Annotated in this window: 112 protein-coding genes (2 of these 112 only partly in view); 67 read left to right on the plus strand and 45 right to left on the minus strand. The window is 41.2% G+C overall.

Annotation, left to right across the window (positions count from 1 at the left end; genetic code table 11):
- The 3 genes from ACYH0L_RS04575 to ACYH0L_RS04585 form a co-directional block, all read left to right on the plus strand.
- Positions 1-972: the end of a CheR family methyltransferase gene (locus tag ACYH0L_RS04575; RefSeq protein WP_482354401.1), read on the plus strand. Its footprint begins 2,412 nt before the window's first position; the window shows 972 of its 3,384 coding nt (coding positions 2,413-3,384); its start codon lies off the left edge, out of view; the stop codon is at positions 970-972.
- Between the two features lie 86 nt (positions 973-1,058).
- Complete coding sequence (locus ACYH0L_RS04580) at positions 1,059-3,965, plus strand: 5'-nucleotidase C-terminal domain-containing protein (RefSeq protein ID WP_327925496.1); 2,907 nt, start codon at positions 1,059-1,061, stop codon at positions 3,963-3,965.
- A 52-nt stretch (positions 3,966-4,017) separates the two neighbouring features.
- Positions 4,018-4,584: a class D sortase gene (locus ACYH0L_RS04585; protein WP_230030991.1), complete on the plus strand. Its 567-nt coding sequence runs from the start codon at positions 4,018-4,020 to the stop codon at positions 4,582-4,584.
- Between the two features lie 41 nt (positions 4,585-4,625).
- Here the strand turns inward: ACYH0L_RS04585 and ACYH0L_RS04590 are convergent, their stop codons facing one another.
- Positions 4,626-5,534 (minus strand): RluA family pseudouridine synthase, encoded by a 909-nt coding sequence (locus ACYH0L_RS04590; RefSeq protein WP_230030990.1) that lies wholly within the window; start codon positions 5,532-5,534, stop codon positions 4,626-4,628.
- Positions 5,535-5,643: 109 nt separating this feature from the next.
- Here ACYH0L_RS04590 and ACYH0L_RS04595 point away from each other — a divergent pair, with 109 nt between their 5' ends.
- From ACYH0L_RS04595 to ACYH0L_RS04605, 3 genes are all read left to right on the plus strand, one after another.
- Positions 5,644-5,994, plus strand: a complete 351-nt coding sequence (locus ACYH0L_RS04595) for a DUF5365 family protein (protein WP_327925494.1) — start codon at positions 5,644-5,646, stop codon at positions 5,992-5,994.
- A gap of 309 nt (positions 5,995-6,303) precedes the next feature.
- Positions 6,304-6,969: an HAD family hydrolase gene (locus ACYH0L_RS04600; protein WP_099728252.1), complete on the plus strand. Its 666-nt coding sequence runs from the start codon at positions 6,304-6,306 to the stop codon at positions 6,967-6,969.
- Positions 6,970-6,984: 15 nt separating this feature from the next.
- A complete protein-coding gene (locus tag ACYH0L_RS04605; protein WP_099728219.1) occupies positions 6,985-8,523 on the plus strand; it encodes a bifunctional GNAT family N-acetyltransferase/carbon-nitrogen hydrolase family protein in 1,539 nt (512 codons plus the stop codon).
- Between the two features lie 45 nt (positions 8,524-8,568).
- Here the strand turns inward: ACYH0L_RS04605 and ACYH0L_RS04610 are convergent, their stop codons facing one another.
- Positions 8,569-8,985, minus strand: coding sequence for a hypothetical protein (locus ACYH0L_RS04610; RefSeq protein ID WP_099728218.1), 417 nt, complete (start codon positions 8,983-8,985; stop codon positions 8,569-8,571).
- Between the two features lie 167 nt (positions 8,986-9,152).
- On the opposite strand from ACYH0L_RS04610, the gene ACYH0L_RS04615 reads away from it, so the two are divergent.
- The 11 genes from ACYH0L_RS04615 (at position 9,153) to ACYH0L_RS04665 (ending at position 22,879) form a co-directional block, all read left to right on the plus strand.
- Positions 9,153-9,569: a VOC family protein gene (locus tag ACYH0L_RS04615; protein ID WP_099728217.1), complete on the plus strand. Its 417-nt coding sequence runs from the start codon at positions 9,153-9,155 to the stop codon at positions 9,567-9,569.
- A gap of 88 nt (positions 9,570-9,657) precedes the next feature.
- The gene (locus ACYH0L_RS04620) at positions 9,658-10,575 is read left to right on the plus strand and encodes an AEC family transporter (protein ID WP_249705397.1); all 918 of its coding nucleotides are present in this window, start codon (positions 9,658-9,660) and stop codon (positions 10,573-10,575) included.
- A gap of 28 nt (positions 10,576-10,603) precedes the next feature.
- On the plus strand, positions 10,604-12,196 hold the full coding sequence (locus ACYH0L_RS04625) for a PucR family transcriptional regulator (protein WP_230030985.1): 1,593 nt from the start codon (positions 10,604-10,606) through the stop codon (positions 12,194-12,196).
- A gap of 252 nt (positions 12,197-12,448) precedes the next feature.
- Positions 12,449-13,789 carry an aspartate aminotransferase family protein gene (locus ACYH0L_RS04630; protein ID WP_327925500.1) on the plus strand — a complete coding sequence of 447 codons (1,341 nt, stop codon included), beginning with the start codon at positions 12,449-12,451 and terminating at the stop codon, positions 13,787-13,789.
- A gap of 152 nt (positions 13,790-13,941) precedes the next feature.
- Positions 13,942-14,499, plus strand: coding sequence for a glycerol-3-phosphate responsive antiterminator (locus tag ACYH0L_RS04635; RefSeq protein WP_482354402.1), 558 nt, complete (start codon positions 13,942-13,944; stop codon positions 14,497-14,499).
- Positions 14,500-14,714: 215 nt separating this feature from the next.
- Positions 14,715-15,530: an MIP/aquaporin family protein gene (locus ACYH0L_RS04640; protein ID WP_099728213.1), complete on the plus strand. Its 816-nt coding sequence runs from the start codon at positions 14,715-14,717 to the stop codon at positions 15,528-15,530.
- 15 nt (positions 15,531-15,545) lie between these two features.
- On the plus strand, positions 15,546-17,042 hold the full coding sequence (gene glpK / locus ACYH0L_RS04645; RefSeq protein ID WP_099728212.1) for a glycerol kinase GlpK: 1,497 nt from the start codon (positions 15,546-15,548) through the stop codon (positions 17,040-17,042).
- Positions 17,043-17,181: 139 nt separating this feature from the next.
- On the plus strand, positions 17,182-18,843 hold the full coding sequence (gene glpD / locus ACYH0L_RS04650; RefSeq protein ID WP_482354403.1) for a glycerol-3-phosphate dehydrogenase: 1,662 nt from the start codon (positions 17,182-17,184) through the stop codon (positions 18,841-18,843).
- Between the two features lie 341 nt (positions 18,844-19,184).
- Positions 19,185-20,930, plus strand: coding sequence for a phospho-sugar mutase (locus ACYH0L_RS04655; protein ID WP_482354404.1), 1,746 nt, complete (start codon positions 19,185-19,187; stop codon positions 20,928-20,930).
- 156 nt (positions 20,931-21,086) lie between these two features.
- Positions 21,087-22,232: a GAF domain-containing sensor histidine kinase gene (locus tag ACYH0L_RS04660; RefSeq protein ID WP_230030984.1), complete on the plus strand. Its 1,146-nt coding sequence runs from the start codon at positions 21,087-21,089 to the stop codon at positions 22,230-22,232.
- The gene (locus tag ACYH0L_RS04665) at positions 22,229-22,879 is read left to right on the plus strand and encodes a response regulator (RefSeq protein WP_249705399.1); all 651 of its coding nucleotides are present in this window, start codon (positions 22,229-22,231) and stop codon (positions 22,877-22,879) included. Before ACYH0L_RS04660 ends, ACYH0L_RS04665 begins: the two co-directional genes overlap by 4 nt.
- A 149-nt stretch (positions 22,880-23,028) precedes the next feature.
- Here the strand turns inward: ACYH0L_RS04665 and ACYH0L_RS04670 are convergent, their stop codons facing one another.
- Positions 23,029-23,277, minus strand: a complete 249-nt coding sequence (locus ACYH0L_RS04670; RefSeq protein ID WP_249705400.1) for a YhdB family protein — start codon at positions 23,275-23,277, stop codon at positions 23,029-23,031.
- 191 nt (positions 23,278-23,468) lie between these two features.
- Here ACYH0L_RS04670 and ACYH0L_RS04675 point away from each other — a divergent pair, with 191 nt between their 5' ends.
- Positions 23,469-23,789: a YqzG/YhdC family protein gene (locus tag ACYH0L_RS04675; RefSeq protein ID WP_370461121.1), complete on the plus strand. Its 321-nt coding sequence runs from the start codon at positions 23,469-23,471 to the stop codon at positions 23,787-23,789.
- 206 nt (positions 23,790-23,995) lie between these two features.
- Here ACYH0L_RS04675 and ACYH0L_RS04680 read toward each other — a convergent pair whose 3' ends face one another.
- Positions 23,996-25,471, minus strand: a complete 1,476-nt coding sequence (locus ACYH0L_RS04680; RefSeq protein ID WP_230030981.1) for a catalase — start codon at positions 25,469-25,471, stop codon at positions 23,996-23,998.
- Between the two features lie 160 nt (positions 25,472-25,631).
- On the minus strand, positions 25,632-26,063 hold the full coding sequence (locus ACYH0L_RS04685) for an Rrf2 family transcriptional regulator (protein WP_099728859.1): 432 nt from the start codon (positions 26,061-26,063) through the stop codon (positions 25,632-25,634).
- A 183-nt stretch (positions 26,064-26,246) separates the two neighbouring features.
- On the opposite strand from ACYH0L_RS04685, the gene ACYH0L_RS04690 reads away from it, so the two are divergent.
- Together ACYH0L_RS04690 and ACYH0L_RS04695 are read left to right on the plus strand one after the other, a co-directional pair.
- Complete coding sequence (locus ACYH0L_RS04690; RefSeq protein ID WP_249705401.1) at positions 26,247-27,446, plus strand: globin domain-containing protein; 1,200 nt, start codon at positions 26,247-26,249, stop codon at positions 27,444-27,446.
- 67 nt (positions 27,447-27,513) lie between these two features.
- Positions 27,514-28,938, plus strand: a complete 1,425-nt coding sequence (locus tag ACYH0L_RS04695) for a SpoVR family protein (protein WP_371930225.1) — start codon at positions 27,514-27,516, stop codon at positions 28,936-28,938.
- A gap of 55 nt (positions 28,939-28,993) precedes the next feature.
- Here the strand turns inward: ACYH0L_RS04695 and ACYH0L_RS04700 are convergent, their stop codons facing one another.
- The gene (locus ACYH0L_RS04700) at positions 28,994-30,358 is read right to left on the minus strand and encodes an alkaline phosphatase (protein ID WP_099728856.1); all 1,365 of its coding nucleotides are present in this window, start codon (positions 30,356-30,358) and stop codon (positions 28,994-28,996) included.
- A 354-nt stretch (positions 30,359-30,712) separates the two neighbouring features.
- Between ACYH0L_RS04700 and ACYH0L_RS04705 the strand changes: the two genes are divergently transcribed.
- Entirely contained in the window at positions 30,713-31,525 is an 813-nt protein-coding gene (locus ACYH0L_RS04705) for a C40 family peptidase (RefSeq protein ID WP_099728855.1), read from the plus strand.
- A gap of 338 nt (positions 31,526-31,863) precedes the next feature.
- On the opposite strand, the gene ACYH0L_RS04710 is transcribed toward ACYH0L_RS04705, so the two are convergent.
- The 3 genes from ACYH0L_RS04710 to ACYH0L_RS04720 are packed head-to-tail and all read right to left on the minus strand — an operon-like array spanning position 31,864 to position 33,684.
- On the minus strand, positions 31,864-32,154 hold the full coding sequence (locus ACYH0L_RS04710) for a hypothetical protein (protein ID WP_024425288.1): 291 nt from the start codon (positions 32,152-32,154) through the stop codon (positions 31,864-31,866).
- Entirely contained in the window at positions 32,142-33,200 is a 1,059-nt protein-coding gene (locus ACYH0L_RS04715; RefSeq protein WP_099728820.1) for an anti-sigma factor, read from the minus strand. The genes ACYH0L_RS04710 and ACYH0L_RS04715 overlap by 13 nt, the downstream gene beginning before the upstream one ends.
- Positions 33,193-33,684, minus strand: coding sequence for a sigma-70 family RNA polymerase sigma factor (locus tag ACYH0L_RS04720; RefSeq protein WP_024425287.1), 492 nt, complete (start codon positions 33,682-33,684; stop codon positions 33,193-33,195). The genes ACYH0L_RS04715 and ACYH0L_RS04720 overlap by 8 nt, the downstream gene beginning before the upstream one ends.
- A gap of 384 nt (positions 33,685-34,068) precedes the next feature.
- Between ACYH0L_RS04720 and ACYH0L_RS04725 the strand changes: the two genes are divergently transcribed.
- Positions 34,069-34,671: a lysophospholipid acyltransferase family protein gene (locus ACYH0L_RS04725; protein WP_099728819.1), complete on the plus strand. Its 603-nt coding sequence runs from the start codon at positions 34,069-34,071 to the stop codon at positions 34,669-34,671.
- Between the two features lie 39 nt (positions 34,672-34,710).
- On the opposite strand, the gene ACYH0L_RS04730 is transcribed toward ACYH0L_RS04725, so the two are convergent.
- Both ACYH0L_RS04730 and ACYH0L_RS04735 read right to left on the minus strand, forming a co-directional pair.
- Positions 34,711-36,042 (minus strand): hemolysin family protein, encoded by a 1,332-nt coding sequence (locus ACYH0L_RS04730; protein ID WP_230030977.1) that lies wholly within the window; start codon positions 36,040-36,042, stop codon positions 34,711-34,713.
- Between the two features lie 58 nt (positions 36,043-36,100).
- A complete protein-coding gene (locus tag ACYH0L_RS04735) occupies positions 36,101-36,541 on the minus strand; it encodes a MerR family transcriptional regulator (protein ID WP_099728817.1) in 441 nt (146 codons plus the stop codon).
- Between the two features lie 344 nt (positions 36,542-36,885).
- Here ACYH0L_RS04735 and ACYH0L_RS04740 point away from each other — a divergent pair, with 344 nt between their 5' ends.
- Complete coding sequence (locus ACYH0L_RS04740; RefSeq protein ID WP_099728816.1) at positions 36,886-38,268, plus strand: hemolysin family protein; 1,383 nt, start codon at positions 36,886-36,888, stop codon at positions 38,266-38,268.
- An 88-nt stretch (positions 38,269-38,356) separates the two neighbouring features.
- The gene (locus tag ACYH0L_RS04745) at positions 38,357-38,749 is read left to right on the plus strand and encodes a transcriptional regulator (RefSeq protein ID WP_482354405.1); all 393 of its coding nucleotides are present in this window, start codon (positions 38,357-38,359) and stop codon (positions 38,747-38,749) included.
- Here the strand turns inward: ACYH0L_RS04745 and crcB (ACYH0L_RS04750) are convergent.
- From crcB (ACYH0L_RS04750) to ACYH0L_RS04760, 3 genes are read right to left on the minus strand one after another with little or no spacing between them, the layout of a single operon-like run.
- Positions 38,746-39,111 carry a fluoride efflux transporter CrcB gene (gene crcB, locus ACYH0L_RS04750; protein WP_410612453.1) on the minus strand — a complete coding sequence of 122 codons (366 nt, stop codon included), beginning with the start codon at positions 39,109-39,111 and terminating at the stop codon, positions 38,746-38,748. The two genes, ACYH0L_RS04745 and crcB (ACYH0L_RS04750), sit on opposite strands and share 4 nt — an antisense overlap.
- Positions 39,112-39,507 (minus strand): fluoride efflux transporter CrcB, encoded by a 396-nt coding sequence (gene crcB, locus ACYH0L_RS04755; protein ID WP_230030975.1) that lies wholly within the window; start codon positions 39,505-39,507, stop codon positions 39,112-39,114.
- Positions 39,508-39,511: 4 nt separating this feature from the next.
- A complete protein-coding gene (locus ACYH0L_RS04760) occupies positions 39,512-40,228 on the minus strand; it encodes a glycerophosphodiester phosphodiesterase (protein ID WP_099728812.1) in 717 nt (238 codons plus the stop codon).
- 306 nt (positions 40,229-40,534) lie between these two features.
- Here ACYH0L_RS04760 and ACYH0L_RS04765 point away from each other — a divergent pair, with 306 nt between their 5' ends.
- The 3 genes from ACYH0L_RS04765 (at position 40,535) to ACYH0L_RS04775 (ending at position 42,650) form a co-directional block, all read left to right on the plus strand.
- Positions 40,535-40,636: a YhdX family protein gene (locus ACYH0L_RS04765; RefSeq protein ID WP_008359843.1), complete on the plus strand. Its 102-nt coding sequence runs from the start codon at positions 40,535-40,537 to the stop codon at positions 40,634-40,636.
- Positions 40,637-40,800: 164 nt separating this feature from the next.
- A complete protein-coding gene (locus ACYH0L_RS04770; protein ID WP_099728811.1) occupies positions 40,801-41,889 on the plus strand; it encodes a mechanosensitive ion channel family protein in 1,089 nt (362 codons plus the stop codon).
- 29 nt (positions 41,890-41,918) lie between these two features.
- On the plus strand, positions 41,919-42,650 hold the full coding sequence (locus ACYH0L_RS04775) for an NAD-dependent protein deacylase (RefSeq protein WP_373605150.1): 732 nt from the start codon (positions 41,919-41,921) through the stop codon (positions 42,648-42,650).
- Between the two features lie 39 nt (positions 42,651-42,689).
- Here the strand turns inward: ACYH0L_RS04775 and ACYH0L_RS04780 are convergent, their stop codons facing one another.
- Positions 42,690-43,544 (minus strand): polysaccharide deacetylase family protein, encoded by an 855-nt coding sequence (locus tag ACYH0L_RS04780; RefSeq protein ID WP_099728809.1) that lies wholly within the window; start codon positions 43,542-43,544, stop codon positions 42,690-42,692.
- A 296-nt stretch (positions 43,545-43,840) separates the two neighbouring features.
- Between ACYH0L_RS04780 and dat the strand changes: the two genes are divergently transcribed.
- Positions 43,841-44,698: a D-amino-acid transaminase gene (dat, locus tag ACYH0L_RS04785; protein ID WP_099728808.1), complete on the plus strand. Its 858-nt coding sequence runs from the start codon at positions 43,841-43,843 to the stop codon at positions 44,696-44,698.
- A gap of 210 nt (positions 44,699-44,908) precedes the next feature.
- Here the strand turns inward: dat and ACYH0L_RS04790 are convergent, their stop codons facing one another.
- Positions 44,909-45,415 (minus strand): universal stress protein, encoded by a 507-nt coding sequence (locus ACYH0L_RS04790; protein ID WP_099728807.1) that lies wholly within the window; start codon positions 45,413-45,415, stop codon positions 44,909-44,911.
- Positions 45,416-45,973: 558 nt separating this feature from the next.
- Here ACYH0L_RS04790 and bmrC point away from each other — a divergent pair.
- Together bmrC and ACYH0L_RS04800 are read left to right on the plus strand one after the other, a co-directional pair.
- Positions 45,974-47,731 (plus strand): multidrug ABC transporter ATP-binding protein BmrC, encoded by a 1,758-nt coding sequence (bmrC, locus tag ACYH0L_RS04795; protein WP_099728806.1) that lies wholly within the window; start codon positions 45,974-45,976, stop codon positions 47,729-47,731.
- Positions 47,728-49,743 (plus strand): ABC transporter ATP-binding protein, encoded by a 2,016-nt coding sequence (locus ACYH0L_RS04800; protein WP_099728805.1) that lies wholly within the window; start codon positions 47,728-47,730, stop codon positions 49,741-49,743. The genes bmrC and ACYH0L_RS04800 overlap by 4 nt, the downstream gene beginning before the upstream one ends.
- A 126-nt stretch (positions 49,744-49,869) precedes the next feature.
- On the opposite strand, the gene ACYH0L_RS04805 is transcribed toward ACYH0L_RS04800, so the two are convergent.
- The 7 genes from ACYH0L_RS04805 to ACYH0L_RS04835 all read right to left on the minus strand — a co-directional run bounded on the left by ACYH0L_RS04805 (position 49,870) and on the right by ACYH0L_RS04835 (position 56,135).
- Positions 49,870-50,487 (minus strand): NAD(P)-dependent oxidoreductase, encoded by a 618-nt coding sequence (locus ACYH0L_RS04805; RefSeq protein WP_099728804.1) that lies wholly within the window; start codon positions 50,485-50,487, stop codon positions 49,870-49,872.
- Positions 50,488-50,772: 285 nt separating this feature from the next.
- Positions 50,773-50,976 (minus strand): alpha/beta-type small acid-soluble spore protein, encoded by a 204-nt coding sequence (locus tag ACYH0L_RS04810; RefSeq protein ID WP_003210761.1) that lies wholly within the window; start codon positions 50,974-50,976, stop codon positions 50,773-50,775.
- 233 nt (positions 50,977-51,209) lie between these two features.
- Positions 51,210-52,316, minus strand: coding sequence for an ABC transporter ATP-binding protein (locus tag ACYH0L_RS04815; protein ID WP_099728803.1), 1,107 nt, complete (start codon positions 52,314-52,316; stop codon positions 51,210-51,212).
- A 139-nt stretch (positions 52,317-52,455) separates the two neighbouring features.
- Complete coding sequence (locus tag ACYH0L_RS04820; RefSeq protein WP_099728802.1) at positions 52,456-53,331, minus strand: helix-turn-helix domain-containing protein; 876 nt, start codon at positions 53,329-53,331, stop codon at positions 52,456-52,458.
- Between the two features lie 20 nt (positions 53,332-53,351).
- The gene (locus ACYH0L_RS04825; protein ID WP_003211787.1) at positions 53,352-53,561 is read right to left on the minus strand and encodes a YheE family protein; all 210 of its coding nucleotides are present in this window, start codon (positions 53,559-53,561) and stop codon (positions 53,352-53,354) included.
- Between the two features lie 152 nt (positions 53,562-53,713).
- Positions 53,714-55,072: a YheC/YheD family endospore coat-associated protein gene (locus ACYH0L_RS04830; RefSeq protein WP_099728801.1), complete on the minus strand. Its 1,359-nt coding sequence runs from the start codon at positions 55,070-55,072 to the stop codon at positions 53,714-53,716.
- The gene (locus tag ACYH0L_RS04835) at positions 55,029-56,135 is read right to left on the minus strand and encodes a YheC/YheD family protein (protein ID WP_482354406.1); all 1,107 of its coding nucleotides are present in this window, start codon (positions 56,133-56,135) and stop codon (positions 55,029-55,031) included. The genes ACYH0L_RS04830 and ACYH0L_RS04835 overlap by 44 nt, the downstream gene beginning before the upstream one ends.
- A gap of 214 nt (positions 56,136-56,349) precedes the next feature.
- Here ACYH0L_RS04835 and ACYH0L_RS04840 point away from each other — a divergent pair, with 214 nt between their 5' ends.
- The 4 genes from ACYH0L_RS04840 (at position 56,350) to ACYH0L_RS04855 (ending at position 60,887) form a co-directional block, all read left to right on the plus strand.
- Positions 56,350-57,483, plus strand: a complete 1,134-nt coding sequence (locus ACYH0L_RS04840; RefSeq protein WP_099728799.1) for a DUF445 domain-containing protein — start codon at positions 56,350-56,352, stop codon at positions 57,481-57,483.
- 121 nt (positions 57,484-57,604) lie between these two features.
- Positions 57,605-57,961, plus strand: a complete 357-nt coding sequence (locus ACYH0L_RS04845; protein ID WP_008361320.1) for a YlbF/YmcA family competence regulator — start codon at positions 57,605-57,607, stop codon at positions 57,959-57,961.
- A gap of 446 nt (positions 57,962-58,407) precedes the next feature.
- On the plus strand, positions 58,408-59,274 hold the full coding sequence (locus ACYH0L_RS04850) for a Cof-type HAD-IIB family hydrolase (RefSeq protein WP_249705405.1): 867 nt from the start codon (positions 58,408-58,410) through the stop codon (positions 59,272-59,274).
- A gap of 113 nt (positions 59,275-59,387) precedes the next feature.
- The gene (locus tag ACYH0L_RS04855; RefSeq protein ID WP_249705406.1) at positions 59,388-60,887 is read left to right on the plus strand and encodes a coproporphyrinogen III oxidase; all 1,500 of its coding nucleotides are present in this window, start codon (positions 59,388-59,390) and stop codon (positions 60,885-60,887) included.
- A 228-nt stretch (positions 60,888-61,115) separates the two neighbouring features.
- On the opposite strand, the gene ACYH0L_RS04860 is transcribed toward ACYH0L_RS04855, so the two are convergent.
- Together ACYH0L_RS04860 and ACYH0L_RS04865 are read right to left on the minus strand one after the other, a co-directional pair.
- Positions 61,116-62,339, minus strand: a complete 1,224-nt coding sequence (locus tag ACYH0L_RS04860) for a cation:proton antiporter (RefSeq protein ID WP_482354407.1) — start codon at positions 62,337-62,339, stop codon at positions 61,116-61,118.
- A 3-nt stretch (positions 62,340-62,342) separates the two neighbouring features.
- Complete coding sequence (locus ACYH0L_RS04865) at positions 62,343-62,840, minus strand: cation:proton antiporter regulatory subunit (RefSeq protein ID WP_099728552.1); 498 nt, start codon at positions 62,838-62,840, stop codon at positions 62,343-62,345.
- Positions 62,841-63,411: 571 nt separating this feature from the next.
- Here ACYH0L_RS04865 and ACYH0L_RS04870 point away from each other — a divergent pair.
- Complete coding sequence (locus ACYH0L_RS04870) at positions 63,412-64,185, plus strand: enoyl-CoA hydratase (protein ID WP_230030965.1); 774 nt, start codon at positions 63,412-63,414, stop codon at positions 64,183-64,185.
- Positions 64,186-64,411: 226 nt separating this feature from the next.
- Here the strand turns inward: ACYH0L_RS04870 and ACYH0L_RS04875 are convergent, their stop codons facing one another.
- Positions 64,412-64,600, minus strand: coding sequence for a YhzD family protein (locus tag ACYH0L_RS04875; RefSeq protein ID WP_099728548.1), 189 nt, complete (start codon positions 64,598-64,600; stop codon positions 64,412-64,414).
- A 169-nt stretch (positions 64,601-64,769) separates the two neighbouring features.
- Here ACYH0L_RS04875 and ACYH0L_RS04880 point away from each other — a divergent pair, with 169 nt between their 5' ends.
- The 4 genes from ACYH0L_RS04880 (at position 64,770) to ACYH0L_RS04895 (ending at position 70,143) form a co-directional block, all read left to right on the plus strand.
- On the plus strand, positions 64,770-65,984 hold the full coding sequence (locus ACYH0L_RS04880; protein ID WP_482354408.1) for a metallophosphoesterase family protein: 1,215 nt from the start codon (positions 64,770-64,772) through the stop codon (positions 65,982-65,984).
- Between the two features lie 16 nt (positions 65,985-66,000).
- Entirely contained in the window at positions 66,001-68,787 is a 2,787-nt protein-coding gene (locus ACYH0L_RS04885) for an ATP-binding protein (protein ID WP_482354479.1), read from the plus strand.
- Positions 68,788-68,849: 62 nt separating this feature from the next.
- Positions 68,850-69,797 carry a 3'-5' exoribonuclease YhaM gene (yhaM, locus tag ACYH0L_RS04890; RefSeq protein WP_099728545.1) on the plus strand — a complete coding sequence of 316 codons (948 nt, stop codon included), beginning with the start codon at positions 68,850-68,852 and terminating at the stop codon, positions 69,795-69,797.
- A 115-nt stretch (positions 69,798-69,912) separates the two neighbouring features.
- Positions 69,913-70,143, plus strand: coding sequence for a sporulation YhaL family protein (locus tag ACYH0L_RS04895; protein WP_041089925.1), 231 nt, complete (start codon positions 69,913-69,915; stop codon positions 70,141-70,143).
- A 53-nt stretch (positions 70,144-70,196) separates the two neighbouring features.
- Here ACYH0L_RS04895 and ACYH0L_RS04900 read toward each other — a convergent pair whose 3' ends face one another.
- Entirely contained in the window at positions 70,197-71,081 is an 885-nt protein-coding gene (locus ACYH0L_RS04900; RefSeq protein ID WP_099728544.1) for a peptidylprolyl isomerase, read from the minus strand.
- A gap of 161 nt (positions 71,082-71,242) precedes the next feature.
- Between ACYH0L_RS04900 and ACYH0L_RS04905 the strand changes: the two genes are divergently transcribed.
- Positions 71,243-71,329 (plus strand): YjcZ family sporulation protein, encoded by an 87-nt coding sequence (locus tag ACYH0L_RS04905; RefSeq protein WP_008361129.1) that lies wholly within the window; start codon positions 71,243-71,245, stop codon positions 71,327-71,329.
- A gap of 145 nt (positions 71,330-71,474) precedes the next feature.
- Entirely contained in the window at positions 71,475-71,564 is a 90-nt protein-coding gene (locus ACYH0L_RS04910; protein ID WP_017360317.1) for a YjcZ family sporulation protein, read from the plus strand.
- A 53-nt stretch (positions 71,565-71,617) separates the two neighbouring features.
- Here ACYH0L_RS04910 and ACYH0L_RS04915 read toward each other — a convergent pair whose 3' ends face one another.
- Together ACYH0L_RS04915 and ACYH0L_RS04920 are read right to left on the minus strand one after the other, a co-directional pair.
- Positions 71,618-71,803 (minus strand): hypothetical protein, encoded by a 186-nt coding sequence (locus ACYH0L_RS04915; RefSeq protein WP_072368131.1) that lies wholly within the window; start codon positions 71,801-71,803, stop codon positions 71,618-71,620.
- 82 nt (positions 71,804-71,885) lie between these two features.
- Positions 71,886-72,404 carry a DUF3267 domain-containing protein gene (locus tag ACYH0L_RS04920; protein ID WP_099728543.1) on the minus strand — a complete coding sequence of 173 codons (519 nt, stop codon included), beginning with the start codon at positions 72,402-72,404 and terminating at the stop codon, positions 71,886-71,888.
- A 230-nt stretch (positions 72,405-72,634) separates the two neighbouring features.
- On the opposite strand from ACYH0L_RS04920, the gene ACYH0L_RS04925 reads away from it, so the two are divergent.
- Positions 72,635-72,979 carry a YhaI family protein gene (locus ACYH0L_RS04925; RefSeq protein ID WP_230030962.1) on the plus strand — a complete coding sequence of 115 codons (345 nt, stop codon included), beginning with the start codon at positions 72,635-72,637 and terminating at the stop codon, positions 72,977-72,979.
- Here ACYH0L_RS04925 and ACYH0L_RS04930 read toward each other — a convergent pair.
- A complete protein-coding gene (locus ACYH0L_RS04930; RefSeq protein WP_099728541.1) occupies positions 72,957-73,577 on the minus strand; it encodes an HTH-type transcriptional regulator Hpr in 621 nt (206 codons plus the stop codon). The genes ACYH0L_RS04925 and ACYH0L_RS04930 overlap by 23 nt on opposite strands.
- A gap of 187 nt (positions 73,578-73,764) precedes the next feature.
- Positions 73,765-74,121 carry a YtxH domain-containing protein gene (locus tag ACYH0L_RS04935; protein WP_099728540.1) on the minus strand — a complete coding sequence of 119 codons (357 nt, stop codon included), beginning with the start codon at positions 74,119-74,121 and terminating at the stop codon, positions 73,765-73,767.
- Between the two features lie 128 nt (positions 74,122-74,249).
- On the opposite strand from ACYH0L_RS04935, the gene yhzF reads away from it, so the two are divergent.
- Positions 74,250-74,441 carry a membrane protein YhzF gene (gene yhzF, locus ACYH0L_RS04940; protein WP_034321482.1) on the plus strand — a complete coding sequence of 64 codons (192 nt, stop codon included), beginning with the start codon at positions 74,250-74,252 and terminating at the stop codon, positions 74,439-74,441.
- A 54-nt stretch (positions 74,442-74,495) separates the two neighbouring features.
- Here the strand turns inward: yhzF and ACYH0L_RS04945 are convergent, their stop codons facing one another.
- The 3 genes from ACYH0L_RS04945 to ACYH0L_RS04955 form a co-directional block, all read right to left on the minus strand.
- Positions 74,496-75,014, minus strand: a complete 519-nt coding sequence (locus ACYH0L_RS04945; RefSeq protein ID WP_230030961.1) for a tryptophan transporter — start codon at positions 75,012-75,014, stop codon at positions 74,496-74,498.
- A gap of 127 nt (positions 75,015-75,141) precedes the next feature.
- Positions 75,142-76,221, minus strand: a complete 1,080-nt coding sequence (gene serC / locus ACYH0L_RS04950) for a 3-phosphoserine/phosphohydroxythreonine transaminase (RefSeq protein ID WP_327925094.1) — start codon at positions 76,219-76,221, stop codon at positions 75,142-75,144.
- 159 nt (positions 76,222-76,380) lie between these two features.
- On the minus strand, positions 76,381-76,809 hold the full coding sequence (locus tag ACYH0L_RS04955) for an HIT family protein (RefSeq protein WP_096881197.1): 429 nt from the start codon (positions 76,807-76,809) through the stop codon (positions 76,381-76,383).
- Between the two features lie 467 nt (positions 76,810-77,276).
- On the opposite strand from ACYH0L_RS04955, the gene ACYH0L_RS04960 reads away from it, so the two are divergent.
- From ACYH0L_RS04960 to ACYH0L_RS04970, 3 genes are read left to right on the plus strand one after another with little or no spacing between them, the layout of a single operon-like run.
- On the plus strand, positions 77,277-78,017 hold the full coding sequence (locus ACYH0L_RS04960) for an ABC transporter ATP-binding protein (RefSeq protein WP_099728537.1): 741 nt from the start codon (positions 77,277-77,279) through the stop codon (positions 78,015-78,017).
- Positions 78,010-79,230 (plus strand): ABC transporter permease, encoded by a 1,221-nt coding sequence (locus tag ACYH0L_RS04965; protein WP_482354409.1) that lies wholly within the window; start codon positions 78,010-78,012, stop codon positions 79,228-79,230. The genes ACYH0L_RS04960 and ACYH0L_RS04965 overlap by 8 nt, the downstream gene beginning before the upstream one ends.
- 53 nt (positions 79,231-79,283) lie before the next feature.
- The gene (locus ACYH0L_RS04970) at positions 79,284-79,985 is read left to right on the plus strand and encodes an EcsC family protein (protein ID WP_099728535.1); all 702 of its coding nucleotides are present in this window, start codon (positions 79,284-79,286) and stop codon (positions 79,983-79,985) included.
- A 31-nt stretch (positions 79,986-80,016) separates the two neighbouring features.
- On the opposite strand, the gene ACYH0L_RS04975 is transcribed toward ACYH0L_RS04970, so the two are convergent.
- Both ACYH0L_RS04975 and ACYH0L_RS04980 read right to left on the minus strand, forming a co-directional pair.
- On the minus strand, positions 80,017-81,204 hold the full coding sequence (locus tag ACYH0L_RS04975) for a M20 family metallopeptidase (protein WP_327925092.1): 1,188 nt from the start codon (positions 81,202-81,204) through the stop codon (positions 80,017-80,019).
- A 501-nt stretch (positions 81,205-81,705) separates the two neighbouring features.
- On the minus strand, positions 81,706-82,191 hold the full coding sequence (locus ACYH0L_RS04980; protein ID WP_099728533.1) for an antibiotic biosynthesis monooxygenase family protein: 486 nt from the start codon (positions 82,189-82,191) through the stop codon (positions 81,706-81,708).
- A gap of 127 nt (positions 82,192-82,318) precedes the next feature.
- Between ACYH0L_RS04980 and ACYH0L_RS04985 the strand changes: the two genes are divergently transcribed.
- The 7 genes from ACYH0L_RS04985 to ACYH0L_RS05015 all read left to right on the plus strand — a co-directional run bounded on the left by ACYH0L_RS04985 (position 82,319) and on the right by ACYH0L_RS05015 (position 92,366).
- The gene (locus ACYH0L_RS04985; RefSeq protein WP_099728532.1) at positions 82,319-84,454 is read left to right on the plus strand and encodes a transglycosylase domain-containing protein; all 2,136 of its coding nucleotides are present in this window, start codon (positions 82,319-82,321) and stop codon (positions 84,452-84,454) included.
- Between the two features lie 124 nt (positions 84,455-84,578).
- Positions 84,579-85,637 (plus strand): uroporphyrinogen decarboxylase, encoded by a 1,059-nt coding sequence (gene hemE, locus ACYH0L_RS04990; RefSeq protein WP_099728531.1) that lies wholly within the window; start codon positions 84,579-84,581, stop codon positions 85,635-85,637.
- Positions 85,638-85,669: 32 nt separating this feature from the next.
- Entirely contained in the window at positions 85,670-86,608 is a 939-nt protein-coding gene (hemH, locus tag ACYH0L_RS04995) for a ferrochelatase (protein WP_230030958.1), read from the plus strand.
- A 22-nt stretch (positions 86,609-86,630) separates the two neighbouring features.
- Positions 86,631-88,043 carry a protoporphyrinogen oxidase gene (gene hemY, locus ACYH0L_RS05000; protein WP_482354410.1) on the plus strand — a complete coding sequence of 471 codons (1,413 nt, stop codon included), beginning with the start codon at positions 86,631-86,633 and terminating at the stop codon, positions 88,041-88,043.
- Positions 88,044-88,218: 175 nt separating this feature from the next.
- Positions 88,219-88,797, plus strand: a complete 579-nt coding sequence (locus ACYH0L_RS05005) for a TetR/AcrR family transcriptional regulator (protein WP_180275555.1) — start codon at positions 88,219-88,221, stop codon at positions 88,795-88,797.
- A 64-nt stretch (positions 88,798-88,861) separates the two neighbouring features.
- Positions 88,862-91,171: a YhgE/Pip family protein gene (locus tag ACYH0L_RS05010; protein WP_482354411.1), complete on the plus strand. Its 2,310-nt coding sequence runs from the start codon at positions 88,862-88,864 to the stop codon at positions 91,169-91,171.
- Positions 91,172-91,316: 145 nt separating this feature from the next.
- Positions 91,317-92,366: a M42 family metallopeptidase gene (locus tag ACYH0L_RS05015; RefSeq protein ID WP_099728526.1), complete on the plus strand. Its 1,050-nt coding sequence runs from the start codon at positions 91,317-91,319 to the stop codon at positions 92,364-92,366.
- Between the two features lie 219 nt (positions 92,367-92,585).
- Here the strand turns inward: ACYH0L_RS05015 and ACYH0L_RS05020 are convergent, their stop codons facing one another.
- Together ACYH0L_RS05020 and yhfH are read right to left on the minus strand one after the other, a co-directional pair.
- Complete coding sequence (locus ACYH0L_RS05020) at positions 92,586-93,842, minus strand: cation:dicarboxylate symporter family transporter (RefSeq protein ID WP_482354480.1); 1,257 nt, start codon at positions 93,840-93,842, stop codon at positions 92,586-92,588.
- A 373-nt stretch (positions 93,843-94,215) separates the two neighbouring features.
- Positions 94,216-94,353 (minus strand): protein YhfH, encoded by a 138-nt coding sequence (gene yhfH, locus ACYH0L_RS05025; protein ID WP_008359029.1) that lies wholly within the window; start codon positions 94,351-94,353, stop codon positions 94,216-94,218.
- A 156-nt stretch (positions 94,354-94,509) separates the two neighbouring features.
- On the opposite strand from yhfH, the gene ACYH0L_RS05030 reads away from it, so the two are divergent.
- The 3 genes from ACYH0L_RS05030 to ACYH0L_RS05040 all read left to right on the plus strand — a co-directional run bounded on the left by ACYH0L_RS05030 (position 94,510) and on the right by ACYH0L_RS05040 (position 97,972).
- A complete protein-coding gene (locus ACYH0L_RS05030) occupies positions 94,510-95,253 on the plus strand; it encodes an MBL fold metallo-hydrolase (RefSeq protein WP_367308157.1) in 744 nt (247 codons plus the stop codon).
- Between the two features lie 2 nt (positions 95,254-95,255).
- Positions 95,256-96,245: a lipoate--protein ligase gene (lplA, locus tag ACYH0L_RS05035; RefSeq protein ID WP_230030955.1), complete on the plus strand. Its 990-nt coding sequence runs from the start codon at positions 95,256-95,258 to the stop codon at positions 96,243-96,245.
- A 173-nt stretch (positions 96,246-96,418) separates the two neighbouring features.
- The gene (locus tag ACYH0L_RS05040; protein WP_482354412.1) at positions 96,419-97,972 is read left to right on the plus strand and encodes a fatty acid--CoA ligase family protein; all 1,554 of its coding nucleotides are present in this window, start codon (positions 96,419-96,421) and stop codon (positions 97,970-97,972) included.
- Positions 97,973-98,387: 415 nt separating this feature from the next.
- Here ACYH0L_RS05040 and ACYH0L_RS05045 read toward each other — a convergent pair whose 3' ends face one another.
- Complete coding sequence (locus ACYH0L_RS05045) at positions 98,388-98,804, minus strand: YhfM domain-containing protein (RefSeq protein WP_230030953.1); 417 nt, start codon at positions 98,802-98,804, stop codon at positions 98,388-98,390.
- 177 nt (positions 98,805-98,981) lie between these two features.
- Between ACYH0L_RS05045 and ACYH0L_RS05050 the strand changes: the two genes are divergently transcribed.
- On the plus strand, positions 98,982-100,268 hold the full coding sequence (locus tag ACYH0L_RS05050) for a M48 family metallopeptidase (protein ID WP_482354413.1): 1,287 nt from the start codon (positions 98,982-98,984) through the stop codon (positions 100,266-100,268).
- Between the two features lie 41 nt (positions 100,269-100,309).
- Here the strand turns inward: ACYH0L_RS05050 and ACYH0L_RS05055 are convergent, their stop codons facing one another.
- The 4 genes from ACYH0L_RS05055 to ACYH0L_RS05070 all read right to left on the minus strand — a co-directional run bounded on the left by ACYH0L_RS05055 (position 100,310) and on the right by ACYH0L_RS05070 (position 105,410).
- Complete coding sequence (locus tag ACYH0L_RS05055) at positions 100,310-101,455, minus strand: serine alkaline protease SapB (RefSeq protein ID WP_230030951.1); 1,146 nt, start codon at positions 101,453-101,455, stop codon at positions 100,310-100,312.
- A 389-nt stretch (positions 101,456-101,844) separates the two neighbouring features.
- Positions 101,845-102,429 (minus strand): histidine phosphatase family protein, encoded by a 585-nt coding sequence (locus ACYH0L_RS05060; protein WP_099728117.1) that lies wholly within the window; start codon positions 102,427-102,429, stop codon positions 101,845-101,847.
- A 61-nt stretch (positions 102,430-102,490) separates the two neighbouring features.
- Positions 102,491-103,852: a globin-coupled sensor protein gene (locus ACYH0L_RS05065; protein WP_370461122.1), complete on the minus strand. Its 1,362-nt coding sequence runs from the start codon at positions 103,850-103,852 to the stop codon at positions 102,491-102,493.
- A gap of 25 nt (positions 103,853-103,877) precedes the next feature.
- Positions 103,878-105,410 (minus strand): FAD-dependent oxidoreductase, encoded by a 1,533-nt coding sequence (locus ACYH0L_RS05070; protein WP_482354414.1) that lies wholly within the window; start codon positions 105,408-105,410, stop codon positions 103,878-103,880.
- Positions 105,411-105,551: 141 nt separating this feature from the next.
- Here ACYH0L_RS05070 and ACYH0L_RS05075 point away from each other — a divergent pair, with 141 nt between their 5' ends.
- The gene (locus ACYH0L_RS05075; RefSeq protein WP_099728166.1) at positions 105,552-106,412 is read left to right on the plus strand and encodes an SDR family oxidoreductase; all 861 of its coding nucleotides are present in this window, start codon (positions 105,552-105,554) and stop codon (positions 106,410-106,412) included.
- Between the two features lie 62 nt (positions 106,413-106,474).
- On the opposite strand, the gene ACYH0L_RS05080 is transcribed toward ACYH0L_RS05075, so the two are convergent.
- On the minus strand, positions 106,475-106,705 hold the full coding sequence (locus tag ACYH0L_RS05080) for an IDEAL domain-containing protein (RefSeq protein ID WP_003210924.1): 231 nt from the start codon (positions 106,703-106,705) through the stop codon (positions 106,475-106,477).
- 289 nt (positions 106,706-106,994) lie between these two features.
- Between ACYH0L_RS05080 and ACYH0L_RS05085 the strand changes: the two genes are divergently transcribed.
- The 6 genes from ACYH0L_RS05085 (at position 106,995) to ACYH0L_RS05110 (ending at position 111,851) form a co-directional block, all read left to right on the plus strand.
- The gene (locus ACYH0L_RS05085; protein WP_099728120.1) at positions 106,995-107,573 is read left to right on the plus strand and encodes a competence protein ComK; all 579 of its coding nucleotides are present in this window, start codon (positions 106,995-106,997) and stop codon (positions 107,571-107,573) included.
- 171 nt (positions 107,574-107,744) lie between these two features.
- Positions 107,745-108,851 (plus strand): D-TA family PLP-dependent enzyme, encoded by a 1,107-nt coding sequence (locus tag ACYH0L_RS05090; protein WP_249705418.1) that lies wholly within the window; start codon positions 107,745-107,747, stop codon positions 108,849-108,851.
- Between the two features lie 30 nt (positions 108,852-108,881).
- Positions 108,882-109,553, plus strand: coding sequence for a helix-turn-helix transcriptional regulator (locus ACYH0L_RS05095; RefSeq protein WP_249705419.1), 672 nt, complete (start codon positions 108,882-108,884; stop codon positions 109,551-109,553).
- A gap of 27 nt (positions 109,554-109,580) precedes the next feature.
- Entirely contained in the window at positions 109,581-110,690 is a 1,110-nt protein-coding gene (locus ACYH0L_RS05100) for a threonine synthase (protein ID WP_256499444.1), read from the plus strand.
- Positions 110,691-110,709: 19 nt separating this feature from the next.
- Positions 110,710-111,069: a cupin domain-containing protein gene (locus ACYH0L_RS05105; protein ID WP_230030949.1), complete on the plus strand. Its 360-nt coding sequence runs from the start codon at positions 110,710-110,712 to the stop codon at positions 111,067-111,069.
- A 302-nt stretch (positions 111,070-111,371) separates the two neighbouring features.
- A complete protein-coding gene (locus tag ACYH0L_RS05110; RefSeq protein WP_482354415.1) occupies positions 111,372-111,851 on the plus strand; it encodes a hypothetical protein in 480 nt (159 codons plus the stop codon).
- A gap of 31 nt (positions 111,852-111,882) precedes the next feature.
- Here the strand turns inward: ACYH0L_RS05110 and pdxR are convergent, their stop codons facing one another.
- A complete protein-coding gene (pdxR, locus tag ACYH0L_RS05115; protein ID WP_230030948.1) occupies positions 111,883-113,322 on the minus strand; it encodes a MocR-like pyridoxine biosynthesis transcription factor PdxR in 1,440 nt (479 codons plus the stop codon).
- A gap of 146 nt (positions 113,323-113,468) precedes the next feature.
- On the opposite strand from pdxR, the gene ACYH0L_RS05120 reads away from it, so the two are divergent.
- From ACYH0L_RS05120 to ACYH0L_RS05130, 3 genes are all read left to right on the plus strand, one after another.
- On the plus strand, positions 113,469-114,638 hold the full coding sequence (locus tag ACYH0L_RS05120; RefSeq protein ID WP_367308133.1) for an MFS transporter: 1,170 nt from the start codon (positions 113,469-113,471) through the stop codon (positions 114,636-114,638).
- Positions 114,639-114,703: 65 nt separating this feature from the next.
- Positions 114,704-114,979, plus strand: coding sequence for a barstar family protein (locus tag ACYH0L_RS05125; protein WP_099728168.1), 276 nt, complete (start codon positions 114,704-114,706; stop codon positions 114,977-114,979).
- Between the two features lie 167 nt (positions 114,980-115,146).
- On the plus strand, positions 115,147-115,343 hold the 5' end (the start) of the coding sequence (locus tag ACYH0L_RS05130; protein WP_099728126.1) for an ABC transporter permease. The gene runs 754 nt beyond the window's last position; the window shows 197 of its 951 coding nt (coding positions 1-197); it begins with the start codon at positions 115,147-115,149; its stop codon lies beyond the right edge, outside the window.

A 115,343-nucleotide genomic window follows, 5' to 3' on the forward strand; every position in this document is an offset into this window, starting at 1 on the left:
GAGGAAGGCACTATCCAATGTGTGAATCAGCGCTTTTGTCAGTTTGTACAGCAGCATGAATATGACCTTATCGGCAAAGATATTTTTTCTGTCTACCATTCGCTATGTCAATGTGACGATTTAGCGAAGCAATGGGAGGTTTGTTTAAGAGATGGCAGCTGGACAGGTGAGCTGTACTTTCAGGATTTGTCAGGACGCGAACGATGGGAGAGAGTCTCTTTACATCGAATTGATGATCCTAACAAAATGCAGGCAACCGTGATGCGTATTTCAGAGGATATTACAAATCAAAAGCAGTCAGAGAAGATGCTGATGAAGTCTGAGATGCTGTCGGCAGTAGGCCAGCTTGCAGCCGGCATTGCCCATGAGATACGTAACCCGCTTACGTCGTTAAAGGGATTTTTACAGCTGATGATTCAAAGTAAAAAGTATCAAAAGGATTATGCAGATGTGATGATGTCAGAGTTTAATCGGCTTGAGGCGATTATTAACGAATTCCTAGTGCTTTCTAGAAACAAATCTGTGAAATTCGAGCCGGTACATGTCAATCTTCTGCTCGAAGAAGTCATCATGGTCGTTGAATCGCAGGCGGTCTTAAAAGGCGTGTCCATTCAAAAAAACCTGTCTCCGTCACTGCCAAACATTCAAGGCATACCGAATGAATTGAAACAAGTTTTCCTGAACATCCTTAAAAACGGAATTGAAGCCATGGATGGCGTGACAGGTGTCATCCAAGTGACCTCGGTACTGAAAAATAATCAAATGATGTTGATATTTGAAGACCAAGGAAAGGGCATACCAGAAGACGAAATGGGGAAACTGGGTGAACCTTTTTATACAACGAAAGAAAAAGGGACGGGCCTTGGATTGATGATGACCATTAAAATCATTGAAAGCCATGGCGGCACCATTCGTTTTGAAAGCAAAAGCTTTGAGGGGACACGGGTGATTATTTCGTTTCCAATGAGTTGATGGAGATAAGTTTTACATGAAATCCATTCAACATCAATATTTACTTTGTACACTATGAGAGATGAAGTTCAAAGGGGAGAGATCTAATGAAACGTATTCTATCAATTCGAATGATCTGTTGTTTGGTTTTGGTGATCTTTAGTCTGCAATCCTTACTGCCTGGCATGATGGCAGCAGAGCAGGCAGGGGCATCTGAGAAGAAGGAAACTGTGTGGAAACAAATGAAGCCAATGAATATCAAGAAAGCCCGTCAGCTGATAGGAGAGACGGTTACGGTGAGCGGAATTGTGACAGCAGATCAATCCGCTATAGGCAATGGGAAACTATCAACATATATTCAAGACAAAACAGCTGGAATCAATATTTATTCAGCGCAGCCTAAAAGTTTCCCGGAACTGAAAGCCGGCATGAAGGTGACGGTGACTGGCAAGGTTGCGTCTTATAAAGGGCTGATCGAAATTGTGCCAGTTCAAAACCGCCTGAAGGTAGATGCTGTGAATCAAACATTGCCAGCGCCGAAACGAGTCTCCATTCAACAACTGGAAACGGATCAGGCAGGTAAATATGAAGGAAGACTCGTGAAGGTAAAAGGCTACGTGGAATCAAAGCCGGATCAGCCTGCTGGCGGTGGATATAATGTGGTCATCATAGATAAAAAATATCACAGTACTATCCTTAGAGTGATGGCTGATACAGGTGCCATTGATCAGGTGAAGACAGGGAAATGGTATGAGTTTACAGGGGTTTTAAGCAGGTACGATACGCTGCAGATGCTTCCAAGACACAAGGATGATGTCAAACTGCTGAAACGCCAGCCAAAGCCGCCGAAAATCAAGAAAGAATATCATTCAACGGTTGACCGTGTGGTGGATGGAGATACCATTCATTTAAAAAAGCCTGTGCTAGGTACAACCAAGGTGCGCTTTGTGAATATGGACACGCCTGAAACCTATCATAAGCCAAAAAATGAATTAGATCAAAATCAACTGCGCTTTGGACAGCAAGCGACTGACTATTTAAAGACGCTTCTTTCAAGCGGTGATAAAGTCACGTTAAAAATTGGCCCTGAAGCGAAGGATGGCTACGGACGTCTGCTAGCTCAAGTGAAAACCAAAAAAGGGGTCAATACGAATTTAGAGCTTGTGAAAAAAGGATATGCTCCCACTTATTTCATCTGGCCAGTTGGAGATGAAAAAGACTATCATACGTTCCAACAAGCAGTTAAAGAAGCGAAGGAAAAAGGGCTGGGTGTTTGGAACGAAGCGGATCCTCTGCTGGAACAGCCGTTTGAATTTAGAGCACGCGAGCAGAAAAAAGGACTCGCACGTTATGTCGGTGATTCATCTGCGAAAACCTATGTATCCCCTGAAAACTGGAAAGACGTAGACGTAGATAAACGTGTCTTTTTTGCTTCAAAAGAGGAAGCAGAGCAGGCTGGATATCAGCCGGCAGAGGAATCCAGCAAAGTACCATTAACGATTTTAAGCATAAATGATTTACATGGTAAAATCGATCAAGAATACGAGCTGGATATAAAAGGTGATGGCAGTAAAGGAATGTACGGACGAATGGATTATGTGGCGGCATATATGAAACAAAAACAAGCAGCACACAAAAATACAATTACGGTCCATGCAGGGGATATGATTGGTGGAAGCTCTCCGGTATCTTCTCTGCTGCAAGATGAACCAACAGTTGAACTCATGGAGAACATTGGCTTTGATGTTGGCACGGTCGGCAATCATGAATTTGATGAAGGCGTAGACGAGCTATTGCGTATCTTAAATGGCGGAGATCACCCTAAAGGCACAAAGGGGTATGATGGCCAGAACTTTCCGCTCGTTTGTGCGAACTGTGAATACAAGGATACTGGCAAACCGCTTTTACCTGCCTATGAAATCATAGATGTCGAAGGAATTCCTGTGGCATTTATCGGTGTTGTGACGAAGTCAGCCGCAGGAATGGTGATGCCAGAAGGGATTAAAGACATTCAGTTTACAGATGAAGTGAAAGCCGTCAATGAAGCAACGACGGAACTAAAGCAAAAAGGGGTCAAAGCCATTGCAGTGCTGGCTCATATGACAGCCTCTCAAAATGGCGATACCATTACTGGGGAGAGTGCGAAGCTTGCCAAAGAAGGTGATGATGAAATTGATGTCATTTTTGCAGGACATAATCACGAAGTGGTCAATGGAGAAGTCAATGGGAAACTAATCGTTCAAGCCTTTGAATATGGGAAAGCCATTGGCGAAGTGAGTGTCACACTTGACCGGAAAACGAAGGACATTGTGAAAAAGAGTGCCAATATCCAGTATGTAGACCAATCTAGTATTGAAAAAGACAAGGAAGCAGCCGCTATTTTAGCTCATTACGGAAAAGAAGTTGAGCCAATCATTAGTGAGGTTGTTGGAGAAGCAGGCGTAAAAATGGAAGGCGGGTATTCAAATGATGGAGATACACCGCTCGGTAACCTCATTGCGGATGGCATGAGATATTCAATGAAAAGTGACTTTGCCATGATGAATGGCGGTGGCATCAGGCAAAACCTCGAAAAAGGGCCGATTACTTGGGGAGATCTCTTTAATATTCAGCCATTTGGCAATGTTTTAGTCAAGCTGGAGATTAAGGGGAAGGACTTGGTTGAGATCATTGAAGCACAAATATCTCCTCAATTTGGGCCAGATTATAGCATTTCGGGTTTTTCATATTCCTATGATCCGTTAACATATCAAGTAGTCGACTTGAAGCTGCCAGATGGTTCAGCCGTTGCTTTCGATCAAACGTATACACTCACGGTGAATAACTTCATGGCAACCGCAACTGGAAGTAAGTATGCGCCGATAGGCCGGCTAGGGAAAAACGCTGAAACGGGCCCAGAAGATTTAGAAGCAACCGTTGCCTTTGTGAAGAGCTTTGAGGGTGCTTCCATTGTGTATCAAAAAGAGGGACGCATTCAAAAAGCAAAACAAGAAGAAAAGGCAGCAGCAAGCTGAAGGGTATCATCTAAATAAAATGTAATGGTTCATCAAACAAAGGAGCTTAAGCATGAAAAAGTGGCTGGCACTTACTGTGATGACAGCAGGTATTGTCCTGCTCGGCTGGGGAATTTGGCAAATCGCCTCTACTCATCTTCAAACAGCACAATCATTAGAAGAAGCGAAGAAGGCCGTAGCGGTCGATCAAGGGATGTCAAAGAAGCAGTTTGCTCCTCAAATGGGGAAAGCTGCTGGCATCTTGACGATTCCGAAATTAAAAGCAGATCTTCCCATTGTCGAGGGGACAGATGCGGACGACCTTGCCAAAGGAGTAGGGCATTATAAAGGCAGTTATTACCCTGATCAGAATGGACAAATCGTTCTGTCAGGTCACCGGGATACGGTGTTTCGCCGGACAGGGGAGCTGGACATTGGGGATCAGCTGAAAATCACTGTGCCGTATGGTGAGTTTGTTTATGAAATCACGCATACGAAAATTGTGAATCAGCATGATACATCCATTATCACCTTGCAGAATGAAAAAGAAGAGCTGGTGTTAACTACATGCTATCCATTCCATTTTGTCGGCAATGCACCAGAGCGGTACATTATTTATGCAAAAAGAGCATCTGCATAATGGAACAAGAGCCTGCTGTTCATATGCAGGCTCTTGTTCGTTTAATGGATGATCTTGTCCATTAGCTCTGCCATATCAGGTGGAAGCGGCGCCTCTATGGTGAGATGCTCACCTGTAAATGGGTGTTTCATGTCTATTTTTTTGGCGTGAAGGGCACATCTTTTTATCCGATCACGTATACCCCCGTATAATGTATCTCCAGCTAAAGGGTGCCCGAGGCTGCTAAGATGGACACGAATTTGATGCGTCCTTCCCGTTTCTAATTGAAGCTTGACGGCTGTCATTTGTAGGTGTTTATTGTTTTCAATGACCTGAAAATGAGTCACAGCACTTTGTCCAGTAGGAGAGATTCTCCGTCTGACTGCATGGTGCTTGTCACGGCCGATTGCCGCATTGACGGTGCCTTTCTTTTTCTTGAACAGTCCTTCTGCGATGGCGATGTATGTTCTGTTAATCGTTTTTTTAGAAAGCATTTGATCAAGGACAGCATGTGCTAGCCTGTGCTTTGCAAAAATGACGGTGCCGCTTGTGTCTTGATCAAGCCTGTGTATATGTCTCACCCGCTTCTCTTCCCCATTTGCTTGAAAGTGGAAGGCGACTAGGTTGGCCAGTGTGCCCATTTGTCCTTTTTCATTCGGGTGCGTCGGTCGACCAGCTGGCTTTTGCACAATCAATAAATGCTCGTCCTCAAAGAGCACCTCTAATTCACCATATTCTGGCGTGACATCACTTTCTTCCGTTTCAAATAAATCGATGATGATCTGGTCACCTGTACTGACTTTTGCTGCGTGAAGGGCAGGCTTCTGGTTTAAACGTATTTTATGATGCTCCATCCAAAAATGGATGATCGGTTTAGAAGCAGACACTTCTGTTTTTAAAAAATGACTCAATGAAGCGCCATGCTGCTGCTCACCTACTTTTAGTGAGAGCGTGTGTCCTTTTATTGACATGATATCGATTCCTCTCTTTGGGTATATATAGGAAACACTTACCTTGGCGAACGCCTTTTTTTCTGTGCTATTCTGAATGGAGAAATAACGACAGAGAGGTAGATGTCACGTGAGATTAATGAAAGCTGCTACAGACCTGCAGGAGCAGGCAATTGAAGAAATATCAAAGGATGTTGAAGATCTTTTATCCCATGTTGTCAATGAAGAGCAGCAGGAAGCGCGTCAAAAACAGCGCCCGCTTACATTCATTGATGGGGTTTATAACGGGACGATGGATGATGCTTTTCGTATTTTATCGGGTCTTCAGCTATTACATACCATTATTTTAAAACCTAAACGTCATGTAACAAAACAAGATCGTGAGTTATTCGAGCGGAACCGTGAGCAGGTCAATGCGTGCGGCTTTTCTTTTCCGTTTGACTTAGACGATTTTGTGAGCCGCCACCTTCAAAATGCGTAAAAGTTGGTGTGAACTTCCTTGTTAACTTACAAGGTGGTCGCACATACTATTTTTAAGGGAACGGAGAAACCTTCAAAATCTGTAATACCAAACCCGCTCTTTTTCAACATTGCTTATTTCTCCACGAATCGGAGCGCTTGGACCTCTTGCAGAATGAATCGAACATGATAGGAGCCTGACAAAACGATGCAGGCTCCTTTTATACATAATCATTTTAGCAGACATTCATCTTTGAAAGTCAATTTTATTCACGATATGATAGCAGTGAGTATCATGTTTCAGACTTTCGTAAAAAAAGGAGTGGCCTCGTTGGTAAAGGCGATTATATTTGATTTTGACGGATTAATTTTAGATACAGAAACACATGAATATGAAGTTTTACAGGAAATGTTTGCGGAGCATGAATCGGAGCTGCCTCTTTCTGTATGGGGTAATGTGATTGGGACGCAGGCAGGCTTTAAGCCATTTGAATATTTGGAAGAGCAGTTAGGGAAGACGCTAGATCATGAGGCTCTCACAGCGGACCGGCGTTCCCGTTTTCAAAAGAGAATGAAGGACGAATCAGCAAGACCTGGCGTAGAAGCTTATTTAGAAGCAGCTAAGGAGCTAGGGATTAAGATTGGACTTGCCTCCAGCTCAGATTATAAATGGGTGTCTGATCACCTGAAGCAAATTGGTCTTTTCGATTACTTTGAATGTATCCGCACGGCTGATGATGTGGAAGAAGTCAAACCAAATCCAGAACTTTATTTGCAAACCGCAAGCTGCTTAGGTGTAGAGCCGAAAGATTGCGTGGCATTTGAGGATTCTGTGAATGGCTCAGTTGCTGCCAAACGAGCAGGCATGAAATGTGTCATCGTGCCAAACAAAGTGACGAGCACGCTGCAATTTGAAGAATATGATGTCAGATTAGAATCCATGGCTGAAATCGAATTGCTCCAGCTATTCCATCAGCTTGAAAAAGAGGACCAGTAAGGGGGCAAAGACGTCATGGCAGAAAAACTAGATTTAACGCGTTTTGAAAAAAGAATGGTGATCCGTAATATCAGGGAAGAGGATATTGACCGAATCATTGCGCTGCAAGAGGTATGCTTTCCGGGCATGGATCCTTGGAAACGAGAGCATCTTGAAAGTCATCTCGAGCATTTTCCGGAAGGACAGTTTTGTGCGGAATTTGAGGGAGAAATCATTGGCTCTTGTTCAAGTTTATTAATTAACTTTGATGAATACGATGATCGGCACACTTGGCAGGACATTACAGATGATGGGTACATCACGAATCATAATCCAGATGGAATGAACATGTATGGAATCGAAGTGATGGTTAGTCCTGAGTACCGCCGCATGAAAATTGGTCATCGTTTGTATGAAGCTAGAAAAGATTTAGCGAGAAGATTAAATTTAAAAAGCATCATCATTGGCGGACGTATCCCGAATTATCATAAATATCAACAGGAAATGACGCCTCGCCAATATGTGGAGCAGGTGATGCTCCACCAAATTTATGATCCAGTTTTATCTTTTCAGCTGTTAAATGAATTTAGTCTCATGCGGATCAATCCGAATTACTTGCCGGATGATAAAGCGTCTAGCACATATGCGACGTTAATGGAATGGAACAATGTCGATTATCGTCCGCAATCGAAAAGATATTATAAATCGGCCTTCCCGGTTCGAATTTGTGTGATTCAATATGCGATGAAACAAATTCATTCCTTTGAAGAATTTATGAATCAGGTGGAGTATTACGTTGATGTCGCATCAGATGCGTCGGCTGACTTTGCCGTTTTCCCAGAAATTTTCACGACACAGCTCATGTCTTATTTAGAAGAACGATCACCAAGTCTTGCGGTACAACGGATCACGGAATATACCGAGGACTACATTAATTTATTTACAGATCTCTCTGTGAAGTACAACATTAACATTATCGGTGGGTCCCACTTCGTTGAAGAGGAAGGGAAAATCTACAATATTGCGTATTTATTTAGACGTGATGGAACGATTGAAAAACAATATAAGCTCCACATCACACCAAATGAAAGAAAATGGTGGGGAATTTCAAGCGGTGATCAAGTCCGTGTATTTGATACTGACTGCGGCAAAATTGCGATCCAAATTTGCTACGATATTGAATTTCCTGAGCTTGCTCGGATTGCTGCTGACAAAGGAGCAAAAATTATTTTCACTCCGTTCTGTACAGAAGACCGCCAAGGCTATTTACGGGTGCGTTACTGTGCACAGGCTAGAGCGGTTGAAAATCAGATTTATACAGTCATCTCTGGAACTGTCGGAAATCTTCCGCAAACCGAAAATATGGATGTCCAATATGCACAATCTGCTATTTTTGCCCCTTCTGACTTTGAATTTGCAAGAGATGGGATTGTAGGAGAATGTAATCCAAATATTGAAATGGTTGTCGTTGGTGATGTTGATTTAGAAATTTTGAGAAGACAGCGGCAAGATGGAACGGTACGTCAGTTGAAAGACCGTAGAAGAGATGTGTATCATATTGAATATAAGAAATAATGAAAAGAAGCGCCCCGTTATGATGCGAGGCGCTTGTTGTTATGTTTACATTTTCTTTAATGCTGATGTAGCAATGTGAGCAAAGCTTTTGGCAGCTAAAAATGGAACACCTGATTTGATCAGAGATTGATAAATCGTTTTATCTACCTGCTTCCATGTAAGAGCCGGTTCTTCTAAAAGACTTTTTAAATCAGGTCCTACATGTTGATTGAAAAACTGTTCAAATTGTTCACGCTTTTCTTGTCCTGCAATCAATTCTAATTTTTGTAACCATTTTTCTTGTTTTTGAAAAGATTGTTCAATGTTTTGTTTAATTGTGTCTGTGATTGAAGGAAGCTGAAAATCACTCTCTGTTGTGACCTGCTTAGTTTGAATAGATGCAGCATCAGCTGTCTGTGTCAATGGTGAAGCGAATAAAAGGACAGTAGTGGAGAGCATTAAAGATTTTGCGATTGTTTTCATAATGAAAACCTCCTAGTTCATTTAGTATTGTGTTCGAGATTCATTATACATTTTTGTTAAAATAAGGTAATGGGTCTTGACGCTTATTTTTTCATGTGACAAAGGGATGCCGAAGCAAAAGACGAATATACTGGAATGGAGATCATCGGTTCAAAAAGGAGAGGAATATGGGACGACAATCGAAACATTTGTATATCAACTTGCCGGTAAAGCATGTGAAGGAATCAAGGGTTTTTTTTGAGCAGCTGGGCTTTGACTTCCAACAGCAGTTTACGAATGATCAGGCCGCTTGCTTGGTCATTGACGACACGATCACCGTCATGCTGTTATCCCTTAAGCATTTTCAATCCATTTCAGAGAAACAATTGGTCGATGCAAAGCAGGCATCTGAGGTGATTATCTCGATGCGGGTCGATTCAAGAGAAGAGGTTGATGAGCTGGTAGAGCAAGCGATTGCAGCAGGCGGTTCGCCGTTTAAGGAAAAGCAGGATCATGATTTCATGTATGGATGGAGCTTTCAGGATCTTGATGGTCATTTGTGGGAAGTGTTCTATATGGATGAGGAGAGAAGCGGCCTTTCATAAGGGTGCTTCTTTTTTATTGTTTATCAGTGGTATGATAATGAGGAAGCAACAGGAATAAGGAATTCATCTAGAGAAAAGTAGGTGCAGCATGGAGTTTTTACTTGTCTTAATGCCAGTGTTCGGCATTTTCCTCATAGGGTATATCGGGCAGAAGGCAATTGGTTTTGACATACATACGCTCTCATCAATGTCTTTATATTTAATGTCACCATTTCTTGCGTTTGAAACCTTTTATCAAAACAAAGTATCGATGGACTATGTGTACCTGTCCATTTTTGTCGTAGGGCTTTGCCTTTCACTTGTTTTATGTGTCTTCATTTTATCTCGGATTTATGGTTATTCGAATGAAACGTATTGTGCCATGATTCTGTCGTCAGCATTTATGAATAATGGGAATTACGGTACGCCCGTTGTCCTGCTTGTTTTCGGAGCAGCTGGCTTAGATATAGCAATCGTTTTAATGGTTCTTCAGCAGCTTGTCATGAGTACAATCGGCATGTATTATGCAGCCAAGGGCGGAGAGGATGCGGGAAATCTAAGGGTCGTTTTGAAAAAAGTGCTGCGGATGCCGATTGCTTATGGGGCACTCATCGGTCTATTATTTCAGCTGATTGACCTTTCATTACCTAAAGAGCTTATGACGGGTGTTCAGCTTGTTGGGGATGCGGCCATACCGACGATTATGCTCATTTTAGGCATGCAGCTGGCAGTGATTTCTTTTAAACAAGTGGAGTATCGAAATATTTCCTATGCTGTGCTGTTGAAGCTGTTTATCTCACCACTGATCGCATTCGGCTTTACGCTCATTTTACCGGTAGATGATTTGGTGAAACAAATTATGGTCTTAGTTGCAGCCATGCCGACAGCAGCGAATACAACGCTGATGGCTGTACAATTTCGAACGAAGCCTGAGTTTGTCTCAAGCACAACGTTTCTCAGTACAATCTTAAGTATCGTCACTTTACCTGTTTTATTATGGATTTTATCCATGCACCCTCTGGGATAGGGGACGGCAAACAAAGGGGGACATATGAATGAATACAGATGTTCATTTTCAAGTGAGTGATGTGTTGAAAACGAAGTATTTTACGCATGCGAAAGTATTAGCTGGGGAAAAGGGACTGTTTCGGCAGGTCAAATGGATACATGTGTTAGAAGTGCCTGCTGTAGAGGATTTGTTAAATGGGGGCGAGCTTATATTAACAACGGCCGCAGGTTTCCATGATCAATTGGATGTGTTTAAAGAGTTTTTAAGGCAGCTGATTGACTCAGGTGCAGCCGGCTTGTGTATTGAATTTGTTCCGCTGCGCTTCGATGTGCCGGAAGAACTGATGGCCTATGCAGAAGAAAGAGATTTTCCACTTATTCTGTTTACAAAAGAAGTGAAATTCGTCAACATCACGCAGCATCTTCATACGATGATGATCGAGCGCCAGTATCAAATGATGGCCGACTTAGAAGCACTATCATCAAAGCTGAATGAGCTTTTACTGACCCCTCATCCGCAGATGGATATTTTAGATCAAGTGTATCAGCACTTAAGAGGAATTCTTTTACTCATACCCGTTCAAGGCGAGCCGATTATTTTATGTGATTCTTCCAAACAAACTGAAGAGCTTGTCATGAATTATTTGCAGTATGCTTCCTTGCCAAAAGGATACGAAGTGACTCAAAAACAAGTCCTCGCACTCAAACAGACATTTGCAGATCTTGTGCTCATTCATCAATCGAACACACTCTCAGAATTTGAACTGCTCGTGATGGATAAGGGAGCGAATGCCCTTGCCCAGCAAACCTTAAGAGAGCTTTATACTGAAGAACTGAAGAAGACAAAAGAGAATGAATGGCTGCAAAAATGGTTCCAAGAAGAGCATACAGAAAGAGACATTTTAGAGCATCTTGAAGAAACGGAAGGACTGAAAAAACCAACCGGCTGTGTAGTCATGCTCTTTCAAAAACATCATCAAATCGAAGAAATTGCAGGAAATCTTTACTTTCTCGTATCTTGCCGTTCCATCTTTCAGCGTGCCGGTTTCCATCTGATCGCTTATGAGCATCAAGGACAAACCTTGTTTATTTTATTGAACACGAGAAAGGTAGAGGACTGGAAGGAGCGAGTAGAGAAGGCAGCAAATGAAATGAGGCAATTATATGATCGTGAGCAGCCTCGCGGAACCGTAATCAATTTTGGCATCGGTCAATATTGTGAACAGTTTCAGCATATGAGAAAAAGCTTTCAAGCAGCGAAAGAAGTGCTCCATTTAAAAAAAGTAATGCCGCACCGAGTGGAAAGCCCGTTTTATCAAGATTTACATCTGCTCCGTCTCATGCCTGTTATGAAGGAAAGCGGTCTATTAGAATGCATGGTAAAGGAGTATTTAGAGCCGGTGATTTTATATGATAAGCAAAATAACGGTAGGCTCTATCAAACGCTGAATATCTTTTTGCAGACGAACGGATCTAAAAAAGAAACAGCAAGCCAGCTCTATATTGTCAGGCAGACACTTTATCATAGATTGGATAAATTGCATGCTTTGCTTGGAGAGGATATGATGCAAGCACCGAAACGCCAAGCGCTTGAATTTGCGATCCTCGCTTATGAATTTTTGCAAGGGAATCGCCGTTAATGAGATTTGTTAGATTTACGAATGCAGCAAGTAGAATGTCTTATGGTTCTTTTCAATCAGTTGACGATCTGTCTAATGTAATCTGCCCGGCCCCTTTTTTATAATGAAAGTAACAATTGGTCTCTCTTAGAGGCGGCCTTGTTTCAGTTTCATATGCCTCACTTTTCATCCATATAATGAATGAAGAGGCAATGTACTGTACTGGTCTAAGCTTCTTTAATGATGAAAACGGATACATGGGGGCGTGGGATGATGAAAATACATGAGCAAGCTCAAAATCTTCAGGCAAAAGATGATCAGTTGATCTGGCATCATATGAAAGGGACAAACAAAGAAAATGAAAGCATGGTCATTCACGAGGCAGAAGGCGCATGGGTGACAGATATTTATGGGAATCGATATTTAGACGGGATGTCAGGCCTTTGGTGTGTAAATGCCGGATATGGCCGAAAAGAGCTTGCAGAAGCGGCGTATAAGCAATTAAATACGATGCCTTACTATCCGCTTACACAAAGCCATGTACCAGCTATTCAGCTGGCTGAGAAGCTAAGTGAATGGCTTGGGGGTGACTATGTCATCTTCTTTTCCAACAGCGGTTCTGAAGCCAATGAAACCGCATTTAAGATTGCAAAACAATATCATGCGCAAAAGGGAGAAAGTACACGAACAAAATTCATCTCCCGATATCGATCGTATCACGGCAATACAGCAGCAGCTCTTGCTGCAACGGGTCAAGCGCAGCGTAAATATAAATATGAACCATTAGGGCAGGGCTTCATCCACGTCGCGCCTCCTGATCTGTATCGGCATCCAGAGGACCAAGAGAATTTGGCAAGTGCTGCTGCGATTGATCAAGCGATGACGTGGGAATTAAGTGAGACCATTGCTGGGGTCATCATGGAGCCGATTATTACGGGAGGCGGTATCCTAATGCCGCCAAAAGGGTATTTGAAAAAGGTCAAAGACATCTGTGAAGCTCATGGAGCGCTCCTCATCGTGGATGAAGTGATATGCGGCTTTGGCCGAACAGGAAAGCGGTTTGGTTTTATGCATGAGGAAGTGAAGCCAGATATCATTACGATGGCAAAAGGGATCACAAGCGGCTATTTACCGCTTTCTGCCACATGCGTCAAACGGGAAATCTATGAAGCCTATGCAGGAGAAGATACGTATGACCGGCTGCGTCATGTCAATACATTTGGCGGTCACCCTGCTTCCTGTGCGGTTGCACTTGCCAACCTAAATATCATAGAAAATGAGCAATTAGTGGAACGTTCTGACACACTTGGTCGAGACATGCTCGAACGTTTGCAAGAGTTAAAAGAACATCCATTTGTCGGTGATGTCAGAGGAAAAGGCTTGCTGTTTGGGATTGAGCTTGTGCAGGATCAACAGTCAAAAAAGCCAGCTGATCCTAGTGTTGTCGGTCAATTGATTGCAGAATGTAAAAAACGCGGTTTAATCATTGGGAAAAATGGTGATACGGCCGCTGGCTATAATAACGTTGCCCAGCTTGCACCACCACTAAATATTACAGACGAAGACGCGGCATTTATCATCAATACGATAAAAGAAAGTATGGCACAGCTTTAGCAGAGAGACATCTCTCTGCTTTTTTCTATGAGAGGCGAAGACGTTGCTAGGTCGAATCGGCAATGGGACACACTAGGTGTATTGAAAAAAAGAAGAGATTCTATTACTGTAAGGAGAAGGCTGAACCAACACACTTTAGAAGGAGACGGCATATGAGTTTTTATGATCAACCCATTTTACCTGCTGTTCGTAATATGAAGCAATTTGAGGAATTTTTAAAAAGTCCATTTACATATGGAGTCTTACTTGATGTTCACTTAGGCAGGCTTAAGGGCATCATGAATGAGGCGAATGCCCATCACAAAAAAATGTTTGTCCATGTCGATCTCATTCACGGGATCAAACATGATGAATATGGAACGGAATTTATTTGTCAGGAAATGAAGCCGGCAGGAATTATTTCTACTAGGTCTTCTGTCATAGTGAAAGCTAAGCAAAAAAAGGTATATGCGATTCAGCGAATGTTTTTACTTGATACAAGTGCGATGGAAAAAAGCATGGAGTTTGTCGGGAAACATCGTCCGGATTTTATAGAAGTATTGCCGGGTGTCGTGCCAGATTTAATTACAGAAGTGCGCGAAAGAACGGGAATACCAATATTTGCAGGGGGATTTATCCGAACAAAAGAAGATGTGGAAAGAGCGCTTGAAGCAGGAGCAACAGCTGTGACGACATCGAATACAGACCTTTGGAAAGCATTCCAAAAGTGAAAAAGATAAAATGTGAAAATTGATTGACAACGTTTTCATCCTCTGATACTATAGCACTAAGTTAATATCATGTGATGGAGAAACGGAGATCCACAACAGCGCTTTACTAGGTGACAAATGACCCTGATGTAAAGTATGTTTGTTGTGGATCTTTTTTCTTTATCTTTTCTACACATTCATAGGGGATGGCAACTGAACCAGAGGAGGAATTTTTCATGACACCATTTTGGGGTGAAGTCGTAGGTACAATGCTGCTCATTATTTTTGGAGGCGGTGTGTGTGCGGCCGTAAATCTAAAGAAATCGCTCGCCTATCAGTCCGGCTGGATTGTAATCGCTTTCGGTTGGGGATTTGCAGTAGCCATTGCAGCCTATGCAACTGGAGGAATTAGCGGGGCACACTTAAACCCGGCGCTGACAATTGGTCTTGCTCTAGAAGGAAGTTTTCTTTGGGCTGATGTTCCAATGTATATTGTCGGTCAAATGCTTGGCGCATTACTCGGAGCTATTATTGTCTTTTTACATTACTTACCACACTGGAAAGCAACAGACGATCCAGGTGCAAAACTAGGTGTATTCTCAACTGGTCCTGCGATTCCGCATACCTTTGCAAACGTACTCAGTGAAGTCATCGGTACATTTGTATTGGTTCTAGGAATCTTAGCGATTGGTGCAAATAAATTTGCAGACGGAGTGAATCCGCTGATTGTTGGTTTCTTAATTGTAGCGATTGGTCTTTCTTTAGGTGGAACAACTGGTTATGCAATCAACCCTGCACGTGATTTAGGTCCAAGAATTGCCCATGCGATTCTGCCGATTCCAGGTAAAGGTCCATCGAATTGGAAATATGCTTGGGTTCCTGTTGTTGGTCCCATTTTAGGCGGTGCATTTGGCGGTGTTTTCTACAATGCTGCCTTTAAAGCGAACGTCACTCCAGCCTTTTGGATTGTAAGCGTTATTTTAGTTGTGGTATTGTTAGGACTCTATGTCTCTACGAAAAACCAAACAAATGCTGTAAATGAAAGTATGTAAGGGGAGGAAAACACCATGGCAAAAGAAAAATATATTCTCGCATTAGATCAAGGGACAACAAGCTCAAGAGCGATCTTATTTGATCAAGAAGGTAAAATTGCACATACATCACAGAAAGAATTTAATCAATATTTTCCGAACCCTGGCTGGGTAGAACATAATGCAAACGAAATTTGGAGCTCTGTTCTATCTGTTATTTCAACCGCTTTAATTGAATCTGGCATTGAAGCAGATCAAATTGCGGGTATCGGAATTACGAACCAGCGTGAAACAGCTGTTGTTTGGGATAAACATACAGGCGCACCAGTTTATAATGCAATTGTTTGGCAGTCTAGACAAACGTCTGGCATTTGTGAAGAGTTAAAAGCCCAAGGACACAATGAGACATTTAGAAATAAAACAGGTCTTCTCATCGATGCTTATTTCTCAGGCACAAAAGTGAAATGGATTTTGGACAATGTAGAAGGTGCCCGTGAGAAAGCAGAAAATGGCGACTTATTGTTTGGCACAATCGATACATGGCTCATTTGGAAAATGACAGGCGGTAAATCACACGTCACAGATTATTCTAATGCGTCAAGAACGTTGATGTTCAACATTTACGATTTGAAATGGGACGAAGAATTACTTGATATCCTAGACATACCTGCTTCTATGCTTCCAGAGGTCAAACCATCTTCACACATTTATGGTGAAACGACGGACTATCACTTCTTTGGTAAAAATATCCCGATTGCAGGTGCGGCGGGAGATCAGCAGTCTGCTTTATTCGGTCAGGCTTGCTTTGAAGCAGGAATGGCGAAGAACACATATGGTACAGGATGTTTCATGTTGATGAATACAGGGGAAAAAGCCATTAAGTCGGATCATGGTTTATTAACGACGATTGCATGGGGCATTGACGGTAAAGTTGAATATGCTTTAGAAGGAAGTATTTTCGTAGCCGGCTCAGCGATTCAGTGGCTGCGTGATGGACTGAGAATGTTTAAAGACTCGAAAGACAGCGAGGCTTACGCAAAGCGTGTCGAGTCAACAGATGGCGTATATGTCGTTCCAGCATTCGTTGGTCTAGGCACACCTTACTGGGATAGTGATGTCAGAGGCGCTGTATTCGGTTTAACACGCGGTACTTCTAAAGAGCACTTTGTCCGTGCAACGTTGGAATCACTTGCTTATCAAACGAAAGATGTTTTAGATGCGATGGAAAAGGATTCAAACATCTCATTAAAAACATTGCGTGTCGATGGCGGGGCTGTGAAGAATGATTTCTTAATGGGCTTCCAAAGTGATTTGCTGGATGTACCAGTAGAACGTCCAGAAATTAATGAAACGACGGCACTCGGTGCGGCCTATCTTGCGGGAATAGCAGTTGGCTTCTGGAACGACCGTTCAGACATTGCAAAACAATGGAACCTTGAAAAGCGCTTTGACCCTAAGATGGAAGAGGACAGCCGTGACTCGTTATACAGCGGGTGGAAAAAGGCTGTAAAAGCAGCTCAAGCTTTCAAATAAACAAAAAGTATGGTATACTTCAAGTAAGTTAATAGAACGGTTGGAGAACTGGAGAGACCGCAGGCACCGAAGTGTAGAAATACGCTTTGGGTGTTTGCGGTCTCTTTTTCTTTACCGTACAACATGGGAGGAACAAGAGATGACTTTTTCTAGCTTAGAAAGAGAACAAATGCTGCAGGAAATGACAAAAAAACCATATGATGTGTTTATCATTGGTGGGGGTATTACAGGCGCCGGTACAGCACTTGATGCGGCTTCACGCGGGATGCGTGTCGGTCTTGCGGAAATGCAGGATTTCGCAGCAGGTACGTCTAGCCGCTCAACGAAACTTGTGCACGGTGGGCTTCGTTATTTAAAGCAATTTGAAGTGAAGATGGTGGCAGAGGTCGGTAAAGAACGTGCCATTGTATATGAAAATGGTCCGCATGTGACAACACCAGAATGGATGCTTCTTCCGATGCATAAAGGCGGTACATTTGGTAAGTTTTCAACATCAATTGGTCTAAGAGTGTATGACTTTTTAGCTGGAGTAAAGCATAGCGAACGCAGAAGCATGCTAAGTGCGAAAGAAACACTTGCAAAAGAACCGCTTGTGAAAAAGGACGGCTTAAAAGGCGGCGGCTACTATGTTGAATACCGTACAGATGATGCACGCCTCACAATTGAAGTCATGAAAGAGGCAGTGAAATTCGGTGCAGAAGCTGTCAACTATGCGAAAGTAAAAGAATTTATTTATGATAAAGGAAAAGTTGTCGGCGTTGTCATTGAAGATGTCATGACGGAGAAAACATATGATGTGTATGCGAAGAAGATTGTCAATGCGACAGGTCCATGGGTAGATCAGCTAAGAGACAAGGACCATTCAAAAGAAGGGAAACACTTACAGCATACAAAAGGAATTCACTTAGTATTCGACCAATCGGTTTTCCCGTTAAAACAAGCGATCTATTTTGACACGCCTGACAAACGCATGGTCTTTGCGATTCCGAGAGAAGGCAAAACGTACGTTGGAACAACAGATACGGTATACAAAAAACAGCTGGAACATCCGCGTATGACAAAAGCAGATCGTGATTATGTCATCCAAGCGATTCAGTACATGTTCCCAGATCTCAACATTACGGAAAAAGATGTTGAATCCAACTGGGCCGGTCTTCGTCCGCTCATTCATGAAGAAGGAAAAGACCCTTCAGAAATCTCTCGTAAGGATGAGGTATGGACATCATCTTCAGGCTTGATCACCATCGCTGGTGGTAAATTAACAGGCTACCGTAAAATGGCTGAGCACATTGTGGATCTTGTACGTGATGGACTGAAGGAGGAAACTGGAAAAGATTATGGATCATGTAAAACGAAACATATGCCAATTTCAGGTGGGCATGTAGGCGGTTCTAAAAATATGGCATCCTTTGTTCAAGCGAAAACGGCAGAAGGAGCATCCGTTGGTTTAACAGAACCGATTGCTCAAAAACTAGCCGAAAAATACGGCTCAAACGTCAGCAGTCTCTTCCAGCGTGTGGAGCAGCTTCAAGGCGAAGCAGACAAACGAAACATTCCAGCGTACGTACTGGCAGAGCTTGTCTATGCGATCGAAGAAGAACTAGCCGTTACACCTGTCGATTTCTTCTTAAGAAGAACAGGAAGCCTATTATTTAATATCAACTGGGCAAAAAAATATGCACAGCCTGTCGTTGACTATATGGCAGATCGTTTTGGCTGGGATGAAGCGACAAAACAAAAACATCAAACAGAATTAGATCAACTATTCCATGAAGCAGTCGTACCGCTTGATGCCGAATAAGAGAAAAGCCGATCGCGTATCGTCTTTCAGCGTGTAGACAAACCCTCGCATTCGGTGTCAGTCCTGCGTGCCGGTGCTCACGAATGTCAAATTCGCTCCGCTCCAGTACTCGTCCTTCCTAGACTGCAAAGGTTTTCTATCACGCCTGAAAAGAAGACAAAGGGCTAAAATAAAGGTCATTTTAGCCCTTTGTCAACAGTCTCAAGCCGATCGTGTATCGGCTTTTTATATTTGTTCATCATTTTTCCATCTGCCAATGATATAGCATGACATAAAGGGTGATTCCATATAAAATAACAGTAGATATTATTTTATTGATGAAAAGAACTGGGAGGACGACCATGAGTTGGAATACGAATTATGAGCGATGGATCAATGAGAAGCACCTGGATACTGAACTAAGGGAATGGCTAGAGGCGCATCGAGATGATCATCAAGCTCTTGAAGACTGCTTCTACAAAAACCTTGAGTTCGGAACTGGAGGAATGCGCGGAGAAATTGGTGCAGGAACGAACCGAATGAACGTCTACACCGTTCGTAAAGCATCAGCGGGTCTTGCTGCGTATATTGCGAAACATGGAGAGGATGCAAAAAGAAGAGGCGTCGCCATTGCATATGATTCACGCCATAAATCTCCTGAATTCGCGATGGAAGCAGCCAAAACGCTTGCTTCACAAGGCATTCAAACGTACGTATTTGACGAACTGCGTCCGACACCAGAACTCTCATTTGCTGTTCGGGAGCTGAATGCATTTGCTGGTATCGTCGTGACAGCAAGTCACAACCCACCAGAATATAATGGCTATAAAGTATATGGAGAAGATGGCGGCCAGCTGCCTCCATTTGAAGCAGATCTAGTCATTAAAGAAGTAGATGCAATTGAAAATGAACTGGCGATTTCAGTAGAGTCAGAAGAAACGTTGAAACAAAATGGGCTCATCCATATGATTGAAGAAGAAATTGATCGTGCTTATATTGAAAAATTAAAAACCATCAGTGTGCATCCTGAGCTTGCAGATGAAGTCGATGTCAAAGTGGTGTTTACCCCGCTTCATGGTACCGCCAATCAACCTGTCCGAAATGGGCTTCAGGCTCTTGGCTATCAGCATGTGACCGTTGTGCCTGAACAGGAAAAACCAGATCCGCAATTTTCAACGGTGACATCGCCAAATCCAGAGGAGCATGCAGCGTTTGAATATGCCATGAAACTTGGTGAAAAGCAGAATGCCGATATCCTCATTGCAACAGATCCTGATGCAGATAGGTTAGGCATTGCCGTCAGAGATCATGAGGGAGAATTTACGGTCTTAACAGGGAACCAAACAGGAGCGCTGCTGCTTCATTATTTATTGTCCGAAAAACAAAAGCTAGGTCAGCTGCCGCCTCGTCCAGTTGTGATGAAAACAATAGTTACAAGTGAGCTTGGGCGTGCTGTCGCATCAGCATTTGGTGCGGACACCATTGACACACTTACTGGCTTTAAATTTATTGGAGAAAAAATCAAGCAATTTGAAGAAAGTGGAGAATACACGTTTCAATTCGGTTATGAAGAGAGCTATGGCTATTTGATCGGTGATTTTGCCAGAGATAAAGATGCGGTGCAAGCAGCGCTGTTAGCCGTTGAAGTCGCTGCTTTTTATAAAAAACAAGGCAAGTCATTGTACGACGCTCTTGTCGATATTTTCAAGGAGTTTGGATTTTACCGGGAAGGATTAAAGTCATTAACCTTAAAAGGAAAAGAAGGAGCAGAGCAAATTTCAGCGATCCTTCATACCTTTAGAACAAATCCGCCAGCCGCCATCGCAGGTCAGCGCATCACTGTCATTGAGGATTACCAATCAAGTCAAAGACATCTCGTGACAGAAAAGAAAGAAGAAACAATTCACCTGCCGGCATCAAACGTGCTGAAATATTTCCTTGAGGATGGCTCATGGTTCTGCTTAAGACCTTCGGGTACCGAACCTAAAGTGAAATTTTATATTGCAGTTAAAGGCTCATCTTTAACAGATAGCGAAGAAAAACTGAAGCATCTATCGGAAGAAGTGATGAAAGTCGTTTATGATATTGTTGAAGAAACAGCTAAATAAAGAAAGTAACAAAGCCATCGTGTGAATGCATGATGGCTTTTTTCTCAGCCAAAAGTATGAGAAGAAATCATCCTTTTTGAGAAAGAGACAAAAGGGTGCTCGTGGTATAATCAACATAATGATAAGAGGAGGCAGCAAATGCCGGGGGGAAACAGCATGGGAGAATACAAAGAGAAGGTTAAAACATTAAAAACGTTAAAAGAAATTGCTGAAAAGTTAAATGAAGGCTTGGAAATGAAAGACACGCTTCATGAAGTGCTCCATATGCTTATGGATGTGACAGGCTTTCAGACAGCATGGATTTATTTTATAGAAGAAGACGGCTCGTATGAACTGATGGCAGAGGTATCTTTACCTGAAGCACTTGCAAAGCACCAAAAGCAATTGATGTGTCAAAACGACTGTTATTGCATCAATCGATACACAAAGGGATCACTGCAATCAGCCACCAATATTATCAACTGTAAACGGATTGAAACGGCCATCGAGCAAAAGCTTGGGGATACAGAAGGCATTACACATCATGCGACAGTTCCGCTCAAAGCGTGTAAGCGCACGTTCGGTTTATTAAATGTGGCGGCAAAAGGAAAAGTCACATTTACGCAAGAAGAGCTGAATTTGCTTGAAAGCATTGCGCTTCAAATTGGCACTGCCATTCAGCGAATGAAGCTTGTACAAAACGAACAGCAGCATGCACTTCTGGAAGAAAGAAACCGGCTTGCGCAGGATTTACATGATTCTGTCAATCAAATGCTGTTTTCAGTGAGTCTGACTGCGAAGGCTGCCCGTCAAATGACAAGCGATCAGAATCTAGGGGAAATGATTGATTTTATTCAGCATTTGTCACAAGATGCCCTCATTGAAATGCGGTCGCTCATTTGGCAGCTAAGACCAAGAGGACTTGAAAAAGGGTTTACGACGGCGATTGAAGAGTACGCACAGCTCTTAGGATTAAACTGTACATTATCTTTATCAGGCTGTATGGAGATGGATCATTCGCGGCATGAAACTTTGTTTCGCGTATGTCAAGAAGCGCTGAATAATTGTCAAAAACACGCGGGAGTAGAAGAAGTCGAGGTCAAACTCGAGCAATCGGCAGACACGTTTGAGATGGAAATCATCGACCGCGGAAAAGGATTTCAGTATGACGAGCAAATGAGCCTTCCTTCACTGGGGCTGAAAGGGATGGCTGACCGCATCCGAAGAACAGGTGGTACATTTTGTATTGATTCTGAGCTAGGTAAAGGAACCACGATTCATGTGAAAGTGCCATTTTCTCAAGAAAGGAAGGGTTCGTCATGAGAGTAGTCATTGCAGATGATCATCATATTGTGAGAAAAGGGCTGGTGTTTTTCTTGCAAACACAGCCTGATGTGGACATCGTTGGTGAGGCATCCAATGGAGAAGAGGCGCTTGAAGTTGTCAGACAAACGCAGCCTGACATTGTCTTAATGGACCTCTCTATGCCCGTTATGAATGGCATTGAGGCAACGAAACAAATGACACTGGAAATGCCCGATACGCGCATTGTGATCTTGACAAGCTATGCAGATAAAGATTATGTCATACCAGCCATTCAAGCAGGGGCGAAAGCCTATCAGCTCAAGGATGTAGCGCCAGAAAAACTGCTCACGACAATGATTGAAGTACAAAATGGCACCTATCAATTAGATGGTCATATCACGACTTTCCTTGTGCAGCATCTGACAGAACCAAAAGAGCAGAAATGGGCACAAATGAACGAGCTGACCAATAGAGAACGAGATGTCCTATTTGAAATTGCAAAGGGTAAAAGCAACAAAGAAATCGCCTCAGCGCTGTTTATTTCTGAAAAAACTGTCAAAACGCACGTATCTCATTTATTATCAAAGCTAGAGCTGGCAGATCGAACCCAAGCGGCTCTTTATGCAGTGGATTATCAAAAAAATCAGTCAAAAGAGCTGCTTTGACAGAAAAAATGTAAACATGCAGTCACGATGCCAAATGAGGAGGATGCGCTGTTATTTTCACAAAGAGACATGGATGAAAGCCCCTTTAAGTTTCCAATCACTTGGCACTGCTAAACGTATGTAAAAAGGCTGAAAATCAGCCTTTTTCTTTATGTGTACAGCGGTTCTGAATAAAATTCAGCAGCAGCAGCCTCTGAAGCATGATCAATGTACTGCAGGAGCCCGTATAAACATTTTTCAACATCTGCATCGTTTCGGTTAAATTGATACGCATGTAAGAAATGCTCAATACGTTTCGAGAGCAAGTCATCTTGCGTACGTACCATAAGAATAAGTAAATTATCCCATTGCGAGCGATGCGTATAATAAAGTGCCTTATCATAATCCGCCACATTCATGAAACCTTCTCCTTTCCCTTGAGAAGTCCTCATTAGTTTGCTCGGATCATATCGACTTTTTCAGGGGAAAAGTTGGTGTCCGCATGAATCGCGTACCGGAAATTATAGGCTGAATAAATGCTTCATGTATGAAAAAGGGTCGTTCAGCAAAACCTAATCAAAATATACATGAAAGTGAGATCAATGATATCATGCAGCCGAAATTGTGGATGCTTTTTGCAGCAGGAATGGTTTTGCTCGGCAGTCTCATGATCCATCCTGCATCAAAAGCAGCGGTGCAGCCCGTTGAAAATTGGGAAAGACTTGCTTATACCGCGTTGCAAGATGAATATGAAGGCGCCGCTTTAAACGACTATCATTACATTGGACGAACAAAAGTAAATGATGAACAGACAAAAGATGTATTTCGCGTGACGGTGAAGGAAGGATCGACCCTTTTTGCAGCACACGCAGAAATTTATTTTCACCCGGTGACCGGACATTTGATTAGTATTAATGTGTTTCGGTTATAAAAAAGCACCTCTTTTGATAAGAGGCGCTCAGCGTGTAGACAAACCCTCGCATTCTGTGTCAGTCCTGCGTGCCGGTGCTCACGAATGTCGAATTCGCTCCGCTCCTCGTTCTTCCTAGACTGTAAAGGTTTTCTATCACGCTGAAAAGAAGACAAAGGGCTAAAATAAAGATCATTTTAGCCCTTTGTCAAACAACACGAATTCAATTATTTCATGCTTCCTTGAAGATATGAGCGAATATCCACACCGAGTGAATCTGCTAAACGCTGTCCGTAATCTTCATCTGCACGATAGAAATTGCAGATCGCAAGTAATTTTGTTTTTTCATTTACACCTTTGAGATCAGCTGTTAGGTTTTTGATCAACGCTTGTTTCTCTTCCTCAGAGTAGCTTCGATATTTTTCCCCAGCTTGTTTGAAATCGTTCGGTTTTTCGATTTTTTGTCTCACCATACGGTCACCGTGAAGAACAGGCTCACTTTCTTTGTAGTGAGGGTTTTCTTTTGGCTGATCCTCGTAACGGTTTGGTTCATAGTTAATATGACCGCTTGGACGAGTCGTTGTCATAAAGCCATCCTGCTGGTTATTTTGCACAGGTGCATAAGGGCAGTTGACTGGAATGCGCATGTAGTTCGCACCAAGACGGTGACGCTGCGTGTCTGGATATGAGAAAAGACGACCTTGAAGCAGTTTATCTTCAGATGCTTCAATACCTGGGACAAGTGCACTTGGCGTGAAAGCAGCTTGTTCTGTTTCAGCAAAGAAATTTTCAGGATTGCGGTTAAGTGTCATGCGTCCTACTTTTTGAAGCGGGTAATCTTCCTCGCTCCACGTCTTTGTTGGATCACATGGATCATAATCAAGTTCATCATAATCGCTAAGCGGCATAAGCTGAATATATAGGTCCCAGGCTGGATAGTTGCCTTTTTCAATGCGATCATAAAGATCTCTTGTCGCATGCTGGAAATCGTTTGCTTGAATTTCTGCTGCTTCTTCCATGGATAAATTGCGAATACCTTCTGATGGTCTCCAGTGATATTTCACATATTTGGTTTCTCCATATTTATTCACCCATCTAAACGTATGGACACCGGAACCGCGCATTTCTGCGTAGTTGGCAGGGATTCCTTCGTCAGAGAAAAGCCATGTAAGCATGTGAGTAGATTCAGGTGTTAAGGTCATAAAATCCCAATAACGGTCAGGATCTTGGATATTGGTTACAGGATCTGGTTTAAGAGAGTGAACCATATCAGGGAATTTCAATGCATCACGAATAAAGAAGATCGGCAAGTTGTTACCAACCAAATCGTAGTTGCCTTCTTCTGTATAAAATTTCACAGCGAAGCCGCGCGGGTCACGTAATGTTTCAGGTGAACCTTTAGGGTGAATAACCGTTGAGAAGCGAACAAAAACGTCTGTCTGTTTCCCTTCTTCACTTAAGAAGGCTGCTTTTGTATGTTTCTCCATGCTATTTTCTACTTCAAACACACCATAAGCGCCGGCGCCTCTTGCATGAACGACACGCTCTGGAATACGTTCACGGTCAAAGTGTGCAAGCTTTTCAATCAAATGGTAATCATCGAGAAATGAAGGTCCACGGTGACCAGCTGTTCTTGAGTTTTGGTTATCGCCAACAGGCACGCCTTGATTCGTTGTCAAATTTTTATGATTTGAGTTTGTCATTCTTTTCTCCTCCTGTAAACAAAAAAATGGTTTCTAGCAATCTATATACCCTAATTATAGTGAATCAAACATGATAGTCAATATTTATTTATAATAATTTTAAATAAATTATTATTACAAGGAGGTAAAGAAAAAGACGAAAGAAATGAAATTCTTTCGTCTAAAGGAGGAGCTCTCTTAGAGCATCTTTGTTTTGTGTTAAGTCTTTTAATGTGTATTGGTCAAGAACGCGTAAATAAGCAGTGAGAGCTTCGTGAAGCACATGCTTTAATGAACAAATCGGGGAGATGATACAGCTGTTTTTCTTTGGATCAAAGCATTCGACCATGACTAAGTCTTCCTCTGTATAGCGGACAACCTCCCCAATGTTAATGCTTTCTGGGCTTTTCCCCAGCCTAATCCCGCCATTTCTCCCGCGGATTGTTTCCACATACCCGCGTTTTCCAAGATGGTAAATCACCTTCGTTAGATGATTTTTAGAAATGCCATAAATATCGGCAATCTGCTGAATATTTGACAGTTCATTGTTGTCTCTTGACGCTAAATAAATGAGTACCCTTAATGAGAAATCTGTATAATTCGTAAGTTTCATTTGGACGACCTCTAAACCTAATAGAGTTTTGTATCATCGTAACACATTTTAGACAAGAACTGGTCGAGAAAGTGTTAAATGTGACAACATTTAAAACATGTATTATAAATATTGCTTTTATAAGCCGTCATTCATTAAGATAAAGATGTATTTAAAATACATCTTTCGAAAGAAGGAATAACGATGTTATCCACAGATCAAATGAACGCGATTAAACAATCAGCCCCTTTACTAAAAGCCGAGGGAACAAAACTTGTGACTGTTTTTTATCAAAATATGATCAGGCAGCACCCAGAGCTTCTCAATCAGTTTAATAAAACGAACCTCATGAACGGAAGTCAGCCAGAGGCGCTTGCTGCGACACTATATCAAGCTGCACTGCACATCGATCGATTAGAACAATTGCTTCCTGCGGTGAAACAAATCGCCCATAAGCATGTCAGTGTCATGGTGAAAAAAGAGCAGTATCCAATCGTCGGGTATCACCTCATTAAAGCGATGAAAGAAGTGTTTGGATTAACTGAGCAGGATGACACATTATTAGCGTGGAAGGCCGCATATGATATCATTGCGAATATATTTATCACGATTGAAGCAGAAATGATGAATGAAAATGTGAAACAAAAAGGCGGATGGGCAGATGTCAAACCGTTTGTCATCAAGAAAAAGAAACAAGAATCTCCAGCGCTTATCTCTTTTTATTTAGTACCAGAAGATGAATCAGAGCTTCCAATGTATGAAGCGGGTCAATACATTACTGTGCAGGCAGATATGCCGGGCGAAGCCTATGTGTGCAGCAGACAATACAGCTTATCAGATCAATATCACCCGTCTTATTACCGCATCACAGTAAAGCGTGATGGTCATGTGTCCACATTCTTGCATGATGAAATGGAAGAAGGGGGCGTTCTTCAAGTGAGTATGCCGCAGGGAGTGTTCTGCTTGCAAGAAGACACAAAAGAGCCCGCTTATTTCATCAGTGCCGGTTCCGGTGTCACACCAATGGTAGGCTTAGTGAAAACAGCAGCTCACAGCAATCAGCCATTTACGATGATTCATGCAGACCGATTAGAGGATGTAACCGCTTTTGAAAAAGAGTTTGAAAGCGTTCTGGCTTCATCTTCTCTTGGCCGCATCATCCTATGTAACGAGCAATTTGAACAGTCCGGAAAGGGCGAGCTAGTTGAGAAGGCGGCTTGCCGGATTGACCGTCCATTCCTGCAATCAGTAATTAGAGAAGGGAAAGGCCAGTTTTATCTATGTGGTTCTGCAGCATTTACACAGGAGATGATCCATATCCTAAAAGAGATGGGAATTCCAGAACAGCATATACATTTCGAAGCATTCGGCGGGCAATCCATGAAAGAAATGGAAGTTGTCTAAACGAATGGCGGAACATCATGTTTTTTTAGATACGCTCATATAGTAGGGATAAGTCCGATGAGGAGGGATGGTTTCCTTGAGCGTATCTGAAAAACGTCTTTTACAAAGAGCCATTGATGAAATTACAGAAATTGCAGAAGGATTTGGTCTAGATTTTTATCCGATGAGGTATGAAATCTGTCCCGCGGAAATTATTTATACGTTCGGTGCATACGGAATGCCAACACGATTTAGCCACTGGAGCTTTGGAAAGCAATTTCATAAAATGAAGCTTCATTATGATTTAGGGTTAAGCAAAATTTATGAACTGGTGATCAATTCAAATCCTTGCTACGCCTTTCTACTAGATAACAATACGCTTGTTCAAAATAAATTAATTGTGGCTCATGTACTGGCACACTGTGATTTCTTCAAAAATAATTGCCGTTTTCAAAACACAAAACGAGATATGGTAGAAAGCATGGCTGCGGCGGCAGAGCGAATCAAAGAGTATGAGCATATCCACGGAACAAAAGAAGTCGAATCCTTTTTAGATGCGGTATTGGCTCTGCAGGAGCATATTGATCCGTCTCTTGTTCGTTCAAAATTAAGCTGGAATATAGACGATGAAGAAGAATATGAAGAGGATAAACCAAAACGTCAAACACCGTATGATGATTTGTGGGGAATGGATGAGCCAAAGACGCGTGAGAAAAAGAAAACCGTCAAGCAATTTCCGCCAAAGCCAGAAAAAGATATTTTGCTCTTTATTGAAGCGCACTCCAGGGAGCTAGAGCCGTGGCAGCGGGATGTACTGACCATGCTTAGAGAGGAAATGCTCTATTTTTGGCCGCAGCTGGAAACAAAGATTATGAATGAAGGCTGGGCATCGTATTGGCATCAGCGGATTATGCGTGAGCTCGATTTAGATTCAAGTGAATCGATTGAGTTTGCGAAATTAAATGCAGGCGTGGTGCAGCCATCTAAGACGGGTATCAACCCTTACTATTTAGGGTTGAAGATATTTGAAGATATTGAAGAGCGTTATGACAACCCATGCGAAGAATTAAAAAAAACAGGGGTGACAGAAGGGTCCGGCCGCAGCAAAATGTTTGAAGTGCGGGAAATTGAATCGGATATTTCCTTTATTCGAAACTACTTAACAAAAGACCTTGTGATGAGAGAAGACTTGTACTTGTTTCAAAAGCAGGGGAGAGACTATAAAGTCATTGATAAAGAATGGAAGGCTGTTCGTGATCAGCTTGTGAGCATGAGGGTCAATGGCGGTTTTCCTTATTTGACCGTGATCGATGGCGACTATTTGAAAAACAATGAACTCTATATCAAGCATTGGTACGAAGGCATTGAGCTCGACCTGAAATACTTAGAAAAAGTGCTCCCGTATTTGTATCAGCTGTGGGGAAGAAGTGTGCATATCGAGTCAGTTCTTGAAGGAAAAGAAGTGATGTTTTCATACGATGGAAAAGGGGTTCATAGGAAATATCTCGCATAAAAAAGATCAAAAAAAGATGTCTGCTTTAGGACATCTTTTTTTGTGTTTCACAAAGTTATTGGTTTTTAAGCAATTTGAAAATGTGCTTAGCTTGATCTGTATTTTCCATGAGACCTTTTAGCTGCTGGCTTGTTGGTCCATACGCATAAAATGGTACTTCATCACCTGTATGACCTGATGTTGTCCAGCCTGTATGTGATCTCGTGTTGATGACTTCTTCAATCGCATCATCAATCTGAACAACATCTTTTGTTTCAGCTGCTTTTTGAATAGAAGCAATTTCCTCTTTTGTGAAATCAAGTTCAATATATTGTTTGAGCGCAGACTCAACAGTCATGCCGCCTGCGATTTTGTCTGCAATAAAATCAGGTGTCTTTTTCGCTGCTTTTACAGGTTTGTAATCCCAGCTGCCGGAGCCGTCTGCCCCGAAGGAAAGTCCGCCAGTGGAATGATCCGCAGTCGTAATGACTAACGTATTTTTATCCTTTTTTGCGAAACGAATGGCTTCTTCAAATGCATTTTCAAAATCCTTTACTTCACTCATGGCACTGACAATATCATGGTCATGTCCCGCCCAGTCAATTTGACTGCCTTCGACCATGAGGAAAAATCCTTTTTTGTTTTTAGACAGCTGTTTAATAGCTGAGGACGTCATATCTTGTAGAGAAGGGGTGTTTTTATCGCGATCAATGGCTTTATCGAGACCGCCATCAGCAAAAAGACCTAATACTTTTTGGTTTTTGTTTTTTTGCAAGGCTGCTTTGTTTGTGACATAATCATAACCTGCTTTTTTGAATTCCTTCGTCAGATCACGATCCTTGCGAACAAAATCGATAAGTCCTCCGCCAAGCATGACATCGACTGTATGCTGTTTCCCGATTTTCTCATCGAAGAAATTATCGGCAATGGCTGCTGTGTTTTTTCTAGACACATTGTGGGCGGCATACGCAGCAGGCGTAGCATTGGTTAATTCAGATGTCACGACAAGACCCGTAGACTTTCCTTTGCGCTTTGCTTCCTCTAAAACTGTTTTTAATTTTTTGCCGTTTTTGTTTACGCTGATGGCATTGTTGTATGTCTTTTTACCAGTCGCCATGGCTGTACCGGCCGCTGCTGAATCGGTGATGTTACTTTTAGAGTCGTCAGGGTACGTTTTGTGCATGCCAGTGAGGTAAGGGTCAAACGCTGTTTGCTTTGAAAGGTCTCCGTTGTGTTTAAATGAGCGGTAAGTTGAAAGATAAGGTGTTCCCATGCCATCTCCAATTAGCACGATCACATTTTGTACGTCATTTTTTGGTTTCTTTTTCGCCTCAGCTTTGTCAGCCTGTCCAAATTCAATTCCTGAAAAAATGCCAATCGATAGCACAGATGCTGCTGCTACAGCAGCTATTTTCGTTTTCGAGCTTTTCAACACACTCATTCATTTTGCCTCCTCATTGTTTATGTATCGCTCTTACGTTTACAATGGTAGAGCAGAAGTGTGGATTCCATTTTACAGCACCGTAAAGTTCGCTTTAAAATTGTAAAGGTCCACTTTACATAGAATGAACCAAAAAGAGAAATGAATGTATCATTTATCCATGCCAGGATGCATTCGTTTTGTCATGATTGTGTAATAAAAATGAAATAAAAAGAACCCTAAAAAAAAATAAATTTTGCCGAATTAATAAGCATAATGTCGTAGGAAGTCAAGACTATTTCTTCTGGTATTTGATCCTTATAATAGAAAGTAGATAAAAATTCGGATCACGATAGATACATACAGGAGGAACAAATGAAAAAACAATTGATCACAGCTGCAAGTGCAGTTCTACTTGGGACGACATTATTTGCCGGAACTGCCTCAGCACAATCAGTAAAGGTTCAAAAAGGTGACTCTCTTTCTGTTCTAGCGAAAAGATACAAAACAACCGTGAGCAAGATTAAATCAGACAATAAGCTGAAATCTGACATGATTTATGTTGGACAAACGTTAAAAGTAAATGGAACTTCCTCGAAAAAAACAACAACAAAAGTAAAAGCGGCTTCAGCGACAGCCACTCATAAAGTTGTCAAAGGTGATACACTATCTAAAATTGGCAAAAAGTATGGGATGACAGTGAAAGAGCTGAAATCATTAAATAAACTCAAAACAGACCTCATCAAAATTGGACAAAAGCTAAAAGTGAAAAAGACGTCTAAAGCGAAGACAACACCTGTCAAAGGAAAAACAGTCTCTACTTCTTCATTAAACAAGTCTAAGCTCGTATCAGATGCTAAAGCACAGAACGGTACACCATATAAATGGGGTGGAACGACACCGAAAGGCTTTGATTGCAGCGGGTTTATGTGGTATATCATTAACAAGCAAAAAAAGATTTCAAGACAAACAACAGAAGGTTTTTGGGGCTCGATGAAGAGCGTCTCAACACCGAAGGTTGGAGATTTTGTGTTCTTTACGACATATAAATCTGGTCCATCTCACATGGGTGTCTACATTGGGAACAACAAGTTTATCCATGCTGCTTCTGACGGTGTGACGATCAGTGATATGAATTCAAGCTATTGGAAGCCGATTTACCTTGGAGCGAAAACATTTGTTAACTAATCTATTCAAAGAGACTGCTCATGAAGCAGTCTCTTTTTTCATATATCATTCGCGCAACAGGAGTGGACCTTTATTATAGTTCACTACCAGTCTAAAGGCTTTTAAATAACATGAATACGGACTCGCTAAGGGGAGTCTTATTTTTATTCAATCATCATTTATAAGCTTGGCGTCATCACATATGTTCGTTTCTTCATCTGGCTTGCTATCGAATTGATTTGTGTATTCTTATATTCAAGAAAGCAACTCAGAATTAAATAAGAAATAAATGGATACACAGAAAAAGCCAGTGCTACTTGGTGCAGTCAAGTAGCACTGGCTTTTCATTTTGTGAGTCATTAAAAACCTAACTGAAGATCTACATCAATTGATACGATGGCATAGACGCAAACAATGACAAAGATATTCAGTACGACACCTAGGAAACCTGGGCCCGTACGGCCTTTTTTGATGAACAGTTCAATAATGCCAAATGGAACTGCGGCCATTGCAAAAGGAAGCATTTGAAAAGAATAAAATGTCACATTGCTGATAATGGCGAGGTTCAGCATGAGCAGGGATAAAATAGCTGTGCCGACAGAAATCCAGCCAAATACATTATGCTCTTTAAAAATTCTTACCAATTCCATAATTCCACCTCGCTCACTTTTGCCGTTTTAATGCGTTTTGTCTTCACAAATTTCTCAATTTCTTTAGAAGGACCTGTGACAACAGAGCCATAAATCGTGACACCATTTTGATTGATATAGCGTATTCGGTTAGACAGGTCAAGTTCAGGTCTGCCGGAGATCGTTTTTGCCCAGGTTGGATGCTGATTGACATAGGCAAGGGCATCTTTGAATTGATCTACCTCTGTTTTTGATGTGTGCTGAAGCTCTTTTAAAAATTCGGAGTCTTTCCCAGGAAAACCGATCGGGCGCTGATTCCTACTTAATGAATCCTCTGTTTTAATCGCATTCCAAAGCACTTTCATATCATATTTTTTAGCCAAGGAATAAACGTCCTTTGGTGTGTAAGCTTTGTCATAGGATACATACACTTCACTCACTGTTCCTTCAGGAAGCTTGTCTAAAGTCGTGAGTGTTTGTTTTTTTGATGCATCTGCCTGCGTAGAAGGGTGGGTAAAGAAATCCTCCGTATTACGTGCACTGTCACCATAATAAGAGATTGTAGGCTGTTTTAATTTATCGAAAAACATTTCAATTTGTTCACTGCCAATGGCTTCTGTTTTATTGCCAATTTGTTTTTGCAGCTTAAGCTCTGTGTTCATACCAAACAGCTTGACCTGTCCTTTTAAATCCTTCATATCAATGGCCACGTTTGGTTTTGTCAGAGCGACTGTCACAGCAGCTGTTTCCATGAAATGATTGCCTTTGCTCTCTGCTCCGCCAACTCCGTAGTATAGATAACTTCCCAATGTACAAAGTGGTAAAATAATGAGTGTAGATATGACAGCAAGTACGGAAATACGTAAGTAAGACTTTCTTTTTCCGTATTGTAAAATGGCTTTTTGCTTTTCAGGACTGATGGAGAAGTCTGTCCAATCCGAGTCATTCAGCTCCTGACTTAAGCGCTTTTCATTTTCTTCAAGCTCTTCTTCAAACGCCATCATTTCTTCCTCATTCATCTCGCCATTATTATATTGTTCCCATCGCTTGTTAAACTCTTCATTCATCATTAACACCTCTGTTGTAAAGTGCTTTTAGGCGCTGCCTTGCACGAAATAAAACACTTTTAAAATTTGCTTCAGTAATATTCATGACCTTGGATGCTTCCTTGTAATTCAGTTCTTTTAAATAATACAATGTCAACGCTTCCTTGTAGTTATCTGGAAGCTGCTCCAAATACATGGTGAGAACTTCTTTTATTTCAACCTGTTCAGCAGGGCTTTGTACAGACGTTTGTAAAAGGCCGCCAATTAGATCATCCGATATGGTCACTTCTTTTTTATGTTTCCTGACATAATCAATAAAAGCATTTCGTGCCACCTGAAATAACCAAGGTTTCACTTTGCTATGGTCGTAGGAATGAATATGTATATAAGCACGCATAAAGGTTTCCTGCAATAAGTCTTCCGCCAAATGTTTGTCTTTTGTCATGGAGAGCAGAAACCTGTAAACATCGTTCATATACATTTGATAAATTTCATCGATCGTCACTGATTTTTCTCCCCTCTATGTTATACACGCATAAGAAAGGCATAAAGTTGCACGAAACTTCTCATAGGCCGTACATTACTCATCTCTTTCGCCGAATCAAAATCATTTCTCCTTATCATAGCGAAATTTGCTTCATTTATAAAGCATTTTCAATAGAACAAATCAGGAAAAACCTTCGAAAAACGACAAAATTGGACAATTCCTATTTTATTCTCTCCTAAAACCGCATGTCTGAATACAGAAGGAGCAAGGATTTCAAACGAAAAGCTGATTTTAGTGAGCAGCTTTTATTTTAGCGGGATCACAAAATTTTTAGTACCAGGTAATAAAAAATTTGTTATAATAGAAACAAATCCTTCATTCTTCAAACAAAGGAAGTGCACTATGTATAAATTTTCAGGCTATACCATCAAAGCATTTTTTGCTCTCCGAGGCGGAATCAAAGTATATCAAAAAGAAAATCTGCCAACGGATCGAGGTTTTGTCATTGCATGTACGCATGAGGGTTTTGTGGATGTTCTTGCACTAGGCGCAGGAATTCTTCCGTTTGAGATCCACTACATGGCGAAAAAAGAATTGTTTGCAAATAAATGGATCGGTGGATTTTTAAAAAGAATTCATGCCTTTCCAGTTGATCGAGAGAATCCTGGGCCAAGCAGTATTAAAACGCCCATTAAATTATTAAAAGAGGGAAAGATCGTTGGCATTTTCCCAAGTGGAACACGTACAACAGAAGATGTTCCTTTAAAAAGAGGGGCGGTCACCATTGCACAGCTCGGCAAAGCGCCAATTGTTCCAGCGGCGTACAAAGGACCATCAAATGCGAAAAGTCTTTTCAAAAAGGGGAAAATGCGCTTAATCATCGGGGAACCGATTGAACTGTCTGAATTCGATCATCTGCCGCCAAAAGAAAGATTAGGTGCTATGACGGAAGTATTAAATACAAAAATTAAAGAACTTGAAGCTCAATTAATGGAAAAGGCATAAAAAAAACGACCACTTGCTTAGGGCAAGGGTCGTTTTTTCTTACGAAGCGCCTTCTTCGGCTGCTTCTAATAGTTGTTCATTTAACTTTTTGACTTCGATGTATACCACGTGGTGTCCATCGACTTCATTAATGATAAATTCATAGCCTTGTTCACGAATGGAGTCATTTTTCTCTACTTCATACTTCTGCGTGAGGAACCAGCCGCCAATCGTGTCCACTTCTTCATTATCAAGTGTAATACCTAACAGTAGGTTGACTTGATCCACAAGGACTTTCCCATCAAAGATGTAATGGTCTTCTCCCAGCTTACGCACTTCGTTGATTTCATCAATATCGAATTCATCACGAATTTCACCGACGATTTCTTCAAGGATGTCTTCAACAGTAACAAGACCTGCTGTACCGCCATATTCATCTGATAAGATTGCCATGTGTACACGTTCACGCTGCATTTTTAGCAGTAAATCATGAACAGGAACCGTTTCAATCACATGAATAATCGGATTCACAAATTTTTCGATCGTATCACTTGTAGAACATTCACCGCTAATGCACGCAGTGAGAACCTCTTTAATATTCACAACACCGATCATGTTGTCTTTATCGCCATCTTCAATTGGATAACGTGTATATTTCTCTACCTTGGTGACCTTCAGCATTTCCTCAATGGTAATATCGTGAGGGAAGCTGACAACTTCGGTACGAGGAATCATAATTTCTTTCGCCAGACGATCATCAAATTCAAAAATTTTGTTCACATATTTGAATTCAGACTGGTTAATTTCGCCGCTCTTATAGCTTTCTGATAAAATAATCCGCAATTCTTCTTCAGAGTGCGCCATGTCATGATCAGATACTTGCTGTAGACCAAACGCTTTCGTTAATAGACGAGCAGATCCATTTAATACCCAAATGAACGGGAACATCACCTTGTAAAAGATCATCAGCGGTCTAGCAAAAAGAAGGGATACTTGCTCAGCCTTTTGAATGGCGAGTGTTTTCGGTGCAAGCTCTCCAACCACAACGTGTAAAAACGTCATAATACTAAACGCAATAATAAAAGTGACAATGTGACTAGCTGATTGAGGAATTGACAGCTCTACAAACAGTGGAGCAAGCATATGCGCAATCGTTTCTTCCCCTAACCAACCTATTCCAAGGGCGGTAATGGTAATACCAAGCTGACAGGCAGATAAGTACTCATCAAGGTGAGTCGTCACATGCTTGACAGCAACTGCTGTTTTATTACCTTCTGCGATTAATTGATCAATTCTTGAGCTTCTTAAGCGAATGATCGCAAACTCTGATGCAACGAAAAATGCGGTTAAAGCTATAAGTAAAGCAACTATGAGTAAATTAACTATGTCCAATTAAGGCCTTCGTTCTGACTTTGAGAACGAAGGTAACACCTCCTGTTTAGTAAAAATTTTAACTTAACAGCAGTAAAAATGATTGGACAGCCGTCATTTTTTCAGGTGTAAGCTGCTCTTTTAGTTTTTCACGTTGTTCTGGTTGAAGCTGCTTACAACGTGCCAAAATGCGGTCCATATGCTCATTCATCTGATCGATATCAGAGGTTAAATGGACAAGTTCATCATGATTCTCTTTTTGAGAAGGGAATTGTTCATTTAATCTGGATTTGATGTCAGAAAGAGCCAATCTCTGCTGTTTGCAAAGAACGATTAATTGTAATCGTTTTAAAGCATGTTCATCGTAATAACGATAATTTGAGCAAGATCTAACAGGCGCTAGCAATCCGAGATTTGTATAATAATCTACAGTTCGTTTCGTCACCTGTGCAATCTGTGCTAGTTCACCAATACGATACTTTTTCTCAGCCCCATCTGAACATCTCCTCCTAACCGTCACGTTATAGTTTATGAAAATAGTTTAATATAATTCTATGCTGAAATACAAGTTAATTGTTCATATTTCCTGCCAATAAGAAGAAACAGAGGGGGATTTCCCTCGTTCTAGGTTGTCCTGTCAAAAATAACATGACGATACAGGAATTTTCAGATTATTTATGGTAAAATAAATTGAATACCGTTTCATATATATGTAGATATGTAGAGAGGCGGATTTTACGTGAATCGGAGGTGGTTAAGTGGGACCCTCAAAGTAGTCTTATTTAATCAGTTAACCGTTTTGCAAAAGACAACATCATCAATCAGGAGGTGACTCCTTGTTCTTCTAAGAAAGAGCAAGGTTAAATGGACGATATTGTTAATCTGAGTATAGTCGGTGTTTTGATTGCTTTAACAGCTTTCTTTGTTGCATCTGAGTTTGCCATTGTGAAGGTGAGAAGTTCCAGAATTAATCAGCTTGTTGCCGAAGGGTCCAAAAAGGCCATCATGGCGAAAAAGGTGACATCAAGGCTAGATGAATATTTGTCAGCCTGTCAGCTCGGTATTACAGTGACATCACTCGGTTTAGGGTGGATCGGTAAGCCGGCAGTGAAAGAACTTTTGGTTCGAGGTTTCGGTTTGACAAACATTCCTGATTCAGCAATCAGCCTGATCTCAGCAACACTTGCGTTCTCTATTATTACTTTTTTGCATGTAGTCGTAGGTGAGCTTGCTCCAAAAACGCTCGCCATTCAAAAGGCAGAAAAAATGACGCTTTGGCTGTCAGGCCCGCTGCATGCATTTTATATCCTCATGTTCCCTTTCATTTATGTTTTAAACGGATCAGCCCGAGTGTTGACCAAAATGATGGGCATCGATATGGGCTCTGAAAAAGAACATTCCCATTCTGAAGAGGAATTGAAGATTTTATTATCTGAGAGCTTAAAAAATGGGGAAATCAACTCATCAGAATATAACTATATGAACAAAATTTTCGATTTCGATAATCGAATTGCCAGAGAGATCATGATACCCCGAAGAGAAATTTGCGCAATCCCAGAAGATATGCCATTAGACGATATACTGGCCATCATGACAAAGGAAAAGTATACACGCTTTCCAGTGTTTTCAGGGGATAAAGACCATGTCATTGGCATGTTGAACAAAAAGCAGCTCTTTGCAGATATTGTGTATCAGGAAGAAAAAGATCAACTGAAGATTCAAGATTATATATATCCTGTGATTGAAGTGATTGACACGATTCCAATTCAGGAACTACTCGTCAAGATGCAGCGCGATAGAATGCATATGGCGGTGTTAACCGATGAATATGGCGGAACGTCTGGACTTGTTACAACGGAAGATATTTTAGAAGAGATTGTCGGAGACATTCGAGATGAATTTGATGAAGATGAGCAGCCGGTCATTCAAAAAAGAGCCGAACATCATTATGTATTAGATGGCAAAGTGAGATTAGATGAAATTCATGATTTGATCGAGCTTTCCTATCATGATGAAGAAATTGATACAATAGGCGGGTTAATCTTAAAAGAAAATATTGATATCCAAGAAGGACAGTCTATTTATCTTGATGACATTCGGATAAAGGTGCTGGAAATGGATGGACGCTATATTAAAAAGATCGACCTGAAGAAAGGCGTCACGTCATCGGATAAAGGAAACACACGCACTGGGCTTGATATAAAAGAGCCGCTGTTAGTAAACGAAATGACCTTGAGCGAAAAATAAGCTCAAGGTTTTTTTAGGTATTTAGTCTCTTTTTAACGAATATACGTTCGTATATAATAAGAACAAACGTTCGTTAAGGGGGATGGACATGCTTTGGTATGAAACAGCAAGCAGCACGGAGAAAAAAGACTCAATGAAACGAATTGAGTTTCATTTGAAGAATTTCAAAAATTATCAGGCAGCAATCTTAAATATTGAAAGGCAGCTTGAAAAAAGAAATCCGCTTCATCAGGATCACATGACACGAAAAAAGTTAGAAGAACAGAAAAACCAGTATGAACTAATCGTTGCTTGTATTGAAACAGCACTAAAAGAATTGGATGACATAGAGCAGCAGCTGATTGATTACAAATATTTTAGAGATTGGCGGATGGCAAAATGTGCAATCGAAATCGGCTATAGTGAAAAAACACTTTTTTTAATGAAGCGCCAGTTAATGGATCAGCTGCTCATTAGCTTAGCCGCCATCACGAATATTTAAAAAAGGTGTTGTCCTATTTGATAAAACGCAGCAAAGAGACATAAAGACCCGATGATCGTCACAAATAAATAGACAGTGAGCTTTCCTATTTGATGCTGCATCAGCATGGTCGCAGACTCTACACTAAAAGTAGAGAATGTTGTAAAGCCGCCGAAAAACCCGGTTCCAATAATCACAAGCAGTGGATGATTGGCAGTCACTGCACCTGTCAGTAAACCTAAACCGGCAGCACCTAATAAATTGATAAGAATGATACTGTATGGGAAACGAGCATGGGAATGAGTTTTCTGAATCGATTGGCTGATGAAAAAACGAAGAGCACTGCCAATCCCGCCGGCAACAGCTGTATAAAAAATAATCATTTATCTGCTTCCTTTCTGCTGCTCATTTTGATGAAAGAGCTGCTGAGCGATCATAAGTCCAGATAAGGCAGCGGCCACTCCGGCAATCACGGAGAGCAGGATGTACATCATGCTCAAATTGAACTGTCCAGCCTGTAATAGGAGAACAGTCTCTTTAGAAAAAGTGGACATTGTCGTAAACCCACCACAAAATCCTGTTCCGATCAAAGCAGCAAGATATTTTTTTCCCTTCTGAAATAGAAAGTATCCTGTCGCAAAACCAAGAAGCAGACTGCCCAAAATGTTTTCGATCATCGTTGCATAGGGGAATGTTTGGCTGACAACGGTTTGGCTTAGTTCATATCTGCAAAGTGTGCCAAGCAGTCCACCGATAAAAACGGCAAGGTAAGCTTTCATTTAGTCATTTCTCCTTTTGAAAAAATGGTGGGTGATCTGTCACCACTCCATCAATGGGGTATTTTTTTATCCGATTGGCTGTTTTTTGATCTTTCACTGTCCATATAAATACATCCATCCCGAATGAGTGGATGCGGTCTATCCACCATCTGTTGATCATCGTTTTCTTCATATTAAGACAATCCGCAAAGGAACTGTACACCGCTAATTTTCTTTTCGCCAGTTTTAAGGCGGAAGGTTTTATGATAAAAGCTGTTCGAAGAGAAGGTGCATAAGCTTTGACTCGTTGGAGTGCATTGTCATCAAAAGATTGAACCATGATATGACGGGAATAGGTAAACCGGTTGATGATGTCGACAACTGCCTTTTCAATCCCAATCTGCCGTTTTGGTTGCTTGATCTCAATCAGTATCCCGATGCGCTGTCTGTATCTTTCAAGAATTTCTTGTAATGTGGGGATTCGTTCGTTGGCAAACCGTTCATCAAACCAGCTTCCTGCATCCAGCTTCTTCAGCTGATCAAGTGTATAACTTTTCACTAAGCCGCTTCCGTCTGTCGTTCGATCAATGGTATCATCATGGATCACGGCTACGTGCTGATCCAATGTCAGCTGTACGTCTAACTCAATATAATCTGCCCCCTGCTGAACTGCTAAATCAAACGCAGCGATTGTATTTTCTGGGGCAGCGCTTGATGACCCTCTATGCGCGATAATATACACATGCTCCAGCTCCCTGACATTCGTTCTGATCTTATCATATCAAATGCTTTGCCGGTTTTCCTTCTTTACTATATGGAGAGGTGAGAGCTGTATGTAATAGTGAAATAACATGTGCTGAGAAAGCATGTTGTATCAATATGAAAAGTTGTAGGAATATCCCAAGCTTTTATTGAGTAAATCTGAATAACATCAATTTTTCTTCGATCAATTTTGTCCAAATCGTCAGCATTCGTCAAAATATTAGTGCTTTCGTCATGTTGACTGAAAATTCTGATGTTTTATAATGATGAAAAGGAGGCGAGATGATTGGGTAAAGGGAGAATTAGAGTTGAAGAACGTATTAAGGTCGAAACCGATGCTGAAATGTTTAAAGCGACTCTCCTTGATCAGGCTCAGAAGAAAAAGTAGTTTGCTGCCCGTCGTTATGTCTCAAGCCAAAATTTCATAATTGAACATCATGCCTCGGGATAGGTCCCGAGGCTTTTTATATTAAGGTCAGACATTTAAGAGAGGACACAAACGAAGGTTATATTATAAACTAGAGAGGATTGTTTTAAAGGAGAGAGACAGATATGTTTACACAAAAATGGATGGATACATATTTTACAGTAGATATTGCGATCCAAATTGGCATTAGCCTTTGTATTTTATTGCTTTTTTTATTGCTTCGGAAAGTATTTACGAAGTACTTATTTCACCTTCTCTTTAGGCTGACGAATCGGTCTAAAACCGAGGTGATTAATCAAATTGTTGTGGCATTCGAAAAACCTGCCAGACTGTTTTTTGTGGCACTTGGTTTATATTTTGCATTAAGACAGGCACCATATTTTGAGCATCATATGGATGTCATCATCAAATTTTATAGATCCTCTATTATATTGATGCTGACATGGGGGCTTTGTAACTTAACCGCTGCGTCTTCATTCTTATTTCAAAAGGTGAATTCGAAGTTTGAATTAGAAATGGATGATATTTTAGCACCTTTTTTATCAAAGGTTCTTCGTTTCATTATTATTGCATTAAGTATTAGTGTCATTGCACAAGAATTTAATTATGATGTGAACGGGCTTGTGGCAGGACTTGGTCTAGGTGGACTAGCCTTTGCGCTCGCTGCGCAGGATACAGTGGCGAACTTTTTTGGAGGGATTGTCATTATTACAGAGAAGCCTTTTACGATGGGCGATTTTGTAGAGACACCAAGTGTACTTGGGACTGTAGAGGACATTACGTTTCGAAGCACAAAATTTAGAACACCTGCTGAAGCGGTGGTGACAGTGCCGAATTCCACCCTTTCAAAGGAGCCAATCACAAACTGGACGAGAATGAATAAACGTCAGATTACGTTCTCCGTTCGTGTGTCCTACAATACACCAAAGGAAAACATTGATAAGTGTATCAAACGCCTTAAACAAATGCTTCATGAGCATGATGGGGTTCATAAGGAAACGATCATGGTGAATCTCGATGTACTGGCAGACAGCTATTTGAGCTTATTTTTCAACTTTTACACGAACACGACGGCTTGGGCTGAAAACCTCGATATGAAGCAAGACATTAACTATCGCATCATTGATATTTTCCATCAAGAAGGTGTAGAATTTGCTTTCCCTGGACAGACCATTTATATGAAACAAAAGGGTGAGAAACAGCTGGGGGAATAAAGGAGGAATTGTGAGTGGATCAAACAAAGGTGGCAGCGCTAAAAGAGAGATTAACGCAGGCCTCACATATTACAGTCCTTTCAGGAGCTGGTATGAGCACAGAGTCGGGTATTCCCGATTTTAGATCAACAGGTGGCTTGTGGACAGAAGATACCACTCGCATGGAGGCGATGAGCCGGTCCTATTTTTTATCACACCCTCATCAATTCTGGCCGAAATTTAAGGAATTGTTTCAGATGAAAATGAGTGGAGAGTATGAACCAAATGATGGACATGATTTCTTAGCCAACCTTGAGAAACAAGGAAAGCACGTGGATATTTTTACCCAAAATATTGACGGCCTGCATAAAAGGGCGGGAAGCCAGCATGTCTATGAACTGCATGGTTCCATTCAAACAGCCACTTGTCCATCTTGCCGGACGACATATGAACTGCCTTATTTATTAAAAGAAGAGGTACCGGTTTGTCAAAGGGTCTCCTCAGGCCGCCGCACGTGTGGACGTGTGCTCAAAACAGATGTCGTCCTTTTTGGAGATATGGTGAAGCATTTTGATCAAGTCGAGAGATCGCTTCAGCAAACGGACATGCTGCTGGTTATGGGAACTTCCCTAGAAGTGGCGCCAGCACGATATATTCCAGAAGATGCAGCCCATCATCCTTCCATCTTCAAGGTGATGATGAATTTGAGTGAAACAGAATACGATTCGCTTTTTGATCTTGTCTTTCATGAACGGATTGGCGATCTCGTGAAAGCTCTATAAATCATCAAAAAACCCGCATCCAAAAGGTGCGGGTTTTCTTTATTGCTGCAGCGGCTTCATTGTTTCATCAAGGACTTCAAATGTATAGCCCTTTGCTTTTAGCTGTGTGATCAAACTGTTTAAGTATTTTGCGGTAGCTGGCTGATCATGCATTAATATGATTTTTGGTTCTTTCGGGTGTTTTGTCTCTAGCACTTGCAGCTGATTCAATACCTCTGGTACATATTTTGAGCTTTTATATTTCCAGTCAAGGCTATCAATTGTCCAATCCCAGTATATAAAGCCTTTTTGTTTTAAACGTGCTTTTTGCTGATCTGTTAAATTGGGGGAACTGCCATAAGGTGTTCTCACAAGATGTGTATACTCACCTGTGACAGAAGCCAAAATGCGCTGATCTTCTTTCATCTCGTTTACTGGAGAATCACTTTTTTGATAAAAGCGTTTCACATCATGCGTGATGCCATGAAGCCCTAATTGATGACCTTCTTGATGAAGCCTTTTAACAGCTGCTGGGTGTTCTTTGATCTGGGGCCCAAGCATAAAGAATGTAGCCTTCACTTGATGCGCTTTTAGCACATCTAACAGCTGATTTGATGTAGCAGTAGGACCATCATCAAAGGTTAAAAAGATCGTTTGATCCGTTACATGTTTGTTTGGATTGATCTTAAAATGTGCATCTAGTGTTTTCGGAGAATCATCTTTTGCTTTCAGACTTGTGCTTGTGTCTCGGAATTGACTGCTCGCAGACATTTCAGCCGGCTGGTCTGCTGCCTGCATATTGGTTTTAGACATATCCCAAATGAAAAAGAGGATCAGTGATAGAATCACTAAACCAATCGCCTTTGAGAGCAGCATCGTGTTTGAAGGTGTCTGTTTTTTCGTAACCCGTTGCATTACAATCGCTCCAATAAATCAAAAATTTGTGTCGAATCATGTAGTGGATTCTGTCTTTTTCCGCTGTTTTTTGTCGTGCTCATATGGAGTAAGTATACAGGAAAAAAGAGCCTATGAATATAGAAGATGCTAAAAAATTGGAATCTTTTTGGTTATGAATCTATATTTGTTACAATAGGAGGTTATCGATTTATGTTCGTATGAAATAATTCTGATTAATCATTGAAACGTTTACATTTATCCGCTAAGATAGCATCAGACTCAACCATTAAAGCAAAGCGAAGGGGAGATTCCATATGAAAATATTGTACAATGGAGATTTCATTGAAAAAAAAGATGCACATGTTGATATTGAGGACAGAGGGTATCAATTTGGCGACGGAGTCTATGAGGTCATCCGTGTATACAATGGTACTTTGTTTACATTAAAAGAGCATACAGAGCGTTTGTTCAAGAGTGCAAAAGAAATCGGCATTCATCTGCAAGGTACAGTATCAGATATGGAAGAAAAACTAAAACAGTTAGTCGCTCACAATCAATTAACAGATGGCGGTGTGTATATTCAAGTCACTCGGGGTGTCGCACCTCGTAAACATCAATATGGTGATTCTCTCACTCCTCAAATCACGGCATATACGTTCCATGTGAAAAAACCTGTTCAAGAGCAGGCAGCTGGTGCAAAGGCCTTATTATCTGAGGATCTTCGCTGGTTAAGGTGTGATATTAAAAGTTTAAACCTGTTATATAACGTCATGGAGAAGCAGAAAGCGTCTGAAGCCGGTGCGTTTGAAGCGATTCTCATCAGAGACGGTTTTGTGACCGAGGGAACCTCCTCGAATGTATATGCCGTCATTGATGGCGTAATTCGTACTCACCCAGCAAACAATCTCATTTTAAACGGCATTACCCGTAGAAAGCTGCTAGAGATATGTGAGGAAGAAGGATGCAGTGTCGAAGAAACCCGTATAAGCAAAGAAGAGCTACTGCGCGCGCAGGAAATTTTCATCAGTTCGACGACTGCTGAAGTCATTCCAATTGTTGAGATAGCTGGTCAGCGAGTAGGGGAAGGCGTTCCAGGAGAGATCACGAAGCGTGTACAGGAAGGTTTCCAGAAAAAAATTAAACATGAAAGTGAAGCATCCATTTCCTCATAAAGAAAAAGGCTGTAAACCAACGTTTACAGCCTTCAGCGTGTAGACAAACCCTCGCATTCTGTGTCAGTCCTGCGTGCCGGTGCTCACGAATGTCAAATTCGCTCCGCTCCAGTACTCGTCCTTCCTAGACTGCAAAGGTTTTCTATCACGCTGAAAAGAAGACAAAGGGCTAAAATCAAGATCATTTTAGCCCTTTGTCAACAATCTGATTTATTTCACAATAAGCACAGGTATATCTGAATTTGATGATAACTTTTCGCTCACACTGCCAAATAGCATTTTTTTTAATCTGCTTTGGTCACGTGCTCCCATGACGATGAGGTCTGCTGATATCTCTTCAGCATATTCGATAATGGCTTCTGCGGGCTCCCCCTCAACAATTTCAATGGCAGCTTCAAACTGCTCCTCATTTAAAAGCATCCTCGCTTCCGTAACGACCTCTTCTGTATGGTCTTCAAAGATCAAGGGACTTTGCTGTTCGGCATGAGGTACATACACAGGGGGTGTTTGAAGGTCTGCCATGCCGCCCCCGATATAAGCCCCGCCAGTCATTGGGCGTGGTGCATCAAACACCTGTCTGCTTGATTTGCTATCATGTGCATAGGCAACGGTCAGCTTGGCATGCAAGGTTTTGGATAAAGCGATTGCCTTCTTTAATGCTTTCTTACTGTCTTCATGTCCATCAAACGCAACGACCATCCGATCAGCTTGAAACAATGTCCTCATTCCTTTCAAAAGGAGTCTTTACACTCATGGTATACCCGTTATCATAAAAAGATACACATAAAGGCGATTGTATTTTTGTTAGAAAATTTCATTTATTGAAAAATATTTATTGACAAAATGGTGACAGCCACTATAAGATAAAAAAAGATTCAAGAGCCAAAAGGAGGAAATGTCATGTGCAACAGTGGAAGAATGAAATCAAACTGCATGAATGGGTTGATTCACGTGACAAATACACCTTCATTGGTCATTGAAAAGGAACCATTATGTTCCAATTGATCGGATGAATCAAGGCGTATGTTGCGTATTTGTCAACATGCGCCTTTTTATCATGTATAAAAGAGGCGTACCAGTCAGCTGGTTGCCTCTTTTTTTGTTGTATTCATTTCGTTTCCCGAAATAAAGGTATGAATATCAACAATTAAATGAAGAGGAGTGAAAGCATGTGAACATGCCAAAAGCAAGACAAATGACAAAAGCTCAAAAAACGAAACAAGGTGACAGCCAGGAAAATATAGAAAGCGGCTAGCTTTAAAAGGAGAGACGAACATGTTTTCAGTATTTGTAAAATTAGGCTGGTTCTTTAAACAAGAGTGGAGGCGATATACGATCGCCATTACGCTGCTGCTCATTGTGAATGTGCTTGAAATGCTGCCGCCAAGGTATCTTGGGCAGGCAGTTGATGACATTCGTTCTGGTCAATTTACCACATCCAGTATTGTGTTTTATGTGACTATTTTTTGTTTACTTGGTGTCTTCGTCTATACGCTGACATATTTTTGGATGTATCAGTTATTTGGCGGCGCGAATGTCATGGAGCGTGTGATGCGCGGAAAATTAATGCGTCACTTACTTAAGATGACACCAACCTTTTATGAAAAGAAAAAAACCGGCAACTTAATGGCCTTAGGTACAAACGATTTGAATGCTGTTGCCTTAACGACAGGCTTTGGTGTTCTGACATTGGTTGATTCCACTGCTTATATGCTGATGATCTTTTTTACGATGGGGCTGACGATTAGCTGGAAATTAACCTTAATGGCGATTATTCCCATGCCGCTGATGGCGATCTTGATTGCGTTTTATGGCGGCAAGATTCATGCGCGCTTTACAGTCGCTCAAGATGCATTTGGTGATATGAACGATCGTGTACTGGAATCAGTGGCCGGCGTTCGGGTCATCCGGTCTTTTGTACAGGAGAAACAAGATGTCGAACGCTTTCGCCAAATGACAGATGATGTATTCCAAAAAAACATGCGAGTGGCGATCATTGATTCATTGTTTGAGCCGACAGTGAAATTGCTTGTGGGCATCAGTTACTTAATCGGAATTGGCTATGGAGCATATCTTGTGTTTCAAAGTGATTTAACGATTGGTGAACTTGTTGCATTTAACGTCTATCTTGGGATGATGATCTGGCCAATGTTTGCGATCGGTGAGTTGATTAATATCATGCAAAGAGGAAATGCGTCGTTAGATCGGTTGAATCATACCCTCAGCTATAAGCCGGATGTAACAGACACAGCTCAGCCAAAAGCATTACAAGAGCCTGGCGATATTCAATTTGATTATGTGACGTTCAGATATCCAACTTCGTCTAAAGATAATTTAGTCGATGTGTCCTTTACTGTCCGAAAAGGGCAAACGATTGGCATTACAGGGAAAACAGGAAGCGGCAAGACAACAATTGTGAAACAGCTCCTGCGGCAGTACCCGCCAGGTGATGGACAAATACGCTTATCAGGTGTTCCGATCCAAGACACTGAATTGGATCAGCTATTTCAATGGATCGGTTATGTACCTCAGGATCATATCCTTTTCTCAAAAAGTGTAGAAGAGAATATGCGCTTTGGTCATATGGAAGCGAAACAAAATGAATTAGCACAAGCCATCAAAGACGCTTACTTTGAAAAGGATTTACGACTGTTGCCAGAAGGCCTCGAAACAATGGTTGGGGAAAAAGGCGTGGCGCTGTCAGGCGGTCAAAAGCAGCGAATTTCCATCGCACGTGCTTTATTAATTGATCCCGACATTTTGATTTTGGATGACTCTCTATCTGCGGTTGATGCGAAAACAGAAACCGCTATTTTAGAAAATTTAAGACAAAACCGTCATGGAAAAACGACGTTTATTACGACACATCGTCTATCAGCTGTTGAGCATGCTGATCTCATTCTTGTCATGGAAGAGGGACGCATCGTCCAAAAGGGAACTCACCAAGAGCTCATTCAGCAAGATGGATGGTACAAAGAACAATTTCTGCGTCAGCAGCTGACAAATCAGCTGGAAGGAGGGGATGAGGCATGACAACAGGAAGAAGACTCCTTGCCTATGCACTCCTATATAAGAAAGTACTGTCTATTGCCTTGATCTTTCTGATCATTGCCGTGGGTGCTGAGCTGACAGGACCATTTATTGGGAAGAAAATGATTGATGATCATATTTTAGGTGTCGAAAAACCGTATGTCGAGGTAAATGAAAAAACAGATGAAACGGTTTATTACCAAGGAAATAACTATATACGAAGCGATCGATTAAAGAATGAAAATGAAGCTGGAAAGCAAATCAATGTGGTGCAAGTCGGGTTCGGTTACTACTTTGTGAATGAGCCGATTCGTTTTGATGGAAACCGGACGATATCGGGAAATCAGCTTACCATTGAAAATGGGAACGAGCGCAAAACCTATGATGTACAGCGTTTATCAAAAGAGGAAATATTCGCTTTTTATCAGCCTGAAATTAGTGGTTTGATACAGCTTGTTCTATTTTATCTAGGGCTGCTCGTCATTGCGATCTTCTTTCAGTATGGGCAGCATTATTTGCTCCAGCGGATTGCAAATCGTATTATCCAAAAAATGAGGGTAGACATATTTAAGCATATTCAAACGTTGCCCATTCAGTATTTTGATAATTTACCGGCTGGAAAAGTAGTAGCACGGATCACGAATGACACGGAAACCATCCGTGATTTATATGTAACTGTCCTCGCTAATTTCGTGACCAGTGCCATTTACATGATTGGAATTTATATCGCCATGTTTTTATTAAATGTGAAGCTGGCACTCATTTGTTTGGTAGCTGTACCGATTATTTTCCTATGGTCAATGACTTACCGGAAATTTGCATCAGTATACAATCACCGCATTCGTTCTATTATCAGTGAAATCAATGCAAAACTAAATGAAGCAATTCAAGGGATGACGATTATTCAAGCATTTCGCCATGAAAAAGCGACGAAAGAAGAATTCGATGAGCTGAATAACAATCACTTTCGATATCAGCGAAAAATGCTTCATTTAAATTCACTCCTTTCACATAACTTGGTGAACCTGCTGCGTAATTTAGCGTATGTTGCGCTCATTTGGTACTTTGGCGGCGCGTCATTAGGTGCGTCTGGCATTGTGTCCATTGGCGTACTCTATGCATTTGTCGATTATTTAAATCGATTGTTTCAGCCGATTACAGGCATTGTGAACCAATTTTCTAGATTGGAATTAGCAAGGGTTTCATCGGAAAGGGTCTTCCGATTATTAGATGAGCCAGGAACAAAAGTGGAAGAACCTGATCAGAAGAAAATGGAGGGGTACGTTCAGTTTCAAGATGTAACCTTCGCTTATAATGAAGGGAATAACGTACTAAAGAACATTACGTTTGAAGCAAAAAAGGGCCAAACAGTTGCACTTGTGGGGCATACAGGTTCAGGAAAAAGCTCGATCATGAACTTGCTGCTGCGTTTTTATGACATCCAACAGGGAGATATTCTCATTGATGGAGAAAGTATTTATCATCAGTCGCGCCAAACTTTGCGTAAACAAATGGGCATTGTTCTGCAAGATCCTTATTTATTTTCTGGAACGATTGCATCCAATGTCAGCTTAGGGAACGAAGACATCAAAAGAGAAACCATTGAATCCTCATTAAAGCAAGTAGGCGCAGCAGAGTTATTGAGGCACCTTCCACAAGGCTTTGATGAACCAGTGGTTGAAAAGGGAAGTACCCTCTCTTCAGGGGAACGTCAGTTGATTTCATTTGCCCGCGCACTGGCGTACGATCCAGCGATCTTAATTTTAGATGAAGCAACCGCCAACATCGATACAGAAACAGAGGCCATCATTCAGCGGGCGCTTGATGTAGTCAAAGAAGGACGAACCACCTTTGTTATTGCTCACCGATTATCCACCATTAAGAAAGCCGATATGATTTTGGTGTTAGAAAAAGGTGAAATTGTCGAGCGAGGCAGCCATGAACAACTCATGGAGCAAGGTGGGCTGTATGCGCAAATGTACGAACTGCAAAAAGGTGCTCTTGCAAGCAGCTAAAATGAATAGCCGAAGGAAGTAGAAAAAGAGCCTCTTTCATGCGAAAGGGGCTCTTATGATTCGAGGATTTATTTCTCATTACCTCGACTTTTTACCGGTTGTATATGGTTTGCACGGGCTACATGATCAATAAGCGATGCCGACTCGCTGATGCATAAATTCCTTCGAATTTAACTGTTGATATAAAAAGTGGGCGGTATCTTCAACTGAAATTTTCTTTCCGTCTATAGGGAGAAAATCTTTTTCATAGCGATATGACCGTGTCACTTCTCCATCTGGTAAATAGGTTGGACAAATAATGGTCCAATCTAGTTCAGTTGATTGTAGGATTTCATACGCCTTGGCATGCTCTTTAGCTGCTCGGGAAGTGGTTCGCCTTGATTCACTTGTTTCAAAGCGGTAAAGCTCCGGCTGCTGCCTTGCTTTTAAGATCCCCGCCGTGCCAATCGTAATAATTCTTGATGTATTTGTTTGCTTCATGGCTTGTACGATATGTGCCATTGAAACAGATAATGTATCATCACCATCTGTTGATAGACAGCTCACAACAATATCTGATCCTTTGATCGTCTCAAGCACATCTTCTTGATTTCTTGAATTGCCGGTGACTTGAAACATACCCGCAAGCATTCCTTCCCGGTTTGTCCGAATCAATGAACGAACCAAGTAACGATCATCTACTTGAACGAAACGAAGAAATGCTTGTCCTACACGTCCATGAGCACCGAAAAGAGCTATTTTCATCTGTTCGATCCCTCCACTACATACTATAAGTGAAAAGAACACAAAATGGTACAATTTTATGTCATGCTTTTTTTATAAAGGTGAAAGGACCGAATACTATGAGCATATTCACATAATAGAGAAATACCTACAAATTGTAGAAGTTCAAAGTTCATACCGGAAATAATGTCCATGAAGATCCGCTCCTTTCTACTACATGATATGAGCTGGAAAGGGAATTGGTGAGGGATAAAAGCAAAAAAAGAAGACACCATAAGAGGTGCCTTCTATGATCCAGATATGAAATTAAGCTTTTGTTCCACCCATGTGTTGTTGAGCGTAAGATACAAGACGTTTTGTGATTTCTCCACCAACTGAACCGTTTGCACGAGCTGTCGTTTCTGCTCCAAGGTTTACACCAAATTCAGAAGCGATTTCGTATTTCATTTGATCGATTGCTTGCTCTGCTCCTGGAACTAGTAATTGATTTGAACTATTAGAATTTGCCATGATGTGAATCTCCTTTATATATATGATTTGTTTTTTGGTTGGGTTTGCTGGAATCGCACCAGCGAAATGATCAAGTCATTTGCCACTTGGCGAAACCCAATGCAGTAACTGCTTTGTACTATGTATTATGGTTATTTGTGAAGAAAACATACGAAAAAAGAACATGGTAAATGTTGTGTCGACATACAAAAACCATCACCCAATAGTGAGTGATGGTGCTTAAGGATTTCTCCTTATTCAGCTGAGCGAATGCGCAGCTCAGTATCAATATCGAAGAAGTGCGCTTTATTCATATCAATAGCAAGCGGTATAGATTGACCTGCCTGAATATCCGTACGAGAATCAACACGTGCAATAAACGATTGACCATCGAGAGAAGAATAAAGCATTGTTTCTGCTCCCATTAATTCGGCCACTTCTACGTTTGCATCAATTTTTGTTCCTTCAGATGCCTCTATAAACACAGGCTCATCATGGAAGTCTTCTGGCCTTATGCCAAGAATGACATCCTTTCCGATATAGCCTTGACTACGTAATACCTTCATCTTTCCTTCGGGTACACGAATGTGCGTTTTTCCAACTGCGATGGCGCCGTCAGAAAGTTTTCCTGTAAAAAAGTTCATCGCAGGAGAGCCAATGAATCCGCCTACAAACACATTCTCTGGGTTCTCATACACATCCTTCGGCGCGCCCACCTGCTGAATAAAGCCATCTTTCATCACAACAAGGCGAGTAGCCATTGTCATGGCTTCGGTCTGATCATGTGTGACATAGATAAATGTCGTTTGCAGGCGCTGGTGAAGTTTAGAAATTTCAGCACGCATCTGAACACGGAGTTTTGCATCTAAATTTGAGAGCGGCTCATCTAAAAGAAAGACTTTTGCATCGCGCACAATCGCTCGGCCAAGTGCAACACGCTGTCTTTGACCGCCAGACAGTGCTTTTGGTTTTCTGTCTAAATATTGTTCAAGTCCTAATATTTTAGCCGCATTTCTAACCCGCTCATCAATTTCAGATTTAGGAAACTTCCGCAGCTTTAATCCAAAAGCCATATTATCGTACACATTCATGTGAGGATATAATGCATAGTTTTGGAAAACCATCGCAATATCCCGGTCTTTTGGCGCTACGTCATTCATCCGTTTTCCGTCTAACAGAAAGTCCCCTTGTGAAATTTCTTCAAGACCTGCAATCATGCGAAGTGTTGTTGATTTTCCGCAGCCCGATGGACCAACAAACACAATAAATTCTTTATCCTGTATATGTAGATTAAAGTTGTCTACTGCTGTTACCTTGTTATCGTACACTTTATAAATTTGATTGAGCATCATTTCAGCCATAGATGATAGCCTCCCAGTCTCTTTTTGAAAGCGCTTTACTTATAAGTAAAGTGTATAGAATGGGCAAGAGTCTGTAAATGGACAACGTGCACAACATCTTATTTTCATTTTTGGGCAGGATGCTCACGTCCTCCGTTATTTATGAAAGGTCGAGAAGACTCATCATAAGGTAAGCAGCCGATGCTTCTGAAAAATGTCGTATATCTAGACCTGTGCGCTCAATAAATTTATCGATCCGATATTGAAGGCTGTTTCGGTGAACATATAAAGCTTTTGCTGCCTGCGATGCATTTAAATTACATTCCATATAGGTCATAAGGGTTCGGTAAACATCCCGATCAAAGACCGTTTCTTTAAAGACATCAGAAATAGCGTCAGAAACCACATAGGCATCATAACGAATGAGAGATGGAAGACATTGATAAAATGTAGCAACCCCTGACCTAAGCTTGCCTCGCTGCATATGCCACAAAAAGAGCTTATGTTCATTTAACAATCTCATCTGTAAATGGTCATTTGGCAAGTGCAGCTGTCCTTGTAAAAAGACAGAGTCTGTTAAAAAATCACTTGTGATGGCCTGAGACAAATCATTTAACTGATCTAATTGACCATTTTCTGACGTGGCGTTTGTTTGAATCAGCATAGCTGTATCAGCGCCTGTCCATATGAATTGAGTGCATTCGAGGCTGCTATTCACAGCCTCTTTTATTTGCTGTCTTTGTTCTGCTTGATGGTCCATTTTAAAATAATGAACACGGACGGGATGGTGGACGGTTAATGGTTTGTTTTCAAAAAGATAGCTGTACCATTTCTGTTCATCCTCAGTCTGCTGCGTGTGAGATAGATCAATTGGTGTAAGGAAAGAATTGAGAAGAATTGTTTCTCTTGCTGTAAGCGCCGTTTTGTCTACTCCAAATAGTTCGCCTTCGTCCGTTTGATACCAAAGAAACTGTTTGTCATTTGTTGGTGAACTGATGATATGGTGTCCGTAAACAAGCTTTAACTTTTCTAACATGGCGAGGCTCCTTAAATAGTTTAATCATAGACATGGAATAGCATTAATTCGTGGATTTCTTCTTTTAGGGTTGGTTCGACTTCATGAGGCGGAAGCTGGGAGCCCCATTCAATATCACCCGTTTTGTGGTAGATGCCTTCATAGTGCGCACCATTGTGAAAGAAGGATATTTTCCAGCCTGGCAATTGTGCTTTCTTAAAGAGAGGTTTCCATTGAAAATGAGAAATCATATCATCATTGCCTCCTTGCTTTTATTGATGAAACAATAAATAAACACGACAATACGGAAACAACCTTGAACTTGATTTTATTGTATCTCATCTGATGAAAAGAGCATAGGAAAAGCATAGATTTCAGAACCGACACGCGAGACGAAAAACAATCAATAGACGTTCGCGTGGTCTGTAGTTGTGAGTGCTGTTTGTGAAAGGTAAGACGTGTAATCCACAATTCTTTTCCCGATCAGCCATTCTGATTTTTTCAAGGACGCATGCTGGAAAATCTCACGGCCTGGGCGAGAATTGGCTTCAAACATCCAGATTGCGCCTGTGTGATCAATGCCTAAGTCAAAACCAATTTCACCAATATGGCCGGGCATATTTTCGTCTATCACCTGACTAAGCGTGATGGCAGTATGAGAAAGCTGTTGCAAAATCTGCAAACGCTTCTTCTCTTCAGGAAAGACATCATAGAGTGTTTTGACCGATCCTCCGTGTAACTGATGGGTCGTGACTGTGTGATTTCCTGAAACTTTTGCCGCTGCTGCCGTGACTGTCCAATGACCATACTTATTTTTATTCGTATGAACTCTGAAGTCCAGCGGTTGATTGTCTATATGCAGAAGTTCAATGCCTTGTTGGGCAATAATTTCATGAATGACGCAATCTTTTCGCAGCTGTTTGACGAAATGGTCTACTGAATCATATGAAATGGACTTCCCTTTATTCGAACGTACAATGATTCCGTTATGCACTGATTTTAATTGATAAATACCGTCTCCATGACTTCCGTTTGTCGGTTTTAAGTAAATGACATGATGCAGATGGAGGAGTGTTTCTATTTTACTTATAGCGTCCACAGGATCTAATTGTATGGAATGTGGCAGAAAGGACAATGTTCGTTTATCTGTTAATAGTTGCTCATGTATATGCCATTTATTAAAAAAATAAGGGTTGAACCAAGGGATATCGTAGTCTTGAGTGAGTTTCCGCTTTGTATCTTGAATGAAAGCCGACTGAGCAGCCTTTCTACTTGGAAGCCGGTCATAAACAACTGACGGCAGAGGGAGTTGTTTTTTAACCCATCTTTCCTCTTGATAGAGCAATCCTTCTACTATTCCTTTTTCCCAATCAATAGAATGAGTACCAAAAACATATGCAAAACCAGCATGTTGTTTGCAGGATTGCAGCAGCCTGATAAAAAAATCTGATCTTGCTCCTAATGGCTGTGTACTTTGCTCAAAACCTGCGGTGAAAATGCCAATCAGTGGCCCTATAAAGAGTGTATGGTCAGCGATGATGACATCAGCTTTTGATTGGTAAGGAATCAGTAAATCGATGTATAGATCTTTCGATAATAAAATTTTATGTGTTTGTTGATGGTAGGAAATGGTGAAGTCATCTACTAAACGAGACCCCAAAGCAAGAGAATAGATTGCATTCTGCTGTTTAAAATGGATAGGAAGATGAATTGTTTTTTCACTTGTGAGATGAGGGACGATGATGCAGCGATTTCTGTTCATAAGAAGCCTCCTTCGGCTGAGACATCATAGATTGTGCATGTTGAAGAATGAATTGGATCAATTGGTTTTCCTTTTCAGGGTAAGCCTTTAAAAGAGCCGATCGTCCTGGCTTTGATCTTATATTTGATATGAAAAGTCTGCCTTCATTTGTATGAAGTAAATCTACAGCGAACTCAAAGCATGGAGAGTAAGTTTTATCTATATATGCTGGGAGAGATGACTGAATGGATGCAATATCATCTAATAGGAGCTCTTTGATGTGTGGCTGCAATGAATGTAAGTAGTGGTCAAAGCCTACCACATGATTTGAATTTTGTGCATTGCTTAAAAGGCTATTTTCCACAGGTGATTTTGTGTGAATCCCCATGCTATTCCATTGATTTTGTGAATCTTTCATAAGAAAAACTCTAATTTCATTGAATAAAAAATCTTTTTGATCACTCGTGTTAAAAAATTGAAGAAAATATCGGCCTACAAACTTTTTGCACCAGCGTTCAACTTCTGATGGACGAGAAAATGTGATGACCTGCTTGGAACTTAGCTGAACAGTGAATGTTGTTTTGTCTTTTAAAGAAATGAAGTAAGTAGATGCTGCTTGCTGTTGAGAGAGTGGCTGCATTTTACAATATCCACCACTCCTTACCATATTGAGCAGGTCCGAGGGCTCTTTCAATAATGAGTATACAGGTAAATATGGCTGTAAAGAAGGAAGGAGACGGAGCTGCTCAAATAGCACCATTTTATTTGGGATTCCAGTATTCAAAAAAATTGTTTTTGGATACATTTTTAGCCATTCCATGATTGGTTTAGCTTGTTTAGATTGTGCGTCATGCTGGTAAAGACATCGATCGTAAATCAAGTCTGGAATTTGAAATTCTGCTGCTGCAAACCCTTTGTCATTCGTATATTTTTGACCTTGTATCAAATTCGAAGCAGGCTTTAAATCAAGAGGTGTAAAACGAACAACCTCTAAATCAAAAGATGAGGCAGCTTTGGCGAGCTGACGTGTGAATGCCTCTTCATGCTGCGGAGAAAGGGCCACAATACCTAACGTTGACGTCATTAAAAAACACCTTCTTTTCAATTTCATTTTTTACCATCAGAAAAACACTTTTTCATGATTTTACAGAAACCTTGCGCTCCTTTATCATTACGACAGATTGCTTTATCATATGTCTCGCTGCATACTTCATTTGCTTGGAATCTTGACAACAACTATAATACGTATAGATTAAAACAATAAACATCGGGTGTTGTTTGAAAGGTAGATGACGACTTTGAATATATTCACAACGTTTATCTTTATGATTGTTATAGGAGCAGTCATAGGAGCAGCGACAAACCATCTTGCAATTAAAATGCTTTTTCGTCCTTATAAGCCATATTACTTATTTGGAAAACAGCTCCCATTCACACCAGGGCTCATTCCTAAAAGAAGAGATGAAGTAGCCAAGCAGGTTGGTGTCATGGTTATGGAGCATTTGCTTACGCCAGAAGGTATTCAAAAACGAATTGAATCATCGGAGGCAAAGCAAGAGATCATGTATACAGTCCATCAATATATTGACAGGGGCGCTGATATGGAGATAACAGTGCTCTCCTTGTTAGAAAGATTTGGCGTTCCGCAGGCTGACGTAAAAGCAGATGAATGGCTCCATCAGTGGTCTGATCAGAAGCTCGGTTCACTGCTTGAAAAATATGATCAGCAAATTTTATCTGAATGGATCCCTTCGGAAGTGGAAAATAAAATCTCTTCAAAAATTCCAGATGCAGCAGATTATATTTTAAAGAGGGGCATTCATTACTTTGAAAGTGAAGAAGGCAAAGCAAGACTTGGCAATATGATTGATGATTTCTTAAAGGAACGAGGAATGCTTGGCAGTATGGTCCAAATGTTTCTTGGGAATTCAAGCTTAATTGACCGTGTACATCCTGAAATCATCAAGTTTTTAAAAAATGCAGAAACAAAAAGGTTTTTATCAGATTTGCTTGTTCAAGAATGGGACAAGGTAAAGCAGTTTTCTCTTCATGAGCTTGATGAAAAATGGAATGTGAAGGAGCTTGTATTTAGTGTGAAAAGACAATTGCTATCCCATTTCTCTACAAAGCTGATGTTAGACCGACCAGTTGGAGCTTATGTCAGTGCTGTAGCGGATGATCTCAAAACACAATTTGCGCCAGTGCTGATTGATAAGGGGATTAAAGCGGCATCGAATGCTTTAGAGGGTCTGCTCGCAAAGCTTCAATTTGAAGAAATCATTCGTGAGCAAATTGAACTTTTCCCACTTGAAAAAATGGAAGAGCTTGTGATCAGCATTTCCAGTAAAGAGCTCAAGATGATTACCTTTCTAGGCGGTCTTTTAGGCGGAACGATTGGCGCTATCCAAGCTATTTTTGTCACGCTATTCTAAGACCAGCTAGAGAAATTTTGATGAATTCATTGTATATATGTGAAACGAAAGCCATAGTTTGTTATAGTGGAGTGGTGTCCGCCGATCATATCGGTGATAACGGATAGAAAGGAGACATAACATGTCTGTAAATCTTTATGATGTTGCATATGACCTTGAAAAAGCACTGCGTCATAGCGAAGAATATTCAACTTTAAGAAACCTTTATGATGAGGTAAACGAGGATGAGTCCTCTAAAAGAATGTTTGAGAACTTTCGTGACATTCAAGTAAACCTTCAACAAAAACAAATGACTGGTCAAGAGATTACACAAGAGGAAGTGGAGCAAGCTCAAAAAACGGTTGCGCTTGTTCAGCAGCACGATAAAATCTCTCAGTTGATGGAAGCAGAACAACGCGTGAGTGTTCTCATCGGTGAATTAAATAAAATTATCATGAAGCCTCTTGAAGAGCTTTATGGAAATGCAGAAGAAAATTAATTGAAAGGGCGATAAAATTCGCCCTTTTTTTATTTAACATCTCTTCTGTATATCTTTTAAAAAAAGGTTGTCGAAGCTCAAAAATTCTGCGATAATATTTATTGAAAGTGCTTTCAAAAAAGCACTCTCGTGATCAATTGGGTGCGTTTCACTTGGGATTTGCGGCGATCAGCCAAATGAGAGAGAAGCGCTTCTGGGAGAAACGCAAAGCATAAGGGGATCTGATATAAGCAATGCTTTGGTGTGTGAAAGATAAGGGGATCATGGGGAGCTTCATCACCCCATTGTTACGCATCCAAACCATACATAAAAAAAAGCCTAGGGGTAGGCTTTTTTTATTTATCGTTGATTCATCAAGCAGGGGTTGTTTCAACTGCATGTTCTAAAGCACCAAGCTAGGGCATATCCTCATCTTAAGTACAGTCATCAAGAAGGGGGATGCCTCAGTGTCAAAAAAACTACTAGCACTCAATATAGATGGAACGTTACTTCGTTCCAATGGAAAAATTCATTCCGCTACAAAAGAAGCTGTGGAATATGTAAAGAAAAAAGGGGTTTATGTGACGATTGTCACGAATCGGCATTTTCGGGCAGCACAAAAAATCGCCAAAGCGTTGAAGATTCCAAATTCAACTCTTGTGACGCATAGTGGTGCTTTTATCGCTGATAAACTTGATGAGCCGCTGCATGTGAAGAAATTAACGGAAGAAAAAACATTTAATCTTGTGCAAATTCTTGAAAGCTTTGATTGTAATGTCCGCTTGCTGCATGAAAAATTCTCTATCGGCAACCGGAAAAAAACACAGTCTCAACTGATGGGAAAGACGTTGATCCATCCGTCTGATCCGATTTTTTATCCCGTTCAATTTGTAGAATCGTTAAGTGATATGCTGATGGATGAACCGGTCAGCACACCAGTGATTGAAGTATATTCGACCGCAGAGTTTCAGCCAGAGATTTACAAGACCATTCAACAAGCATTCCCATCTGTCGATCTCATTAAGATCAGTGATGAGAAAATGAATATCGTATGCAAAGGGGTATCAAAAGAAGCAGGACTTTCTCTTTTAAGCTCAGCGCTAGGTTTTACTTTAGAAGATACGGTCGTCATCGGCCACGGGCCAGATGACATTCCAATGCTTGAGTTAGCTGGCTTAGGTGTCGCTATGGGAAATGCACCTCATTCGGTCAAGCGTAAAGCCGATTGGGTGACACGGTCTCACGATGAACAGGGCGTCGCTTATATGATCAAAGAATACTTTAGAATGCAGCAAAGGGAAGGCTTTTTACATCAATTCGATATTAAACGATAATACGGTGAAGACCCTGTCCATCAAGAAATGACAGGGTCTTCATCTGTTCCCTTCATTGCTTTTCCTAGATGAATTTTGTAAAATGAAACAAGTTTGAAGATAAAGGTGATACGATGCGAATTTTAATTAAAGGGCTGTCAGATGAGCGATTTCATCGCCCGCTTGTCAATATAGCAAACTTATTTGAAGAAGATAGTGAAGTGCTGTTTGATCTAGACGAACTGGATGATGGTTTAGTGATGGTGTTTAGCTGGAAAGAAGAACGAGGAATGATTGAAGCATCTGGCCATATCGCTGGATCAGAAATAAACAGTCGTTTTTCAAGAGATGTGCCAGAGGGCTTAAGCGATAAGGACCGCTGGAAGCAAATCAAAAACACAGTGCTCTCTGTTTATTTACACCTGCTTCAGGAGCATACAGGAATGACACAAAAATGGGGGATTCTCACCGGGATACGCCCTACGAAATTACTTCACAAGATGCTAAGAGAAGGCATGACAAAGGAAGAAGCACATGCGGCGTTAAAGCGTGATTACTTGATTCATGATGAAAAAATTGATTTGATGCAGGAGATTGTCGACCGTCAGCTTCAAGCGATTCCAGATCTGTATGACCTTCAGCAGGAAGTGAGTATTTATATTGGCATTCCTTTTTGCCCAACAAAATGTGCTTATTGCACGTTCCCTGCTTATGCCATTAAAGGACAAGCTGGAAGAGTGGGAACGTTTCTGTTCGGTCTGCATTATGAGATGCAAAAAATGGGCGCATGGTTAAAAGAACACGGGATCAAAGTGACGACCGTTTATTTTGGCGGAGGCACGCCAACGAGTATCACAGCGGAAGAAATGGATTTACTGTATGAAGAAATGTATCGCTCTTTTCCTGATGTGAAACATATTCGAGAAATTACTGTAGAAGCAGGACGTCCTGATACGATTTCGCCTGATAAGCTAGAGGTGCTAAACCGCTACAATATTGACCGGATTAGCATCAACCCGCAATCATATGAGAATGAAACACTGAAAGCCATTGGCCGGCATCATAGTGTGGAAGAAACGATTGAAAAGTATCATTTATCAAGACAGTACGGCATGAATAATATTAACATGGACTTAATCATTGGTTTACCTGGAGAAGGGCTAAAGGAATTTCAGCACTCCTTGCAGCAGACCGAAGAACTAAGGCCTGAATCTTTAACTGTGCATACACTTTCCTTTAAAAGAGCGTCTGAGATGACGCGCAATAAGGAGAAATATCAAGTGGCAGACCGTGAAGAAATCACACGTATGATGGATGAAGCGGTCGCTTGGACGAAAGCACATAAATATCATCCATATTATTTATATAGACAAAAAAACATCTTAGGGAATCTCGAAAATGTCGGGTATTCATTAGATGGACAGGAAAGTTTGTATAATATCATCATTATGGAAGAAGTCCAGACGATCATTGGCATTGGATGCGGCGCAGCCAGTAAATTTATTGATCCGCGATCAGGAAAAATTACGCAGTATGCCAATCCAAAAGATCCAAAATCGTATAATGATCGCTATGAGCACTATACGGAAGAGAAAATTCGATTCCTTGAGTCATTATTTGTTTCTCACGTTTAAACACTGCGGTGACGCAGTGTCTCAGATTGTTGACAAAGGGCTAAAATGATCTTTATTTTAGCCCTTTGTCTTCTTTTCAGCGTGATATGAAAACCCTTGAAGTCTAGGAAGGACGAGTACCGGAGCGGAGCGAATTTGACATTCGTGAGTACCGGAACGCAGGACTGACACCGAATACGAGGGTTTGTCTACAAGCTGAAAGGGTCCTTTATTCGGGACCCTTTTTGGTTAAATGGTTGTTTCTTTTTTCACTTTTGGTTTTTCTGTTTTCCATTTGAAGATTTTGTTTAGGATGTGATAGATGCGCTTAGATTCTTTTGTTACAAGGGGCCCTAAAATCGCAAGGATTAAGACATATAATGCAGCAAATGGCTTCAATGTAGCGGCAAGCCCGCCTGCAATGCCAAGCTCAGCTACGATGATTGAAAACTCTCCTCTTGAGACGATGGTTAATCCAATATTAGAAGAGGCTTTATGAGAAAAACCAGCTCTCCTTCCAGCGAACATACCGGCAGTGAAGTTCCCAATTAAGGTGAGAATCACAGCGCCGATCGCAAGCCAGAAGGCGTCTCCTAATGTAAATGGATCAATACTCAGACCGAAGCTGAAGAAGAACATCGCCCCAAAGAAATCTCTAAATGGAACAACGAGATGTTCGATGCGGTCAGAATGCTCTGTTTCTGAGAAAACAAGGCCAAGTAAGAGAGCACCAATTGCCTCTGCTACATGGATCGTCTCTGAGAAACCAGCGACAAAGAACAAAGCGGCAAAAATCACAATGATGAACACTTCGTTTGAACGGATATCGAAAAGCTTGTTTAATCGTTTTGGCAGCTTACGCGCGATGATAAAGAAAAGCATCATATAACCAAAAGCGATTAAAATAGATAATAAGGCACCGCCAACAGATGTGGCATCTCCAAGGACAAGACCTGATACGACGGATAAATAAACGGCGAGGAAAATATCCTCAAACATAATAATCCCAAGAATTAATTCTGTTTCAGGGTTCGCTGTCCGTTTCAAATCCACAAGGACTTTGGCAACAATAGCACTAGATGAAATAGTGATAACCCCTGCCATAATGAGAACCTCGAGGAATCCAAATCCTGTCATAAAACCATAAAGCAGTCCTAGGCTAAAGTTGATCAAAATGTAAATAGTTCCGCCGACTGCAATGGATTTGCCCGATTTTATGAGCTTTCCGACAGAGAACTCAAGTCCAAGGTAGAAAAGAAGGAACAAGACACCCATTCTACCAAAAAACGAAATAATTTCCGTGCTTTCGATAAATTTCAAATCAATGATCCCGATGGTCGGAGCGTGCGGACCAACAATCATTCCGAGAACGATGAGAAAAGGAATGATAGAGAATTTAATTTTATTGGCAATTAAGCTGGCAATGGCGATGAGAATCAGCGCCGTCCCAACTTCAAAGACTAAATGATCCATTCATCACTCTCCCCCTCTAGAAAGAAAATCACGTATCAATCGCTTCAAGTGTTTTCTTTCGCCTGAAATGACCATCGTATCATTTGCTTGAATAATCGAATCAGCGCCCGGGTTGAGTAATTTTTCATTTGTATGTTTAATGATTGCAATCACGGTTACTTCATAATTTTGTCTCACATCTAAATCACCGAGTGTATGTCCAACCGCTTTTGCGCCTTTTTCCACCTTAAACCATTCAATGATCAAGTCATTGAAGGCCATTTCAATGGTTTCAAGTGCCTGTGGCTTATACACCATACCGCCGATAATCGCAGCGATTTGCCGGGATTCAGCATCATCGAGAGAAATGGTGGACAGAACTTCCTCTGGATCATCATCGTCAAAGCGATAAATCTCCCGTCTGCCATCATCATGAATCACAATCGTCATCTTTTCTCTATTTCTCGTTTCAATTTCAAATTTCTTTCCGATCCCTGGAAGATCATTTTCTTTAATGTTCATTTTATCCCTCCGAATATGATAGGTTGTGTTTTTCATATAGTGAATACGGATGAAATAAAATGAATCAGTAGAGGTAATTTGATTGACACATAATGGGGATCGCACACTTCATTTCCAAAAAACATAGATCAATGGATAATGCTGTTGATGGAGCTCGCTTTAAAAGAAAAGCTTTTGGATCAACCATTGATAATCTGTGCTTTAACAGAATAGATGAGGCATGTTTTTTTGAAAATGGAGGTGTCTTCACTGCGTTTATTTCTTCATCATAGATGGATGGAGAAATAAAATGGGATGTGCTCGCTTCTGCCTGTGAAGCAAAAACGACATTTGAAAAGGGAGAAAACATGACGATGAAGCTAACCAATATGAGTATGGAACACCTTATCAATCATCCTCCCCCTTTCAAATCATTTTTTTTTCTCATTTTACTATATAAAAATATATTTCTTGTTTCAACAATTATGCTTATTTTAGTATCAATTGATCTTGAAATTTTTTATTCAGATGAAAAGGAATTACTCGATGGAAAGGGAAGTAAGTTATAAGCTGATAAGAAAGAGGGGAATGGATGTTGACATATATCAATTGTCAGTTAGACGGGGATATTTTTGAAATCGTTTTCAATAGGCCTGAAGCTTATAATTCATTTCATGTTGACATGTTTGCTGAATTGAAGGAAGCGTGTGATACAGCGGGGGAAAGCAGTGCAAAAATCGTTGTAATCAAGGGAATGGGAAAAGGGTTTTCGGCCGGCGGAGATATTGGAATGATGCTGAAGCAGGATCGTGAAGAAGATTTTCATCGTGTGATGGATTTGATCGAGGGAATTACACTATCTCTAGCCCGAATGAAAAAAGTGACGATCGCGCTTGTCCACGGGGCAGCGGCGGGCCTTGCTTTTAGCTTTGCTCTAAGCTGTGATTATTTGTTTATGCATCAGGATGCAAAACTCGCCATGAATTTTAATGGAATAGGCTTAATTCCAGATGGCGGAGGACATTTTTTCCTCACAAAAAGAGTAAGTGAACAAACTGCCAAACAATTGATTTGGAGCGGACAAAAGCTGTCGGCTCAAGAAGCGCTCGAGCTTCGTCTCGCAGATGGCGTGTTTCAGGATGAGGTCGATACGTATCAAAAAATGTGTGTGAAGCCGTTTATAAACATGCCGCTTCAAGCTTTTATTGAAACAAAGATGATCTATTTCCAGCAGTCAGAATCACAGCTGTTAGCCGTTCTTCAAAAGGAGCGTGCGGCACAGGCAAGATTGAGGCAAAGTCATGATCACAAGGAAGGCATCCAGGCCTTTTTAGAAAAAAGACGTCCTGTGTTTCAGAAAGTATAAACGAATGTGAGGCCGGCGAATGCCGGCTTCAGCGTGTAGACAAACCCTCGCATTCGGTGTCAGTCCTGCGTGCCGGTGCTCACGAATCTCAAATTCGCTCCGCTCCGGTACTCGTCCTTCCTAGACTTCAAAGGTTTTCTATCACGCTGAAAAGAAGACAAAGGGCTAAAATAAAGAACATTTTAGCCCTTTGTCAACAATGTGAGGCCGGCGAATGCCGGCTTTTTTAACGTTCAAATAAAAGCAGCTTGCCTGCATCATCAACGAGCCGATGAGAATGCTTCGTGTATTGCTGTTCGATTAAGCGATGACGCCCTAATTCCTTCGCCTTTTCATCACTATCTGTTGTGATTTTTTCATTTAATAAGGTCTCACCTGACCGATCAAATACGGTTAAAAAGTATGCTTTTTCCATTCTTCATCTTCCTTTCCTCTGTTTTTTAATGTAATTAAACAAGGGATAAGACAAAACCTCTTTTTTGCCTTTAAAAATGTGTTTTTTAGAAAGAGAGTGATAGAACGTGCATTCGTAAAAATGGCGTGATAAAATATGGACAACTACAGTATGACAAGGAGATAGACGTTTGACTAAGCTCACCTTTATTCATGCCGCAGATCTTCATTTAGACAGTCCATTTGCGGGAATGTCGCATATACCAAGCCAAATATTTAAGCGGCTCAAAGAAAGTACATTTCAAAGTGCCAAGAACATGTTTGAACTCGCTATTGATCGAGCAGTAGACTTTGTGCTGCTGAGCGGAGATTTATTTGATGAATCAAATCGCAGCCTGAAAGCACAGCTTTTTTTAAGACAGCAGTTTCTAAGGCTGCAAACACACGGGATTGAAGTCTTTATTATTTACGGTAACCATGATCATTTAGGCGGTGAATGGACACCGATTGAGTGGCCAGAGAATGTTCACGTTTTCTCGAGTCATACGCCAAGTGAGCAATCTTTTTATAGAGGGGATCAGCTTGTCGCAAGTATTTATGGGTTTAGCTACAAAGAGCGGGCTGTCTATGAAAATATGACATCTCATTACGTTAAAACGACAGATGCTTCCTATCACATCGCCATGCTTCACGGCACATTAGCGGGTCAAGAAGGACATGATGCGTATGCGCCATTTCAGCTTCAGCAGCTCCTTTCGCGGGATCTCGATTATTGGGCGCTTGGACATATTCATAAGAGAGCCCTTCTCCATGAAGACCCATTTATTATTTACCCTGGGAACATGCAGGGCAGACATATAAAAGAAACGGGAGAGAAAGGCTGTTACTTTGTTCACCTCTCCGAAGATTCTGAGACAGCGGAGTTTATTTGGTGTGCAGATGTCATCTTTGAGACATTGACAATAGACATCACAGAAACGGTTCATATGACGGACTTGGTGACGCTTGTAGAAAGAAAGATCAATGAACTGAAAGCGCAGGGTGTTCCTCATTTTGTGAAAATTGAATTGACTGGTGATGCGCCTGCTTACTTTGAGCACACGCAGCTTGAGGTGCTCGAGGAGCTGATGGCTGTTCTTCATGAGCAAGAAGAAGATGAAGACGTGTTCGTTTGGGTGATGTCTATTGACTGCCGAACAAACGAGGATGTCGTCTATCCAGAAGATTCCTTTTTGAAAGAACTGACATCAGAAATTGCACAGTTTGAGGCATATGAAGAGCTGCTCTCACCGATCAAGCGTCACCCAACCTATAGGAAGTCAGGGAAAGTTCTCACAAAAGAGGACGAAGTGGATATAAAAGAAGAAGCACAAAGATTGCTGACAGAACAGCTGAAGCAATTATGAGAAAAGGAGAGGCATGATGAAAATACGTTCACTCCATATTGCGAATTTCGGGAAATTTTCAAATCGAACCTTTCACTTTTCTGGCGACGGTTTTCAGCTAGTTTATGGCCTGAATGAATCGGGGAAAACGACATTGAAGGCGTTTATTGAATCGATGTTATTTGGTTTTTCAAAAAGCAAGATGTATAAGCCGAAGCAGGGGTCTTTTTATGGTGGATCTCTCACTTGTGTAGATGAGGAGTTAGGTGTCATTCATATTGAGAGAACGTCCGATCAAGGCGGTCAAGCACAGGTGTTATTACCAAATGGTGAAGTGAAAGGCGAAGCTTTTCTACGCACTATTTTAAAGGGAACGGACCGCAGATTATTCCAATCAATTTATTCATTTGATGTGTTTGGACTGCAAAATGTCCAAGCCTTAAGCCAAGATCAAATCGGTGAATTTCTACTCTTTTCAAGTTTATTTGGTTCAGATGCGGCCTCAAAGATGGATAGCAGGCTGCTAAAGCTGCAGGAGCAGCTATTTAAACCAAATGGACGCAAGCCGGAATTAAACCAGCAGCTTGATCGTTTAAAAGAGCTGACAGGCCAGCTGAAACAAGCCAAATTGGTAGAAGGCCGTTATGCCGAAAAGAAACGGGAGCATTCTGAATTAACGGAGAGTATAGAAAAGCTTCAAAATGAAATGAAACAGGTAGAAGAAAATATTCATCAACTGACGGAACACATTCGACTGTATCCCATGATAGAGAACAAGGTGGAGCTAAAAAAAGAATTGGGGCATTATCCAGAACGAGTCAAACGATTTAAACAAGAAACAGAGCATGAACTTGATAAACTAGAATCACACCTTCACCCGAAAAAAGCGCAATTGACGGCACTGAAGCAGAAATTAGATCAATTGCAAACCTCGCTGGCCCAAATGCAACCACTCTATGAAAATGATACGTTAATGGAGATGAAACGTGTCGTCGATGAATCGTCTGAGGCTGAGCTTGTGATGAAGCGCTTAGCAGAAGGTAAAGCAGAGCGTGATTCACTGAAACAAAAAATAGAAGAAGCGACAGCGAAGCTGAGGTGGCAGCGTCCAATTAAGCTGGATCAGATTGATGACTCACTTGATTTTGAGTGGGAATTAAAGGAGGCTGTCAGCCAATACGTTCGTTTAATGGATAGAAAAGCGCAGCTGGATGACCGATTTGATCAAGCAAGACATGAGCTAGAAGAAGCGGAAACCGCTCTAAAAGGATTAAAGGAACAGCAGGTCAGGCAGCAGGGCACAGAAGATGTCAGAGGAACAAGAACGAAAGAGAAACAGGTTCATTCCCGGGCGTGGTTACTCCCGGTCATGTTTATGTTTGATGCGGTGATCCTGCTCGTATTATTTTTTTTAGCAGAGTGGTGGGTGACATTCCTCTTTGCAGTGTTTTCTGTTTTTGTCTTCATTGCCATTTATCCATTCATTAAACTTTCTCAAATGAGGCGAGGAAGCGGCGGAGAGACCTCTGATTCCTTTCAGGTCCAAGCAGCTTCAGCTGAAACGCTTGTGAGGCAAAAGGAGCTTCTGTACGAAAGAATCATCCGGCAATATGAAGACTGGGAGCTAGAGCTGGAACCGGTCCAACAGCAAGTAGAGGAAATGAAAAGACAGCTGGGCTTGTCCTCAGAGCTTTCTTTCCTCGTAGAAGCCTTCCATATCCTGAAACAATTAAAAACGAACACAGCAGCATATGAGGAGCTTACTCGGGAAATAGACGTGCTCGCCGACCAGCATTCAATCTACGAGCGTAGAGTGTTAGCGTTAAGCAGCATACTTCAAAGAAATGAAGGAACCATTCAAAAGAACATCTCAGCCTTTCAAGAGATATTGAAAGATGAGGCGAAAAGAGAAAAAGAATGCCAGGCATTGAACGTATCCATTCAACATGTGGAGCAGCAGCTGACAACGCTAGAAGGGGAAATTCAATATTACGAAAAACAAATTGGCGAGCTTTTTCGTCAAGTAGAAGCGGAGTCAAAAGAAGATTACCAAGTACTTTCCCATCTATCTAAAGAATACCGGGAGCGGCTGTACAATTTGCAGCAGCTGAACCAAGAGCTGCATAGAAGCGGCAGTTTTAATGAGGAAGAATGGATTGCTCGGAAAGGATTACGCCTCCTTGAGGAGGAATGCGCAGAAGCGAAGCAGCATCTACATGACATTCAACTGAACTTGAGGAATATGGAAAAGCGCTTAGCAGAACTAGCAGTGGACATCCGGCAAATAGAAGCATCAGGTACGGTGTCTGATTTGACTCATCAGCTTGCAGCCGAGCAGGAACATGCAAAGCACCTTGCGAAAAAATGGGCAGCTATTCAGCTTGTCCGCTCCGTCATTCGAGAAAAATTGAATGAACATAAAGAAACAAGGCTGCCAGCGCTCCTTCAAAGAGCTTCCAGCTTTATTCAGCCGTTAACAAATGATCGATATGAAGCCATTTTATTTTCAACTGAAGATGACCGGCTGATTGTAAAAAGGGTGGATGGACGAATATTCCGCCCAGAGGAGCTTTCGCAGGCAACATGTGAACAAATCTATCTCGCGATTCGTTTTGCGCTCGCTTTGTCTCATCAGCAAGATTGTCAGCTCCCATTTATGATGGATGACAGCTTCGTTCATTTTGATCATGTTCGCCTAGGAAGAGTGCTGGAGATGATGAATAAAATGACTCGTTTTGAGACACAGCTGTTTTATTTCACCTGTCATCATCATATGAAGCAAGCAGCAGAAGAGAGCCAGATTACGAGTTTAGCAGTTGAATGATTGACAAATAATGACTTATGTTATACTTATATGAGCAGAAATATGGAAGGAGCTTTTATTGAATGGCTAAAGGGATCATGACCTATGATGTCGGCGAACAAGTTGACCTGCATTTATTAATTAAATCATCTACTAAAGGGATTGCAAGTAATGGCAAACCATTTTTAACATTAATTCTTCAAGATCAAAGTGGGGATATTGAGGCGAAGCTATGGGATGCAAAGCAGAATGATGAACTCACATATGCCGCGCAAACCATCGTGAAGGTAGTAGGTGACATTCATCATTATCGCGGGAGGAATCAGCTGAAGCTTAGGAATATACGCCCTGTTGCTGAAAACGAGCAAATTCGAATTGATGATTTTCTCGAAACAGCTCCTATTCCAAAACACGATATGATGGATACGATTATGCAATATATCTTTGATATGAAAAACCCTAATATTCAGCGTGTCACACGGCATTTGCTGAAGAAATACGGACAGGAATTTGCTGATTATCCAGCAGCGACAAAAAATCATCACGAATTTGTCTCAGGTCTCGCCTATCACGTGGTGTCCATGCTGCATTTAGCGAAATCAATTGTTGACCTATACCCATCACTTGATCGAGATCTTTTATATTCTGGCATCATTCTTCATGATTTAGGGAAAGTAAAAGAGCTTTCGGGTCCAGTCTCAACCACATATACAGTTGAAGGGAATTTAATTGGACATATTTCGATTATGGTGACAGAAATTGCGAAAGCTGCAGAAGAGCTTGGCATTGATTCAGAAGAAATTCTGATTTTACAGCACTTAGTACTGAGTCATCACGGAAAAGGAGAGTGGGGCAGCCCGAAACCACCAATGGTGAAGGAAGCCGAAATTCTCCACTATATTGATAATTTAGATGCGAAGATGAATATGATGGATCGTGCGCTTGAGCATGTGAAGCCAGGAGAATATACAGAACGTATTTTTGCTCTAGAGAATCGTTCATTTTATAAACCAACCTTTCATGATCAATAACAATGTCAAAACGTCCGTTTATGCGGGCGTTTTTTTCATAACTTGTCTTCTTCTCGCATAAGCATGTAACACAAAGGAAGAGAGAGCAGTTCTGAAAAAAGGAGGCGATGAAAAAATGTTGTTTTTTCCATGGTGGGTGTATGCATGTATCATTGGCATTATTTTCTGTGCGTATAAATTAATGACAACGGCCAAAGAGGAGCAAGAAATTGATCAATCCTTTATTGAAAAGGAAGGAGAAATTTTTATCGAGCGAATGGAACAAGAAAGAGAGCGCAGACGTCAAGATCAGCAAGTGAAAAGATCACAGGATACGGCGGCACATGAAGATCACTCGATTGCTTAATCAGGTCATATAAAAACCCCTCTGCACGATCACGGCAGAGGGGTTTTTTGTGATTACTGGTTTTGTTGAGGTTGTTGATTTTGTGCGGGTTGTTGAGACTTTTCTTTGAATGTGTTTTCAAGTTCTTTATCTTTTACTTTCACATCGGCATCTTTCACCAATTTGTTTAAGATCGTTTGGATTTCATTTGTGTCTGCTTGTTTTTGATTAAGTAGTTCTTTTTTCAAGTCTGCTTTCATGTCATCGTATTTACCGCGTTCTTCGGTCTTTTTAATGATATGGTAGCCAAATTGTGATTTCACTGGTTTGCTGATTTCATTCACCTTTAGTTTGAAAGCAGCTTTACTGAAGTTCTCGTCCATTTGACCTTCTTTTGCGAACCAGCCTACATCGCCGCCTTGTGCTGCTGAAGCCGTGTCAGTTGAATATTCAGACACAAGGGCATCCCATTTTTCACCTTTATCTAATTTCTTTTCCACTTCGTCAGCTGTTTTCTTATCAGCTACTAAAATGTGGCTCGCACGGATTTTTCCTTTTAGGTCATCGTAATACGCCTTTACTTCTTTATCAGTGATTTTGATGTTAGCTTTGGCAGCCTTTTGAGTCAGCAGCTCATATTTTACTTGATCTTTGATGTAATCTTTTCCGAATTCATCTTGAAGTTGTTTTAAACGATCTTCACCAAGTGTCTTTTTATATTCTTCCATTTTCTTATCAATTTCTTTATCTGATACTTTGTATTTGTCAGCAAGAACCTTTTGTTGAACAAGTAGGTTTAAAGCATCTCCACCTGCTTGTTTCTTAAGAGTTGTATAAAGCTCTTCTTTTGTGACATCTCCTGATTTTGTTGTTGCGATTACATCTTTATCACCGCTACTGCATGCGCCAAGAGTTAAAACACTTACTGCTGTTACAGCTGCTAAAGCCATTTTTTTCATTCAAAAAACACTCCTAATCTTTCCAATTTATTTATCATTGCTTGTATCATAACATATTGTGACACGCTGTAAAAAGAAATGCAAATGGGAGGGCATTCGTCTAGTCAAAAATTTGCGCGCCACATACACATATAGTGATCACAAAAAGGAGGCTGAATTATATGGGAGCAGGATATTCTAATGGGTTTGCTTTATTGGTCGTGCTATTCATTTTGCTGATCATCGTTGGTGCAGCATATCTTTACTAATTAAATCGCTGTTACAGAAAGGAGCCGTCCTGCCATGCGTGCGGGCGGTTCTTTTTTCAAACGATGACAGGTGCCTAAACGTTTTCAATTTTTCTGCATACACTGTGCTTAGAACAGAGGAAGAACTGGCAGGAGGTGTTTTCACATGGGAGGAGAAGTCTTTGCTGGCGGTTTTGCACTAGTCGTCGTGTTATTCATCTTATTGATCATTATCGGTGCATCTTGGATTTGCTAATAGATCATAGAATACAAAAAGCTGCCCTCAAACTGGCAGCTTTTGCTTTGATCTTAAATAGAAATGGTAATTTCAACAAATGATGAGATAAGTAAGATCAGTATCGATACATTGATAAAGCGAAACACCTTATCTTGCCGTTCTTCAGGAATCTCTCTGACAAGGCATAATGTATTAGTAAGCCTGTTTATTGAATACACAATAAACGCGGCAAAGACGATGAAGTAAAATAAAACTATCGGAGATCCCCCCTCTCTATGCTATTCCCATACTACATTACCAAATTTTTTATGAAAAAGATAGAAGTTGGCTTTAAAAACCTCATGATGAGGAAGTTTGGTCAACTAAAATATCAAACTCGTCTTGGGCTTGATCAATGATACAGGATTTTGGTGCTTTTAGCAGTTTCCATGCAAATAAAAAATCAGGCAAACAATAGCCTGCATGAATACTTGCAATGATGATAAAATAGTGTGCGTACATTGGAAACGCCATGCCTAAAAAAAAGTAAACAGGTGAGATGACACAAAACGGGCTGAGCAGTGAGAAAAGCATCACTCTCTTTGGCACGCGCTGCCAGCAATTTCGTTTAAATAACGTCATTTTTTTCTTGTTTTTCATCACTGGAATCAAGTGAACCACACGGTGGACAAGCAATGTCGCAAGTAAAAGCACAGCAAAAAGCGGTGCATTGTGACTGCTTAGTCTCGTTTCAGGATGAGTCAGTTGAAAACATAAAAAAGCCATAATGAAAAAAAGTACAGCAAGACTTATAGCTGAAATCACCATTCTCGTATAACCATAATCCTTTTCAAGATTAATGGTCTTCCAACAATTCATTTTCATCCTTCCAATCTAAAATCTAATTGAATATCTCCAGATAATTTACTCTTCCTGAGGATAAAAATCAATGGTTTTTATGAAAAAAAATAAAATGTTGCATTCATATGGAATAAAGAGAGGAAACTTTGGATTTTTCAAGAAAAAAAGACATAAGGGGGAGGTTCGTCTCTTTCGTCAATGAGTCATTTCGGCTAAAATAGAAAGACTAAGAGAAAGAGGGAACGTACATGAGTATTGAGGAACGAATGAGCCAACTCGAATATTATATGGAACTTTTACTGACGGCGACAGATATGAGCCGTTATCCATATTATGCGCTATTGATCCGGCAGCGTGTATCGAAAGAAGAAGCAGAGGATATTGAGCGTATTTGTGCTGAGCTTTCAGATGAAATGGACAAGCAAAAAGCACAAGGCTATGTCATGTTTGACGATCTCCTTGCGCTTTTTGCGGGACAGTTAATTGAAAAGCTGGATGTTCATGAGACAATATTTGCTTTACATGATCAAGGGCTGTTTCAGCCGTTAATGAATGAATTTATAAAGATCATTAAACAATTTGATTTGATTTAGCCGCTTTTTCTGCTGCCTCAGCTGAGTCTTCGAGTTCCTCAGGCTTTTTCGTGATTTTTCCACGCTCATTCAAAAAGTCCTTCTCAATGTTTGAAAACGATTTCTCAAAAATCTCCATGAAGTCCTCACCATAAATGTTTCGGATAATACACATCATTTCTAAAATTTCAGGGAACTTTCCGTAAATGTCATGAAGCGGCTGTGCGCCTTTGACAATACCAGTTCGGGCCGGGTCGAAATCTTCGAGTAGTTTATGGAATGTCTCTTCGCCTTTTGGCGTTAGCTCAATATACGTATTGCGTTTATCGTTTAACTTTTTAGAAAATTTCAAAAATCCTCTTTCTTCCAGTTTTTTGGAGAAGTTAAACGCAGTTGATACATGCATGACGCCAAACTTTGCAATTTCTGATATTGAAGCTCCTTTTAATTGATACGCAATCCACAAAATATGATGTTCATTAATATTCAGGTTATACGGTTTGATCCACTGCTGCCAGTCTTTCTCAATGGATTTCCAAAGAGCTTTGCTCAATTGGGCCATTCTTTGACTGAATAAAAGTGCTTCTTTTACATCGAAAGGCTGTTCCGAATGATTCATCCATTTCACCTACTTCTCTTTTTCTTGTAATTCTATTATGCCAATAAAATAAAGATTAATAAAGCTGAAAATTCAAGAATTTTTAAAAGTCATGAAAAACATTGACAAAATAACCTTTTTTCAACAAAAAAAGTGCGGGATACGCACCCCGCACACTTTTGTAAACGAATATTTATTTGTGAGTATATTAGTTTTGTAAGGTTTTCTCCAGTTGTTTAAGCTTTTCCTCAATTTCCTGAATTTCCTTTTGTAAGTCCTGCTGATGAGGTTTGATTTCTTCGCGCCATTGCTGAATAGATGTTTGCAATTCAGTCCCAACCTCTTTAATGACTTCTGCACTTTCTTTTGCCGTTGCAACAATTTGCTCTTTTAAAGCTTGTCCGTCTCTTTTTAATCTTGTCAGCGTATCTTCGAATTTGTCATAGCTGTCTTTCATCTTTCCGCGTACATCTCTGCCAGAAGAGGGAGTCGTCAGGAGCACTGCCGCACCTCCGAGGAGACCGCCTACAAATAATCCTGTTAATAAAGAACGTCCACTAGCCATTCAAATCACCTCTAGTCAAATTTTACACATTCGCATGTTCTCTCTTAGCTGATGATCAGCTTCATTGAACTTCCATACATAGCTTGCTTTATTTTAGCATACTTTTGAAGAAAAGGGAGGGGAGAAGGTTGTCTGTCTTTCTGTTCGTTTTTACGTGTATCGGTGTCGTTTTCACAGGTGGTTCCATTCATTATGCAAGACAGCTTGGGTATGCAGGGTCTTATCCGCCAAAACATGTATTAAAGCAAAAAGCACTTGTGTGTGCGGCAGGTGCAGGGATTTCGCTTCTCGTTTTGCTGCTTACCCTTTTTCTTTTATAAAAGCATGAAAAAACCTCTTCATCTGACATGAAGAGGTTCGTTATGCGTTATGCGTTATGCAACTTCTATCATTCTTGCACGCCTTAGAATGGACTGAGCAATTGGGAAGACAAATACCATGGCAATGGTATTAATCACAACTGCTGGCAGGACAACACCCACAAGAAGTGCTGGTAATGCAGCTGGCAGTCCTGTGATCAGTAAAGCGGCAGATAGGAAAATCACGCCGGATACGGCGGTTCCAATAGCTGTTAGCACAGCGGTCAGCACGATTTTGTTCTTCATCTTCTGGCAAGATAAGAAAAGGGCTAGGAAGATAAAGGCTGTCACTGGTTTATCAATCATATTTGGAATTTGTCCGCCTGGGAAACCCGTTGTCAAAGCGGAAATGACACCAGTCACTAGGGCAATCACGACTACATGCTGTACCTTAGGGAAAAGGATGATGCTTAAAAACATCATGACCAGCATCATATCAGGTTTCATTCCGAAAAAGATGGGCGGGAAAATCGTATGCAAAACAGCTCCCATTGCTGCAAGCAATGACATAATCACTAATTCTTTTGTTTTCATTTCTATGCTCTCCTCTGCTAAGCTCTTATAGGACTCTCCAATAATATGGCTCATCATTTATTGCAAGAGTCATCATTTGATAGTTCTCGTTATTATAACAAATTGATTTCATGATAGAAAAGCCTTTTTACTCATTTTCTTGCTGGAACTTTTTCATAAAGTCCGCAAGCTTTTGGCAGTCTTCAATTGAAACCGCATTGTAAATAGATGCTCTGCATCCACCGACAGAACGGTGTCCTGCAAGTCCAACCATTTGTTCTTGTTTGGCTTTCTCCACAAATGATGCGGTGAGTGTGTCATCACGAAGGGTAAACGTGACATTCATATGAGAACGGCTGTCAGCGCGGGCATGCCCTTTGTAAAAGCCGCCACTTTGATCAATCGCCTCATAGAGAATGCCCGCTTTTTGTTCATTGCGTTTTTCCGCTGCTTCTACGCCGCCAGCGTTTTTGACATGCTCAAGGACAAGAGACAGCATATAAATCGCAAAAGTCGGTGGTGTGTGATAAAGAGAGTTGGCTTTTGCGTGTGTTGAATATTTTAATATTTTAGGCGTGCCGCTTTTTTCTTTCTCTAAAAAACGTTTGCGCGCGATCACAATCGTGATACCAGAAGGTCCTAGGTTTTTTTGTGCACCGGCGTAAATGAAATCAAATGAAGAAACGTCTATTTGTTTGCTGAGAATATCGCTGGACATGTCCGCAATGAGCGGCAATGAAGTGTCCGGGAACGTTTTCCACTGTGTGCCGAAGATCGTATTGTTCGATGTGATGTGCAAGTAAGCACCGTCTGTTAAACCGGAAGCATCTACATCTGGAATATACGAATAATTGTCATCTTCACTTGAGGCAAACACAGACGTTTCACCAAATCCTTTTGCTTCTGACAATGCTTTTTCTGACCAAGCGCCTGTTTGAATGAAATGAGCGGTTTCACCTTCATGTAAGAAGTTCATTGGAATCATCGCAAATTGAAGACTAGCTCCGCCTTGTAAAAAGAGGATCTCATAATCTTCTGGAATGTCCATCAGCTCCACTAAAAGCGCTTTTGCTTTATTGTGGACTTCTTCATATTCACCGCTGCGATGAGAAAGCTCCATCACAGACATCCCAGTTTGTTTAAAATCAACAAGTTCTTCCTGTGCTTTTTGAAGCACTTCTAGCGGCAGTGCCGCCGGACCAGCATTAAAATTCGTCGTTCGCTTCATCACAATCTCTCCCTATTTCTCGCGTTAATGGATCAAAAGATAAAACCATCCTATCACAAATTTGAAGCATTTGGACAAAAAATTTGAATCGTTCTAAATATCTTACTATTAGGAAATGTAAGCTTTAAGAAGTGGCAGAAATAAGAAAAACCTCATCTTTTAAGATGAGGTAAGCCGCGTGTGGATGGCAGAAGAAATCTCTTTTAAATCCTCTGACGTGTATTGGTCTTGATGTGATTTCCATACGGCACCAAAGCCATCGCCTTTGCCGTAACGCGGAATGATATGCATGTGGTAATGGAACACAGATTGTCCGGCTTTTTCGCCGTTGTTGTTCAGGAGGTTTAAACCAATTGGTTCAAATTCCTGTTTGATCGCCCTTGCAATTTTCGGAATCGCTTGGAAGTAGTGATTAGACACTTCTGGTGTCATGTCATAGATGTTTTCTTTATGTATTTTCGGGATAACAAGGGTATGCCCTTTTGTTACTTGGCTAATATCAAGAAAAGCCAATACATGCTCGTCTTCATATACTTTTGCACATGGAATGTCTCCATCAATGATCTTGCAAAAAATGCAGTCGCTCACGCCGTGTCACTCCTCATTATTTTTTCCTTTATCGTATCACAAAAAGAAGAAAAAAAGAAAACAGGACAAGCGAACTCCTTTGGTCGCTCATCCTGCTCCTGCAGAAGAAATGCTGATGCTTTCATTCGATATGCCTTTTGAATTCTCTATTTACTGAAATAAAGAATTCATATGCCTGCTATTTCTGCCGTAAACACCTCATTTGACGATTGTATAGGACACAAAAATCAAGAATCAGTGAAGCAAAACAGAAGCTAAGGTTTTTAGATGAAAAACCAACTTGTCATGCGGTACTTTGCCTTTAACAAACACCTCATTTACTTATTGGTCATCAAGTTCATTTCTTCTACATACATTATGATGACCAATGCGCCTATTTTTTATTCAGGCTCGTCTATAGGTAAACATTTCAAATTACCTTTCGTTTTTGGTACTATAAAGGAAAAAAGAAAGAAAGGAACGAACTCATGTCCCTTTTAACTGTAAAAGATGTAACGGGTGGATATACGAAGAATCCCGTTCTAAAAAATATTTCATTTGAATTAGAAAGAAATCAAATCGTCGGTCTCATTGGCTTAAATGGAGCGGGGAAAAGTACAACCATTCGTCATATCATCGGTCTGATGAAACCACATAAAGGTGTCATTGAACTGAATGGACGAACATTACAAGAAGATCAAGAGGCGTATCGTTCGCAATTCACCTTTATTCCGGAAACACCTGTCTTATATGAAGAGTTAACACTAAAAGAGCATTTAGAGCTGACAGCGATGGCTTACGGTCTTTCAAAGGAACAACTAGAAGAACGTCTACCATCATTGCTGAAAGAATTTCGAATGGAGAAACGGTTGAAATGGTTCCCTGCTCATTTTTCTAAGGGTATGAAGCAGAAGGTCATGATTATGTGTGCGTTCCTTGTTGAACCAGAGCTGTATATCATCGATGAACCGTTTTTAGGGCTTGATCCTCTTGCGATAAATGCACTATTAGAACGAATGAATGCTGCAAAGACAAGCGGCGCTAGTGTCCTGATGTCAACGCATATTTTGGCGACAGCTGAACGTTATTGTGATTCCTTTATTATTTTGCATGAAGGTGAAATCAGAGCGAAAGGAACACTGACAGAGCTAAGAGAGCAGTTCAACATGAGAGATGCGACACTCGATGATCTTTATTTGGAATTAACAAAGGAAGAAAACTATGAGTAAAACAACGCAAACCATTTGGAAATCACGATTAGAGGAACACATGCAAGACACAAGAAAATATTTAAAATACATGTTCAATGATCATCTTGTCATTGTGCTGATTTTTTTCCTTGCAGGCGGGGCGAGCTGGTATAGCGGCTGGCTCAAACATATTCCAACTCACTTCCCTTCGTACTGGGTCATGGCAGTTGTTTTCTCATTGGTGCTGACAAGCTCTTACGTACGTACGTTGATCAAAGAGGCAGATCTCGTGTTTTTGCTTCCTCTGGAAGCGAAGATGGAGCCTTATTTAAAAAACGCTTTTAACTTTAGCTTCCTTTCTCAGCTGTTTCCTTTGATTGCCGTATCGATTATCGCACTCCCGCTTTATTCGGCTGTATCTTCAGGAGATCTCATGCTTTATGTGCTGATTTTGGCGCAAATGATCTTGATAAAGGGCCTGAATACAGCGATTCAATGGAGAATCACTTATTTTCAAGGAAAGCATGTCAGATGGCTTGATGCAGTGTTTCGTTTTCTATTGAATACATTTCTGATGTATACCGTTTTACAGGCAGCCTATTCGATTGCAATCGTTCTTTATCTTATATATGCCGTCTATCTTATTTACTTAACAAATGCAGTGAAAAAACAGCCTTTTCAATGGGAATTGCATATTTCTGATGAATTAAAACGGAAACAGCGCTTTTATCGCTTGGCAAACTTATTTACAGATGTGCCTCATTTAAAGAAACAGGTGAAAAGAAGAGCGTACATGGACTGGATCTTGCAATTTGTTCCTTACGAGCAGCGTAAAACTTTTTCTTACATGTATGTGAGGGCGTTTTTACGTTCAAATGATTATTTTGGTCTTGTGTTTAGATTAACGGTCGTGTTTGTGCTGATTATTCTGTATACAGGCGCAGCAGACTGGGTGGGCGCGTTACTTGTCTTGTTCACAGTATTTATCACTGGTGTACAGCTTGTTCCGTTAACGAAGCACTTTGCGCATCTTTCGTTACAGGCACTATATCCAGTTTCTCAGCAAGAAAAGGATCGTAGCTTCTTTGTTCTCGTCCGTAATGTGCTCATCATTCAATCGATTTTGCTGAGCTGCGCGGTACTCCCAGCAGGAGGATGGAAGGGAAGTGGACTTGCTCTTCTCATTTCATTGACATTTGTGCTTGTTCTATTCAAGCCTTACGTCCAAAGTCGATTAAAAAAGATGAGATAAGTGGAAATCTATTTTTTACAGCGAGCGTATGATGACATCAAGGAGGGAACCGGATGAATGCAGCTGAACGGGAGTTGTATGATGAGGCCATTCTTTTTCAAACGCGATTTTTAAGAAAACCTTCAAAGATCGAACGATTTTCAAAAGGAGTTCAGCAGCAAGTGAATCGCCGAATACCTGCGAGATTTCATCAAGTCATCACAAGTGCGGTGAAATCAATGGTCGAATCCACCGTATCAGGGACGCACTTCACTTCATTTTCAGTGATCGATGAACAATTAACGATCGTAGAGCGAAATGAGCTGGCAAAGGATAAAGTGAAGTATTATCAAAAGGCGGCGGCGATCGAAGGAATTGGAACAGGGGCAGGCGGTGTATTCCTTGGAATGGCGGACTTTCCCTTGCTGCTGAGCATTAAAATGAAATGTCTTTATGAGCTGGCATGTATTTATGGCTTTGATTTGTCTCAAAAAGAGGAAAGACTCTTTTTGCTCTGTATTTTTCAACTCGCCTTTTCAAGCAGTGCACATCGTCAAAAGATGATGAAGGTCATTGATGATTGGGAAACAAGCCGGGAGGAAATGGATTGGTACAGCTTTCAGCAGGAGTACCGAGATTACATTGACCTTGTGAAGCTGTTTCAATTAATGCCAGTCGTCGGTGCGGCTGTTGGCGGGGTGGCCAATCATCAGCTGACAGGACAGCTCGGAGATGTTGCACGCCATGTGTTTCACTTACGAGTATTGAAGAAATGAAGTGAAAAAGCCGCTGATCAGCGGCTTTTCTTCATTCATCATAGGAAAGAACGGCGTGAGCGAGTACCTTTGCTGCGACTGGCATTGCTTTTTCGTTGATATCGAATTTCGGATGATGATGTGGATACATATCCTGGCTGTTTTCTGGCATGGCTCCTGTGTAGAAGAAGGTGCCAGGAACATGCTGTAGGTAGTAAGCGAAATCTTCTCCGCCCATTTGGGTTTCCGCTTCTTTTACTTCTATGACACCTTCTGTCTGTCTTGCTATTTCAGCAATATATTCAGTTGGTTTTGGGTGATTTTTGACAGCAGGATATCCTCTCACATATTCATATGTGTACGATGCATCATGCATGTGGCAAACCCCTTTCACCACCTGTTCAATTTCACGTTCAATGATATGACGTGCATTTTCTTCAAAGGATCGTGCAGTGCCGGTTAAAACTGCTGAATCTGCAATGACGTTAAAGGCATTCTCAGCCACAAAACCTCCAACCGATACAACAGCTGAATCAATTGGATTGACTTTACGGGCGACGACCTGCTGCAAGTTTGCGACAATTTGTGAACCGATGAGTACAGCATCTTTTGTTAGATGAGGCTGGGCGCCGTGTCCGCCTTTACCTTGGACTTGAATAGAGAAACGGTCGGCGGCTGCCATAAAGTTCCCGCTTTTATACAGAACGGTGCCACAAGGCTCTGATGACCAAAGGTGAGTACCGAATATGACATCGACTCCGTCTAAACAGCCGTCTTCAATCATCGGCTTAGCACCGCCTGGAGCATATTCTTCAGCGTGCTGATGAATGAGGACGATTTTCCCTTTTAATTGATCACGAAGCGAATGTAAGATCTTTGCTAATACAAGAAGGGTCGCTGTGTGCCCGTCGTGACCGCATGCATGCATCACACCTGGTTTTGTCGATCGATAAGGCACATCCTTTTCATCGTGGATGGGCAGTGCATCAAAATCAGCTCTGAGGGCAATGGTCGGCCCTGGGGAAGCTCCTTCAATAAAAGCAAGAACACCATGACCGCCCACCTGAGTACGTGTAGGTATATGTAATGTTTCATAGTAATTCGCGATGAAAGCGGCTGTTTCTTCTTCCTGAAAAGAAAGTTCTGGATTCATATGGAGATGGCGTCTAATTTCAACCATTTCCTCATAATGTTCATCAAGACGTTCATTGATGCTTTTTTGTAAAGTGGATATTGACATTGATCCGAAAACCTCCTTCATGCTCTTTTACTGATTGTATGGTAATTGTTAGAATCTTTCAACAGAAGAGGATTTCGTGTTCAACATCAAAAGGTCATTTTACATAAAAGTCGAAGGTTGATATGAAACTGGAAAAAGGGGGAAGTGGCATTGGGGAGCTGTCCAAATTGTTCAAAAGCATTTTCTTTCGTTGAAAAGTTTCATTTATCACATACGAGAATGATGATGTGTCCAAGCTGTCGGCACCAAATCAAAGAAACGTTTGTCTCAAAGATGAGTTTTTTCATGATCTGCTTGATTCCGCTATTGGTGCTGCTTATTCAGTTGAAAGGCGCTTCACCTATGTTGAAGTGGCCGATCTTATTAGGGTGGATATTGCTGAATTTCTATGTGCTTCAGCCTATCATTCATCGGTACGAGCTTAAGTGAAGATAATGAAAAGAAGAGCCCGGCTAATGGGCTTTTTTTTATGAAAAAAGAAGTGCTAAAAGCAGCACTTCCTTAATTGTCTGTGACGGCATGGTAGGATGTGAGATAGGCAGGACGAGAGAAGATGGAGCCTGTATCCTCGTGCGGCTGAAAGAACGCTTCTGATTCTTGAAAGTCTTGAAATAAATCCTCTGATTCCCAAAGTGTCAAAATCAGATAGACCTCTTCATCTTTTTGTGGTCTTAAGACACGCAGAGCCTTGAAGCCGCGCTGATGCTCTGAGATGTTTGTTTTCTTCTGAAAGGTGGATTCAAAAAGTGCTCTGCTTTCAAGCTTAACAGGGATATGATTCAAGGTGACGAAGCCAGATTGGACAAGCTCGCCTTTCGCATAAATCACATCATAGGCATGAGGGGCTTTAAATACGGTCTCTCCCTCGGTTTCATGAAAAAGAGCCGCTTGTTCTTTTCCAACCATATAAAGTAGATTTTCCAGATGGTGTTTCTTTGCGATTTTATGCAAGAAATCTGCTGTTCCATATGTAATATAGACATTCATCTAAACCGCCTCCTGCTTGATAGTATAACAAAAGAATGATATATAATTCTTTGGTAGTCAATCCATAAAACATATTATGAAGCAATACATCCCATACTATCCGTATAAAGGAATGAGGTGACCTAATGTGAAGAAAAAGAAGATAATCATTCCGTTAGTCATTGCAGGAAGCACACTCGTGCTTTCATTTATTGGTTATCTGACCATTTTATTTTTAGGACATTATGTCATAGATGAGAAGAAGCTTGTTTTTCACGCTTCCTCAAAAATCATTGATCAGAATGGAAAAGAACTCACAAGTATGTATTCAGAAAATCGGGACCCTGTGTCATTAAAGGAGATACCTGATAAAGTAGCGAAAGCTTTTGTTGCTGTCGAGGACAAGCGTTTTTATGAGCATCATGGAATTGATGCACAATCTATTTCAAGGGCGGTTTATCGAGATATATTAGCAGGAGGAAAAGTAGAGGGCGGCAGTACGATTACCCAGCAGCTCGCAAAAAATATTTTTCTCACAAACGATAAAACCTTTCTTCGAAAAACAAAAGAAGTCATTATTGCTATTAATTTAGAAAGAGATTATTCAAAGGATAAACTGCTTGAGATGTATTTGAATCAGCTTTACTTCGGCCATGGCGTCTATGGGATTCAGGCGGCAGCCAATTATTATTTTAGTAAAGATGTCAAAGATTTAACTGTCAGCGAAGGTGCTACACTTGCTGCTATGCCAAAGGCACCGTCTTCTTACTCGCCTGTTTTACATCCTGATAAAAATAAAAAAAGGCGAGATACCATCCTGAATTTAATGAATGAACAAGGATATTTGTCATCCACAGAAACAGTAGAAGCAAAAGGGAGGACACTAGGTATCCATTTGAAAAAGAAATCAGAAACGCCTTGGGTGGACAGCTATGTCGATCTCATCATTAAAGAAGCGGAATCAGAGTATGCCATTTCACATGAGCAATTGCTTCAAGGCGGCTATACCATTACCGTCCCGATTGATATGAATTTGCAAAAAGTTGCCTATGATGCGATGAAAAACAACCGTTATTTCCCGGGAAAAAGCGGGTCTCCGGAAAGCAGCGCCGTGTTTATTGATAACGAGTCTGGTGGAGTAAAAGCAGCCATTGGAGGACGAGAATATCAGGCAAGGGGCTATAACAGGGTAACGGCTGTTAGACAGCCTGGATCTGTTTTCAAGCCGATTGCGGTGTATGGTCCGGCGATGCAGGAGAAAAAATTCAGACCTTATTCACTGCTTGAAGACAAAGAAAAAAGCTATGACGGCTATTCACCAAAGAATTACGATGGGCAGTATGAAGGCAGGGTCACGATGGTGGATGCCCTGATGAAGAGTAAAAATACAGCTGCTGTGTGGACGTTAAGTCAGCTTGGCATTGACACCTCTAAATCTTATCTTGAAAAAATGGGAATGGAGATTTCGGATAAAGGACTTGCCATGGCACTTGGCGGCTTAGAAAAAGGGGTTTCTCCATTGCAGATCGCTGGAGCCTTCCATACATTTGCAAATGAAGGCGTGTATAAAAAGCCTTTCTTTATTCAGAAAATCACCAATGATGAAGGGGAAACTGTTGAGAAGAATCGAAACAAGCAAGAGCGAGTGTTTAGTGTGCAAAACGCATGGAATATGACGAGAATGCTTCAGCAAGTCGTCAAAGGCGGGACAGCTCAGAGCGGTTCATATGCTGGAGATTTAGCAGGTAAAACAGGAACAACCACCTATTCAGGTGTGAAAGGTGCAACAAAAGATGCTTGGTTTGCCGGCTATACGCCTAGTACAACGGGTGCGATTTGGATGGGATATGACAAAACTGATAACAGCCACTATTTAACTGGCGGCAGTCAGTATCCAGTGCAGCTGTTTAAAGATATTTTAACGACAGCCCAAATCACCAATGAAACATTCAAAAAGCCAGAGGGGATTAAAGAACTTCAATCACCGATCCATTTAGAAGGGCTATCAGGATTTGAAGCCCGCTATGCCTTTAAAATCAAAGGATTGTTTACATTGGAGCTGTCTTGGGACGAACAGGAGGATAAACGGGTTGAATATCGCATCTATGAAAAGAGAAATGGAAGCGAGACGCTGATCGACTCAGTGACAGGCGTGGGCAGCTACACAATGCCGTATGCCAATGTGTTTTCAGATGCGCAGTATAAGGTTGTTCCATACAATACCCAAACAAAAGAAGAAGGCGAAGGCAGTTCTTATGTCAAGCCAGAGACTTTTGGACGTTAATATTCGGCGATTTTTTGAACATTGAGCCGCTTTAGTATACCGTGCCTTGAAAAAGCGGTATAGTAAAAGCAGTGTTTGAGCCTTATACAAAGAGAGTGTGGGGCGAAAGGTGGAATGAAAGGTAATGGGAAAAACGAAAGCTTTTAATGACACGTTCTTAAAGGCGTGCAAAGGGGAAAAAACAGACCATGTACCTGTTTGGTACATGAGACAGGCAGGACGCTCGCAGCCTGAATATCGTGCCCTCAAAGAAAAATACGGGCTATTTGAAATTACGCATCAGCCAGAGCTATGTGCTTATGTAACAAGACTTCCTGTAGAACAATATGGTGTAGATGCCGCTATTTTATATAAAGATATTATGACCCCGCTTCCGGCTATTGGAGTGGACGTTGAAATTAAAAATGGAATTGGACCTGTGATTGATTCACCCATTCGGACAAAAGCAGATATAGAACGTCTTGGAGAACTTCATCCTGAAGAAGACCTGCCATATGTGCTTGATACAATCAAGCTTTTGACGAAGGAGCAGCTAAATGTTCCGCTCATTGGTTTTGCCGGTGCACCATTTACGATGGCAAGCTATATGATTGAAGGCGGTCCATCTAAAAATTATCATAAAACGAAGGCACTCATGTACAGTGAGCCAGAGACATGGATGATATTAATGAATAAATTAGCTGATATGACGATCACGTACATACGGGCGCAGGTAAAAGCAGGAATCAGTGCATTTCAAATCTTCGACTCTTGGGTTGGCGCCTTAAATGCAGCAGATTACCGGACATTCATTAAGCCTGTCATGCAGCGTATTTTCACAGAGCTGAAGTCTGAAAACGTACCGATGATCATGTACGGAGTTGGTGCGAGTCATCTGGTGAAAGATTGGCATGACCTGCCGCTTGATGTCGTTGGACTTGATTGGCGTATGAGTGTAGACGAAGCGCGAAAAGAAGGACTCACAAAAACGATACAAGGAAACCTTGATCCAACCATCTTACTTTCTCCATGGGAAGTGATTGAAGAAAGAGCAAAAGACATCTTAGATCAAGGGATGAAATCAGATCACTTCATCTTTAACTTAGGTCATGGGGTATTTCCTGATGTTTCACCAGAAACGTTAAAGAAGCTGACAAGTTTTATTCACGACTATTCGGCTAAACATAAAAAAACATCCATTTAAACTATTTCAAATGATCTGAAGGAGTGTTGGTTGTGGAGAAAAAGAAAATGGGACTTCTTGTCATGGCATATGGCACCCCATATAAAGAAGAAGACATTGAGCGTTACTATACACATATCCGTAGAGGCAGAAAGCCGGAGCCAGAGATGCTGCAGGATTTGAAGGACCGCTACAAGGCAATCGGCGGTATATCTCCTTTATCAAAAATTACAGAACAGCAGGCAAATGGTTTGTGTGATCATTTGAATGACATCCAAGAGGACATTGAATTTCATGTCTACATTGGCTTAAAACATATCGAGCCTTTCATTGAGGATGCGGTTGCTGAAATGCATCGAGACGGCATCACAGAAGCTGTGAGTATCGTCCTTGCGCCGCACTTCTCAACATTTAGTGTGAAATCGTATAACAAACGTGCACAAGATGAGGCAGATAAGCTTGGAAATCTGAAGATCACTTCTGTTGAAAGCTGGTATGATGAACCGAAGTTTGTGGACTATTGGGTGAAACAAGTGAAAGATACGTATGCATCCATGAGTCAAGAAGAAAGAGAATCGGCTGTGCTTATTGTGTCTGCACACAGCCTTCCTGAAAAAATTATTGCAGCAGGAGATCCATATCCTGATCAATTAGCACAATCTGCAAAGATGATTGCAGAGGGAGCAGGAATTGAACATTATGAAATTGGCTGGCAAAGTGAGGGTAATACGCCTGATCCGTGGCTTGGACCAGACGTGCAAGACCTAACCCGGGATCTATTCGAACAAAAAGGCTATAAAACGTTCGTATATGTGCCTGTTGGATTTGTCGCTGATCATCTGGAAGTGTTATACGACAACGATTATGAATGTAAAGTCGTAACAGATGAAATCGGTGCAGCCTACTATCGTCCAGAAATGCCAAATGCGAAACCAGCATTTATTGATGCGCTGGCAACAGTCGTGTTAAAGAAGCTTGACGAAAGCAAGTAATCATATAAAAGAAGGCGATCCTATGCATGACAATCAAAAACACCTTGTCATCATTGGCGGTGGCATCACTGGTTTAGCCGCCGCCTTCTATTTGGAAAAGGAGATTGAAGAAAAAGGTCTCCCTATCCAAATATCTCTTATTGAAGCAAGTCCTAGGCTGGGTGGAAAAATACAAACATTATATAAAGATGGCTACATTATTGAACGTGGTCCTGATTCATTTTTGGAAAGAAAGGTCAGTGGACCGCAGCTGGCAAAGGATGTCGGTCTGTCCGATCAGCTCGTCAATAATGAAACGGGGCAAGCATATGTATTAGTCAATGAAACCCTTCATCCGATGCCAAAGGGCGCTGTCATGGGCATTCCAACTCAAATCAGCCCTTTCATTACAACTGGTCTTTTTTCAGTAGCAGGAAAAGCGAGAGCGGCGATGGATTTCGTTTTACCAAAAAGCAAGCAGACAGAAGATCAGTCGCTTGGTGAATTTTTTAGAAGACGTGTGGGCGATGAAGTCGTTGAGAATTTAATCGAGCCTCTTCTTTCAGGTATTTATGCAGGTGACATTGACCGCCTTAGCTTAATGTCTACCTTCCCGCAGTTTTATCAAACGGAACAAAAGCATCGCAGTTTGATTCTTGGGATGAAAAAATCACAGCAGCATGCGAAAGCGCAGCAAGTGACAGCGAAAAAACAAGGACAGTTCCAAACAATCAATCAAGGACTGCAAGCCCTTGTTGAAGCGGTAGAAAGTAAGCTCAAGCTGACGACGATTTATAAAGGGACAAAAGTGAAGCAGATTGAAAAAACAGATGGAGGCTATGGCGTACAATTAGACAGCGGTCAAACGCTTTTTGCAGATTCAGCTATTGTCACTACGCAGCATCAATCGATCTATTCCATGTTTCCAAAAGAAGCAGGGCTTGATTACTTGCATGACATGACATCTACTTCTGTTGCAACAGTTGCACTTGGCTTTAAAGAAGAGGATGTTCATAATGAATATGATGGGACAGGTTTTGTCATCTCAAGAAACAGTGATTTCTCTATTACAGCCTGTACGTGGACGAATAAAAAATGGCCGCATACAGCTCCTAAAGGAAAAACGCTATTGCGTGCGTATGTAGGGAAAGCTGGTGACGAATCGATTGTCGAGCAGTCTGATCATCAAATCGTCAGCATCGTGCTGGAAGATTTAAAAAAAATCATGGATATTAAAGCAGATCCAGAACTGACAACGGTGACTCGCTGGAAAACCAGTATGCCGCAATATCACGTTGGTCACCAACAGCAGATTTCGAATATGCGTGAAACGTTTAAGCAATCATATCCTGGTGTTTATATCACAGGTGCTGCTTTTGAAGGTGTCGGAATCCCTGATTGTATTGATCAAGGAAAAGCCGCCATCTCTGAGGCAGTATCTTACCTATTTTCATAAAAATAAACTCCCTTTTCTGTCATGGAAAGGGAGTTTTTCATGTTCGTATGATAAGAAAAGAGTTGTGAATAATAAAAGTGAACAAAGTAGTTGCATCTGTAGAAAAGGATATGGTATATTACTTTCTGTACTTAATGACCAAAACGTTCAAATAGTCATTTTCAGGAGTGAGATCATGAGTGTTGATAGGAGACAAATGATTTTAGATGGGGCCACGAAGGCATTTACTCAATTCGGGTATAAAGCCACGACAATGGACCTTGTAGCGAAGCTTGCCAACGTCGGAAAAGGAACCATTTATACCTTTTTCAAAAACAAAGAAGAGCTGTTTGATGAAATTTTCACTTCCCTTTTAATGGAGATGAGAAAAATTGCTGATGATGCAATTGATGAGAAGAATAGTTTCTCTGAAAACCTTCACTTAGCACTCTTTGCAATATTGGAATTTCGAAAAAACCACCAGCTCACAATAAAAATCTTTCAGGAAAATGCGGAGCTTGGCACGTCCGCGGTCAAGGAAATGATTGAAAAAATGGAGCAAATGATCATTCGCTATATTAAAACAAAAGTAAAAGAAGCGATTGATAAAGGCGACATTAAGCCTTGTGATCCTGAATTGACTGCATTTGTGATGGTGAAACTATATATTGCACTTATTTTTGATTGGGAAAAGCGATACGAGCCTTTAACAAAAGAAGAAGTAGCCGAATCGCTCGAGCTTTATGTACTAAAAGGGCTTTCTACAACAGCGTAATTTTTTTTAAGTTCAAATGACCAAATTGTCAATTTAGTCATTCATCTATGGGAGGAAAACAGCAATGAATTTAATTCGGAATCAATGGAAAGACATTGTGACGAGCAAAAAACTACTGATCCCGATTTTAGCTGTCTTATTTATTCCGCTGATTTATAGTGGTGTATTTTTAAAGGCTTACTGGGATCCATATGGTACAGTTGATCAATTACCTGTAGCGGTTGTCAACTTGGATGAAGGCAGTCATTATGATGGCAAAACACTTCAAGTCGGCGATGATTTGGTGAAGGAATTGAAGAAGAACGATAGTTTTAAATGGCACTTTGTCGATAGTGAAGAAAAGGCCGTCAAGGGATTAAATAACGAGGACTATTATCTCGTCGTAGAAATACCGAAAGATTTCTCTAAAAATGCAAGTACAGTGCTAGACAAACATCCGAAAAAATCGAATTTGAAATATTATACGAATCCAGGCGCAAACTATGCTGCGTCACAAATTGCGAATAATGCCATTATCAAATTAAAAGATTCGGTTTCAAAGGAAGTCACAGAAAACTATGCAGAGGTCATCTTTGATAACTTCAAAACCATTGCAAAAGGATTAGATCAAGCAAGCGATGGTGCGAAGAAAATTGATGACGGAACAAAAAGCGCAAAAGATGGCAGTAAAAAGTTAAAAGACAATCTGGCGAAATTGGCTGAAGGAACGTTAACATATAGTGAAGGCGTTCATCAGTTCGCAGGGAAAATGGGTGAACTGAACACAGGGATTCATTCTCTTGACAGCGGGCTTGGTCAGCTCTTAACGGGCTATCAAACCATCGATCAGAAATTTGGAGAGCTTGGCACAGGGATTGATACGTTGACCGAAGGGTTAAACACAAGCCTTGAAGGACATCAGCAGCTTGCTTCTAAAATGCCGCAATTCACAGCAGGCATTGAGCAGCTAAACAATAAAGCACAGTCATTTTCGGAAAAAATTGCAGCAGTAGAAAAAGTATTGTCTTCACCAGAATTAGCGAATCTTGAAAAGATGGCGCCTAAACTAGATCAGGTGAAAAAAGACGCACAAACGTTCAATACAAAACTTGCTTCATTAAAAGAAGCACTGTCTAATCGAGATGCAAAAGTGAAAAGCATTATTCAAAACAGCTCAATGACAGACGAAGAGAAAAAGGCGGCAATGGATCAGCTCGAAAGCCTTCCTAAAATTGATCTGCCTGACCTTTCTGGACTTGAGCAAAGCTTAGCAGCCTTGCAGGAACTACCCGATGCTAGTGAAGTTCAATCTGCGGTTGCTTCGGCAAAAGCACAGCTGCAGCAAGTAAAACAGCTGCCAAAGAAAACAGAACAGCTATACACATCTACAGTCGCGATACAAAATGCCATTGATCAAATGACATCTGGTACGAATAAATTGTATCAAGGTGCACTTAAGCTTCAAACAGGTCAAGGGCAATTACAAGAAGGCCTGCAAACAGCAAATGGAAAGCTTGATACAGCGAAAAGTGGTGCGGATACGCTTGCAAATGGTTCAAGCCAGCTTAGCGCAGCGTTAAATAAGCTAGAAAGTGGTTCAACGAGTATCCAAAGCAACTCATCTAAACTTGCTGAAGGCTCAAAATCGCTTGATAAAGGATTAGGCGACTTAAAGAGCGGTACAGGGAAGCTGTCCGATAAATTGAAAAGCGCCGCGGATGAAACAGGTGAAATTGATGCGGATCAGGACAATTACAATATGATTGCGAGTCCAGTCAAAACAGAAAACGATACAGCAAAAAAGATTGATAATTACGGAACAGGGCTCACGCCTTATATCTTATCCATGGGACTCTTTGTAGGGGCTCTCATGCTCACCGTTGTATTCCCAATGAAAGACCCTGCTGGACGCCCTAGAAATGCGTTTGAATGGTTTGTCAGCAAATATAGTGTGCTCCTGCTTGTCGGTATCTTACAGGCAGTCATTGCAAGCTCCATGCTCATCTTTGGACTTGGTCTTGAGGTGGAGAGTCTCTGGCGCTTCTATCTCTTTGCGATCGTCGTCAGTCTGACGTTCCTAGCGATCATTCAGCTTCTGGCGACAACAATGGGGAACCCAGGGCGCTTCATCGCTGTCATTATCTTGGTTCTTCAGCTTGCAGCAAGTGCGGGTACATTCCCGCTTGAGCTCGTCCCAAAATTCTTCCAAGTCATTCATAGTCTGCTTCCAATGACGTATACAATCAACGGATTTAGAACGATCATTGCAAGCGGTGATGACAGCTATTTATGGCACCAAGCAGCGATCCTTGGAACAGTTGCCATCATCATGATGGCCGCAACAACAGCATACTTTGCTTGGAACGTGAGAAAAATGAAACAAGAAGAAGCGTAATGAATGAATCCTTTCTCTTCATAGAGAAAGGGTTTTTTCTATTAGAAATTAGACATCAGGAACCCGAAGCGATATATTTTAAGAAGAGATGCTGAAAAAGGCATACATGGAAAGAATTGCTTTCAGACAAAGGAGGAAATGCCGAATGACGACTGAAGTAAACGAAACAATACAACTTATTCAAAAGCTCGTATCGATCCCAAGTCCATCAGGGAATACAGAAAAGGTGATCGGCTTTGTTGAACGTTTTTTACAAGATCTGAATATTGAGACAAAGCGTAATCGAAAAGGCGGATTAATTGCCACAATAAAAGGAGCAGATGACGAGGAACACCGTATGCTGACAGCGCATGTCGATACGCTCGGTGCAATGGTAAAGGAAATTAAATCAAATGGCCGAATTCGTCTTGCACTCATCGGGGGCTTTCAGTATAACTCAATCGAAGGCGAGTATTGTGAAATTGAAACAGCATCAGGTCGTACATATACAGGAACAATCCTCATGCATCAAACGTCAGTTCACGTATATGAGGATGCTGGAAAAGCGAAACGAAACCAAGAAAATATGGAGATTCGTCTCGATGAAAAGGTGAAAAAGGCAGACGATGTCAAAGCACTTGGGATTCAAGTAGGGGACTTTATCTCGTTTGACCCTAGAGTAGAAGTGACGTCTTCAGGCTTTATTAAATCAAGACACCTTGATGACAAGGCAAGTGTGGCGTTATTGCTGCGTTTAATTCACCGGATTCAAACGGAGAACATTACTTTGCCGCATACGACACACTTCTTAATTTCAAATAATGAAGAAATTGGATACGGTGGAAATTCGAATATTCCAGAAGAAACGGTGGAATATCTAGCTGTCGATATGGGAGCGATCGGTGATGGTCAATCAACAGATGAATATAGTGTGTCGATTTGTGTGAAGGATTCAAGCGGTCCTTATCATTATGGTTTACGCAAGCATTTAGCAGCATTAGCTGAAGCAAATGAAATTGATTACCGTCTTGATATTTACCCTTATTATGGCTCTGATGCATCAGCAGCGATTAGAGCAGGGCATGATATCATTCATGGACTGATTGGACCTGGCATTGACTCTTCACATGCTTTTGAAAGAACCCATGAAGATTCACTGATTCATACAGCCAATCTCCTTTACGACTATGTTCAATCCAAATTAATCACAGCATAAAAAAAGAACCTCGACTATTGGGGTTCTCAGCGTGTAGACAAACCCTCGCATTCTGTGTCAGTCCTGCGTACTGGTACTCACGAATGTCAAATTCGCTCCGCACCCTAGACTTCAAAGGTTTTCTATCACGCTGAACAGAAGACAAAGGGCTAAAATAAAGATCATTTCAGCCCTTTGTCAACAATCAAAAAGAACCCCATCTATCGGGGTTCTTTTTGATTAGCTTGAAAGCTGTGTTGGCTCAGGAACATCTTGTCCAGTCATCACACGATGTCCTCTTTCAGGGTCATATTGCCCTTCCCATTTAGACATCACGACAGCTGCAAGTGCATTACCTGTTAAGTTGACAACAGTTCGCGCCATATCCATGATACGGTCAACACCTGCAATAAATGCAAGACCTTCAGCAGGTACACCGATCGTTCCTAGTGTTGCGAGTAATACGACAAATGAAGTACCAGGAACGGCAGCCATTCCCTTTGATGTCACCATCAGCACAAGAACAAGTGTGAGCTGCTGTACGATCGTGAGGTCAATGCCATATACCTGTGCAAGGAAAAGCGCAGCGATGGCTTGATACAAGACGGAGCCGTCCAGGTTAAACGTATAACCGATTGGGATAACGAAAGAGACAATTCCTTTTGGACATCCGATGCGCTCCATTTTATCCATGACTCTTGGTAAAACTGTTTCAGAGCTTGATGTACTAAAGGCAAGAAGCATTTCGTCTTTCATGTAAGCAAGAAATCTGAAAATATTGACGCCGATCATCTTTCCAATAATTCCGAATACAACGATAAGGAAGAGAGCCAGCGCAAAATAAACAAGACCTACAAGCTTACCTAATGAAATAAGAGATTCAAGACCAAATTTTGAAACTGTTACACCAATGAGTGCGAAGACACCAAATGGTGCAGCTTTCATCACAACATTGACGACATGGAACATGGCATGTGATACACCTTCAAAGAAGGCGAGCACTGGTTTACCGCGTTCACCAATGGCTGAAACGCCGAGTGCAAATAAGACAGTGAAGAAAATAATCGCAAGCAAATCACCTTCCGCCAATGATTGGAAGAAGTTCGTTGGAACGATATGAAGGAACGTATCAGCAACTGATTTACTGCTTTGCTCTTTTTCCGTTTCAACATACTGGCTAATATCTTGTTTTTCCGTATGTCCAAAGTCAACGCCCGCACCAGGTTGAACAAAGTTAGCAAGTACAAGACCAAGGATAATCGCAAATGTTGTGATAATTTCAAAATAAAGAATGGTTCTAAAACCGAGCTTCCCTACTTTTTTACCATCACCGGCACCTGCAACACCTAAAATTAAGCTAGAGACGACAATCGGTATGACAATCATCTTAATGAGTCTTAAGAAGAAGTCTCCAATTGGTTTTAAGTATGTCTCAACACCTGGGTTACCGAAAAAGATCGCACCAACAACGACGCCGAGAATAAGACCGATTAGGATTTGTGTAGCTAATCCGAATTTTAACTTTTTTCATAGATTTCCTCCCTAACTTATTCATTAAAGGAATATTCCCATCATATTAAGTTTTAATATATGAATTAAAGTATAACTAAAATTAAAGAGGTTCGTCCACGATTAAATTATATTGAGAAAATACAAAATTGTTTGAAAAAATGGACACTTCGAACCTCCTCCGTTGTTTTAAGTCAATAAAAAGTGTCTTCAGAACTAAAAGTCATCATATGAAAATACTAAAAAACCCTTTTGTGACAAGGGTTTTACCTTTTTACCTATTTTTCTGAAAAAATAAAAAGCACTTTTGACTCCAACTGACGACGGAGGAAAAAAGTGCTTTTTTATTCAATTTATTCCCTTATTTAAGATAACTTACTTGTGAGCATTCCTCACATTCATTACCGTAACACTCGTGCTGTTCCATTAAATCATTTCCACATTTTGTGCATTTCTTTGAGGGCAAATTTCTAAAAAACTCAGTGATTTTTCCTAGCATTTGTCATCCTCCAATACATTTTGTTACTATCATTGTATTATAACAGATTAATAATTGTCAATCTGTTTTGTAACAATAGGCAAGAAGAATGCTTTTTTCATGAAAAATGGGTATATTGTAAGAAGGGGATTTTTACAAAAGGAGGGAAGAATGACGATGAAATTAACCGTGATTGGATGCTACGGAGGGTTTCCAGCAGCCGGTGAGGCGACATCAGGTTATCTTTTTGAATCAGATGGTTTCCGGCTGCTTGTAGACTGCGGGAGCGGTGTTCTTTCTAAGCTTCAGCAAACCATTGATATAGAAGAACTAGATGCTGTTCTCCTTTCTCATTATCATCACGATCATATTGCTGATATAGGACCTCTCCAATATGCGAAATTAGTGGGTTATCATTTAGGGAAAAGCAGCGGTCCGCTTCCGATCTATGGACATACTGGTGATCAAGAGGCATTTGATCGGCTTTCTGATCATGTACATACAAAAGCAAAGCCTTATCATCCGGCAGAAGGCATGCAAATCGGCCCATTTCAAATTTATTTTTTGAAAACGGTTCATCCGGCAGAATGCTATGCTATGAGAATTGAGACAGATGATGCTGTGGTGGTGTATACAGCAGATTCAAGCTATCAGGACGCTTTTATCCCGTTTAGTAAAAATGCAGATCTACTGATCGCCGAAAGCAATTTTTACGCAGGACAAGACGGATCAGGTGCAGGACATATGAACAGTACAGAAGTGGGGAAGATTGCAAATGAAGCAAAGGTTGGGGAGCTCATCATCACTCATCTCCCTCATTTCGGACGGCATAAAGACCTAGTCAATGAAGCGCAGACACTATATACTGGCAGTATACAGCTTGCCCATTCAGGGCTTAGATGGAACAAGGAAGGAAGATAGAGATGCTGTTTATCGATAACGAACAACATGTTGACCCAATGATTAATCTGGCAATTGAAGAGTATTGCTTAAAATATTTAGATCCAGAAGAAACGTATTTGCTGTTTTACATCAACCAGCCGTCGATTATCATTGGAAAGAACCAAAATACAATAGAAGAAATCAACACAAAGTATGTGGAAGATAATAGCATTAAAGTCGTTCGCCGCCTATCCGGCGGTGGTGCAGTTTACCATGACAAAGGAAACTTAAACTTCAGCTTTATTACAAAAGATGACGGGGACAGCTTCCATAACTTTAAAAAGTTCACGGAGCCAGTCATCAAAGCACTTGAAAAGCTAGGAGTCAAAGCTGAATTAAGCGGCAGAAATGACATCATGGCAGATGGACGCAAAATTTCTGGAAATGCCCAGTTCGCCACACGAGGACGTATTTTCAGTCATGGCACACTGCTATTTGATTCAGAAATTGAACATGTCGTCTCTGCATTAAATGTGAAAAAAGAAAAGATTGAATCTAAAGGCATTAAATCCATTAGAAGCAGGGTCGCGAATATTAGCGAACTAATGGATCAAAAAATGACAACAGAGGAATTTAGAAAAATTCTTTTAAGCTACATTTTTGATACGGATGGGGACGTGCCTCGATATCAACTGACTGAAAAGGATTGGCAAAAGATCCATGAAATTTCCCAGGATCGATATCAAAAATGGGAATGGAACTACGGCCGTTCACCTAAGTTTAATTTGCAGCACTCTAAGCGGTTCTCAGCTGGCTCGATCGATCTGCGTTTAGAGGTGAAAAAAGGCATGATCCAAGACTGCAAGATCTTTGGTGACTTCTTTGGTGTGGGGGATATTGCCGATATTGAAAAAAGACTGATCGGACAGCAATATGATCGTAAAACCATCAGCGACGTATTAGAAGATATGGATATGCGCCACTATTTCGGCAACGTATCGAAAGAAGATTTTCTTGATTTGATTTATTAAGCGGGGGACAAGCACGGCTAGAGATAGCGGTGCTTTTTTGATTAAAAGAAATGAAAGCGATTAACATTTGATCTTGTGGATTTTTTCGATTGTCTATTATAATAGAAAGGAGGAATGCTTGGCCATAAAATGAATGGCTATTCATTCATTGACGACGCATAAGGGGTGGGAGAATGGAATTGATCAAAAATCTTGAGCAGACTGCGATGACCAAGGGAGAAAGTATCGCACTGGTCTTTGAAGGAAAGAAGTGGACCTATCGAGAGCTGATGACAAGTGTCGAGCGTTTTGCAGATGGCTTAGTCAACGAAGGGTTTCAAGCTGGGGAACATATCGCGCTTATTTTAGGAAATTCACCGCATTTCGTCATTTCTTTTTTTGGTGCATTGAAGGCAGGGCTTGTCGTTGTACCTGTCAATCCAACATACACGCCAAGTGAAATTGGATATATGCTGATCACAGGAGATGTAAAAGGCATTGTTGCACCTGATCAGCTTTTGCCAGTATACGAGCAGGTGTATGAACAGCTTCCGGCTATTGAACGAGTGATAATTTGTGCAGAAAATGAATCGGCGTGCAGATCAAGTTTTAAGGAAGTATCTGATCGTCTTGTCTTCTTTGGAAAGCTTGTGTCTGGACATGCGCCAGAAACGACACATCCTTCCAATCAGCCTGACGATACTGCGGTTATTTTATTTACATCTGGCACGACAGGAAAACCAAAGGGTGCGATGCTGACTCATTTCAACCTTTATTCAAATGCCAGAGACATTGCTGAGTACCTATCGATTGATGAAAGGGACAAGGTCATTGCTGCTTTGCCCATGTTCCATGTATTTTGTTTAACGGTCTGTATGAATGCACCGTTGATTCATGGCGCGACCATTTATGTCCTGCCGCATTTCAGCCCATCTGAGCTTTTGCGCATGATGGAAAAAGAAAAACCCACGCTATTTGTTGGTGTTCCAACCATGTATAACTATTTATACCGCCAAGACGGTCATGATGAAGCGATGACATCAGTGAGGATTTGTATATCAGGTGGTGCTTCGATGCCTGTTGCTTTACTACACGGTTTTGAGAAAAAGTTCGGTGTCACGGTGCTGGAGGGCTATGGATTATCAGAGGCTTCCCCAGTGACTGCTTTCAATCCTCTTGATGGAAAAAGAAAACCGGGTTCAGTCGGGACCGACATTATGAATGTGAAGAATAAGATCGTGAATGAGCTTGGAGAGGAAGTCGGTCCGAATGAAGTCGGAGAACTCATTGCAAAAGGGCCAAACATCATGAAAGGCTATTATCAAATGCCAGAAGATACTGAAGCTGCATTGCGGGACGGGTGGCTGTATACAGGTGATCTGGCGAGAAGAGATGAAGATGGATATATTTATATTGTCGATCGAAAAAAGGATATGATTCTCGTTGGCGGTTATAATGTCTATCCAAGAGAAGTAGAAGAAGTGCTTTATCAACATGAAGCTGTAGCAGAAGCCGTCGTCATCGGTGTGCCAGATCCAAACACAGGTGAGGCTGTCGTCTGTTACATTTCCCCTAAGAAACATGCTCACATCAATCAAGAAGACATCATCATACATTGTTCACGCTATTTAGCGAAATATAAGCAGCCCCAAACGATCCATTTCATAGATGATATTCCAAAGAACACAACAGGTAAAATTTTAAGAAGAGCGCTAAAGGACAAGTATCAAACAGAAGAAAGTAAATAAAAAAGGGGAGTCTCTTATGAAGAAGCTCCTCAGCGTGAAGATAAACCCTCGCATTCGGTGTCAGTTCTGCGTGCTGGTGCTCACGAATATCAAATTCGCTCCGCGCCAGTACTCGGCCTTCCTAGACTTCAAGGGTTTTCATATCACGCTGAAAAGAAGACAAAGGGCTAAAATCAAGATCATTTTAGCCCTTTGTCAACAATCTGGGAGTCTCTTATGAAGAGACTCCCTCAGCGTGTAGACAAACCCTCGCATTCGTTGTCAGGTCTGCGCGCCGGTGCTCACGAATATCAAATTCGCTCCGCGCCAGTACTCGGCCTTCCTAGACTTCAAGGGTTTTCATATCACGCTGAAAAGAAGACAAAGGGCTAAAATCAAGATCATTTTAGCCCTTTGTCAACAATCTGGGAGTCTCTTATGAAGAGACTCCCTTTTGAATGGCTTCTTTTAACTGTTTCTGAAAAGAATTTGACTGTTTTTGATTCAGTTCATAATACGTGCCATCTACTAAAAAAACGACCTGAGAACGGTTGGTCCATAGCTGAAAGGTGGTGCCGTTTGTTCGTCCAAACATCACCTTGGCAATATAATCAGGTTTTTTTATATTTTTCTTAAGATGATTGCTTGTTTGTTTGCCTTTGTTTAATTCTTCAATTAAATCTTCAGCTGTGTCTTTATCATCTATTTCATAAGAAATGGACTGATTCGACGGTGAAAGCAATAATTTTTCTGCTCGATTCTCATCGAAAATGTCACTAGTCCTGCTGAACACATAAAAGAAGGTGATCAGTAAAAGTCCAAAGATCACAATTCCTGCAAGAATTTTCTTCATTTTGATCCTCCAACTCACTGTTTTACCTATAGCTTCCCCGGTTTTTTAGAAGCATAATCATTTTTTTCGCTCAAGCTTTTGCAGATGGGGCATGCTATGATGGAGGCAAATGAGACAGGTTCTAAACAAAAGTGTGCGTGATTAGAATAAAGAGAGGGATGGAAAGGAGGCTGACCTGTGCGCGTACGTAAATGGGTAGCTCTTGCAACGTTAGCATACATATTGTACGGTCTGTTTATTTATTTTTATTTGTTTCTAATGGGTGATTCATCTGTTCCTGAAAGTGTGAAAGGGACAAGTGCAGACCCGCATACCTTTATGACAAGCCATGAGCTTGTCATCAGCGAGAATTTCTCGAAAATACGTAACCTGCTGTACTTTATGACAATCCCGTTAGATTGGTACGTCTTTTTCCTTTTGCTCATTTCAGGGTTTTCACGGAAATTAGCAGACTGGAGCTTTGCAGCAGCTCGTTTCACATTCTTAAGTAAACTTGTTTATGTCTTCGTGCTGTCACTTCTAACGATGCTGGTTTCATTGCCGATCAAGTGGATTGGCTATCAGCTGTCTTTACACTACGGAATATCTGCTCAAAGCACAGCAAGCTGGTTAAAGGATCAAACGCTGGATTTCTGGATTCAATATCCGCTCCTTTCCCTATGTGCCCTTGTGTTCTTTTGGCTTATTCAAAAGAGAAGGAAGTTATGGTGGCTGTATGGCTGGTGTTTGACAGTCCCAGTCACACTCTTCCTCTTCTTTATACAACCGGTCGTCATTGATCCGCTATACAACGATTTTTACCCATTAAAGGATCAAGCACTTGAGAAAAAGATATTAACGCTTGCAGAAAAAGCGCATATCCCGGCAGATCATGTATATGAGGTCAATATGTCTGAGAAAACAAACATGATGAACGCTTATGTAACAGGGATTGGTGAAAATAAACGCATTGTCTTATGGGACACGACGCTGCAAAAGCTAAAGGATCAGGAAATTTTATTTATCATGGCGCATGAAATGGGCCATTACGTCATGAAGCATGTCTATATTGGCCTAGCTGGATATTTAGTGCTGTCACTAGCAGGATTTTTTGCAATGGACCGCCTTTATTTTTACCTTCATCAAAAGGGAGCTGCCTCATTTCGGCTGAAGGGACCACAGGATGTCGCTGCTCTTCCGCTTCTTTTGATCATTGTATCCATGCTGTCATTTGCAGCTTCCCCTTTTACAAATGCTGTTTCAAGGCATCAAGAACGGGCAGCTGATGAATATGCAGTGAACCTGACAAAAGATGGGGAGGCGGGGGTGACATCTTTTCAAAAACTTGCAAAATCAGGTCTGTCCCAAGTCAATCCGCCGCTTCTAGTGAAAATATTCCGCTATGGACATCCTACGATGATGGACAGAATCACGGATATGGAAAAGGCAGCAAAAAAAGAGGGAACGTCAAATAGCAGTAAATAAATAAAATCCGGCTGGGTCAGCCGGATTTTTTGCACACTTGTTTAGTTAGAAGCCGCTTGAACGTTAATTAACCCTTTTCCGTAATAGAAGGAGTTACCAAGCGGTGTTGCCGTGTTTTCTAAGCGCTGGCGAACCTGTGAATTTGATAGATTCGGGTTCTTAGAAAGAATAAGCGCTGCTGCTCCTGCTACATGAGGAGAAGCCATAGACGTTCCAGTATAAGAGGTGTATCCACTGCTTGGTACTGTACTTAAAATGGAAGTACCAGGTGCGGAAACATCTAATTCAGGACCTGCGCTAGAAGATGAGTTTCTTACATTGCTGCTGTTCACATTGGCAACGGCAATTGTAGAATCATATTTTGCTGGATAGCCAACAGTACTTGTAGAGCCAGTGGAGCCTGAATTACCTGCAGCAGCAACAACAACGATTCCGCGGTTGTTTGCTGTATCAACAGCATTTTTAAGCGCTGTTGAACCGCTTGGTCCGCCTAAGCTCATATTGATGACATCCATGTTATTGGCAACAGCCCATTCAATCCCGCTAATAATCCAGCTGTATTGTCCATCGCCATAACGGTCTAACACTTTAACAGCATACAAGGAAGCGCTTGGAGCGACACCAAGAACACCAATTGTATTATCAAGAGCAGCAATGGTTCCGGCTACGTGAGTTCCGTGTGATTGAAAGTCTTGGGTGGCATTTGGCTCTGAAGGGACGAAGCTAGCACCGCCTGCAACATTTAAGTCAGGGTGTGCAGCGTGGATACCAGTATCAAGGACAGCTACTTTGACGTTAGCACCTTTATAACCTTGAGCGTGTACAGCTGGAGCTTTGATTTGAGGGATACCATAAGGGACGGTTTGTGCATATGCTTCTGCTTTGTGGTCTTCTTCTACATAAGCAATGCTAGGGTCATGCTCAAGTTTTTTTGCGGCTTGTTCGGACATTTTCACTTGTGCAGCATTAATGAGCCGATATTGCTTTTCTAGTTTTCCACCATTTTGAGTCACCGCTTGTTTTTTAGAGCTGTTTGTGGTGGCAGAAGCTTTAAAGCCAACGATATAGCTTTTTTCACTTTCTGACTTTGAGGCAGTCTCGGCATTTGCCATCGTGCCTCCAAACCCTGATGAAAACAGAAGAGGGACAGCCAATAAAACACTTGTCATCACATTTTTCTTTTTCACGCACATTCCACATCCCTTTTTTCTTATTTCAGAATAATCATCCGTAGTCTATAAGAATGAAACGTTTGATTATTCTGTATTTTCAGTTTAATAGAGGTAGGCAAATAAGAGTAGACCTGAATTTTTGTGAAAGTCCTAGCGGAAATTAGGGAATTAAGTCGCTTGTAATAGGTATTGAATTATGTTTATTTTAGTTTTTCTGTGTTTTCCTATTAAAAAGGAAGTGTGCTTTTTTTCTCATGATCAATTTCAGGACAAACATTCGATACCCGAAAGGTCATTAAATAGGTAGAAAAGGCTAGCATCTATTTCGAATTTCGATATAAAAAAATATTATTTTATCATTGTTTCTGTCATAAAAAAAAGAACCTGCTAAGATCACAGGTTCTTTAAGAAGGAGAAGATTGAGTTAAATGGCTGACCACGTTGTAATCACGAACCTTCCATTTACCATCTTTCCATTCAACATAATTTAAGCAAGCATTGACAAGTCTCGTGTTCTGAAGACCCATATGTTCGTCAGCTAAAGCGGTGAGTAAGGCGTGGATGGCAGCACCGTGCGCCACGATCAGGACATGTTGATCTGGATAGGCTGCTTTGACCTTTTCAATCCCTTCTAACATTCGATCTTGAATCGTCTCAAGTGGTTCCATATTTGGATACTGCTTATCTGGAAACAGCTTCTGGCGCTCCTCAATCGACATGCCTTCAGCGTCACCATAATCACGTTCAATGAAATCGTCCATGATGACGAGAGGTGCGTGTACATGTTTTAAAATCAAATGAGCTGTTTCTTTAGCCCTTGATAATGGACTGGAAATGACAACATCCCAATGGACATCCTTTAAGTAAAGTCCAGTTTGTTCAGCCTGCCATTTACCTGTGTCGTTTAAAGGGATATCTGTTCGCCCTTGAATTCGTTTCGCTGCATTCCAATCTGTTTCCCCGTGTCTGACTAGGCAAATTGTTGTCAATCAAATCCCGCCTTTTCTATCTTTTCTTCTATTATACTAAAGCAGAAGAAAAATGACTGGATTAGCGATTTGTCAGACTCGTTAAGGATTCAACTGAGCTGGCCACTTGGGAAACCGTTTGTTTGACTTCCTTCAACTCGTTTAGGAATGTTTGGAGATCTATTTCAATTTTTCCGTTTTGGTTCTTACTTAAGTTCATGCTGCTCACGATATCATCGAAAAGAGAATTGATTTGAGTCATTTTTTCTTTACTGTCAGTCACAAGTAAATTCACGTCCGCAATATGCTGTGACACAATGGCGATTTGTGAATTTGTGTTGTTGACAAGCTCTGACACAGTTGAAACCGTTTTCTTTGTGTCCTCTGATAATTTGCGAACCTCGTTTGCGACGACAGCGAACCCTTTTCCATGTTCACCTGCTCGAGCAGATTCGATTGAGGCATTTAAAGATAACAAATTCGTTTGCTCTGCTATGCCTGTGACGATCCCGAAAATTTGTTCAATTTGTTTTGCAATTTCTTCTAAGCGTTTAATTTCAGTTTCAATCTTTGTCATGCTGCCATCAATTTGATTCATTTGTGTTTGCTGAATTTCTAATTCTTTTTTACCGCCGATTGATTTTTCTTCGACCTGTGCTGATATTTTCGTTCCAGCCTGTGACATATCCGCCATCTCATCAGATTTTGATACAAGCTTGTCCACTGCACTTGTTGTGTTGGAGAAGAGAGAAGCAAGCGAATTTGAGGTTTCTGTAATTTTTGTATGAAGCTCTTGCTGTTGTTCTTCCGCTTCATCACGAATTTTAGAATATTCATTTTGGAACGTATCTAGGACAAGCTGCTGCTCTAAATTTAAGATTTTCGTCGTCGCTTTGACTGCCGTCTGATATTCTTTGAAATCTTGGATATGCTGTGCAAATAAATCCATAATTGAAAGCAAAAGGTCTTGGAATGCCGCCATATACCATTTAGGCTGGAGGCCAATCCGTAAATGAACTTGTGCAATTTTAATTCTTTTTGCCACGTAGGCATCGTCAATCACACCTGCAAACATTTCGCTAATATGAATGCGGAGTGTTTTTTTCAAACGTTCGACAGAACTATTATCTTGAATAATATGCATCAAGGAAGACTCTACTTCTAAATTTTTATAAAATTTATCAACGATATGTGCAATATCATCTTGAACGATTGGATTCAGCTGTTTCAATATAAAAAGGTCTTGCTGCGTCAAATCAATCATTTTAATTTGCTTGGCAATGTCCGTATTCTCCGAAAAGTTGATTCTTTTTATCCCATCATCCTGCTGTGTGAAAAAAGCAGTGTTTTTTCTTTTAGTATCTTTTTTAAATAACAATGTTATTGTCCCCCTATAATCATCACAAATATCAGACTTTATGTTTTTTATCGGATAATATTGGATTTTTTAAAGGGGAAACAGTGAAATTTTACTGTTCTTTATATGACCTTTTTAGTGGTTTCTTTGCTGGGCCTTCTACTACTTCTCCAGTAATTGAAAAACGTGAACCGTGGCAAGGGCAATCCCAGGTGCGGTCACTATTATTCCAAGCGACTTCACAGCCTAGGTGAGTACATGTTGTATCGACAAAAAAGACATTCCCATCCTCTGATTTAAAGGCACCGCATTTCTTATGTTCATAAGATACAATGCCGCCTTCGCCTGGTTTTAAATCATCAATGGTTTGATCAGTTCGTTTTAATTTACCGCTGATCAGCTTGGCAGCGACATTGGTATTTTCTTTCATAAAATCTTTGATGAATGAGTCAGAAACAAGTCTTGATGGTGTAAAGATCGATTCGTAGGGATTCGATTTCTCCTCAATTAAATCACCGATAAGAGTCGCTGCGACATGGCTTGTGGTCATGCCCCATTTTCTAAAGCCGGTAGCAACAAAGATATTCGGATGATGCTTGGTCAGGTGGCCAATGTAAGGGATTTGATCCATTGTGACCATATCGTGCGTCGACCAGCGATAAAGAACCTCCTCAATTCCAAGTGTATCGTTTCCGAACTTTTCTAGTGATTCATAGTGTGCGGATTCATCACCGCCTTGTCCGGTTTTATGGCCTTCTCCTCCGATGAGAACCACTTCTTCACCGTGAAGTTCTGCCGTTCTTAAAGAGTGAGCGGGCTGGTCGATTCCTAAGTACATGCCGTTTGGAAGCGGCTTGGTTGTTTTGGCTGCTACTACATAAGATTGCTCGGGATGAATTCGAGTGAAATAAAGTCCTTTGCCATCATAAAAAGGAAAGTGTGAACAGGTAATGATATAGCGGCCTATCAGATGATGCCCACTTTTTGTGACGACAGCAGGCCGTTTCCCTTCTTTAACATCGACTGCGGTTGTCTGTTCAAAAATACGCACACCTCGCTCAATGAGCTGGTCGATCAGTGCATTTAGATAATGAAGGGGATGAAACTGTGCCTGCTGCGTCATCGCAAGGGCAGCTTTTATGTCAGTGTCAAAAGGAAGCTCTGTTTTCCATTCTCGGTCAATGCCTAGCTGTTTGTAGGCATCTAATTCCTTTTTTAACTTTTTTATGCCGCTTTCTTCCTTTGTATAAAGGTAAGCATCTTTTACCTCTAGCTGACAATCGATTTCGTGCTCTTTAACACGTGCTTGAATGAGATCTTTTGCTTTCTCATTTGCTTCTACATACAAACGGGCTTTTGGCATGCCAATTTGCTGAATCAGCTCATGATAGTACACATCGTGCTGTGAGGTGATTTTAGCTGTCGTGTGTCCGGTCGTGCCTTGCAGTAATTGATCCGCATCAATGATGATGACATCGAGCCCGCGTTCTGTCATTTCAAACGCAGTAGCGATACCGGTGATACCGCCGCCTACAATAATCACATCTGCTGTGAGATCCTCACTTGCAGAAGGAAAAGAATGCTTCTGACTCTCCGCTAACCATAACGATTTTGCCTGCTTCATTCCTTTATGTTCTTGTTCCATGTTGTCGCCTCCAGTTACTTGTTGTGTATAATTTTTCCACAATGCAGAAAATCATACATCTGAAAGGAAACAAGCATGACATACATAAAAAAATAGCCAACACATAAAAATAAACAAGATAAAAGGAAGGAGTGGACTGACGTGTCAACAAAGCAGCCGAAGAAAACATTGCCGCCTCAGCATCAGAATGAACGTCCGGGTCTTGAATATAAAATGAACCCTAGACCTATTTTTGATCGAGAGGTGCAGAATAAAAAGCTAGCGGGGAAAACGGCCATTGTGACAGGTGGAGATAGCGGGATCGGAAGAGCAGTCTCTGTTTTATTTGCAAAGGAAGGAGCCAATGTAGCCATTGTTTACTTGAGTGAACATCGTGATGCAGAGGAAACGAAGGACTATATTGAAAAGGCGGGAGGCCGCGTCATCTTAATTGCAGGTGACTTAGGGGATGAGGCTTTTTCAAATGAGGTCGTTAAAAAAACAAAAGATGCTTTCGGTTCCATTGATATTTTGGTAAACAATGCAGCAGAACAGCATCCGCAAAAAAGCATTGAACAGATTACCTCGCATCAGCTTCTTCGGACATTTCAAACGAATATTTTTGCCTTGTTTTATTTAACAAAGGCTGTGCTCCCTCATTTAAAGAAAGGAAGCAGTATCATTAATACAACCTCCGTCACAGCCTATAAAGGGCATGAAACCTTAATCGATTATTCATCGACGAAAGGGGCGGTTGTGACATTTACTAGATCATTATCCTTATCGCTCATTAAACAAGGGATTCGAGTGAATGGGGTCGCTCCGGGGCCTATTTGGACGCCGCTGATTCCATCAACTTTTACGGAAAAGGAAGTCTCTGAATTTGGTGGAGATGTCCCAATGGAACGGCCTGGTGAGCCAGTAGAGCTTGCGCCAAGTTATTTATTTTTAGCGAGTGAAGACTCGTCTTACATGAATGGACAAATCCTGCATGTGAATGGCGGAACCATTTTAAATGGGTAAACAAAAAACTTGCGGTAAAGAGACGAGTTGCTGTCTCTCTGCCGCAAGTAAAATCATCATGATTAATGTAAGCAGTGTTCTGCATATTGAGCTGAAAGGTCATTGAATCGCTTTTCATCTCGCTGATCCAGTGCCTTATCAATCTCTTCTCTAAGGAAGGTTAAGCGCTGTTTATAAAGCGCCTCATCTAAAACCATTTGAATATAGATGTCTAAAATAGTGACGCCGTTTTCTTCGGTTTTTTGGGTGTTGCGGGACTTCATGAGCTCAGCGTACGTTTTTTTCTCTTTCATAAAGAATCCCCCCGATGCCTTTTTTATAGTATATGGATTGGCAGAGAAAAAATCAACAAGAATTTATAATTTTTAGACAATTTATTTTTGAGCAAAATCGACACCTCTTGTCCAATCGACAGGATATGATATACCTTTAAAAATGACTTTTAGATAGATCGAATGTACTAAAAAATATGATAAAAAGATGATTTTAAATAAATTTTGAAAAAATCCTGTCGTTTCTTATACGTTGGTGATAGATTAATAGTATCTAAAATAACCAAAAATTAACACAGGAGGAAATGAAGTGTCAGGAATTAGCGAAACACCTTTAGATTCATACGTCATTAATCAAACAACGATGGCGGTCCTTCCAATTGAAGAAGGAAAAAGAGTATATTCAAAAGTCATAGAAAGAGAGACAAGCTTTTACGTCGAATTAAAGCCGCTGCAAATCATTGAGCGCAGCTGCAGATTCTTCGGCTCAAGCTATGCAGGCAGAAAGGCGGGAACATACGAAGTAACAGGTATTTCTCACAAGCCTCCGATCGTGATTGACTCATCCAATCATCTGTATTTCTTCCCAACCTATTCATCCAATCGTCCTCAGTGCGGCTGGATCTCCCACAAATATATTCATACCTTCCAAGAATCATCCCTCGGGGACACGATGGTCACGTTTACAAATGAGCAAACGGTCAAATTAGATGTCTCATATAAATCATTTGAGAGTCAGGTACACCGGACAGCGTATCTCCGAACGAAATTTCAAGATCGTCTTGATGGAGGTCTTCCTAAAAAACAAGAATTTATGCTGTATCCAAAGGAACAGCAGCTCAATCTTGTATACGATTTTATTTTAAGAGAACTTCGTAACAGATATTAACCAAAAACCAGCGGCAGAAAGCCGCTGGACTCCTCAACCTTCGCGAGCTTAGCACATCGTCATTTCTTCCTTGTAGAAAAAACAATTGATATTCGTATAAAAAATTATATAATTTAACTGTATCGTATAAAATTTTATATATATCTAATGGCAGTGAAAGGGGATATGATGATGACTTATGATGAACTGGATACGCCGGCGCTATTAATTGATAAACGGGTGATGATGGAGAATATAGCCGTTATGCAGCAATATGCTGATGGTCAGCAAGTAAAACTGCGTCCTCACACGAAAACGCATAAAACGCCTAGGCTTGCCAAAGTGCAGGAGGAGATGGGCGCATCTGGCATGACCGTGGCGAAAGTAGGAGAAGCTGAAGTGATGGCATCTCATGGGCTGACAGATATTTTTATCGCAAATCAAATTGTAGGCGAGACAAAACTAAAGCGAATTCGAAAGCTGGCAGAGTCAATACATATCTCCTTCGGTATTGATTGTGTAGAGCATGTTCATCAAATTGAAGATGTCTTTCGCAAAGCAGAGAAAAAAGCTCAGGTTTTAATTGAGATAGAGGTTGGAGAAGAAAGGTCTGGTGTCATTGAAGAGAGTGATTTCCGTCAAATCTTACAAGCCATTCAGACATGTGAATTCGTTCATTTAAAGGGAATTTTCTCTCATGACGGACATACATACAAGGCGGAAAGTAAAGCACATTGTCAGGCATTATACGAAGATGCTGTGAATCGAACGCTTCAGTTTGCACAGATAGCAGAAGAAGCAGGCATGGTGCTAGAGGTAGTGAGCATTGGGTCAACACCTCCATTCTTATTTCAATTTGATATTCCAAAGGGAGTAACGGAAATCAGACCAGGCACGTATATCTTGATGGATGCTTCCCAGTCCAATGTGCTCGGCACATTTTCACATTGTGCGGCAACCGTGCTGACGACGGTGATCAGTAAACCGACAAAGTCCCGGGTCATTACAGATGTTGGAGCAAAAGGGCTGACGGCTCAAACTCGTACAAAAGGGCTGACCAAAACAAAAGGATTAGGCAAAGTGAAAGAATATGATGATGTATTTGTTTCAAGTGTATTTGACGAGCATGCCATCATCTATCATGAAGACTTCCGCCAAAGTGTAGAGATCGGTGAGAAGGTACAAATTATTCCGAATCACATTTGCCCTGTGGTCAATCTTCATGAAAAAGCATACCTCATTCAAGATGGTGAAGTGGTAGAAGAGCTTGTGGTTGCTTGCAAAGGAAAACTTCAATAAATCAACTGATAGAACAATGGAGTGAAAGAAATGTCAGAAGTGAAATATCAATTCAATCGCTACATACCAATCGCTAAAACGATTGCGCATATGTTTGGCCCTTCTTGTGAAGTGGTCATTCATGATCTGACCCAGCCGCAATCGTCTGTCATTTTTACGATCAACAATCATGTAACAGGGAGAGAGATCGGACAGTCCTTTGATCATCTAGTGAAACAGGTCCTCTTGTCGGATGAATTTGGCGAAGATTATTTAGCCGGCTATGAAATAAAAACAGAGGATGGAAGAACCATCAAAGCGTCTACAACGCTGCTCCGTGATGACAAGGAGCAGGTGATTGGTGCGCTGTGTATCAATTACGACATGAGTGCAGTCAGTCATGTGAAAGAATTGATTGAAGAGCTCGTCCCTGGCTTATCAAAAAAGGTGCCGGCAACGCAGCGTAATGAAGACAAGGATTCACTGCAAAGTGTAGATGAAATTGCGGATCGCCTCATCGAACAAATTATTTCTCATCAAAAAGGATCATTAAAAAAACGTCAAGAAAAAATTGAACTCATACGTTTTATGGATGAGAAAGGTATTTTCCTCATGAAAGGCTCTGTGGATAAAGTAGCGGAGCGTTTAGGTATATCAAAGGTGACAGTTTACAGCTATTTAGACGAATTGAAGAAAATAAAAGAATCAGAGGAAACATCGTAAAGCTTTGAATTCAGTAGGGGGCTGGCTATGTTAAAAGAAACCTATGTTTGTGCTTCATGTCACGCAGTCTATCCAAGTACACCTGATATTTGGAGATGTCCGTGTGGCGGTTTATTGAATGTAGACTGGGAGAGGCCAGCATTTTCAAAGGAACATATTCGAAGTGAATGGCCTGGGATGTGGAGGTATGCGGGCGCACTGCCTTTTCATTCTGAAAACAGTGTGTGGAAAGAGATCACAATGGGAGAAGGATATACGCCGCTTGTGCCGTTATCCCAAGAAGATCCGCATACATTTGTGAAAGTCGATTACATGATGCCTACGCTTTCTTTTAAAGATCGAGGAGCAGCTGTCCTGATCGCAAAGGCGAAAGAGTGGGGCGTCAAAAAGGTCATTGCTGATAGCAGCGGAAACGCAGGAACATCTATTGCCGCCTATGCGAAGCGTGCTCAGGTGGAATGTGATATTTTCCTAGGGGCAGGCACTTCACCGAAAAAAATCGCTCAAATAAAGGCACATGAAGCGAATATTCGTATGGTAGATGGAACCCGCGAGGATGTGGCAAAGGCAGCGCAGCTCGCAGTTCAGCAAGAAGGTACGTTTTATGCTAGTCATGTATTTAATCCGTACTTTTATGAGGGAACAAAAACGTACGCTTACGAAATATGGGAACAGCTTAGAGGCGTGCCGGATACCCTGATCATTCCTGCCGGTAATGGTACACTCTTATTAGGTGTGTACCAAGGTTTCTGTGAACTGTTAGCGGAAGGTCTCATAGAGGTTTTGCCAAAAATCGTCGCGGTTCAAGCAGAAAACTGTGCTCCACTTGCACAAGCTTTTCATGAGCAGTGTCTTGAGAAAGTAACGGTTCAAAATAAAGGAACGATCGCTGAGGGCATTGCGATTGCAGCACCTGAACGTGCAACACAAATCCTTCACGCCATCAAGCAGACAAATGGATATATCGTGACAGCAAACGAGAAAGAAATCAAAGCGGCGCACACAGCACTTGCGGCAAAAGGGTTTTACGTTGAACCGACAACAGCTGCCAATTATGCTGGCTATTTGAAGCATGAAAAAGCGGCACATGAACTGATTGTGATGCCACTATGCGGAGCGGGTTTAAAAGCAGTTTAAATCAAAGGGGGATCACAGATTGAAATCAATTCATCTAAAAGACAAACTCACAACATTTACTGAGCACTGGTCACCGAAGGTCATCGCAGAGATGAATGATGTGCAATTTAAGCTAGTGAAAATACAAGGGGAATTCGTTTGGCATCAGCATGATGATACGGACGAAGTGTTTCTCGTCATTGATGGCCAGATGGGAATTGAGTTTAGAGATGGCAAGGTCGAACTGCATGCAGGAGAAATGTTCGTGATCCCAAAAGGAAAAGAACACAAACCATACGCCAAAGAAGAATGTCATGTCATGCTGGTTGAACCGCGGGGAGTTGTCAATACAGGGGATGCCTCTTCTAAGCTGACAGCAGAAAATGATGTGTGGATTTAATGCAAAGCGAAAAGACGCCGAAAGGGGTCTTTTTTTTTTAGAAAAAATCATGAAAATGACATACACTGAAACCAAATATATCTCTCTAGTCGTCTATTGACTGTATCGGCAGGATGTCAATGAAATGACAGGGAAATGTGGATCATTCGACGTCTTTTCATCCATTTGCTCATAAATCACAGAAGTGACACGAGCCGTCTGTTACAATAAAAGAAATCATTTTTTAAAAGTGTTCGTATGAGGTAAAGGATACTCATAGTTGACCGATATGAACGAATGGGAATTAGAAATGGAGGCTCTGTATGAAAAAACGATTGCATTTGATGCTGCTATTCACCGTGACAGTGACATTACTAGCAGCCTGCCATGAAGCAGGTCAGTCGCCTTCAAAACAAGACACAAAAGAAGCTGCGTATGAACAATGGGTTCAGCGTTATATGGATGAGTTAAATGAAGCATATGAAAACATGACAGACCAATTCATTTCAGATGGACATGGAAAGATTCAAGCAAATGGAAAATTGGCAAAAGCGACGAAAGCATTTGATCGTGTGATTCAAAAAGGACTTGCTCATCAAGAAGTTCCAGCTGCGTACAAACAGGCTGACAAACAATTAAAGACAGGCCTTGCTTCATTTGAAAAAGGGATCGATAAGGTGGAGCAGCTGTTGAAGCATCATGATCACGAAAAGCTGTTTATTTCCGCTACCCATCATTTACAAGATGGTTTGCAACAGATAGCTGCATTTATTGAAGAAGTAGGTCACATACAGCAATCATGAAAAAAGCTTGGAAGTTCACTTCCAGGCTTTTTTAGATGTGAAGTGTTTGCTTTAAACGGCGCACGCCCTCTTGAATCATTTCTTCATCTGTACAGGCGAAACCAAGCAGCAATCCCTTTCTATTGCTTTGATAACAATAGGGGCTTAATGGATAAATTCCGACACCAGCGTCTTTAGCAGCCGCAATACTGCCTTTTTCATCAAAGTGTGGCGCTCCTTCTAAAAAGACATGAAGGCCAGTATCGGTTCCATATAAGTGGAAGTGTTTGTCAAATTGATGTATCAAAAGGGCTTCCATCATAGCCGCCTGCCTTTTTTTATAAAGCTGTCTCATTCGCCTGACATATCGCGTGAATTCTCCTTCTCTGAAGAATGAAGCAAGTGTAATTTGTTCCATGATCGGCAGCTGTCTTTGGATGAGTGATTGCAGCGCAGCGATTTCTTTGATGACAGCTTTGGAGCCGATGATTGCAGCAAGGCGTATGCCGGGTGCCAGCACCTTTGAAAAGCTTAAGATGTATAACACATGATCGGGTGCTTCTGAAAATAAGGAAGGAAGCGGCCCGCCATGATAACGATAATCCCCATCAAAATCATCCTCTAATATATAAGACTGGTGGCTGACAGCAAACTGTATCAATTGCTGTCTTCTGTTTACACTCATACATACACCTGTTGGACGCTGATGGGAAGGCGTCACTGCGATCAGCTTGGTTCGTCCGGGCAGTGCGTTCACAATCATTCCTTCTTCATCTACTGGTGCGGGGTGAATGTTCATTTCACGATGTAAAAACGAAAGCCTTGCCCCAGGAAAACCTGGATCTTCAACAGCGACCGTATCGCCTTTTTTGAGCAGGACTTGTGAAATCAAGTCAATGGCTTGCTGCGTGCCCCCTGTTAACACCATTTGATCTTCTTCTACATCGATTCCGCGTTCAACAGATAAATATTGGCGTATTTCTGAGCGTACTTCCCATAATCCGTGCGGGGAAGAATAGCCCCAATCCTTCAAGTCTAAGCGCTGTAATGCTTTCATAAGCGAGCGTTTCCATATGTTTTGAAAATGTTCGTCGATGGCTGGCTCTTGATGGCGAAAGTCGATATCGAGCTTCTCATGAAATTGATTGGCCGAGAGCCAGTGCTCCATTTGTTTTTCAGCCTCGTCAAAATGAGGCCTAACGGGAAGTGCAAAGGGCGGCTCACTTTGATGGGGAGTGGAAGCGGCGTATTGGTCACTTGAGATAACCTTTGTCCCGCCTCTTCTAGATGTGCTGACATAGCCTCTTGCCAGCAGTTCATCATAGGCAAGCTGTACGGTTGATCTTGATACGTTTAGCTCCTGTGCTAACACGCGTGTCGGCGTTAACTGATCGTTAGGATTCAGTCTTTGTGAATGAATTTTTTGAATGATACCAGTCACGATTTGCTGCCATAGCGGGGTAGAGCTTGAGCGGTCTAAATGAATATACATGAGGCACCTTCTCTCTTTGTCACGTCATCATATGATGATGACACGGAATTATGGACTGGTCAATAGAGTTATTTTTGGATGTGGGAAGAAAGCCAAATGGTGTGTAAACTGTTGTCAGATGTTATTTACATAGAGGAGAGAGTCAAATGATTCCTGCATCAAAAGAAGAAACGGCACAACGATCCATGATCCCGTTTATTTTCGTTTTATTTGGTCTTTTCATGATTACGACTGCTGTGAATCTGCAAGTGCCTCTTTATACGGCGTATGCAGATCAAGCGGGGTATGGAAAGGCGGCAACAGCACTTGTGTTTGCTGCGTATGTATTCGGACTTATTCCAGTATTGCTTTTTCTCGGCGGCATTTCTGACCGGGCTGGACGCAAACCAATTTTATTGGTCGCGCTTTGCTTTTCGTTATGTGCCACCCTTTTGATGGTCGTGCATCCTTCCATACAGATGCTCTTTGCTGCCCGGATGCTGCAAGGAGTGGGTCTTGGTCTAAGTGTTGGAACATGCACGGCCTATTTGATTGCTTTATATCCAGAGAAATCAGGCTGGATACCAACTTTTATTGCATTATGTAGTTCGGTTGGATTTGGGGGAGGTGCTCTTTTTACAGCGCTTCTTTCTTTTCAAAGTGTGTCGCTCACACCGCTTAGCTATTGGATTGTTTTGGTCTTTTTGATGCTGACGATTGTTGGTGTATTCTTTTTTGTGCCGCCTATACAAGGAAATGCGAGTAAACCGATGATGAATATGCCAAGGTTTCCAAAAGGGACGATGCCGGCGAACTTGGCGATTGCCATCGCATGGTCAGTGTGTGGGCTTGTGATTTCTATTTTGCCAGCACAGCTGAAATTAAATGGATATGAATTATGGGTAGGGCCGGCGCTGTTTTTTATTAATATAGCAGGTGTCCTCATGCAGCCCTTTGTTCGTAAGATGAACAGCAGCGCAGCGCTCCGGGTGGGTTTTATCTGTCTTCCGTGCGGATATGGCCTGCTGCTGTTCGGCGCAAATGGCGGGTCCATCTTCCTTGTACTTGCCGGGACCATGCTTGCGGGCACTGCTTGCTATGGATTTACTTACTTAGGTGGTCTTCAGCTGATTGTCGAGCGAGGGAAGAAGGAGGCGGCTAGAGCGGTTGCAGGATATTACTTGTTTGCTTACTTAGGTCTTGGCATCCCGAGTGTTTTTGTCGGTCTCTTTGCTGATATGTACGGTACTCAGACGGTGTTAACCCTCTTTTTCTTGGTCGTTTTGGCCGCCTGTCTCATACTGTTTATCTCAGGTTTCAGACGGAAACAAAAGTGAAATGTCCATCTTTCTCTTTTTTGATCAATTCGTTTAAAATAAAGGCAAGAGGGGGGAAGATGAATATGAAAAAAGTGCGGCTGGACGGTGCGATATGCAGGTCGCAAGAGGAGCTTCATGACCAACTAAAAACAGTTTTGCACCTTCCTGACTACTACGGGAAAAACCTTGATGCCCTTTGGGACTGTTTAACAGGAGAAGTGAATCTTCCTGTAGAGCTTACATGGGTGAATTTTCAAACAAGTAAAGACGCTCTTGGCCATTATGCAGAGAGCTTGCGGCAGTTATTTCAAGAAGCAGAAGAGGAACTGAAGGGACAATTTCAAGTGAACATTCAATAATTGGGGAAAAAGCAGCTGATACCGTAGGCTGTTTTTTTATGAGCTTCGGTCCTTTCTCATTACGGTATTGAATATTTCACTAGATGTGATAATATATGAATTGCTGCTTAATTGATAATGATAATCATTTATAGCGGAGAGAGCTTGATAGAAAGTGAGAAACCTGTATGAAGTTGTATCAATTAAGTTTGTTATTTGTGTGTTTGGCATGTGCATCACTGTTTGTCGGTGTACAGGATCTGTCTATTTTACAGCTGTTTCATTTAACAGATGGACAAATGCATACCTTATTGTCAAGTCGCATCCCACGGCTGATGAGTATTGTGCTTGCTGGCATGAGCCTTAGTTTATGCGGCTTTATTAT

This window comes from Bacillus sp. MC1252, assembly GCF_056838025.1.

What these genes read in the sequence shown, in the direction of transcription:
- yhfH (WP_008359029.1), bottom strand. Translation starts at nt 94,353, where the DNA reads ATGCTAGGAAAAATCACTGAGTTTTTTAGAAATTTGCCCTCAAAGAAA.
- ACYH0L_RS05070 (WP_482354414.1), bottom strand. Translation starts at nt 105,410, where the DNA reads ATGGAACAAGAACATAAAGGAATGAAGCAGGCAAAATCGTTATGGTTA.
- ACYH0L_RS04860 (WP_482354407.1), bottom strand. Translation starts at nt 62,339, where the DNA reads ATGGATCATTTAGTCTTTGAAGTTGGGACGGCGCTGATTCTCATCGCC.
- ACYH0L_RS04715 (WP_099728820.1), bottom strand. Translation starts at nt 33,200, where the DNA reads ATGAATGAAGAGTTTAACAAGCGATGGGAACAATATAATAATGGCGAG.
- ACYH0L_RS05040 (WP_482354412.1), top strand. Translation starts at nt 96,419, where the DNA reads ATGGAATTGATCAAAAATCTTGAGCAGACTGCGATGACCAAGGGAGAA.
- bmrC (WP_099728806.1), top strand. Translation starts at nt 45,974, where the DNA reads ATGTTTTCAGTATTTGTAAAATTAGGCTGGTTCTTTAAACAAGAGTGG.
- ACYH0L_RS04875 (WP_099728548.1), bottom strand. Translation starts at nt 64,600, where the DNA reads ATGGAAAAAGCATACTTTTTAACCGTATTTGATCGGTCAGGTGAGACC.
- ACYH0L_RS04655 (WP_482354404.1), top strand. Translation starts at nt 19,185, where the DNA reads ATGAGTTGGAATACGAATTATGAGCGATGGATCAATGAGAAGCACCTG.
- ACYH0L_RS04705 (WP_099728855.1), top strand. Translation starts at nt 30,713, where the DNA reads ATGAAAAAACAATTGATCACAGCTGCAAGTGCAGTTCTACTTGGGACG.
- ACYH0L_RS04835 (WP_482354406.1), bottom strand. Translation starts at nt 56,135, where the DNA reads ATGACGTCAACGTTAGGTATTGTGGCCCTTTCTCCGCAGCATGAAGAG.
- ACYH0L_RS05030 (WP_367308157.1), top strand. Translation starts at nt 94,510, where the DNA reads ATGAAATTAACCGTGATTGGATGCTACGGAGGGTTTCCAGCAGCCGGT.
- ACYH0L_RS04925 (WP_230030962.1), top strand. Translation starts at nt 72,635, where the DNA reads ATGAGTATTGAGGAACGAATGAGCCAACTCGAATATTATATGGAACTT.
- lplA (WP_230030955.1), top strand. Translation starts at nt 95,256, where the DNA reads ATGCTGTTTATCGATAACGAACAACATGTTGACCCAATGATTAATCTG.
- ACYH0L_RS05090 (WP_249705418.1), top strand. Translation starts at nt 107,745, where the DNA reads ATGACTTATGATGAACTGGATACGCCGGCGCTATTAATTGATAAACGG.
- ACYH0L_RS04885 (WP_482354479.1), top strand. Translation starts at nt 66,001, where the DNA reads ATGAAAATACGTTCACTCCATATTGCGAATTTCGGGAAATTTTCAAAT.
- ACYH0L_RS04800 (WP_099728805.1), top strand. Translation starts at nt 47,728, where the DNA reads ATGACAACAGGAAGAAGACTCCTTGCCTATGCACTCCTATATAAGAAA.
- ACYH0L_RS04865 (WP_099728552.1), bottom strand. Translation starts at nt 62,840, where the DNA reads ATGAACATTAAAGAAAATGATCTTCCAGGGATCGGAAAGAAATTTGAA.
- ACYH0L_RS04630 (WP_327925500.1), top strand. Translation starts at nt 12,449, where the DNA reads ATGAAAATACATGAGCAAGCTCAAAATCTTCAGGCAAAAGATGATCAG.
- ACYH0L_RS04895 (WP_041089925.1), top strand. Translation starts at nt 69,913, where the DNA reads ATGTTGTTTTTTCCATGGTGGGTGTATGCATGTATCATTGGCATTATT.
- ACYH0L_RS05010 (WP_482354411.1), top strand. Translation starts at nt 88,862, where the DNA reads ATGAATTTAATTCGGAATCAATGGAAAGACATTGTGACGAGCAAAAAA.
- ACYH0L_RS04695 (WP_371930225.1), top strand. Translation starts at nt 27,514, where the DNA reads ATGGTTTCCTTGAGCGTATCTGAAAAACGTCTTTTACAAAGAGCCATT.
- ACYH0L_RS04680 (WP_230030981.1), bottom strand. Translation starts at nt 25,471, where the DNA reads ATGACAAACTCAAATCATAAAAATTTGACAACGAATCAAGGCGTGCCT.
- ACYH0L_RS04635 (WP_482354402.1), top strand. Translation starts at nt 13,942, where the DNA reads ATGAGTTTTTATGATCAACCCATTTTACCTGCTGTTCGTAATATGAAG.
- ACYH0L_RS04910 (WP_017360317.1), top strand. Translation starts at nt 71,475, where the DNA reads ATGGGAGGAGAAGTCTTTGCTGGCGGTTTTGCACTAGTCGTCGTGTTA.
- ACYH0L_RS04810 (WP_003210761.1), bottom strand. Translation starts at nt 50,976, where the DNA reads ATGGCAAATTCTAATAGTTCAAATCAATTACTAGTTCCAGGAGCAGAG.
- ACYH0L_RS04935 (WP_099728540.1), bottom strand. Translation starts at nt 74,121, where the DNA reads ATGGCTAGTGGACGTTCTTTATTAACAGGATTATTTGTAGGCGGTCTC.
- ACYH0L_RS04725 (WP_099728819.1), top strand. Translation starts at nt 34,069, where the DNA reads ATGTATAAATTTTCAGGCTATACCATCAAAGCATTTTTTGCTCTCCGA.
- ACYH0L_RS04670 (WP_249705400.1), bottom strand. Translation starts at nt 23,277, where the DNA reads ATGAATGTGGCGGATTATGATAAGGCACTTTATTATACGCATCGCTCG.
- ACYH0L_RS05015 (WP_099728526.1), top strand. Translation starts at nt 91,317, where the DNA reads ATGACGACTGAAGTAAACGAAACAATACAACTTATTCAAAAGCTCGTA.
- ACYH0L_RS04855 (WP_249705406.1), top strand. Translation starts at nt 59,388, where the DNA reads ATGCGAATTTTAATTAAAGGGCTGTCAGATGAGCGATTTCATCGCCCG.
- ACYH0L_RS04605 (WP_099728219.1), top strand. Translation starts at nt 6,985, where the DNA reads ATGGCAGAAAAACTAGATTTAACGCGTTTTGAAAAAAGAATGGTGATC.
- pdxR (WP_230030948.1), bottom strand. Translation starts at nt 113,322, where the DNA reads ATGTATATTCATTTAGACCGCTCAAGCTCTACCCCGCTATGGCAGCAA.
- ACYH0L_RS04945 (WP_230030961.1), bottom strand. Translation starts at nt 75,014, where the DNA reads ATGAAAACAAAAGAATTAGTGATTATGTCATTGCTTGCAGCAATGGGA.
- ACYH0L_RS04830 (WP_099728801.1), bottom strand. Translation starts at nt 55,072, where the DNA reads ATGAACAGAAATCGCTGCATCATCGTCCCTCATCTCACAAGTGAAAAA.
- glpK (WP_099728212.1), top strand. Translation starts at nt 15,546, where the DNA reads ATGGCAAAAGAAAAATATATTCTCGCATTAGATCAAGGGACAACAAGC.
- ACYH0L_RS04815 (WP_099728803.1), bottom strand. Translation starts at nt 52,316, where the DNA reads ATGGCTGAAATGATGCTCAATCAAATTTATAAAGTGTACGATAACAAG.
- yhaM (WP_099728545.1), top strand. Translation starts at nt 68,850, where the DNA reads ATGGCTAAAGGGATCATGACCTATGATGTCGGCGAACAAGTTGACCTG.
- crcB (WP_410612453.1), bottom strand. Translation starts at nt 39,111, where the DNA reads ATGATTATTTTTTATACAGCTGTTGCCGGCGGGATTGGCAGTGCTCTT.
- ACYH0L_RS04970 (WP_099728535.1), top strand. Translation starts at nt 79,284, where the DNA reads ATGAATGCAGCTGAACGGGAGTTGTATGATGAGGCCATTCTTTTTCAA.
- ACYH0L_RS04615 (WP_099728217.1), top strand. Translation starts at nt 9,153, where the DNA reads ATGGGACGACAATCGAAACATTTGTATATCAACTTGCCGGTAAAGCAT.
- hemY (WP_482354410.1), top strand. Translation starts at nt 86,631, where the DNA reads ATGCATGACAATCAAAAACACCTTGTCATCATTGGCGGTGGCATCACT.
- ACYH0L_RS04580 (WP_327925496.1), top strand. Translation starts at nt 1,059, where the DNA reads ATGAAACGTATTCTATCAATTCGAATGATCTGTTGTTTGGTTTTGGTG.
- ACYH0L_RS04845 (WP_008361320.1), top strand. Translation starts at nt 57,605, where the DNA reads ATGTCTGTAAATCTTTATGATGTTGCATATGACCTTGAAAAAGCACTG.
- ACYH0L_RS04825 (WP_003211787.1), bottom strand. Translation starts at nt 53,561, where the DNA reads ATGATTTCTCATTTTCAATGGAAACCTCTCTTTAAGAAAGCACAATTG.
- ACYH0L_RS04770 (WP_099728811.1), top strand. Translation starts at nt 40,801, where the DNA reads ATGTTTACACAAAAATGGATGGATACATATTTTACAGTAGATATTGCG.
- ACYH0L_RS04625 (WP_230030985.1), top strand. Translation starts at nt 10,604, where the DNA reads ATGAATACAGATGTTCATTTTCAAGTGAGTGATGTGTTGAAAACGAAG.
- ACYH0L_RS04710 (WP_024425288.1), bottom strand. Translation starts at nt 32,154, where the DNA reads ATGGAATTGGTAAGAATTTTTAAAGAGCATAATGTATTTGGCTGGATT.
- ACYH0L_RS04700 (WP_099728856.1), bottom strand. Translation starts at nt 30,358, where the DNA reads ATGAGTGTGTTGAAAAGCTCGAAAACGAAAATAGCTGCTGTAGCAGCA.
- ACYH0L_RS04660 (WP_230030984.1), top strand. Translation starts at nt 21,087, where the DNA reads ATGGGAGAATACAAAGAGAAGGTTAAAACATTAAAAACGTTAAAAGAA.
- ACYH0L_RS04980 (WP_099728533.1), bottom strand. Translation starts at nt 82,191, where the DNA reads ATGAATGTCTATATTACATATGGAACAGCAGATTTCTTGCATAAAATC.
- ACYH0L_RS05095 (WP_249705419.1), top strand. Translation starts at nt 108,882, where the DNA reads ATGTCAGAAGTGAAATATCAATTCAATCGCTACATACCAATCGCTAAA.
- ACYH0L_RS04820 (WP_099728802.1), bottom strand. Translation starts at nt 53,331, where the DNA reads ATGTTAGAAAAGTTAAAGCTTGTTTACGGACACCATATCATCAGTTCA.
- crcB (WP_230030975.1), bottom strand. Translation starts at nt 39,507, where the DNA reads ATGAAAGCTTACCTTGCCGTTTTTATCGGTGGACTGCTTGGCACACTT.
- ACYH0L_RS04690 (WP_249705401.1), top strand. Translation starts at nt 26,247, where the DNA reads ATGTTATCCACAGATCAAATGAACGCGATTAAACAATCAGCCCCTTTA.
- ACYH0L_RS05100 (WP_256499444.1), top strand. Translation starts at nt 109,581, where the DNA reads ATGTTAAAAGAAACCTATGTTTGTGCTTCATGTCACGCAGTCTATCCA.
- ACYH0L_RS05005 (WP_180275555.1), top strand. Translation starts at nt 88,219, where the DNA reads ATGAGTGTTGATAGGAGACAAATGATTTTAGATGGGGCCACGAAGGCA.
- ACYH0L_RS04685 (WP_099728859.1), bottom strand. Translation starts at nt 26,063, where the DNA reads ATGAAACTTACGAATTATACAGATTTCTCATTAAGGGTACTCATTTAT.
- ACYH0L_RS05110 (WP_482354415.1), top strand. Translation starts at nt 111,372, where the DNA reads ATGAAAAAACGATTGCATTTGATGCTGCTATTCACCGTGACAGTGACA.
- ACYH0L_RS04965 (WP_482354409.1), top strand. Translation starts at nt 78,010, where the DNA reads ATGAGTAAAACAACGCAAACCATTTGGAAATCACGATTAGAGGAACAC.
- ACYH0L_RS05080 (WP_003210924.1), bottom strand. Translation starts at nt 106,705, where the DNA reads ATGAAAGAGAAAAAAACGTACGCTGAGCTCATGAAGTCCCGCAACACC.
- glpD (WP_482354403.1), top strand. Translation starts at nt 17,182, where the DNA reads ATGACTTTTTCTAGCTTAGAAAGAGAACAAATGCTGCAGGAAATGACA.
- ACYH0L_RS04740 (WP_099728816.1), top strand. Translation starts at nt 36,886, where the DNA reads ATGGACGATATTGTTAATCTGAGTATAGTCGGTGTTTTGATTGCTTTA.
- ACYH0L_RS04780 (WP_099728809.1), bottom strand. Translation starts at nt 43,544, where the DNA reads ATGCAACGGGTTACGAAAAAACAGACACCTTCAAACACGATGCTGCTC.
- hemE (WP_099728531.1), top strand. Translation starts at nt 84,579, where the DNA reads ATGGGAAAAACGAAAGCTTTTAATGACACGTTCTTAAAGGCGTGCAAA.
- ACYH0L_RS04900 (WP_099728544.1), bottom strand. Translation starts at nt 71,081, where the DNA reads ATGAAAAAAATGGCTTTAGCAGCTGTAACAGCAGTAAGTGTTTTAACT.
- ACYH0L_RS04585 (WP_230030991.1), top strand. Translation starts at nt 4,018, where the DNA reads ATGAAAAAGTGGCTGGCACTTACTGTGATGACAGCAGGTATTGTCCTG.
- ACYH0L_RS04665 (WP_249705399.1), top strand. Translation starts at nt 22,229, where the DNA reads ATGAGAGTAGTCATTGCAGATGATCATCATATTGTGAGAAAAGGGCTG.
- ACYH0L_RS05120 (WP_367308133.1), top strand. Translation starts at nt 113,469, where the DNA reads ATGATTCCTGCATCAAAAGAAGAAACGGCACAACGATCCATGATCCCG.
- ACYH0L_RS04675 (WP_370461121.1), top strand. Translation starts at nt 23,469, where the DNA reads ATGCAGCCGAAATTGTGGATGCTTTTTGCAGCAGGAATGGTTTTGCTC.
- ACYH0L_RS04610 (WP_099728218.1), bottom strand. Translation starts at nt 8,985, where the DNA reads ATGAAAACAATCGCAAAATCTTTAATGCTCTCCACTACTGTCCTTTTA.
- ACYH0L_RS04870 (WP_230030965.1), top strand. Translation starts at nt 63,412, where the DNA reads ATGTTGACATATATCAATTGTCAGTTAGACGGGGATATTTTTGAAATC.
- ACYH0L_RS04640 (WP_099728213.1), top strand. Translation starts at nt 14,715, where the DNA reads ATGACACCATTTTGGGGTGAAGTCGTAGGTACAATGCTGCTCATTATT.
- ACYH0L_RS04805 (WP_099728804.1), bottom strand. Translation starts at nt 50,487, where the DNA reads ATGAAAATAGCTCTTTTCGGTGCTCATGGACGTGTAGGACAAGCATTT.
- ACYH0L_RS04920 (WP_099728543.1), bottom strand. Translation starts at nt 72,404, where the DNA reads ATGAATTGTTGGAAGACCATTAATCTTGAAAAGGATTATGGTTATACG.
- ACYH0L_RS04905 (WP_008361129.1), top strand. Translation starts at nt 71,243, where the DNA reads ATGGGAGCAGGATATTCTAATGGGTTTGCTTTATTGGTCGTGCTATTC.
- ACYH0L_RS04930 (WP_099728541.1), bottom strand. Translation starts at nt 73,577, where the DNA reads ATGAATCATTCGGAACAGCCTTTCGATGTAAAAGAAGCACTTTTATTC.
- ACYH0L_RS04745 (WP_482354405.1), top strand. Translation starts at nt 38,357, where the DNA reads ATGCTTTGGTATGAAACAGCAAGCAGCACGGAGAAAAAAGACTCAATG.
- ACYH0L_RS05045 (WP_230030953.1), bottom strand. Translation starts at nt 98,804, where the DNA reads ATGAAGAAAATTCTTGCAGGAATTGTGATCTTTGGACTTTTACTGATC.
- ACYH0L_RS04975 (WP_327925092.1), bottom strand. Translation starts at nt 81,204, where the DNA reads ATGTCAATATCCACTTTACAAAAAAGCATCAATGAACGTCTTGATGAA.
- ACYH0L_RS04590 (WP_230030990.1), bottom strand. Translation starts at nt 5,534, where the DNA reads ATGTCAATAAAAGGACACACGCTCTCACTAAAAGTAGGTGAGCAGCAG.
- serC (WP_327925094.1), bottom strand. Translation starts at nt 76,221, where the DNA reads ATGAAGCGAACGACGAATTTTAATGCTGGTCCGGCGGCACTGCCGCTA.
- ACYH0L_RS04960 (WP_099728537.1), top strand. Translation starts at nt 77,277, where the DNA reads ATGTCCCTTTTAACTGTAAAAGATGTAACGGGTGGATATACGAAGAAT.
- ACYH0L_RS05125 (WP_099728168.1), top strand. Translation starts at nt 114,704, where the DNA reads ATGAAAAAAGTGCGGCTGGACGGTGCGATATGCAGGTCGCAAGAGGAG.
- dat (WP_099728808.1), top strand. Translation starts at nt 43,841, where the DNA reads ATGAAAATATTGTACAATGGAGATTTCATTGAAAAAAAAGATGCACAT.
- ACYH0L_RS04620 (WP_249705397.1), top strand. Translation starts at nt 9,658, where the DNA reads ATGGAGTTTTTACTTGTCTTAATGCCAGTGTTCGGCATTTTCCTCATA.